The organism is Pseudomonas sp. NPDC087614, from assembly GCF_044743485.1.
Classification (GTDB): Bacteria; Pseudomonadota; Gammaproteobacteria; order Pseudomonadales; family Pseudomonadaceae; genus Aquipseudomonas; species Aquipseudomonas baetica_A.
Genome location: NZ_JBIUWN010000001.1, coordinates 57,672 through 173,014, shown reverse-complemented (window position 1 = coordinate 173,014; position 115,343 = coordinate 57,672). Strand labels below are relative to the sequence as shown.

At 58.7% G+C, this 115,343-nt stretch carries 93 protein-coding genes and 3 pseudogenes (2 of these 96 cut by a window edge); 58 read left to right on the top strand and 38 right to left on the bottom strand.

Going from position 1 to position 115,343, the window contains the following annotated elements; genetic code table 11:
- The 6 genes and pseudogenes from ACIOWA_RS00740 to ACIOWA_RS00715 all read left to right on the top strand — a co-directional run.
- Positions 1-19, top strand: a pseudogene (locus ACIOWA_RS00740) (LysR family transcriptional regulator) (it extends 888 nt beyond the left edge of the window).
- 428 nt (positions 20-447) lie between these two features.
- Positions 448-834 (top strand): ectoine synthase, encoded by a 387-nt coding sequence (locus ACIOWA_RS00735; protein WP_339508171.1) that lies wholly within the window; start codon positions 448-450, stop codon positions 832-834.
- Between the two features lie 107 nt (positions 835-941).
- Positions 942-2,240 carry an MFS transporter gene (locus ACIOWA_RS00730; protein ID WP_339508169.1) on the top strand — a complete coding sequence of 433 codons (1,299 nt, stop codon included), beginning with the start codon at positions 942-944 and terminating at the stop codon, positions 2,238-2,240.
- Positions 2,237-3,766 (top strand): class I adenylate-forming enzyme family protein, encoded by a 1,530-nt coding sequence (locus ACIOWA_RS00725; RefSeq protein WP_401157688.1) that lies wholly within the window; start codon positions 2,237-2,239, stop codon positions 3,764-3,766. Before ACIOWA_RS00730 ends, ACIOWA_RS00725 begins: the two co-directional genes overlap by 4 nt.
- A gap of 32 nt (positions 3,767-3,798) precedes the next feature.
- Entirely contained in the window at positions 3,799-4,779 is a 981-nt protein-coding gene (locus ACIOWA_RS00720) for a class I SAM-dependent methyltransferase (RefSeq protein WP_401157686.1), read from the top strand.
- 26 nt (positions 4,780-4,805) lie between these two features.
- The gene (locus tag ACIOWA_RS00715; RefSeq protein WP_339508163.1) at positions 4,806-6,005 is read left to right on the top strand and encodes an acyl-CoA dehydrogenase family protein; all 1,200 of its coding nucleotides are present in this window, start codon (positions 4,806-4,808) and stop codon (positions 6,003-6,005) included.
- A 1,039-nt stretch (positions 6,006-7,044) separates the two neighbouring features.
- Here the strand turns inward: ACIOWA_RS00715 and ACIOWA_RS00710 are convergent.
- The 3 genes and pseudogenes from ACIOWA_RS00710 to ACIOWA_RS00700 all read right to left on the bottom strand — a co-directional run.
- Positions 7,045-7,197: pseudogene (locus ACIOWA_RS00710) on the bottom strand (integrase core domain-containing protein); the annotation flags it as partial.
- A 277-nt stretch (positions 7,198-7,474) separates the two neighbouring features.
- A complete protein-coding gene (locus ACIOWA_RS00705; RefSeq protein WP_401157684.1) occupies positions 7,475-7,981 on the bottom strand; it encodes a hypothetical protein in 507 nt (168 codons plus the stop codon).
- Between the two features lie 147 nt (positions 7,982-8,128).
- Complete coding sequence (locus ACIOWA_RS00700) at positions 8,129-8,326, bottom strand: hypothetical protein (protein WP_401157682.1); 198 nt, start codon at positions 8,324-8,326, stop codon at positions 8,129-8,131.
- On the opposite strand from ACIOWA_RS00700, the gene tpiA reads away from it, so the two are divergent.
- The 3 genes from tpiA to ACIOWA_RS00685 are packed head-to-tail and all read left to right on the top strand — an operon-like array spanning position 8,325 to position 12,642.
- Positions 8,325-9,173 (top strand): triose-phosphate isomerase, encoded by an 849-nt coding sequence (gene tpiA, locus ACIOWA_RS00695; protein ID WP_401157680.1) that lies wholly within the window; start codon positions 8,325-8,327, stop codon positions 9,171-9,173. The two genes, ACIOWA_RS00700 and tpiA, sit on opposite strands and share 2 nt — an antisense overlap.
- Positions 9,174-9,175: 2 nt before the next feature.
- Positions 9,176-11,602 carry a phosphoketolase family protein gene (locus tag ACIOWA_RS00690; protein ID WP_339465026.1) on the top strand — a complete coding sequence of 809 codons (2,427 nt, stop codon included), beginning with the start codon at positions 9,176-9,178 and terminating at the stop codon, positions 11,600-11,602.
- The gene (locus tag ACIOWA_RS00685; protein ID WP_401157678.1) at positions 11,599-12,642 is read left to right on the top strand and encodes a class I fructose-bisphosphate aldolase; all 1,044 of its coding nucleotides are present in this window, start codon (positions 11,599-11,601) and stop codon (positions 12,640-12,642) included. Before ACIOWA_RS00690 ends, ACIOWA_RS00685 begins: the two co-directional genes overlap by 4 nt.
- Here the strand turns inward: ACIOWA_RS00685 and ACIOWA_RS00680 are convergent.
- Complete coding sequence (locus ACIOWA_RS00680; protein WP_339494321.1) at positions 12,629-13,321, bottom strand: HAD family hydrolase; 693 nt, start codon at positions 13,319-13,321, stop codon at positions 12,629-12,631. The genes ACIOWA_RS00685 and ACIOWA_RS00680 overlap by 14 nt on opposite strands.
- 205 nt (positions 13,322-13,526) lie before the next feature.
- Between ACIOWA_RS00680 and ACIOWA_RS00675 the strand changes: the two genes are divergently transcribed.
- From ACIOWA_RS00675 to ACIOWA_RS00655, 5 genes are all read left to right on the top strand, one after another.
- Entirely contained in the window at positions 13,527-14,174 is a 648-nt protein-coding gene (locus ACIOWA_RS00675; RefSeq protein ID WP_401157676.1) for a BON domain-containing protein, read from the top strand.
- A gap of 58 nt (positions 14,175-14,232) precedes the next feature.
- On the top strand, positions 14,233-22,878 hold the full coding sequence (locus tag ACIOWA_RS00670) for a GH36-type glycosyl hydrolase domain-containing protein (RefSeq protein WP_401157674.1): 8,646 nt from the start codon (positions 14,233-14,235) through the stop codon (positions 22,876-22,878).
- A 195-nt stretch (positions 22,879-23,073) separates the two neighbouring features.
- Positions 23,074-24,744, top strand: coding sequence for a BCCT family transporter (locus tag ACIOWA_RS00665; protein ID WP_339465033.1), 1,671 nt, complete (start codon positions 23,074-23,076; stop codon positions 24,742-24,744).
- A 101-nt stretch (positions 24,745-24,845) separates the two neighbouring features.
- Positions 24,846-25,967, top strand: coding sequence for a mechanosensitive ion channel family protein (locus ACIOWA_RS00660; RefSeq protein ID WP_401157672.1), 1,122 nt, complete (start codon positions 24,846-24,848; stop codon positions 25,965-25,967).
- A gap of 161 nt (positions 25,968-26,128) precedes the next feature.
- On the top strand, positions 26,129-27,616 hold the full coding sequence (locus tag ACIOWA_RS00655; RefSeq protein WP_339465035.1) for a SulP family inorganic anion transporter: 1,488 nt from the start codon (positions 26,129-26,131) through the stop codon (positions 27,614-27,616).
- Positions 27,617-27,644: 28 nt separating this feature from the next.
- On the opposite strand, the gene ACIOWA_RS00650 is transcribed toward ACIOWA_RS00655, so the two are convergent.
- The 3 genes from ACIOWA_RS00650 to ACIOWA_RS00640 all read right to left on the bottom strand — a co-directional run bounded on the left by ACIOWA_RS00650 (position 27,645) and on the right by ACIOWA_RS00640 (position 31,858).
- The gene (locus tag ACIOWA_RS00650) at positions 27,645-28,367 is read right to left on the bottom strand and encodes a 3'-5' exonuclease (protein ID WP_339465036.1); all 723 of its coding nucleotides are present in this window, start codon (positions 28,365-28,367) and stop codon (positions 27,645-27,647) included.
- Positions 28,367-30,241 carry a DUF294 nucleotidyltransferase-like domain-containing protein gene (locus ACIOWA_RS00645; RefSeq protein ID WP_401133722.1) on the bottom strand — a complete coding sequence of 625 codons (1,875 nt, stop codon included), beginning with the start codon at positions 30,239-30,241 and terminating at the stop codon, positions 28,367-28,369. The genes ACIOWA_RS00650 and ACIOWA_RS00645 overlap by 1 nt, the downstream gene beginning before the upstream one ends.
- Before the next feature lie 162 nt (positions 30,242-30,403).
- Entirely contained in the window at positions 30,404-31,858 is a 1,455-nt protein-coding gene (locus ACIOWA_RS00640; protein WP_339465038.1) for a TrkH family potassium uptake protein, read from the bottom strand.
- Positions 31,859-32,151: 293 nt separating this feature from the next.
- Here ACIOWA_RS00640 and ACIOWA_RS00635 point away from each other — a divergent pair, with 293 nt between their 5' ends.
- Complete coding sequence (locus tag ACIOWA_RS00635) at positions 32,152-33,447, top strand: DUF2254 domain-containing protein (protein WP_401157669.1); 1,296 nt, start codon at positions 32,152-32,154, stop codon at positions 33,445-33,447.
- Here ACIOWA_RS00635 and ACIOWA_RS00630 read toward each other — a convergent pair.
- A complete protein-coding gene (locus ACIOWA_RS00630) occupies positions 33,441-34,763 on the bottom strand; it encodes a chloride channel protein (protein ID WP_339507639.1) in 1,323 nt (440 codons plus the stop codon). The genes ACIOWA_RS00635 and ACIOWA_RS00630 overlap by 7 nt on opposite strands.
- Positions 34,764-34,995: 232 nt before the next feature.
- Between ACIOWA_RS00630 and ACIOWA_RS00625 the strand changes: the two genes are divergently transcribed.
- The 3 genes from ACIOWA_RS00625 (at position 34,996) to ACIOWA_RS00615 (ending at position 38,442) form a co-directional block, all read left to right on the top strand.
- Positions 34,996-35,949, top strand: coding sequence for a TAXI family TRAP transporter solute-binding subunit (locus ACIOWA_RS00625; protein WP_339507640.1), 954 nt, complete (start codon positions 34,996-34,998; stop codon positions 35,947-35,949).
- An 82-nt stretch (positions 35,950-36,031) separates the two neighbouring features.
- Positions 36,032-38,059: a TRAP transporter permease gene (locus tag ACIOWA_RS00620; RefSeq protein WP_401157667.1), complete on the top strand. Its 2,028-nt coding sequence runs from the start codon at positions 36,032-36,034 to the stop codon at positions 38,057-38,059.
- Positions 38,056-38,442 (top strand): DUF1850 domain-containing protein, encoded by a 387-nt coding sequence (locus tag ACIOWA_RS00615; protein WP_401157665.1) that lies wholly within the window; start codon positions 38,056-38,058, stop codon positions 38,440-38,442. The genes ACIOWA_RS00620 and ACIOWA_RS00615 overlap by 4 nt, the downstream gene beginning before the upstream one ends.
- 67 nt (positions 38,443-38,509) lie before the next feature.
- Here the strand turns inward: ACIOWA_RS00615 and arcC are convergent, their stop codons facing one another.
- The 11 genes from arcC to ACIOWA_RS00560 all read right to left on the bottom strand — a co-directional run bounded on the left by arcC (position 38,510) and on the right by ACIOWA_RS00560 (position 47,151).
- The gene (arcC, locus tag ACIOWA_RS00610) at positions 38,510-39,460 is read right to left on the bottom strand and encodes a carbamate kinase (RefSeq protein WP_401157663.1); all 951 of its coding nucleotides are present in this window, start codon (positions 39,458-39,460) and stop codon (positions 38,510-38,512) included.
- Between the two features lie 29 nt (positions 39,461-39,489).
- Entirely contained in the window at positions 39,490-40,398 is a 909-nt protein-coding gene (locus tag ACIOWA_RS00605) for a F0F1 ATP synthase subunit gamma (protein WP_401157661.1), read from the bottom strand.
- Positions 40,398-41,996 (bottom strand): alternate F1F0 ATPase, F1 subunit alpha, encoded by a 1,599-nt coding sequence (locus ACIOWA_RS00600; RefSeq protein WP_339538689.1) that lies wholly within the window; start codon positions 41,994-41,996, stop codon positions 40,398-40,400. Before ACIOWA_RS00600 ends, ACIOWA_RS00605 begins: the two co-directional genes overlap by 1 nt.
- Positions 41,993-42,766, bottom strand: coding sequence for a F0F1 ATP synthase subunit delta (locus tag ACIOWA_RS00595; RefSeq protein WP_401157658.1), 774 nt, complete (start codon positions 42,764-42,766; stop codon positions 41,993-41,995). Before ACIOWA_RS00595 ends, ACIOWA_RS00600 begins: the two co-directional genes overlap by 4 nt.
- Before the next feature lie 3 nt (positions 42,767-42,769).
- Entirely contained in the window at positions 42,770-43,060 is a 291-nt protein-coding gene (locus ACIOWA_RS00590) for a F0F1 ATP synthase subunit C (protein WP_221731738.1), read from the bottom strand.
- 42 nt (positions 43,061-43,102) lie between these two features.
- On the bottom strand, positions 43,103-43,804 hold the full coding sequence (locus ACIOWA_RS00585) for a F0F1 ATP synthase subunit A (RefSeq protein ID WP_339494339.1): 702 nt from the start codon (positions 43,802-43,804) through the stop codon (positions 43,103-43,105).
- Positions 43,795-44,121, bottom strand: a complete 327-nt coding sequence (locus ACIOWA_RS00580) for an ATP synthase subunit I (protein WP_401157656.1) — start codon at positions 44,119-44,121, stop codon at positions 43,795-43,797. The genes ACIOWA_RS00585 and ACIOWA_RS00580 overlap by 10 nt, the downstream gene beginning before the upstream one ends.
- Positions 44,114-44,455, bottom strand: coding sequence for an AtpZ/AtpI family protein (locus tag ACIOWA_RS00575; RefSeq protein ID WP_401157654.1), 342 nt, complete (start codon positions 44,453-44,455; stop codon positions 44,114-44,116). The genes ACIOWA_RS00580 and ACIOWA_RS00575 overlap by 8 nt, the downstream gene beginning before the upstream one ends.
- The gene (locus tag ACIOWA_RS00570) at positions 44,452-44,856 is read right to left on the bottom strand and encodes a F0F1 ATP synthase subunit epsilon (protein ID WP_339494341.1); all 405 of its coding nucleotides are present in this window, start codon (positions 44,854-44,856) and stop codon (positions 44,452-44,454) included. Before ACIOWA_RS00570 ends, ACIOWA_RS00575 begins: the two co-directional genes overlap by 4 nt.
- A complete protein-coding gene (gene atpD / locus ACIOWA_RS00565; protein WP_339494342.1) occupies positions 44,837-46,297 on the bottom strand; it encodes a F0F1 ATP synthase subunit beta in 1,461 nt (486 codons plus the stop codon). Before atpD ends, ACIOWA_RS00570 begins: the two co-directional genes overlap by 20 nt.
- An 89-nt stretch (positions 46,298-46,386) precedes the next feature.
- A complete protein-coding gene (locus ACIOWA_RS00560) occupies positions 46,387-47,151 on the bottom strand; it encodes a Crp/Fnr family transcriptional regulator (protein ID WP_401157651.1) in 765 nt (254 codons plus the stop codon).
- A gap of 443 nt (positions 47,152-47,594) precedes the next feature.
- Here ACIOWA_RS00560 and ACIOWA_RS00555 point away from each other — a divergent pair, with 443 nt between their 5' ends.
- The 6 genes from ACIOWA_RS00555 (at position 47,595) to ACIOWA_RS00530 (ending at position 52,587) form a co-directional block, all read left to right on the top strand.
- Positions 47,595-48,590 carry a TRAP transporter substrate-binding protein gene (locus ACIOWA_RS00555; RefSeq protein ID WP_401157649.1) on the top strand — a complete coding sequence of 332 codons (996 nt, stop codon included), beginning with the start codon at positions 47,595-47,597 and terminating at the stop codon, positions 48,588-48,590.
- Between the two features lie 62 nt (positions 48,591-48,652).
- Positions 48,653-49,285, top strand: a complete 633-nt coding sequence (locus ACIOWA_RS00550) for a TRAP transporter small permease (protein WP_221731730.1) — start codon at positions 48,653-48,655, stop codon at positions 49,283-49,285.
- Entirely contained in the window at positions 49,282-50,565 is a 1,284-nt protein-coding gene (dctM, locus tag ACIOWA_RS00545) for a C4-dicarboxylate TRAP transporter large permease protein DctM (RefSeq protein ID WP_339465050.1), read from the top strand. Before ACIOWA_RS00550 ends, dctM begins: the two co-directional genes overlap by 4 nt.
- Before the next feature lie 181 nt (positions 50,566-50,746).
- Complete coding sequence (locus tag ACIOWA_RS00540; protein WP_339494343.1) at positions 50,747-51,181, top strand: YeeE/YedE family protein; 435 nt, start codon at positions 50,747-50,749, stop codon at positions 51,179-51,181.
- Positions 51,182-51,183: 2 nt separating this feature from the next.
- The gene (locus ACIOWA_RS00535; RefSeq protein ID WP_339465052.1) at positions 51,184-51,639 is read left to right on the top strand and encodes a YeeE/YedE family protein; all 456 of its coding nucleotides are present in this window, start codon (positions 51,184-51,186) and stop codon (positions 51,637-51,639) included.
- 141 nt (positions 51,640-51,780) lie between these two features.
- The gene (locus ACIOWA_RS00530; protein ID WP_339465054.1) at positions 51,781-52,587 is read left to right on the top strand and encodes a PRC-barrel domain-containing protein; all 807 of its coding nucleotides are present in this window, start codon (positions 51,781-51,783) and stop codon (positions 52,585-52,587) included.
- Positions 52,588-52,857: 270 nt separating this feature from the next.
- On the opposite strand, the gene ACIOWA_RS00525 is transcribed toward ACIOWA_RS00530, so the two are convergent.
- From ACIOWA_RS00525 to ACIOWA_RS00510, 4 genes are all read right to left on the bottom strand, one after another.
- Entirely contained in the window at positions 52,858-53,685 is an 828-nt protein-coding gene (locus ACIOWA_RS00525; protein ID WP_401157646.1) for a hypothetical protein, read from the bottom strand.
- 25 nt (positions 53,686-53,710) lie between these two features.
- Positions 53,711-55,201 carry an NAD(P)H-hydrate dehydratase gene (locus ACIOWA_RS00520; protein WP_401157644.1) on the bottom strand — a complete coding sequence of 497 codons (1,491 nt, stop codon included), beginning with the start codon at positions 55,199-55,201 and terminating at the stop codon, positions 53,711-53,713.
- Positions 55,202-55,214: 13 nt separating this feature from the next.
- Entirely contained in the window at positions 55,215-56,249 is a 1,035-nt protein-coding gene (gene adhP / locus ACIOWA_RS00515; RefSeq protein ID WP_401157642.1) for an alcohol dehydrogenase AdhP, read from the bottom strand.
- A 193-nt stretch (positions 56,250-56,442) separates the two neighbouring features.
- On the bottom strand, positions 56,443-56,925 hold the full coding sequence (locus tag ACIOWA_RS00510; RefSeq protein ID WP_221731719.1) for a hypothetical protein: 483 nt from the start codon (positions 56,923-56,925) through the stop codon (positions 56,443-56,445).
- A 216-nt stretch (positions 56,926-57,141) separates the two neighbouring features.
- Between ACIOWA_RS00510 and ACIOWA_RS00505 the strand changes: the two genes are divergently transcribed.
- On the top strand, positions 57,142-57,843 hold the full coding sequence (locus ACIOWA_RS00505) for a VIT family protein (RefSeq protein WP_339494394.1): 702 nt from the start codon (positions 57,142-57,144) through the stop codon (positions 57,841-57,843).
- A 278-nt stretch (positions 57,844-58,121) separates the two neighbouring features.
- Entirely contained in the window at positions 58,122-60,470 is a 2,349-nt protein-coding gene (locus tag ACIOWA_RS00500) for a response regulator (RefSeq protein WP_401157640.1), read from the top strand.
- Between the two features lie 79 nt (positions 60,471-60,549).
- On the opposite strand, the gene ACIOWA_RS00495 is transcribed toward ACIOWA_RS00500, so the two are convergent.
- Positions 60,550-61,458: a helix-turn-helix domain-containing protein gene (locus tag ACIOWA_RS00495; RefSeq protein WP_339494353.1), complete on the bottom strand. Its 909-nt coding sequence runs from the start codon at positions 61,456-61,458 to the stop codon at positions 60,550-60,552.
- Positions 61,459-61,620: 162 nt separating this feature from the next.
- Between ACIOWA_RS00495 and ACIOWA_RS00490 the strand changes: the two genes are divergently transcribed.
- The 5 genes from ACIOWA_RS00490 (at position 61,621) to ACIOWA_RS00470 (ending at position 67,793) form a co-directional block, all read left to right on the top strand.
- Entirely contained in the window at positions 61,621-62,979 is a 1,359-nt protein-coding gene (locus ACIOWA_RS00490; protein ID WP_339494354.1) for a glutamine synthetase family protein, read from the top strand.
- Between the two features lie 98 nt (positions 62,980-63,077).
- On the top strand, positions 63,078-64,166 hold the full coding sequence (locus tag ACIOWA_RS00485; RefSeq protein ID WP_339507651.1) for a polyamine ABC transporter substrate-binding protein: 1,089 nt from the start codon (positions 63,078-63,080) through the stop codon (positions 64,164-64,166).
- Positions 64,163-65,464, top strand: a complete 1,302-nt coding sequence (locus ACIOWA_RS00480) for an FAD-binding oxidoreductase (RefSeq protein ID WP_339465063.1) — start codon at positions 64,163-64,165, stop codon at positions 65,462-65,464. The genes ACIOWA_RS00485 and ACIOWA_RS00480 overlap by 4 nt, the downstream gene beginning before the upstream one ends.
- Positions 65,465-65,569: 105 nt before the next feature.
- On the top strand, positions 65,570-67,225 hold the full coding sequence (locus ACIOWA_RS00475; protein WP_401157637.1) for an intermembrane transport protein PqiB: 1,656 nt from the start codon (positions 65,570-65,572) through the stop codon (positions 67,223-67,225).
- A gap of 16 nt (positions 67,226-67,241) precedes the next feature.
- The gene (locus tag ACIOWA_RS00470; protein WP_339507653.1) at positions 67,242-67,793 is read left to right on the top strand and encodes a PqiC family protein; all 552 of its coding nucleotides are present in this window, start codon (positions 67,242-67,244) and stop codon (positions 67,791-67,793) included.
- Here the strand turns inward: ACIOWA_RS00470 and ACIOWA_RS00465 are convergent.
- On the bottom strand, positions 67,751-69,055 hold the full coding sequence (locus ACIOWA_RS00465) for a sensor histidine kinase (RefSeq protein WP_401157635.1): 1,305 nt from the start codon (positions 69,053-69,055) through the stop codon (positions 67,751-67,753). The genes ACIOWA_RS00470 and ACIOWA_RS00465 overlap by 43 nt on opposite strands.
- A gap of 327 nt (positions 69,056-69,382) precedes the next feature.
- On the opposite strand from ACIOWA_RS00465, the gene ACIOWA_RS00460 reads away from it, so the two are divergent.
- The 6 genes from ACIOWA_RS00460 (at position 69,383) to ACIOWA_RS00435 (ending at position 77,436) form a co-directional block, all read left to right on the top strand.
- On the top strand, positions 69,383-70,048 hold the full coding sequence (locus ACIOWA_RS00460; protein WP_401157633.1) for a histidine phosphatase family protein: 666 nt from the start codon (positions 69,383-69,385) through the stop codon (positions 70,046-70,048).
- Between the two features lie 275 nt (positions 70,049-70,323).
- Positions 70,324-72,045: a lipid IV(A) 4-amino-4-deoxy-L-arabinosyltransferase gene (gene arnT / locus ACIOWA_RS00455; protein ID WP_401157631.1), complete on the top strand. Its 1,722-nt coding sequence runs from the start codon at positions 70,324-70,326 to the stop codon at positions 72,043-72,045.
- Positions 72,042-73,559 (top strand): ArnT family glycosyltransferase, encoded by a 1,518-nt coding sequence (locus ACIOWA_RS00450; protein WP_401157629.1) that lies wholly within the window; start codon positions 72,042-72,044, stop codon positions 73,557-73,559. Before arnT (ACIOWA_RS00455) ends, ACIOWA_RS00450 begins: the two co-directional genes overlap by 4 nt.
- Positions 73,560-73,768: 209 nt before the next feature.
- Positions 73,769-74,782: an iron ABC transporter substrate-binding protein gene (locus ACIOWA_RS00445; protein WP_221731708.1), complete on the top strand. Its 1,014-nt coding sequence runs from the start codon at positions 73,769-73,771 to the stop codon at positions 74,780-74,782.
- A gap of 3 nt (positions 74,783-74,785) precedes the next feature.
- Positions 74,786-76,381, top strand: coding sequence for an ABC transporter permease (locus ACIOWA_RS00440; protein WP_401157712.1), 1,596 nt, complete (start codon positions 74,786-74,788; stop codon positions 76,379-76,381).
- Positions 76,378-77,436 (top strand): ABC transporter ATP-binding protein, encoded by a 1,059-nt coding sequence (locus tag ACIOWA_RS00435; RefSeq protein ID WP_339538677.1) that lies wholly within the window; start codon positions 76,378-76,380, stop codon positions 77,434-77,436. The genes ACIOWA_RS00440 and ACIOWA_RS00435 overlap by 4 nt, the downstream gene beginning before the upstream one ends.
- On the opposite strand, the gene xerC is transcribed toward ACIOWA_RS00435, so the two are convergent.
- Positions 77,437-78,327 (bottom strand): tyrosine recombinase XerC, encoded by an 891-nt coding sequence (xerC, locus tag ACIOWA_RS00430; protein WP_221731813.1) that lies wholly within the window; start codon positions 78,325-78,327, stop codon positions 77,437-77,439. It lies immediately after the preceding gene.
- A gap of 429 nt (positions 78,328-78,756) precedes the next feature.
- Here xerC and arnB point away from each other — a divergent pair, with 429 nt between their 5' ends.
- The 13 genes and pseudogenes from arnB (at position 78,757) to ACIOWA_RS00365 (ending at position 93,131) form a co-directional block, all read left to right on the top strand.
- A complete protein-coding gene (arnB, locus tag ACIOWA_RS00425) occupies positions 78,757-79,905 on the top strand; it encodes a UDP-4-amino-4-deoxy-L-arabinose aminotransferase (RefSeq protein WP_401133793.1) in 1,149 nt (382 codons plus the stop codon).
- Positions 79,902-80,924: an undecaprenyl-phosphate 4-deoxy-4-formamido-L-arabinose transferase gene (arnC, locus tag ACIOWA_RS00420; protein ID WP_221731704.1), complete on the top strand. Its 1,023-nt coding sequence runs from the start codon at positions 79,902-79,904 to the stop codon at positions 80,922-80,924. The genes arnB and arnC overlap by 4 nt, the downstream gene beginning before the upstream one ends.
- Positions 80,921-82,939 carry a bifunctional UDP-4-amino-4-deoxy-L-arabinose formyltransferase/UDP-glucuronic acid oxidase ArnA gene (arnA, locus tag ACIOWA_RS00415; protein WP_401157626.1) on the top strand — a complete coding sequence of 673 codons (2,019 nt, stop codon included), beginning with the start codon at positions 80,921-80,923 and terminating at the stop codon, positions 82,937-82,939. The genes arnC and arnA overlap by 4 nt, the downstream gene beginning before the upstream one ends.
- Positions 82,939-83,823, top strand: coding sequence for a 4-deoxy-4-formamido-L-arabinose-phosphoundecaprenol deformylase (arnD, locus tag ACIOWA_RS00410; RefSeq protein ID WP_221731702.1), 885 nt, complete (start codon positions 82,939-82,941; stop codon positions 83,821-83,823). Before arnA ends, arnD begins: the two co-directional genes overlap by 1 nt.
- Positions 83,820-85,472: a lipid IV(A) 4-amino-4-deoxy-L-arabinosyltransferase gene (gene arnT, locus ACIOWA_RS00405; RefSeq protein ID WP_401157624.1), complete on the top strand. Its 1,653-nt coding sequence runs from the start codon at positions 83,820-83,822 to the stop codon at positions 85,470-85,472. The genes arnD and arnT (ACIOWA_RS00405) overlap by 4 nt, the downstream gene beginning before the upstream one ends.
- On the top strand, positions 85,469-85,813 hold the full coding sequence (arnE, locus tag ACIOWA_RS00400; protein WP_401157622.1) for a 4-amino-4-deoxy-L-arabinose-phosphoundecaprenol flippase subunit ArnE: 345 nt from the start codon (positions 85,469-85,471) through the stop codon (positions 85,811-85,813). Before arnT (ACIOWA_RS00405) ends, arnE begins: the two co-directional genes overlap by 4 nt.
- Entirely contained in the window at positions 85,810-86,214 is a 405-nt protein-coding gene (arnF, locus tag ACIOWA_RS00395; protein ID WP_339465080.1) for a 4-amino-4-deoxy-L-arabinose-phosphoundecaprenol flippase subunit ArnF, read from the top strand. Before arnE ends, arnF begins: the two co-directional genes overlap by 4 nt.
- The gene (locus ACIOWA_RS00390) at positions 86,211-87,590 is read left to right on the top strand and encodes a UDP-glucose/GDP-mannose dehydrogenase family protein (protein WP_339465081.1); all 1,380 of its coding nucleotides are present in this window, start codon (positions 86,211-86,213) and stop codon (positions 87,588-87,590) included. The genes arnF and ACIOWA_RS00390 overlap by 4 nt, the downstream gene beginning before the upstream one ends.
- Entirely contained in the window at positions 87,587-89,185 is a 1,599-nt protein-coding gene (locus tag ACIOWA_RS00385; protein ID WP_401157619.1) for an ArnT family glycosyltransferase, read from the top strand. Before ACIOWA_RS00390 ends, ACIOWA_RS00385 begins: the two co-directional genes overlap by 4 nt.
- Positions 89,186-89,290: 105 nt before the next feature.
- Positions 89,291-89,839 (top strand): annotated as a pseudogene (locus ACIOWA_RS00380) (MFS transporter); the annotation flags it as partial.
- 155 nt (positions 89,840-89,994) lie between these two features.
- Entirely contained in the window at positions 89,995-90,681 is a 687-nt protein-coding gene (locus tag ACIOWA_RS00375; protein WP_401157617.1) for an HPP family protein, read from the top strand.
- A gap of 188 nt (positions 90,682-90,869) precedes the next feature.
- Positions 90,870-91,976, top strand: a complete 1,107-nt coding sequence (locus ACIOWA_RS00370; RefSeq protein ID WP_401157615.1) for an enoyl-CoA hydratase/isomerase family protein — start codon at positions 90,870-90,872, stop codon at positions 91,974-91,976.
- Positions 91,977-91,979: 3 nt separating this feature from the next.
- Complete coding sequence (locus tag ACIOWA_RS00365; RefSeq protein ID WP_339465086.1) at positions 91,980-93,131, top strand: acyl-CoA dehydrogenase family protein; 1,152 nt, start codon at positions 91,980-91,982, stop codon at positions 93,129-93,131.
- Between the two features lie 130 nt (positions 93,132-93,261).
- On the opposite strand, the gene ACIOWA_RS00360 is transcribed toward ACIOWA_RS00365, so the two are convergent.
- The 5 genes from ACIOWA_RS00360 to ACIOWA_RS00340 form a co-directional block, all read right to left on the bottom strand.
- Entirely contained in the window at positions 93,262-94,035 is a 774-nt protein-coding gene (locus tag ACIOWA_RS00360) for an enoyl-CoA hydratase (RefSeq protein ID WP_339494371.1), read from the bottom strand.
- A 16-nt stretch (positions 94,036-94,051) separates the two neighbouring features.
- Complete coding sequence (locus ACIOWA_RS00355; protein ID WP_339494372.1) at positions 94,052-95,179, bottom strand: acyl-CoA dehydrogenase; 1,128 nt, start codon at positions 95,177-95,179, stop codon at positions 94,052-94,054.
- Between the two features lie 142 nt (positions 95,180-95,321).
- Positions 95,322-96,515 carry an acetyl-CoA C-acyltransferase gene (locus ACIOWA_RS00350; protein WP_401157612.1) on the bottom strand — a complete coding sequence of 398 codons (1,194 nt, stop codon included), beginning with the start codon at positions 96,513-96,515 and terminating at the stop codon, positions 95,322-95,324.
- Positions 96,516-96,527: 12 nt separating this feature from the next.
- A complete protein-coding gene (locus ACIOWA_RS00345; protein WP_401157610.1) occupies positions 96,528-97,289 on the bottom strand; it encodes an SDR family NAD(P)-dependent oxidoreductase in 762 nt (253 codons plus the stop codon).
- A gap of 16 nt (positions 97,290-97,305) precedes the next feature.
- On the bottom strand, positions 97,306-98,970 hold the full coding sequence (locus ACIOWA_RS00340) for an AMP-binding protein (protein ID WP_401157608.1): 1,665 nt from the start codon (positions 98,968-98,970) through the stop codon (positions 97,306-97,308).
- 243 nt (positions 98,971-99,213) lie between these two features.
- Here ACIOWA_RS00340 and ACIOWA_RS00335 point away from each other — a divergent pair, with 243 nt between their 5' ends.
- Positions 99,214-102,402 (top strand): dermonecrotic toxin domain-containing protein, encoded by a 3,189-nt coding sequence (locus ACIOWA_RS00335; RefSeq protein ID WP_401157606.1) that lies wholly within the window; start codon positions 99,214-99,216, stop codon positions 102,400-102,402.
- A 14-nt stretch (positions 102,403-102,416) separates the two neighbouring features.
- Here ACIOWA_RS00335 and ACIOWA_RS00330 read toward each other — a convergent pair whose 3' ends face one another.
- On the bottom strand, positions 102,417-103,442 hold the full coding sequence (locus tag ACIOWA_RS00330) for an AraC family transcriptional regulator (protein WP_401157604.1): 1,026 nt from the start codon (positions 103,440-103,442) through the stop codon (positions 102,417-102,419).
- A gap of 287 nt (positions 103,443-103,729) precedes the next feature.
- Between ACIOWA_RS00330 and efeU the strand changes: the two genes are divergently transcribed.
- Genes efeU through efeO (ACIOWA_RS00310) form a run of 4 tightly spaced genes read left to right on the top strand, consistent with a single transcriptional unit; the run spans position 103,730 to position 107,944 of the window.
- Positions 103,730-104,569 (top strand): iron uptake transporter permease EfeU, encoded by an 840-nt coding sequence (gene efeU, locus ACIOWA_RS00325; protein ID WP_401157602.1) that lies wholly within the window; start codon positions 103,730-103,732, stop codon positions 104,567-104,569.
- Positions 104,570-104,577: 8 nt separating this feature from the next.
- Entirely contained in the window at positions 104,578-105,777 is a 1,200-nt protein-coding gene (gene efeO / locus ACIOWA_RS00320) for an iron uptake system protein EfeO (protein WP_401157600.1), read from the top strand.
- A gap of 17 nt (positions 105,778-105,794) precedes the next feature.
- Complete coding sequence (gene efeB, locus ACIOWA_RS00315; protein ID WP_401157598.1) at positions 105,795-107,093, top strand: iron uptake transporter deferrochelatase/peroxidase subunit; 1,299 nt, start codon at positions 105,795-105,797, stop codon at positions 107,091-107,093.
- A 26-nt stretch (positions 107,094-107,119) separates the two neighbouring features.
- A complete protein-coding gene (gene efeO / locus ACIOWA_RS00310; protein WP_339465097.1) occupies positions 107,120-107,944 on the top strand; it encodes an iron uptake system protein EfeO in 825 nt (274 codons plus the stop codon).
- A gap of 151 nt (positions 107,945-108,095) precedes the next feature.
- On the opposite strand, the gene pssA is transcribed toward efeO (ACIOWA_RS00310), so the two are convergent.
- On the bottom strand, positions 108,096-109,439 hold the full coding sequence (gene pssA, locus ACIOWA_RS00305; protein ID WP_401157595.1) for a CDP-diacylglycerol--serine O-phosphatidyltransferase: 1,344 nt from the start codon (positions 109,437-109,439) through the stop codon (positions 108,096-108,098).
- 206 nt (positions 109,440-109,645) lie between these two features.
- Between pssA and ACIOWA_RS00300 the strand changes: the two genes are divergently transcribed.
- The 3 genes from ACIOWA_RS00300 to ACIOWA_RS00290 all read left to right on the top strand — a co-directional run bounded on the left by ACIOWA_RS00300 (position 109,646) and on the right by ACIOWA_RS00290 (position 111,706).
- Complete coding sequence (locus ACIOWA_RS00300) at positions 109,646-110,209, top strand: TetR/AcrR family transcriptional regulator (RefSeq protein WP_401157593.1); 564 nt, start codon at positions 109,646-109,648, stop codon at positions 110,207-110,209.
- A 55-nt stretch (positions 110,210-110,264) separates the two neighbouring features.
- Positions 110,265-110,744 (top strand): DUF1348 family protein, encoded by a 480-nt coding sequence (locus ACIOWA_RS00295; RefSeq protein WP_401157591.1) that lies wholly within the window; start codon positions 110,265-110,267, stop codon positions 110,742-110,744.
- A 182-nt stretch (positions 110,745-110,926) separates the two neighbouring features.
- On the top strand, positions 110,927-111,706 hold the full coding sequence (locus tag ACIOWA_RS00290; protein ID WP_339465102.1) for a TSUP family transporter: 780 nt from the start codon (positions 110,927-110,929) through the stop codon (positions 111,704-111,706).
- Here ACIOWA_RS00290 and nudC read toward each other — a convergent pair.
- The 5 genes from nudC to lpxO all read right to left on the bottom strand — a co-directional run.
- Positions 111,674-112,504 carry an NAD(+) diphosphatase gene (gene nudC, locus ACIOWA_RS00285; protein ID WP_401157588.1) on the bottom strand — a complete coding sequence of 277 codons (831 nt, stop codon included), beginning with the start codon at positions 112,502-112,504 and terminating at the stop codon, positions 111,674-111,676. The two genes, ACIOWA_RS00290 and nudC, sit on opposite strands and share 33 nt — an antisense overlap.
- 6 nt (positions 112,505-112,510) lie before the next feature.
- Complete coding sequence (locus ACIOWA_RS00280; protein WP_221731677.1) at positions 112,511-113,323, bottom strand: crotonase/enoyl-CoA hydratase family protein; 813 nt, start codon at positions 113,321-113,323, stop codon at positions 112,511-112,513.
- Positions 113,324-113,469: 146 nt separating this feature from the next.
- Positions 113,470-114,612 carry a PQQ-dependent sugar dehydrogenase gene (locus tag ACIOWA_RS00275; RefSeq protein ID WP_401157586.1) on the bottom strand — a complete coding sequence of 381 codons (1,143 nt, stop codon included), beginning with the start codon at positions 114,610-114,612 and terminating at the stop codon, positions 113,470-113,472.
- A 52-nt stretch (positions 114,613-114,664) separates the two neighbouring features.
- The gene (locus ACIOWA_RS00270) at positions 114,665-114,985 is read right to left on the bottom strand and encodes a hypothetical protein (protein ID WP_401157584.1); all 321 of its coding nucleotides are present in this window, start codon (positions 114,983-114,985) and stop codon (positions 114,665-114,667) included.
- 252 nt (positions 114,986-115,237) lie between these two features.
- A protein-coding gene (lpxO, locus tag ACIOWA_RS00265; protein ID WP_339465106.1) for a lipid A hydroxylase LpxO crosses the window boundary here: on the bottom strand, positions 115,238-115,343 show its final stretch. The gene runs 794 nt beyond the window's last position; 106 of the gene's 900 nt are visible here — the last part of the coding sequence; its start codon lies beyond the right edge, outside the window; its stop codon occupies positions 115,238-115,240.

Here is a 115,343-nt window from a genome sequence, read left to right as displayed (position 1 = left end):
GCCCGGGTTTGTGCCCTAGCCAACAACCGCTATCGACGCGAAACTGTGCCGTCGCCTGCGTTTAAAAAAGTCGGAAAAAGCCCGTTGACCTCATAAATTTTTAAACGTAGGATCCAGGCTCTTCAGGGAGCAACAACCGGGTCAGGGAATGACTGGTCTGCCGTAATGGCATGCGTGCCACAGGCACGTCCTTCGACAAAACGTCCTGCATGTGCTGCAGGAAAGCATCCTGTTACCTGGTTGTGATTGGCCCCTGATCCGGCGGGCAGATGTTCATTTGATTTGCGAAAGACAGCGCTACCCCGAAAAGGGCGACTCAAGCGATCTGCTGAACATTTTGCCGTGTGCACGCCTGCCTCTACGTGACCTGTGCAACTTACCGACGTAGTCGCTGTGCTTGCGTCGAACGTTTGAAGTGGCAAATCAACTATTCACAAGGAATTGAATATGTTTGTTCGTAGTATCCGCGATGTTGAAAAAACCGATTTTTTCGTCGAGTGGGGCTCAGGCACCAGCCACCGCCTGCTGACAGAGCAAGATGGAGTCGGCTTCACCATTTGCCACACGGTAGTTCGAGCCGGTACGGAATCGCTGCTTCATTATCGTAATCATCTGGAGGCTTGCTATTGCATCGGGGGTGAAGGCGAAATCGAAGACATGGACGGCACTATCCATGCCATCCGTCCGGGCGATATGTACGTACTGGACAAACATGATCGTCACTACCTTCGTGGCGGCAAGTTCACGGACCTTATTCTGGTCAGCGTTTTCAATCCTCCCCTCGCAGGCACCGAGCGCCACTCCATAAACCATCAGAGTGCCTCTTCGTACTGAGTTGCGCCGCGGACTGGCTGTTCGGTGGGCCAGTCGTTTCCAACCAACGACTACTGAGACGACAGGGGCTTTTCAGGCCTGTCGAGTGACTGTGCGGAGTTGATGATATGAAATTGTTCAGGCCGTTGCTTCAGCGGCCCGTAGCCTTGCTGTGGGGAGGGTTGGCGCTCTCTTCGATCGGTGACGAACTCTTCGCGATTGCCATCGCCTGGATGGCGGTGCAGATCGCCGGAACCGATGCGAGCTGGCTCAGTGCTTTACGCGGTGCTGCTGCATTGGCGGGTGCATTGCTGGGGGGGATATGGGCAGAGCGCTGGGATCACCGCCGCACGATGATCGGCGCCGACCTGGCGCGGGCCGGGCTGGCCTTGATTCCGGTGCTGGCGTGGGGACTGGGCATCATGAATCTGTGGATGCTGGCGGTGCCGCTCATGCTCATGATGATCGTCAACTCGCTGTTCGAGCCAGCGCTGCGCGCCAGTCTGCCGCGCATTGTCGCGGCGCCGCAGGAGCTGCAATCGGTCAACGCGCTGTTCGATGCCATCATCCGGGTCGCCAGGGTGATCGGTCCGATGCTGGCAGCGGCGATTACCCTGCTGATACCGATCGAACAGCTTTTTACCCTGAACAGCATCACCTTCCTGATCTCCGCGTGGGCGGTCATGAAGCTGGGTAAAGCATTGCCGCGCCAGCCCGTCAAGGCCACAAGCCGGCGTGCCGGTTTTACCGCCGGCTGGCGAAGCCTGGTGGGACGCAGGCAGATGCAGGCCGTGTATGTGTGTGCGGGACTGGGCAATATTGCCTGGAGCGTGGGTATCTCGATCGGCATGGCGTTGGCGGTGGTCAAATACGATATCCAAGGATTCGGTGTACAGGGCTTTGCGGCCTACGGCCTGATCATGGGGGCTTACGGGGCAGGGAACCTGATCTCCATTTTTGTCGTGGGCAATCTGCAGATCCGCCGCCTGTATCATGGCTTTACCTTCGGCTCCGTGGTCAACGGCCTCGGCATCGCGATCATCGGTGCGGCCGTGTTGTACCTGCCATCGGCGCAAGTCCTGACGGGGATGATGGTTGGCGCCAGCCTGGCGGCACTCGGTGGGCCACTGATCGATATCTCATTCATTCTGCTCATTCAAACCCGGTTCAGGCAAAGCGAAATCGCCGGGCTGGCCAGGCTGCGCTTTGCCGCGCTGGGCGCGTCGATTCTGATTGCCGGTGCTTGCGGTGCTGCGCTGTATGCTCATTTTGAAACCGGTCTGGTGATTGTCGGCGCCGGGATTTTCGAAGTGGTGGTGGGGGCCATTGTGTTGCTCGTCCCTAAGGACAGCGAAGCCGTACAGGCGAATAGGGAAGAAGGCGCTTCGTCGTCAACCTTGGCAGATGGCAGTGGGGTGGCCGGATGAAACAGTTCCATGACTCTGTAAAAGACCACGCAGAGCGAACGCCGGACAAAATCGCACTCACCATCGGTGGTCGAGAGATCACCTACGCAGCCCTGGACGAACTCGCCAGCGTGGTTGCCCGACAGTTAGCGGGCACGGGAATGACGAGGAGTGATCGGGTCGCACTTCATGCACCCACTTCCATCGAAACCATTGCCTGTGCGCTGGGTGTCATGAAAGCCGGATTCGTCCTGGTGCTGATGCATTACGGCATTGCCGCCGAAAAACTGATCCATCAACTCAACGATATCAAGGCAAAGACCTTGATCGTATCGGCCGATGCAAGCCTCGATGAGTTGACCGGGAAGGTGCATTTACAGTTCGTCTTGCACATGGACGAGTGGCGCACCCGCCAATTTCCCGGGTTGAATGAAGCGTTCCCTGTTTGTGATGGGGGGCTTGAGGGCAGTGAAGTCCGCGTCATCTTTCACACCAGCGGTTCGACGAGAGACTCCAAAGGCGTGGCGGTCAGCAACAGCAATATGATGGCGGCCTACTCGGCGGTTTCCAGTTATCTGGGGGACTTCGGGGATGCGGTCATTCTGAACTTCTCGCCCCTGCATTTTGATTATGGCTTCTACAACATCATGATGCCTTTGCTCGGCGGTGGTCATTCGGTTTGCGAGCACGCATGGCCTGAGCGGCCGGAGCACATGCTCGATTTGATTCAGCGCCATGGCATAACCGGAATGCATATACTGCCGCCCGCCATTCACTACCTCTTGCAGGCCGATCCCGATACGTTTCAACCGGAAAAAATCCAATCCCTGAAGTACATTGCCAGCAGCGGGCAAGCGCTGCCGCCCAAGCATATACAGCAACTTCGAACGCTCCTTCCGGGGGTTGCCGTTTACTCCATGTATGGCCTGACGGAGTGCAAGCGAGTCGCGTATCTGCCTCCCGAGCAACTTGATCAACGCCCCGGCTCGGTGGGTAAGGCGATTCCTGGGATCAGGGTGTTCCTGGTGGACGAGGCCGGCCATCTGATTACTCGGCCTGATTGTGTGGGAGAGCTTGTGGTTGCGGGTGATCTGGTGATGCTCGGTTACTGGAACAAGCCAGAGCTGACCCGCCAGGTCATCAAGAACGATCTGTTCGGCGAAGCGCGGGTTTACTTCACCGGTGACCTGTTCAAGCGCGACAGTGAACAGTATCTCTATTTCGTCGGTAGAAAAGACAACGTGTTTACGCGGCGGACGTTTCAGGTGAACCCCCGGGAAATCGAGCACGTTATCGTCACCCATGAAGCCGTGAGCGAAGCGGTGGTGATTGCCTTTCCTGATGAAGTGGCCGGTCAGGTACCGAAGGCCTGCGTGGTAGTCAAAGAAGGCCATGAGTTGTCGGCTGATGCGCTCATCCAGTACTGCGCCACACAGTTGGACTGGTACATGGTGCCCGCCATTGTCAGTTTTCATGAGGCGTTGCCTCGCAACCTCAACGGTAAAACCACGGCGCATCTCCTGGCCGCCGGCGCTGTGGCAATTTGATAAACACTCAACGCGTAAATGGAATTACGGAAATGACCACTGATTCAAACCCTGCGTTCGTCGATTCTGCCATGAACAAACTTGCCGACTATTTTGACGATCTGGCAAACGGGAAAGTCCAGGTGCCCAGACAACCTGTGACCACGCGAATACGCGAGTGTATCCAGGACGATGATGTCGGGGCCTACCATGATGTGCTGGTGACACAGGCGGGTCCGCTTTTCTCGCACTTCCTGGCCAGCGTGCCTGGGGTCGTGGAAGAGCTTTCGCGCATCGGCGTGGCGCTTGACCGATATACACGTGAGCGAAGAAAAAAAGACGAGCGCAACTTTACCTTGTGGGAAATCGATGCGTTCGACGGGAGCAGTGCAAGGACCTTGGCGAAGTATTCCAAAGGGGCCATCAGAACCCTGACAAATTCTCCGAACAAGGCCAACCAGCAACATTTCGACGCCCACGCCGACCAGGAAAGCTCTGCGTTTTATTCGGGGTCATTTCTTCAGATCACAGAGGATATTGTGGCGGACGCCTTAGGCGTCGACTTGCCGTTTTGCGGAGTCGACTACCTCTATGAGATGGCGGCCTTTCAATTCTATGGCAGAAACAGGGATGAGCATCTGAAGTTCGTTTCCCGCTTTTTGCGAGAGGATGGCCTCGCTTTCTTTCTGGAAAAATGCAATCAGAGCGACATCCAAGAGTATGAGCGACGGGAGCGGGTAAAGGACGAACAGCACAAGTCTCATTATTTTTCCGAGGCGCAGATAGCCTGGAAAAGGGAGGCCATGTTAGTGCAGATGGAAAACGGTCAGATCCTTTTCTCTGATTTCGTCGAAGCCGCGTCCCGCTATTTTTCTCATATTTATGTCATCTGGAACGGCACCAATTTCTATGAGTTTGTGGCGTCCAATGACGAAAAAAGCATTAGCAGGTTTATCGAGCTGCTAGGCGAACCCTTTATCCCCGACGGGTTCTGTTTCGAGTTTCCAGTGGTCAAAAAACTCTCCCGTCCCTGACACCAATTATTGAGGTAAAGAAGTCCATGGACTGGATGGCGCATCTGTCATTGGAACATCATGAAGCCTGCGCTCGCGCACGAACGCTTTTGGATAATTGGAAGAGCCGTGCCGCTGAAACCGAACAGGCACGCTGTATTTCGCAGCAGACCATGAGCGAATTGCTGGCCGAGGGGCTGATGCAGTTGATCGTGCCTGAACGTTATGGCGGGTGGCAGTGCGACTGGCCGACCCTTGTCGAAACTTCCAGAATTGCCGCACGGGTTTGCCCGTCGACCGCCTGGATGATCGGCTTGGTGGGTAGCCATGCGGCGATTGTCGGCCGGCTTTCTTCCGATTGCCAGGCACAGGTGTTTGCTGACGGGCTTGGTCAAGTTATTGCGACGGCTTCCGTGTCCAAAGATGTCTCGATCCTGAAGGTCGAAGGTGGGTTTCGCATCAGCGGCACTTGGCGTTTCAGCTCGGGGGTCGATCACGCCGACTGGGTGATCGTGTCTGCCAAGTCCCTCCGAGATACATCGCTCAACCCAGTGCTGTTGTTCACACTCAGGATTGGCGAGGTTCAGATCGAGGATGTCTGGCACGTCACCGGAATGTGCGGCACTGGATCAAAAGACCTGCGGTTGGACGATGTCTTTGTGGCAGACGCTTGGGTGACTCCGCAATCCGAGTGCTTCGGGGCAGCACCGGCAGGTGCCAGGCGCAACCCTGATGGCTACCTGTTTGATGTGGAGTTCATTCCGTACCTAGGCAGCCTGCACATCGGCCCAGTGCTTGGTTGTGCGGAGGGCGCCTTTGATGAGTGCGTTGCAGCGCTGCGAAATCGTGAGGGCTCGAAGGATGGCGCCGCCGCAAAGGCCCGTCCGACGCTGCTGGAGCGGGTCGCGGAAAGTGCGGCGCAGTTGAGTTGTGCCAGGCACCTCTACCACGCGATATGTTTTTTACTGCACAGCGCTGGCATGGCAGGCCGATCACTGTCGGTGCAAGAACTGCTCACCCTCAAGCGAGATCGCGCCTACCTGGTTCGGTTGTGTGTGCAGGCCATTCAACGGTTGGTGCAGCAAATGGGGACGGCGGTGATTTTTCAAGCGAGCCCGGTGCAACGGCACTGGCGTGACCTTCAGGTGATGGCGTCCCATTTGGATGTGAATTGGGAGAGCGCAATGCTCGCCTATGGAGATTTTGCGATGGATCATCACCCCTGTGATCCGGCTATGAAGGGTTAGGTTGCGGGGGATTGTCATCGAGTGTTCATCATGACCTCGGGCAGCTCTGGGGCATCATCGACCAACCGCTAAGCAGCCTCCACTTGCCGTTGGGTCAACTGCTCGGCTGTCATGGGATGGCCCAGAAGAACCCCCTCAAACTAGTGCGTAAGGATCCGACTTGGTGCAAAGCATGGCCATAAGTTGGTGCGTCTCGTCTTTCAAGGTCTGACTCAAGCAAAACGGCATGCTAAAAACATCGATTCGTTAAATTTCCCCGTATTGGTTCAAGAACAATCAAAAAATCAATCTGTGCACTTTTTTGAATCGCTCCAGTGTTGTGCAGTGAACGCTGTTATTGCGTATAGGTGAAACGATTCAGCATGTTTTAAATATTTGTGTCGCCATTAATAAAAAAGGTTACTTAAAATTGATTGCTTTTATATAAATTGCGTTTTTCTGCGCGCCCTCAGCGTTCCCGGCACCTCCATTGCAAGGTCCTCTCTGGCAGCTCTCAACTTTCATCAGAAAGGGAAAGCAGCCCAATCCTGAGCCCTTTTTCATGCGCTTTGACGCTGAGTCGGGCATCCCTGAAGCGCACCGTAATGACTTTATAAGTAATGGAGATCCATCCATGTCAATAAATCCAAAAGGACGGCAGTCGGTCGATCACTCGGAACACAGTGATAAGACAGCGTGGTTAGCCTCACACGAAGCGGGATATCACCAAAACTTGAGCAAGCGTCATGTGCAAATGATTGCATTGGGAGGTGCGATCGGGTTTTGGCGCGATTCTTTAGGTTGAAATCCACCGTGAAGCAGGGCTAGTCGGATTCTCTAAATGGATGGTCCGGCAATGATGGAAGTGGGCCTACTCCTACTTAACTCTCAAACTCGTCCTACATTTTTTTGGTCATGTCTTTGCTAGCGTTGCTGCCGCGTTCACTGGGTGCACGACAGCAAAGCATTTCGACTGAGACAGAAAGGGCAGGAGATAGGAGTGAAGGATCACTTGAATACTTCTGGACTTGCCCCTACCAAACCGGACACCAACTCCCCGTTAAATTGATGCTGCCGCTAAGCGCCTGAACTCCCTCGGAGAGCGATAGTTCAAGGCGCTGTGTGGATGCTGCTCGTTGTAGTGCTCGAAGGCAATTGCCAAGTTACGCAACGCCGTTTCTCGATCCGGCTTGGGCATGTGCGCCACGTAATCTCCGGTCTGCACGAGCAACGGTACACGCTGACCAGATGAGTAACGGCACTGAATCAGCTTCATTGGCGGCCACCTCATTCAACGACGCGCCATGAACACGAAGGACATGGCCCGTTGAGAGATTGGACGCCAGAAGCGTATTTGTCGAATCAGTGCTTTAAGCTGCTCATGAACATATCTGACATAGCACCTGATTTAACATAATATACATTATGCGAAGCGTCCTATAGAGGTCTGGGGGACTCTGGTGGTCAGATTTGAAGGCAGGCACTGCCTCTTACGCATCACCTGGTCCAGCTTGCTGCTTGGCGATGTAACTCACAATGAATGCATCCTGCGATCCGCGCTCTTTGTGATATCCAACCACGTTGGCCAACGTCCACCGCAGCATCCTCATCAGAATCGGGTCAGAAAATTTTGCGCTGGTGGACTCGTATGGATACCGGCTGTTGGTGAACACGCGTCGATATTTCTCAAAGCAATCTTCTTGGCTGTCCAGTGCCAGGCTGCACCGGATCTGTTCAGGAACGGCATGAAACAACGTCAGCAAATCATGCCCATCAAGACGTTGGTTACGATCGGTTTTCCCCGAGTCCTGAAGGCGTTTGTGAGCCGCCTTGATGGCATCCTTATCAAGGTCGTAGGTTTCACCAGTGGTTCCCTGGTGCTGGTCAGGAATCGAAATAAAGCTCTTTAGCAGGATCTCCATACCGATCGCTGCATTGACTTGCGCTACGTGCGGTAGATGTTGCGCATCCAGCATCCAGCCTGGGAAATGATTCATTGATGTTTTTTCCCTTATTGGCAGATGCTGATTTTCTCACCTTGAGCGATATCGTCCATTTTTGGAAGGCTACCCCTGGCTCATCTGATGAGCTACCCTACTCTTTTTATGCTATATAGTTATAACTATACTAAATGACTGTTTAGTTTAGTTATAGGCAAGAAGCTTGCCTAAGTCCTTGCTGACGCGACCTACCGCTTCATCGCCCTTGCCTTTCAGTTCGCTCCTGTCGTTGAGCTTGGGCAATAACAGGAGTCGAGCGCAGCGTGCGCTGGCGCACAGAACAAAGCGCTGTTCAAGCGCATCGTCGAGCCTTATTGATGAGCCTTGCGGGATGGTTTTCATGACGATGCTTGACCCAGCACAAGCGGTTCATCCGCCCAATGTCGATCCTGTGTCGCTCCAGAAGTACCGGAAGCCGCTGATCGCCGGCAACTGGAAGATGAATGGCATGGTGGCCCAGCTCAGTGAAGTTGAAGCGGTGGCGATTTCGGTGCAAGCGAAGCAGCCACCGGTCGAGGTTTTGATGTGCCTGCCCGCGACGCTGATTGCGCAAGCGGTGTTGACGGCCGCTGGCCGCATCGCCATTGGCGGTGAGGATTGCAGTGGCGATATTTCGGGGGCTTTTACCGGCGACCTCAGCGCAGAGATGCTTAAGGGGGCCGGCGCCAGCGCGGTCATCGTTGGGCATTCGGAACGCCGCCAACATCACGCGGAGACCGATGCAATCGTGGCGAGGAAGGCAAAAGCGGCGCGGCGCGCAGGTCTTCTGGCAATCATCTGCATCGGTGAAACGAGTGAACAGCGGCTGGCAGGGAACGCCATGTCCGTCTGTGGTCATCAGATCGCCGGGAGCGTGCCTGAAGGCATGACGGCGTCCAACGCGGTGATCGCCTACGAGCCTCTCTGGGCGATCGGATCGGGCCACATACCAACGTGCGAACAAATCATTGAAATGCATGCGCACATCCGGGCCTGCCTGACCCAGCGTCTGGGGGCTGAGGGTAAAAACCTGCGCATTCTGTATGGCGGGTCGGTCAAACCCGCCAGTGCCCACTCCATCCTCACGCTGCCGGAAGTCGGTGGTGTCCTCGTCGGCGGCGCCAGCCAGAAGTCTGCGGATTTTCTTGCGATCTGCCAGGCAAGCACGGCCACGTCTGCTCATTCCGCCAATTTCCCAAAGGAACAGTGACCATGAATGATGCGATCACGTTGACGCAAGAGAGTGAAAACGTAGAACTCCCCGGCCTTTCAGCCGCTGATGTCCCAACATTGGGTGCAGAAGAACTGCAGCGGATGAACGCCTACTGGCGCGCCGCCAATTACCTCTCGGTCGGCCAGATGTACCTCTACGACAACCCGCTGCTTCGCGAGCCGCTGACAATGGCGCACGTCAAGCCGCTTGTTGTCAGTCACTGGGGCACGACACCAGGACAAAACTTCATCTACGTCCATTTGAACCGAGTCATCAAGAACCACGATCTGGACATGATCTACGTTGCCGGTCCCGGCCACGGCGGCCCGGCAATCGTGGGCAACGTTTACCTCGAAGGCACCTGGAGCGAGGTCTATCCGGATGTGGGTGAGGATGAAGCCGGGCTGAAGAAATTGTTCAAGCAGTTCTCCTTTCCGGGCGGTATTTCCAGTCATGTCGCACCGACGACGCCAGGCTCGATTCATGAGGGGGGTGAACTCGGGTATTCGCTCAGCCACGCCTTCGGTGCCGCATTTGATAACCCTAATCTGATCGTCGCCTGTGTCATCGGCGATGGCGAAGCCGAAACCGGCCCCTTGGCTACGGCGTGGCAGTCCAACAAGTTTCTCGATCCGGTCACCGACGGTGCGGTGCTTCCGATCCTGCATTTGAACGGTTACAAGATCAGTAATCCGACGGTACTTGCGCGCATCGGTCATGACGATCTGGAGCAGTTCCTTCGAGGCTCCGGCTGGGAACCATACTTTGTCGAAGGCGACGACCCAATGACGATGCACGAGTTGATGGCCCGTGCCACTGACAAAGCCATCGCGCAAATCCAGCAATTGCAAACGCACGCCCGAACGACCGATACGCCCACACTCCCCCTCTGGCCGATGATTGTTCTCAGATCGCCCAAGGGCTGGACCGGGCCGAAAGTTGTCGACGGGCTGCCTGTCGAAGGGACCTTCCGCTCGCACCAGGTGCCGTTGCTGGTCGATGCCAATCACCCTGAGCACGTGGCCGAGCTTGAGCGCTGGATGAAGCGTTACAAGGCCGAAGAACTGTTCGATACCAACGGCCGATTGATCGAAGAACTGGCTGAAATGGCGCCCAAAGGCCTGCGGCGCATGGGTGCCAATCCAAATGCCAACGGCGGTCTGTTGCTACGCGATCTGCACATGCCCGACTTCCGTGTGCACGCGGTGCGTGTCCCCTCCCCCGGCGCCGTCTTCGCCCAGGACACTCTGGTACTCGGTGAGTTCTTCAAGGACATCATCCAGCTGAACCCCGACAACTTTCGTATCTTTGGCCCGGACGAGACCATGTCGAACCTGCTTGGCGCCGTCTTCAAGGTCACCAACCGCCAATGGGATGCGGCGACCGTTTCAAACGACGAGTTTCTTGCGCCGGCCGGCCGCGTGCTCGATTCGATGCTCAGCGAGCATCAGTGCGAAGGTTGGCTGGAGGGCTACCTGCTGACCGGTCGGCATGGGCTTTTCAATAGCTACGAAGCCTTTATCCGTATCATCGATTCGATGTTCAGCCAGCATGCCAAATGGCTCAAGGTCACCAAAGAGCTGGCGTGGCGGCGGCCGATCGCCTCGCTGAACTATCTGCTCGCCTCGCACGTCTGGCAGCAGGACCATAATGGTTTCACGCACCAGGATCCCGGCTTCCTCGATCATGTGATCAACAAGAAAGCCGACATCGTTCGCGTCTATCTGCCGCCCGATGCGAACTGCCTGTTATCGACATTCGATCACTGCCTGCGCACCCGCAATTACGTCAATGTCGTCGTCGCCGGCAAGCATGCGTTGCCGCAATGGCTGACCATGGATGAGGCAATCGTGCACTGCGCTCAGGGCGTTGGCATCTGGCAGTGGGCGAGCAACGATCAGGACAGCGAACCGGATGTCGTCATGGCTTGCTGCGGCGATACGCCGACACTGGAGATTCTGGCGGCGGTGTCCATCCTGCGCGAGTTTTTGCCCGAACTGAAAATCCGCGTGGTCAACGTCGTTGATCTGATGAAGTTGCAGTCCGCCAGCGAACATCCGCACGGGTTGAGCGATGCGGACTACGACTCACTGTTCACCAAGGACAAGCACATCATCTTTGGCTTCCACGGCTACCCCAGCCTGGTGCACCGGCTTACCTATCGCCGAAACAACCGCAACCTGCACGTACGTGGCTACAAGGAAGAAGGCACGATTACCACGGCGTTCGATATGCGCGTTCAGAACGACCTGGACCGGTTCCATTTGGTACAGGACGTTGTCGACCGCCTCCCTCATCTCGGCAGCCGGGGGGCTTATCTGAAGCAGATGGCACGGGACAAGCTGGTCGAACACAAACTCTACATTAATGAGCACGGCGAGGATCTGCCGCAGATTCGTAACTGGAAATGGGGGGCGCCCGCATGAACGCTGTGCAACTTGTCGACACGGCGCGCCAAATGCTGGCTAACGGCAAGGGCCTGCTGGCGATGGACGAAAGTTCACCGACTTGCAACGACCGCTTCGCTGCACTCGGCATTACGCCGTCTGAAGCGTCGCGCCGGGCCTGGCGTGAACTGCTCATCACGGCGCCGGGGCTGTGCGAGAGTATCGGCGGCGCCATTCTCTACGACGAAACAATCCACCAGAAGTGTACCGACGGCACGCCGTTCGTGAAGGCGCTGACTGACGCCGGCATCCTGGTCGGGATTAAGGTTGATGCCGGTGCGAAAGCACTGGCGGGGCATCCCGGCGAAAGGATTACCGAAGGGTTGGACGGTTTGCGTGAGCGTTTGCAAGGCTATGCGGCCATCGGTGCGCGCTTTGCTAAATGGCGCGCAGTGATCTCAATGGGCGCCGATCTTCCTAGTGCGGCGTGCATCGTGGCCAACGCCCATGCACTGGCGCGCTACGCGGCCCTTTGCCAAGAGGCCGGGCTTGTCCCCGTGGTCGAACCTGAAGTGTTGATGACGGGTGATCACTCGCTACAACATTGTGCCGACGTCAGCGCAAAACTGCTGCACGAGGTCTTCGAGCAGCTACAGGTACAGGGCGTGCTGCTTGAAGGCATGGTGTTGAAGCCGAACATGCTCCTGCCGGGCCTGAGCTGCCGCCATCAGGACAGTGTCGACGAGGTCGCCGACGCCACCGTGACGACCCTGCTACGTGCCGTGCCAGCCGCCGTGGCGGGCATTGCGTTCCTGTCTGGCGGGCAGAGTCCCGAGTTGGCTTCTGCGCGGCTGAACGCGATGAACCGACGCTTCAAGTCGCGATTGCCTTGGGCGTTGACGTTTTCTTTCGCGCGCGCAATCCAGCAGCCAGCCCTCGAGATCTGGGGCGGCGACCCCGGTAAAGTTGCGCAAGCTCAACGTGCGTTACTGCACCGCGCCGCCTGCAACCGGGCGGCGCGGCAAGGTGATTACTCGGTCGACATGGAAAACCCGGTAAACCTGATCATCGGCGCATAGCCGGCGGACACAGGTGCGAGAGATCAAGCGTGGCGAGATCGCCGATGCACTCAATCGTTAAATCGGCTTGCGGGTGGGCGGCGATGATTCGCGGATCCATCGCGTAATGGCCCTGTCGCACAAAAACGCTGGTCAACCGTTCACCCCATATGGCCTTCATGGCCGCCAGAATCGCCAGCTTGTCGTCGACCATCACGTAATGCCGGGCGGGATAGTGGCGTTCTACGGCCTGTAGCATCTTTTCCTTGTGAACATAGACCAATGCACGGCCCTCCATGGCCTGCCACAGACCTGAGCGCTGTAACTTGCGCGGCTGTAAAACCACATCGCCGTCGGACAGGATTACGGTCAGACCGTACAGGCCCAAATGCGTGATGACGTCCATTGCGTGGGGATAGAGTCGATCGGCAAACGGGTAGTCGATGAGGAAGGATGACATCAACAACAGTCTTTGTTCATCCGCACTGCCCTGCCCAATCTCCAGCCGAAAGCGCTGCAAGGCACCCAGGTAATCGACATAGCCGAGCTCTTTGCGCAACGCGTTGAAGACCGCCCAGTATCGCTGTGCAAGGACGTCACCCAATTGCGCCTTCAAGTGCCGGTGAAAATCGGCGACAACGCTGTCGCCGTCCAGCAACGTGTTGTCGACGTCCAGCAGGAACACCACGTCAGTCATCATCGGCAGGCTCGTTGGGCTTGACCGCCCTGTAGCAGTGCATCTGGGGCAATGCCGTGAGGATTCAAGGCGCGACGCTCCTTTGTGGTGTTGGCAGACGATCAGGCAGCGTGCGCGAGGTCGTTGCAGCACGTCTGTGTGCTGACGCACAGACGGCTGTTTTTCTTGAGGTCACTGTGGCTTCGGGCAAGCGCCAAAAGGATTGATGATGAATGACCTGACGTTACGCAGAACCATTATGGACGAGCTGGAATTTTTGCCGCACATCGATGCTGCGGCTATCGGTGTCACCCTCGAAAACGGCGTTGTCGTGCTCCGCGGGCATGTGCGGACTTACGCTGAAAAAATCGCCGCTGAGCGCGCCGTCCAGAGCGTTAAAGGCGTCGTCGCTGTGGCCGAGGAACTCGAAGTGCGGGTGTCCGGCGCTCACACTATCGATGATGGCGTGATCGCCTCGCGTTGCCTGGATCTGATCCGCTGGGACACGGCGATTTCCAAGGAACCCATTCACATCAAAGTGCAGCACGGGTGGGTAACGATTGAGGGAAACGTGGAGTGGCAATACCAGAAAGACGCCGTGAAAGCGCTCATACAACAATTGCAAGGGATTGTGGGCATCGACAATTTCCTAGCGATAAAGCCTAAAGACAGCATTCAAGACATCAAAACACTTATCGAAGAAGCCTTGGCACGAAGTGCCGAACTGGATGCCGGCAAGATTCACGTCACGGTTCATGGCAATCAAGTAACGCTCGAAGGCACTGTTAACAGATGGCTCGAACGTAAAGCGGTGGAACACACAGCCTGGGCAGTACCCGGTGTCTATCGTGTAGAAAATCACCTGCTCATCAGTTGACCCAGCACCGCGCGCGGTTATCCGGGTGTGCGCGCGCATGTCTCAGATCAGGAGAAATATGACCAGCATAGGGACACGCATCAGGCTGTTGTTACCTCGTTTGGCTGCCTTTTGTCGAACCGGCAAGTTCCCCAGTCTCAAGTTCGCCTATGAGCCGATTCTGCGCGCCGAACTGTTCAATGCAGACCAAATGGCCAGTCACGGCATCGCTCTGGCCAACCAGCATCAGGTCAGTGCCGTGTCTTCCCGCGACGCTCTACTGGGCAGGCTGGACGACAATGAGGTGGTGCTCAACCGCAGTTGCACCGCGCTGACACAGGCGCAGTCTTCCAGTCGGCCTGTCACCCCGGCCGCCGAGTGGTTACTGGACAACTACTTCCTCGTTGAAGATCACATTCGTACCGCCAGAAAGCATCTGCCCAAAGGCTATAGCCGAGAGTTGCCACGCCTGACCAACGGCCCTTCCGCGGGCCTTCCAAGGGTCTACGACATTGCGCTGGAAACGATCTCCCATGGCGACGGCCGATTCGATGAGTTGAGCCTCAGGCGCTTCATCGTTGCTTATCAGACCGTCATGCCGCTGGCACTGGGGGAACTGTGGGCGATCCCGATCATGGTGCGCCTTGCATTGATCGAAAACCTGCGCCGAGTGGCGTCACGGGTAATGGCAAATTCGGACGACCGAAACAGGGCGGACGACTGGGCCGAACGTCTGATCGAGGTCTCCGGTCGCGATGTAAAAAATGTCGTACTGACCGTCGCCGACATGGCCCATTCGGGACCCCGATTGAGCGCTGCGTTCGTCGCCGAGTTCGCCCGCCGCTTGCAGGGCCAGAGTGTGGCCCTCGCCCTGCCCCTCAACTGGATCGAACAAATACTGGGTGAAACGGGCTCCAGCACAGAGCGTCAGGTGCACCTCGACGCGCAGCAACAGTCTGCCGACCAAGTGTCTATCAGCAATAGCATCGCAAGCCTGCGTCTGCTGACGGCCACCAATTGGCGCGAGTTCGTCGAATCGATGAGTCATGTCGAACAGACCCTGAAGAACGACCCCGCCGCCGTTTACCCATTCATGGATTTCGCCACCCGCGACAGTTATCGACACATGATCGAACGGCTCGCCAGGCGTAGCCATCGCTCAGAGATCCAGGTGGCTCAGATCGTCGTGGATCTATCGGGACAGCAGCACGCCGCGGCACTCGACAGTGCGCTGCACAACCACATCGGGTATTACCTGATCGGCGCCGGAATCGGTGCTCTTGAGCAAAGGCTTGTCGCCAAAGTGCCTCTGCATGAGCGTTGGAAACGCCTTCTGCAGTTTTCTCCTTTGGTGTTTTACCTGACACCGGTTGGCGTTCTCACGCTGATTTTTGCCTTGCCATTGCTCGCATCTGCAAGTCGCGACGGACTGCCCGACGTTGCCTTGCTGGCGCTGGCAGTGCCCTGCCTGATCATGACCAGTCGCCTGGCCATCAGCCTGATCAACTGGCTGGTGACCTTCAGCCTGTTGCCCACGATATTGCCGAAGATGGACTACGCCGGCGGTATTCCTGAGGAAGCTCGCACGCTGGTAGCCATTCCTTCACTCATCGCCACGCGTGCCGATGTCGAGGAGTTGGTAGAAGGCCTTGAGGTCAGGTACCTGGCCAATCGTGACGGCAATCTGTTTTTCGCCTTGCTCACTGATTTTCTCGATGCGCCAGAAGAGGTCGAGGTTCACGACGCACAATTGCTGGCACTCGCCGCTCAGGCGATCAACCAGCTCAATCGTAAATATGCTGAAGGCACGGTCGACCGGTTCTTCCTGTTTCATCGATCGCGTTGCTGGAATCCCGGCCAACAGGTGTGGATGGGGCATGAACGCAAGCGCGGCAAACTCAATGACCTCAATGCGTTGCTGCGTGGCACGGGCGAGACGCGTTTCACGACGATTGTCGGCGACATACGCCCCCTTCTGTCCGTGCGTTACGTGCTGACCCTGGATACCGACACATTGCTGCCGCAGGATGTTGCTCGCCAATGTGTGGCCGCCATGATGCACCCACTCAGCCGGCCCTTGTTCGACACTGGCAAGGAAAAAATCGTATCCGGTTACGCGTTGTTGCAGCCGCGTGTCGGCATCAGCCTGGCGAGCACACCACGCACCCTGTATTCCCGGCTGTTTGGTTGTGACGGGGGTGTCGACCCCTACACCCGTGCGGTGTCGGACATCTATCAGGATCTGTTCCAGCAAGGGTCTTTCATTGGCAAGGGCATCTATGATGTGGATGCCTTTACCTGTGCGCTGGAAGGCTGCCTGCCCGATAACCAGATACTCAGCCACGACTTGATCGAAGGCTGCTACGCACGCTCGGGTTTGCTCAGCGATGTGCAGTTGTATGAGCAATACCCCTCGCGTTACAGCGCCGACATTAAACGCAGGCATCGCTGGATCCGTGGTGACTGGCAGTTAGTCCCATGGCTGCTCCCTTGGGCGCGCAATACACGAGGTGAATGGACGCGCAATCGCTTGGGTGTCATGGCGCGCTGGAAGATTCTCGACAATCTGCGGCGCAGCCTGGAGCCACTGGCGTTGCTGTCAATGCTGGTCTGGGGCTGGTTTGCCAGCAGTGAGCCCTTGGCCTGGACATTGGCGGTGGTCGGTTTGCTCGTCATCCAGCCGTTGCTCAGAACCCTTACCGATGTCCTGCAACCGCCGCTGAACGTGCCTTATCGGGCGTACCTCAGAGCCCTTCTTGATGGGCTGGCACAAGACCTCGCACAAGTCTGCGCCACCATCGCCTGGCTGCCTTTCGAGATGTACTACAGCGCTGGCGCTATTGCGCGCTCGCTGTGGCGGATGTTTTTCAGCCGGCGTTTGCTGTTGCAATGGCAACCGTCCCGCGAGGTGGAGCGTAGTTCGGCGAATCGGCTGTCCGGACTCTACCGCGAGATGTGGTTTGGGCCAGTGCTTGCGCTGATCGCGCTGGCCGGGTTATTGACTGAACCGCTCAGGCTGGCCATTGCCGCCCCACTGCTACTGGCCTGGTTGGTCGGCCCATGGATCGCCTGGCGCCTGAGCGCCAAACCTGAGCACGCGGCATTCACCCCTTCGCCCGAGTCGTTGAACTTTTTGCGGGTGCTGGCCCGTCGAACCTGGGCGTTTTTCGATGAGTACGTAGGCCCGCAGGACAACTGGTTACCGCCGGACAATATTCAAGAAGAACCTAAAGCGGCGATTGCACACCGCACCTCCCCCACCAATATGGGCATGGCGCTGCTCGCCCACCTGGCGGCCCACGACTTCGGTTATTTAAGTACCGATCGCCTGTTGCAACGCTTGGCCGCCTCATTGGACAGCATGAATGCGCTGGAGCGTCACCGGCAGCATTTCTACAACTGGTACGACACGCAGACCTGCCAGCCACTGAGGCCGCAATACATCTCGACGGTGGACAGCGGCAACCTGGCGGGCTTGTTACTCACTTTGCGGGCGGGCCTGGTGCAACTGCCGGATCAACCACTCTTCGGCCTTTGCGTCATTAAGGGCCTGCAAGACACGTTGAACACACTGGCTGAAACCCAAGGTACGAAAGCGCTGTGTGATCAGCTAAGCCCGGTCCTTGAGCGCGCCGCGCAAACCACCGAACCCCACGCCTTGCTGGATCACTTGCAAACGGCTAGGGCCATCGCCGCCGCCACGCAGGCAAACGCCGATGACGAAAGCGCCTACTGGCAGCGTGTGTTCACCGCTCAATGCGACGACTGGATTGCGACACTTGTTCGCTATCAACTGCCTGCGCCACTCAGCAACCACGAACCGTTCAGCCAAACGCTAAGGCAACTGGCCCGGCTCAACCGTGACGACTGGTCCGCCGAACACCATGATTGTATTGAGGCGGTACGTAAACACGCCGGCGAGGCCATCAGCGTCCTGGACCGGTTGATCGAGCTGAGCGGCGACCTCGCGCAGATGGATTTCTCGTTGCTCTTTGACAGCAACCGCGATTTGTTCTTCATCGGCTACAACGCTGAAGAACGTCGCCTGGACACCGGCTACTACGACCTGCTGGCCTCCGAGGTGCGCCTGACCAATTTCGTGGTGATTGCTCAGAGCCAAATACCCCAACGGGCCTGGTTTACCCTGGGCCGATTGTTAGGCGTCTATGCCGGCGTACCGACCCTGATGTCCTGGTCCGGATCGATGTTCGAATACCTGATGCCGTTGCTGGTCATGCCCAACTATGACGGCAGTCTGCTCGACCAGACTTGTCGTGCCGCCGTCACTCTACAGATCGAACAAGGCAAAGGCCTGGGCATCCCTTGGGGCGTATCGGAGTCGGGCTACTACATGCTCGATACCCACTTCAATTACCAATACCGAGCGTTTGGCGTGCAGGCGCTGGGCCTAAAGCGCGGCTTGAGCGAAGACGTGGTGATAGCGCCCTACGCCAGTGCCCTGGCGCTGATGGTAAATCCCGAGGCGGCCTGCAAAAACCTGCAACGCCTGGCGAGTCAGGGGGCGGCGGGACGTTTCGGACTTTACGAAGCCGTTGACTACACCGAAGCCCGATTGCCGCGAGGCCAGCGGTTCGCCTTGGTGCAATCGTTCATGGCTCACCATCAAGGCATGAGCCTGCTCGCCTTGACGAGCGTACTGCTCAACCAGCCGATGCAACGTCGTTTCGAGTCCGACCCGGCATTGCGATCGGCCCTGCTGTTGTTGCAAGAGCGCGTCCCCAAGACCGCAGAGCCTTATCTGCAAACCGAACAACCGACAGCCGTGGGTGACAAAGGTCTCAACCAGGACAACACACTGCGTTTTTTTGCCCATCCAGGGCATAAGCGCACCGCCGTTCAATTGCTCTCGAACGGCAACTACCATGTGATGCTCAGCAGTGTCGGCGGCGGCTACAGTCGCCGTAGCGACATGGCCGTGACGCGTTGGCGCGAGGACATCACGCAAGATAATGGGGGCACGTTCTGTTATTTGCGGGACATCGCCAGCGGCGAGTTCTGGTCGACGGCGTTTCAACCCACTTTGCGCCGAACAGAGAGTCAGGAGGCCATTTTCAGCGACGCTCGTGCGGAATATCGCGCGCTGGAAATGGATTACGACTCTCACATGGAAATCGTCGTTTCGCCAGAGGACGACATCGAGCTACGACGGCTGCGCATCACCAACCGTGGCACTTCTGCCAGGAAATTCGAGATCACCACCTACGCTGAAGTGGTGCTGGCCGCGCCTGATACCGATGCCATGCATCCGGCGTTCAGCAAGTTGTTCGTACAAACCGAGTTGCTGTTGCCGCTGCAAGCCATCCTTTGCAGTCGCCGGCCTCGGTCCAGCGTTGAGCCCACGCCGTGGATGTGTCATCTGTTGGCGGCGCACGGGGTTCATATCGATTCGATTTCCTACGAAACCGACCGCGCCCGCTTCATCGGTCGAGGGCTGGACCTGAGTGCACCCGCCGCTTTGGCGCCTGGATGTGAACAGCTATCGGGCAGTCAAGGCGCGGTGCTTGATCCGATCGTGGCAATCCGCTGCCGTATCACACTGCAACCAGGCCAACAGGCCACCATCGACCTTGTAACGGGCGTGGCTGACAACCGAGACGACTGCATCGCGCTGATCAACAAATATCGCGATCGGCACCTGGCCGACAGGGTCTTCGATTTGTCATGGACCCACAGTCAGGTTCTGTTGCGCCAGCTCAACGCTTCACCCGCAGACGCCCGGTTGTTTGAGCAGATGGCCGCTTCGCTGCTCTACGCCAACGCCGCATTGCGCGCAGACAGCGCCATATTGATGAGCAATCGACGCAACCAGCAGGGACTGTGGGGGCAGTCGATTTCCGGAGATCTGCCCATCGTGCTCTTGCGCGTCAAAAGCCTGGATAATTTCGAGTGGGTCCAGAAGATGATTCAGGCCCATGCGTACTGGCGTCAGAAAGGCCTGGTGGTGGATCTGTTGATCTGGAACGAAGATCAGAGCGGCTACCGCCAGCAACTGCAGGACGCGATCATGGGACTTGTCAGCTCCGGCAGCGAAGCCACGCTGATGGACCGTCCGGGCGGGATTTTCGTGCGTAGCGCCCAACAGATGTCGAACGAAGATCGCGTGCTGTTCCTGTCTGCCGCTCGGTTGCTGATCAGCGAAGGGTTGGGGTCTATTGGCGAACAAATCAACCGCCGACGCGTAGCACCGGTCTACGCTCCATTCGTGGCGACACGTCAGTACCGACCCTCTGCAGCGGCAAAGCGGCTTGCGCCAATCCCTCCTGCGCTAATACTGGACAACGCCTATGGCGGTTTCAGTGAGGATGGCTGCGAATACGTGATCAACTCGACAGCCTCCACGCCCACTCCGGCCCCTTGGGCCAATGTCATCGCGAACGCACAACTGGGCACTGTGATATCCGAGTCCGGCAGTGCCTACACCTGGGCGCAAAACGCGCATGAATACCGGCTCACACCCTGGCACAACGACCCGGTTTCCGATCCCAGCGGCGAAGTCATCTATTTGCGCGATGAGGAAACCGGGCATTTCTGGTCAGCCACTCCCCAGCCCTGCCCTGGCGCGGGTCACTATCAAACGCGCCACGGCTTCGGATACAGCGTTTTCGAGCGTGAGGGCGACGGAGTCAAAACAGAGTTGTGGGTGTATGTCGCACTTGATGCACCGATCAAATTCTCACGGCTGGTGGTGCGCAACATGTCCACACGCACCCGAACACTCACGGTGACGGGTTACGTCGAGTGGGTACTGGGGGATTTGCGCAGCAAGTCAGCGATGCATGTGGTGACACAATCCGATCCGGTCAGCGGTGCGTTATTCGCCCGGAACGCTTACTCGGTCGAATTCGGTGAGCGTGTGGCGTTCTTTGACACCGACACCATTGACCACACCATCACCGGCGATCGCAGCGAGTTCATTGGCCGCAGCGGCACTCTGCAATCCCCCGCCGCCATGCGGCATGCAGGACTGTCCGGGCGCACCGGCGGAGGCCTGGATCCTTGTGCGGCGATTCAAATAGCCGTGACACTCGCGCCCGGGGAAAGCTCAGAAGTGATTCTGCGCATGGGCGCAGAGAAGAACGCACAAGCGGCGACTCAATTGGTGCAGAGCTACCGGGGCGCCCAGGCTGCCGCCACACAGTTAAAGAACGTTCGAGAGCACTGGCGCTCGCTGCTTTCGGTAATCCAGGTGAAGACACCGTTAGCCGGGCTGAACGTGATGCTCAATGGCTGGCTGATGTACCAGGTCATTGCCTGCCGCTTCCTGGCCCGCAGTGGCTATTACCAATCGGGTGGTGCCATCGGATTTCGCGATCAGTTGCAAGACAGCATGGCCATGATTCACGCAGACCCTGCAACGGTGCGCGCGCATTTATTGCTGTGCGCCAATCATCAGTACCAGAGCGGTGATGTTCAGCACTGGTGGCATCCACCGCTCAATCGCGGTGTGCGCACGGCCTGCTCGGACGATTTCCTGTGGCTGGTGGCGGCCACCAACCGCTATGTGGAAATAACCGGTGACCTGTCTGTGCTGGACGAGTCTGCCGGATTTCTGGAAGGCCGCCAATTGAACAGTGGCGAGGAGTCCTATTACGACTTGCCGGGCGTGTCGGACTTGCGCGAGCCACTTTATCGCCATTGTGTTCGCGCTATCGAGCACAGTTTGCCCCGTGGCAGGCACGGATTGCCGTTGATGGGGAGCGGCGACTGGAACGACGGAATGAACCGAGTCGGTTATCTCGGCGAAGGCGAAAGTGTGTGGCTGGGCTTCTTTTCTTGCGATGTGCTCAAGCGTTTCGCCGCCGTCGCGCAGCGCTACGGTGATGATGACTTTGCGCAGCGCTGTAACGAAAATGCCAGGCTGCTCAGTGACCATCTGGAGAAAGCGGCGTGGGACGGCGCCTGGTATCGCCGTGCATGGTTTGATGATGGCCAGCCATTGGGCTCATCGATCAACGATGATTGCCGCATCGACTCCATCGCCCAGAGCTGGTCAGTCCTGTCGGGTGTGGGTTCGGCAAACCGTCAGCGCCTGGCCATGCGAGCACTGGATCAGCACTTGGTAAAACCGGAAATTCGCGCCGTGTTACTGCTTGATCCGCCGTTTGACAAAGGCGAACAAGACCCCGGTTATATCAAGGGCTATGTGCCAGGTGTGCGAGAGAACGGCGGACAATACACCCACGCCGCAATCTGGGCGGCAATGGCATTTGCTCAATTGGGCGATACCGAAAAAGCCTGGGAATTGCTGAACCTGATCAACCCCGCCGACCCGCTCAACAACGCCAGGATCGAGACCTACAAAGTCGAGCCCTACGTGATGGCCGCCGATGTTTACGCCAAAGCCCCCCACGCCGGACGGGGCGGCTGGACGTGGTATACCGGCTCGGCGGGCTGGATGTACCGCTTGGGGGTGGAGTCACTGCTCGGCCTGCAACGCAGTGGCAACACGCTCAGGATCGAGCCGTTGATCCCGCAGGATTGGCCCGGGTTTACGCTGACCTACCGCTTCGGTGCAACCCAGTACCATTTCCAAATCAATCAAGGCACGACAGACACCACCTCAATGACGCTTGACGACCAGCGCGTTGAAGAAGATGCACTGTTGCTGATCGATGATGGCATCGAACACCGGGTTCACATCGAGTGCCGCGTTCGCTCGCCTGGCCGGCAGCAGCGCGAGTATGCGAAAGCGAACGATGAGTAGATATATCTGTCGACGTATAGGTGTCTGGATAAATCTATTCGTTTCTACGTCGATATTGATTGGAGATTTCGATGGATTTTCGGGATTTGTGTCAAAACTTGTTAGGATAGAGCGGCAAATTTCTCGTTTAAACATAGGAACAGCGGGGCTACAGACCATCGCACGCACAAGCGTGCCACTACCAAGGAGGCTCTCATGGGGAAAAACCCTATGGATGATCTACCAGCTAATTCTCAATCTGCCAGTGAGGATGGCATCCCGGCTCCAAGCGGAGCAGCCAATCTGATCGATACCGACTACGTCATCGGTCAAGACAATATCAAAGGTGAGTTTTCGTTCTCGCTCGATATCCACGGCAAAGTTTTCATCATCTCGGCAGCCACGATCGTGCTCTTCGTCATCTTGACGCTGGCACTGCAAAACGAAGTAGAGCCACTCTTCAGTTCGATCCGTAACTGGTTGACCAGCCATTTGGCCTGGTTCTTCATGAGCGTCGCCAACATCTTTGTAGTGCTGTGTCTGGCGTTGATCGTTTCGCCACTGGGAAAGGTTCGGTTGGGCGGCCGCGACGCCAAGCCTGATCACACGTATCTGGGCTGGTTTTCAATGCTCTTCGCTGCCGGCATGGGCATCGGTCTGATGTTCTACGGCGTTGCCGAACCCATGTCGCACTACGCGGCCTCGATGGGGGGCGTCACGCTCGACGCCAACGGGGTTCGTACTGACTGGGCACCTCTGAGTGGTGCCGCAGGCGATATGAAAGGCTCAGCCGAACTGGCCATGGCCACGACGATCTTCCACTGGGGCCTGCACCCTTGGGCGATTTACGCGATTGTTGCTCTGTCGCTCGCGCTGTTCTCCTATAACAAAGGCTTGCCACTGTCGATCCGTTCGATCTTTTACCCATTGCTGGGTGAACGGGTCTGGGGCTGGCCGGGGCATATCATCGATATCCTCGCGGTATTCGCGACACTGTTCGGGTTGGCGACGTCCCTGGGCATCGGCGCGGAACAGGCCGCAGCGGGGATCGAATATCTCTTTGGCATCAAGTCGACGAATCTCAGCAAAGTACTGCTGATCATCGGCATTACCATGGTCGCGTTGTGGTCGGTGCTTGCCGGCCTGGACAAGGGCGTCAAGGTGCTGTCCCAGATCAACATGGGCCTGGCCTTGCTTCTGCTCGGGTTCATCATTGTCGTGGGCCCTACCCTGGCCATCTTCACGGGTTTTTTCAAAAACCTGGTGAGTTATGCCGAGTATCTGCCCGCCCTTTCCAATCCTTTTGGACGAACCGACACTGAGTTCACCGAAGGCTGGACGGCGTTCTACTGGGCGTGGTGGATCAGTTGGTCGCCTTTTGTCGGGATGTTCATTGCCCGGGTGAGCCGTGGTCGTACCGTACGAGAGTTCCTGATCTCCGTTCTGCTGGTGCCTACTGTGGTTTCGGTACTGTGGATGACGACGTTCGGCGGAACGGCGATTGATCAAGCGACCGTTCAAGGTTTTGTGGGCGTTAAAGATGCCGTCCTCGAACTGAAGCTGTTCGCCATGCTGGGGCATTTGCCGCTCAAGGAAATCACTTCATTCCTGGGCATTGTTCTTGTCATCGTGTTTTTCATTACCTCCTCGGACTCCGGCTCGCTGGTGATCGACACCATTACCGCGGGTGGCAAGGTCGACGCACCTGTTCCGCAGCGTGTTTTCTGGGCTGTGATCGAAGGTGTGATTGCTATCGCGTTGCTGCTCGGCGGTGGTTTGGTGGCGCTACAGGCCATGGCGGTCTCCACCGGTCTGCCTTTCGCTATTGTGCTGATGGTGGGATGTATCTCTCTGGTCAAAGGACTGCTGTCTGAACCCCGATCCTGATGCGTCATTGCTTTCAAATGGATAGGTAAGTTCGATTTACCTGCGAGACTGTGATTTGGTTGTTCGATTACATGTCTCGCAGGGCTTTACTGGAGACCTGCATGCTACAAAACACAATTGACCTCTTTGTAAATTACAGTTTTCTGGGGATCGCTTTAGGGCATTGGCTACTGGCGCTCCTGGCAACAGTCCTCAGCTTCATTCTGGCCAGAACGGCCATTCGATTTGCCCTCAAGAAAATCCGAAAGAGATCCTCGCTACCCAACGCTGACCTCAGTCACATCGCGCTCGAAGTGCTTTCGGTTACCAGCAACACCCTTTTGTTTTTAGCCTCGGTCCTTATCGGCATCGGCTTTCTTGATTTGCCTGAGCGCTGGCTGGGGCGTGTCAGCAGCCTGTGGTTCGTGGTGGCCGCCTTGCAAGCGGGCCTTTGGGCGAACCGTGCGATTGCACTGGCGCTAGCACGTTATTTTCGACGCCATGGCTCTGCCGAGACTTTCCAGGCCAGTGCCTTGGCAACGCTCAGCCTATGGGGTGCGAAAGTATTTCTGTGGGTCGTCGTGGTCATGGCAATGCTGTCAAACGTCGGGGTGAACATCACCGCCTTCGTTGCCAGCCTTGGCGTGGGCGGTATTGCGATTGCGTTAGCGGTGCAGAACATCCTTGGAGACGTATTCGCCTCTCTCTCCATCGCGGTCGACAAGCCTTTTGAAGTGGGCGACTTTATTGTCGTCGGCTCGCTGTCCGGTACGGTCGAACATGTCGGTCTGAAAACCACACGGATCCGCAGCCTCGGTGGCGAGCAGATCGTGATGGCGAATGCGCAAATGATCGGCAGCACCATACAAAACTATAAACGCCTGCAAGAGCGCCGCATTGTGTTTGAGGTTGGCCTGACCTACGACTGCTCTGCCCAACAGGTCAAGGAAGTACCGCAGCGGATCGAGAAAATCATCAAAGCGCAAAAGCTGGCGCGGTTCGACCGCTCGCACTTCCGCAGTTTCGGCGATAGCGCCCTGGAGTTCGAAACGGTGTATATCGTGCTTGATCCCAGCTACAACGTTTACATGGATGTTCAGCAAGACATAAACCTGGGGATGATGGACGCTTTTGCCGAACTGGGTGTGAGTTTTGCGTTCCCTTCGCGCACTGTTTATGTCGCTTCATTACCGGATGCCAAGGCGCCCGAGACGGCCAACATGGCCGCTGAACAGCACCGTTGATGCAGTGATCGAGCAAAAACCGGCCCGCCTCCCTGCTGCGGTCCAACTCTGCTGCACGCAATTTTTGCCGTAGCAAACCCACAACCAACTGGATACAGCCACGCCTGCATGGCTCAGCGCTCTGAGCTACGGGTCATGACGTGCCTGATATGGGTAAATGAATGCTTGAGAATATCAAAGCCGCTTGGCTATCAAACATCCGGGCGGATGTACTGGCGGGTCTCGTCGTTGCGCTAGCGCTCATTCCCGAGGCTATCGCCTTCTCCATCATTGCCGGAGTCGACCCCAAGGTTGGCCTCTATGCTTCTTTCTGTATCTGTACCGTCATCGCCTTTGTCGGCGGTCGCCCGGCGATGATCTCTGCGGCCACCGGCGCCATGGCATTGCTGATGGTCAATCTGGTCAAGGATCACGGTCTGCAATATTTGCTGGTTGCCACGCTCCTCTGCGGCGTCTTGCAGGTCATTGCCGGTTACCTGCGACTAGGCGAGCTGATGCGCTTCGTTTCGCGCTCGGTCGTGACCGGATTCGTCAATGCACTGGCGATCCTCATTTTCATGGCGCAACTACCGGAACTCACCGGCGTCACCTGGCCTGTCTATGCAATGACGGCTGCAGGTTTGGCGATCATTTACCTGTTCCCACTATTACCGGTCGTGGGTAAGGTGCTGCCCTCGCCTTTGGTGTGCATCCTGGTGCTTACCGCGATTTCCGTGTCGATGGGGCTCAATATCCATACTGTCGGCGACATGGGGTCGCTGCCGGACAGCCTGCCGATCTTCATGTGGCCTGAGGTGCCGCTGAATCTGAACACCCTACTCATCGTGCTGCCTTATTCCGCCGCGCTGGCGGTGGTGGGTCTGCTGGAATCGATGATGACCGCCACGATCGTCGATGATCTGACCGATACGTCCAGCGACAAGAGCCGCGAATGCAAAGGTCAGGGCGTTGCCAATATCGTGAGTGGGCTGATTGGCGGTATGGCCGGTTGCGCCATGATTGGCCAGTCGATGATCAACGTGAAGTCCGGCGGCCGCACTCGCCTGTCGACGCTCAGCGCGGGCGTGTTGTTGCTGATCATGATGCTCTTCCTGGGTGACTGGCTGGCGCGCATTCCGATGGCCGCACTGGTGGCGGTGATGATCATGGTGTCGATCAGCACGTTCAGTTGGGGCTCCATTCGCAACCTCAAGCAATACCCGCTGTCCACGAACGTGGTAATGGTCGTGACCGTGATCGTCGTCGTTGCCACCCACAACCTGGCCTTTGGTGTGATCGCCGGGACATTGCTGGCCGCGATGTTCTTCGCCAACAAGATTGCCCACTACCTGGACATCTCCTCAAAACGTGATCCTGAGCATCGTCACCGTACGTACTATGTGACGGGGCAAGTTTTCTTCGGCTCGGCAGATCGCTTTGCCAACGCGTTCGACCTCAATGAACAGCTCGAAACGCTCACCATCGATCTGCGCGAAGCGCATTTGTGGGACATCACCGCCGTCGCGGCCTTGGACAAAGTGGTACTCAAGCTTCGTCGTGAAGGCATTGAAGTCGATGTGATTGGCATGAACCGGGCGACAGCCACGCTCGTGGATCGATTCGGCGTGCACGACAAGCCGGATGGCATTGACACGCTGATAGGCCATTAATCGACAGCTCAAAGATTGAGAGGCGACCTCAGTTCCACAGCGCCTCAATCGGCGTCGACGGTGAATAGTGGTTGGCGATTTGTGCCTGCAACAGTTCGGCGGCCGCCAGGGCATCGGTCAAGGCATGGTGCGCGTGGTAAGCCGGCAGGTGGTAGCGCGCGCGACTGTCGGCCAGCCTTATTGAACGCCTGGGCCGGCGCAGCAGCCGGTCGAGCCAGGTTCGCTTTTGTCGATGCATGCGTGCTTCCAGCTGCATCGTGTCGATCACCGGAAATTGCACGCCCTCCCCCAACAGAAGGCGAAGCGCCTGATCGAGGAAACCCCGCTCGATGTTTCGGTAATGCACGACCATGACTTTACCGGCCATGGCTTCCAGCAACGCCCCGACGATCTCGGAAAGTCGCGGGGCGTCCACAATATCGGTGTGGGTGATGTGGTGGAAAGTCACCGACTGGTCGTTAAGCTCTGACGGCGGTTGTATGACCCAATACAACGCCTGACCGCAATGTATCCGCTGCAGCGTGAACGGGATCAGGCCAATGCTGACGATGCTGTGGGCCTGGGCATCAAGACCGGTCGTTTCAATGTCCATCGCCAGCAGTTGCACCTGCTCTATTGAGGTCTGTGCCGGCACAGCCCCGGCCTGATAGAACGTCTTCAGATGGGGATGGCAAGCGCCCTCTGCCAATACCTGAAACCTTGCAGCCCAGTCTATTTTCTCGAACTGTCGATCGACTTTTACGGTGTTCATTACGATTGACGCCCCTTGAGTGGGTAGCGGAATCGCAAGAAATTCTGCGCGTTGCTCAAGACCTGAAATGCATCTTTGAGGTTATGCCGTTCGCTGGTGGAAAACCGCTCCGGCTCGATGTAGTTGTCGGGCAGGGTTCCTTGCTCCAGCGCATCGGCCTGGTGCCGGATCCGGACCATGGACAGGAACTCCAGAGCGTAACGCAGGTGCATCAATGCGTCCGGTGGCATGAGCTGGGTATTGCTGATGGCATCGAGGCGATCAAAGGAGTTTTGCGCCGTGCTTGCGCAAGCAAGGGCGTGGATGCGAATAAGGTCAGTCAGCGGCGCAGTGCCTCGGCCCTTGAGGTTGATGATGCCCTTCTGCCGGCCGTCTGTTTCCACCACGAACGTGCGGAAAAAGCCCAGCGGCGGCGTCCGATTAAGTGCGATCCGGGCCAGGGCATGGAGAAACCCTGGGTTGGTACTGGATTTACTGGCGCACAAATTCTTGAGCTCCTGCACTAACTCCAGTTGACCGTAGACCCCGTCCAGATCGAAAAAAATACAGCTGTTAAGCAAGGTGGCCGGATTGGGCTTTTCGATCCATTGCTCAAAGTACGCGCGCCAGACGCGTAACGGTTGCCGCCATTGATCGTTGGTGGCCATGATTCCACCCTTGCAGTAGCTATAACCGCAGGCGGCCAGGCCATCGCTGACAAATGTGGCCAGGCGCTTGAAGTATTCATCATGCTGAACGGGGTCGAATCGATCATCGAGTACTAGGGCATTGTCCTGGTCGGTCACCAGCAGCTGCTCGTCTCGGGCCATCGAACCCAACGCCATGAAGCAATACGGCACGGGGGGTGGCCCTAGCTGTTTTTCCGCCAACTCGATCAAACGCTGAGTGAAGGCACGGCCAACACCTGCAATCGCGCTGCCAATCATGTGCGCTGTAGCGCCGTCACGCACCATGCGGATGTAGGTCGCGCGCAGATCACGCAACAGTGATCGCAGGCCCTCGACTGAGGTTTGATTGGAGATCCGGTTGACCAGGTACAAGCTGCTTTGGGATTCGTACCGGATGATGTCCGACAGATTGATCAGACCCAAGGTCTTGCCTTTAGAGGCGACCGGAAGGTGATGGATATTGCGTCGCAACATGACCAGCATGGCCTCGAATACCGAGTCATCGGCCTGAATTGCCGCCGGATCGGTCGACATGATTTCGCTGATGCAGGTAGCGCTGTCACTTCGTCCCTCTGCCACCACCCGAGTGCGCAGATCGCGGTCGGTGACAATGCCGACCATTTGCGCTTGCGGCCCCTCAGGCCCCATGACCACGACGCAAGAAACGCTTTGCTCGGTCATCACTTTCGCGGCTTCATGAACTGAAGTGTCGCTGCTCACCCACACCAGTTCACGCGATATCAAAGCGCGGCATTTCAACTGGATCAGCTCACTCGCGCGGCCCTGTGCCTCGACGGCGGTCTGTAGCCTTGAGTGACCTTCAGCCTCGACGAAGTCAGCGAACGCGTCATGCTGCGCGCACAAGTCTGCAAACATATCGGCGGGAATAAAGTAGATCAGGCTGTCTTCCAGAGCTCTTGCGGGAAAACGAACTTTGTTGCTGCGTAATAAACCCGCCTGCCCGAAGATATCGCCCTCGACGAGGCGGTTATAGAGATCGCCGTTGCGCCGATAAATCTCCACGGCGCCGCTGCGCACGTAGTGCAAATCCTGAATGACGGCGCCGGCCACAAGAATTTCGCTGCCGGCCTTGAAATAGCTGACGTCGATACGCCGGGCGATTGCGTCCAGCGACTCCTGAGGCAACTGATCAAAGGGAGGGAAACGATGAAGGTGGTCGCGAATCTCCTGTAACTCGATTTGCATGGAACCTCGGAGATGATCAAGAAAAAGATGACTGAGCCTGGCACCTGCCTATGGGGTCTGGCGCGCTGAAGACAGCGCTTACCAGACCATATCCAGTCACGTTGTTCAACCTTTGGCAGTGATCACGTCGCGTCCCACCTTCGTGAGCCATGACATCGACGGTCAATATCTCCAGAACACTGGCGTTATGAGCACCAGCACCGTCAGGATTTCCAGCCGTCCGAGGAGCATTCCTATGGTCAATAGCCATTTGGCAGCGTCAGGCAATGATTCGAAATTACCCGCCGGACCAATGATCGTGCCAAGCCCAGGCCCGACGTTACACACTGCCGTCGCTGCGCCGCTCAAAGCTGTTGTCCAGTCAAGCCCGATAAGGGCCAGGCCCAAAGCGATGGCGGCAATGGTAATGGTGAAAAAAAACGAGAAGGTCAAAAGCGAACGCAAGATTTCCTCATCGATGGGGTGACCGTTGTACTTCTTTTGAATCACGGCACGAGGGTGAATCAGTTGTTTCAAGCTGCTGACCAGCAACGTGGCAGCCACTTGAAAACGGAAAATCTTCAGCCCGCCCGCCGTGGAGCCTGAACATCCGCCGACGAAGGTCAGGTAGAAAAAGAGCAGAACGGCGAAGCTGCCCCATAGGGTGTAATCACCCAATGCAACACCCGTGGTGGTGACGACCGAGGTCACATTGACAGCCACGATACGCAGGGCATTCCACCATCCGTAGTCGCTGTTAAAGCACAGCCAGGTCCCCACCGCCAGCCAGGTGACGATCAAGAATCCGATAAAACCGCGTACCTGATGATCCTTGAGCAGCGCACGTCGATGACCACGCAAGGTCGCGACATACAAGGTAAAGGGCAGACTGCCCAGAATCATGATCACCACCGCCACCCAGTGAATCGCGGGCTGCGTCCAATGCCCAAGTGAGGCGTCCGAGGTTGAGAATCCCCCGGTGGAGATCATCGACATGGCGTGGTTGATCGCTTCAAACGGCGTCATCCCGGCGATCCAGAGCGCAAGTGCGCCGGCCCCGGTAAGCCCCAGGTAAAGGAAGAGGATGTACTTGGCAGCCACATGAGAGCGCGGAGTGACCTTCTCCGACCAGTCCGAGGATTCAGTCTGGAAAAGACGCATGCCCCCCACTCGCAGCAGCGGAAGGATCGCCACGGCCATACCGATAAAGCCGATGCCGCCCAGCCACTGCAGCATCGAACGCCAGATCAACAAACCCGGCGAGGCCGTATCCAAGCCACTCAGAACGGTTGAGCCGGTGGTTGTGATACCGGACATGGTTTCAAAAAAAGCGTCGGTGTAACTGATGTGGCTGATAAAGACCATTGGCAACGCGGCGAAGGTACACACCACCACCCAACTGCCGGTCGTGAGCAAGTACATATCCCGGGGACGAAGTTGTGCCGTCTCCGGGCGCCCGCGCACGATCAGCAAAAGACCGCAGATGAAGGTAATCAGACTGGACCAGAGAAAGGCTGACAGATCGTCGCTGCGGTCATAGAGCACTAACGTCAGCATGGGGATGGCCATACTGACAGCCAGCGTGATAAGAAAAATACCCAAAATGAAGCCAATAAGCCGTATTGCCGCTATGGACATAGAACTAACCTGAAATATGAGTGCCGCGCGGTATCGGAGGCTCAGCCTCCGGGACCCGCCATTCTAAGTGCGATCAGCAGGATCACAATGCGTTGGCGTGATTCTCGCCGATTAAGGGGGGCGGCCACCTCAAAACTTTATTATCTCCCCGGTTTTATCCCAATTATTGTGCTCAGGGCGACTGTTGGATGAACCATCCGTACCCATGGGAACTCAATCATGGGTCGTGATCTTGCGGTCTTTACTGACCGGAACCTGAAGATTGATCACACCACTATTCAAAGGTATGAAAAATGATCGCTCGCTGGCGCTGGCTGTTACAACAACTGACCAAACGGCTGTGGTTCAGAGCTAGCCTGTTTTCCTTACTGGGCGTGGCAACGGCGTTGCTCGCCGTTGTCTTCAAGGACTACATTCCCGCCTCACTGCCTGCACGTATTGGCGCCGACGCCGTCGACAAGATACTGGGCATCATCGCCTCAAGCATGCTGGCAGTGACCACCTTTTCTCTAAGCACGATGGTCACCGCCTACGGTGCGGCCAGCAGCGGCGTCACGCCCCGCGCCACCACGCTGGTGATGGAAGACACCACAACACAAAATGCCCTCGCAACCTTCATCGGCTCATTTCTGTTCAGCCTCGTGGGGATCATCGCCTTGAGTACAGGGGCTTACGGCAGGCAAGGAAGGGTCTTGCTGTTTGCAGTGACGATTGCCGTCGTGATTCTGATTGTCTACACCCTGCTGCGCTGGATCGATCATCTTTCCAAGCTTGGGCGGGTGGGCGAAACCATCGATCGTGTCGAACAGGCGACTATCGACGCAATAGACAATCGCGTGCAATGGCCTCACTTGGGCGGTGCGCCCTACCCTGACGTCACGAGCATTCCCTCCAGCGCCTATGCGCTGCAATGTCAGCAAACCGGGTATGTGCAGCACATCGATGTAAACGCGTTGGGCGCCGTCGCCAAGGCTTGCGAGATACAGCTTTTTCTGGAGGTGCTTCCGGGGAGTTTTGTTCACCTGGGCATGCCGCTCGCCCGGATCGTGAGTTTGAACACTGAGCGCGTCGATGAGCAGCATGCCTGCAACGAGAAGATCCTCGCGGCCCTGACCATAGGCGTGCGGCGCACCTTTGAACACGACCCCCGGTTTGGGCTGTCGGTGCTGTCAGAGATCGCCTCACGGGCCCTGTCGCCAGCGGTCAACGATCCCGGCACGGCGATTGACGTGATTGGCCGCGGACTCAGAAGCTTTACTTGCTGGGGCACACCACAAGACCCCGTGGCCAAGGTCCATTCAGATTGCGAGCAGGTTTACCTGCGCGGTCTGGTGGTCGACGATCTGTTCGATGACTTTTTCGCGCCGATTGCCCGGGATGGGGCGGCCCTGCTCGAGGTCGATCTTCGGATGATGAAGACCCTTGTCAGCCTCGCGCAGATCAACCCGGTGTTGTTCAAAAGCGCCTGTACCCGGCACGCGATCCTATTACTCCAGCGGGCAGACCATGCACTCACGCTCAAGGAGGACAAAGAACGGCTGCGAGCATCGGCCGGGGAGCTATTGCACGAGAACGTTCCTGACTACTGATTGGCTTTGTCGACCGGCGGTTTCACCGTTGATGATTGCAGAAAGCCCCGTGCCAACTGCTGATACAACTCGGGGCCCATCCTTGTACTGACCGCTTTGGCAATCAGCGCGACCGCCATGAGACTGATCACCATCCCATGGCTGTCAATCATCTCCATAACGATGATGGCGGACGTGATGGGTGATTGCGTGACCGCCGCCAGGAAACCGACCATGCACAGCGCAATGATCGGCTGCGCAGCCAAGTGGAAGAATTCGGCAGCATTGGCCCCCACCGCTGCCCCTACCGCCAGGGATGGGGCAAAAATACCGCCCGGGATACCGGAAAAATAAGTCACCACGGTCGCAAGAAAACGCGTGATCGGCGCGTGCCAGGGCAGGCCGACATCCGACGCAATGATCTGCGACGTCACCCCGTAACCACTGCCAAATGACATCCCGCCGCTGAGCCAGCCCAGTATTGCCACGATCAATCCACACGCACCGGCGAACCAGACCGGATGCATGCGGCGCCACTCCCAGACCACAAATCGATGATGCCGTTGCGGCCACAGGAGCATCCGGCTGAACAGCCCACCCAGTAGACCGCAGCCGATTCCGCTTGCCAGCACCGGCACCACAATATCCAGATTGATGCCCTGAACGTCGAAATGGCCGAAGTAGTTGTAATTGCCCTGCAAGGCGATAGCGACCATCCCTGACAGGATGATCGTGCTGAGCAATACCCCGCTGGTACGGGTTTCCAGCTTGCGCCCCAACTCCTCCACCGCAAAGGCGACACCGGCCAGAGGCGTATTGAACGCCGCCGCGATGCCTGCAGCGCCACCGGCCAGGATGAGATCCTCGGGACGGATGATTCGTGCATTGGGCAGGTAACGGTGAAAGAAGTGCATGATCGAGGCGGCAACCTGAACCGAAGGCCCCTCGCGCCCGGCAGAAAAACCACCGGTCAGTGCCAGGGTGCCGAGGCCTATCTTGGCGAACGCAATACGCAGCGATATCAGCTTGCCAAGGGGTTTGCCTTGATGAGCAAGACGTGTGGCCGCGATGACCTGGGGAATGCCGCTGCCTTGGGCGCCTTCAAAGAACCGCGTGGTCATCCATACCACGAGCATGCCGACCAGAGGCGTGTAAATGAACGGCAGCCAAGGGCGTTCGGCGGTCTGTTGGGCAAATTGCGTCAATGCCAGGTCGGCCAGTCGAGCAAACATCACCACCAGCAGGCCCGCGAGGGTGGCGGCGGCCCAGAGCGTCACTCGAGTGCGCCAACGGATCGAGGTAAAACGACGTCGTATCAGCAATAGCGGTTTGATCACCCGAGCGGATTCCCGTGGAAGTTCAAGAATGTGAAGCACCAAGATTAACCGGTTAGGGGGTGACCTCCAACCGCGGCGGCCCTGATCCATCAAAAAACCGCCAAACACGGCTAAGTCAAGCCTCTCGCTCGCCAGGCGATTGCGATATTGACGATCAGTTGCCACTTCTGCGGCGCGATCAACTACAGTTGAGACACTCTGCATAAAGCCATAAAAAGACGGAGAGTTTCCCATGCCAGTAAAAAACCGCCTCACCCTCCTGGTCGCCGCTGCAACCTTGGCAATAACGACCGCGACGCATGCTGCGCCGGTGTTCATCAACATACTGACGGGGGGAACCAGCGGGGTGTATTACCCGATTGGTGTCGGTCTGTCGCAGATCTACAGTGACGGCATTCCAGATGTAAAGACGTCGGTGCAGGCCACCAAGGCGTCAGTGGAGAACCTGAACTTGCTGCAGGCCGGTCGAGGCGAGTTGGCCTTGGCACTGGGTGACTCCGTGGCCGATGCAAAAAACGGCGTTGAAGATGCAGGCTTCAAAGCGCCGCTGGGCAAATTGCGCGCAATTGCCGGGGCATACCCCAACTACATTCAAATCGTGGCCAGCAAAGAGTCCGGAATCAAGACGCTTGCAGACCTCAAAGGCAAGTCCATCTCGGTCGGGGCGCCGAAGTCGGGCACCGAACTCAACGCCCGGGCGATCTTCAAGGCGGCGGGTCTGACCTACGAAGACATGGGCAAGGTGCAATACCTGCCCTTTGCCGAATCAGTCGAACTGATCAAGAACCGGCAACTGGATGCCACGTTGCAGTCCTCCGGTTTGGGCATGGCGGCCATTCGCGACCTGTCCTCGGTAATGCCATTGAACTATGTTGCGATCCCTACTGACGTTGTCGCCAAAATCGGCAATCCGGCGTATCAAAGTGCAATGATCCCGGCCAATACCTATGACGGGCAGCCTGAGGCGGTGCCCACTGTTGCGATCACCAATATCCTCGTCACCCGCGCGGATGTACCCGACGAACTGGCCTATCAGATGACAAAGCTGCTGTTCGAAAACCTCACCCGTCTGGGGAACTCTCATTCGGCGGCCAAAGACATCACGCTTGAAAGCGCCGCCAAGAACCTGCCCATTGCCCTGCATCCAGGCGCCGAGCGCTACTACAAGGAAAAAGGCGCGTTGTAACGGCTTAGAGGCGCAGCGTCCGCCCATTGTCGCTGCGCCCATTGTTCGCCCTTGTTCAATGCAGTCATGAGGCAGGCAACTAATGAGTGATGATCATCACGGCATCTCCACGAATCCGCGAGAGTGGCCGAAAACCCTGTTCTACGTAGCCTTGTTGTTCTCGATCTTTCAGATCGTCACCGCCGCATTTGCACCGATCTCAAGCCAGGTCTTGCGCGCCGTACACGTAGGTTTCCTGCTGTGGGTGGTTTTTCTGAGCTACCCCGCTTATGGCAAGGACCGTCCATGGCAGCCGCTGGCCTGGATACTCAGCCTGGCCGCCATTGCTACGGCCATCTATCAGTGGGTGTTTGAGGCTGACCTGATTCAGCGCTCCGGGGATCTGACGCTCACTGACACGGTGACGGGCATTGTGTTGATCGTGCTGGTGTTCGAAGCCGCACGGCGAGTGATGGGGATTGCCCTGCCGATCATTTGCGGCCTGTTCCTGGCCTACGGTCTGTTCGGCGAATATCTACCGGGAGAGTTGGCGCATCGCGGCTACGGTTTCGATCAGATCATCAACCAGCTCTCTTTTGGCACCGAAGGGCTGTACGGCACTCCGACCTATGTTTCGGCAACCTACATCTTTCTGTTCATCCTGTTCGGCGCGTTCCTTGAACAGGCGGGCATGATCAAACTGTTCACCGACTTCGCCATGGGCCTGTTCGGCCACAAGGTGGGCGGCCCGGCCAAAGTTGCGGTCGCGTCGTCGGCGCTGATGGGCACCATCACGGGCTCAGGGATTGCCAACGTCGTGACCACGGGGCAATTCACCATTCCGTTGATGAAACGCTTTGGATACCGGCCCGCGTTTGCTGCCGGCGTTGAAGCGACCTCCAGCATGGGTAGCCAACTGATGCCGCCGGTGATGGGCGCTGTCGCCTTCATCATGGCCGAAACCATCAACGTGCCGTTCGTGGAAATAGCCAAGGCGGCGTTGATTCCTGCCACCCTCTACTTCGGCTCGGTGTTCTGGATGGTTCATCTGGAGGCCAAACGCTCCAATCTCATGGGCCTGCCCAAGGATCAATGTCCCAGCGCACTGGGCGCCGTCAAGGAGAAATGGTACCTGCTGATCCCGCTGCTGGTTCTGGTCTATCTGCTGTTTTCCGGGCGCACGCCGTTGTTCTCCGGCATGGTCGGACTGGCCCTGACCGCCATCGTGATTCTCGGCTCGGCCATCATTCTCAGGGTGCAGAGTTTCGGCCTGCGCTGCGCCTTCTGGATCGCGCTCGGGATTCTGTGTACCGGTTTCTTCCAGTTGGGGATTGGTGTGATCTTTGCGGTCGTTGCGGTGCTGGTGTTGATTTGTGCGTTCATCAAAGGGGGGCACGACACACTGATCATCTGCCTGCACGCGCTGGTCGAAGGCGCGCGCCATGCCGTTCCGGTGGGCATTGCCTGTGCACTGGTGGGCATCATTATCGGTGTGGTGTCACTGACCGGTGTGGCCTCTACGTTTGCAGGCTACATATTGGCCATTGGCCGAGACAACCTGCTGCTGTCGCTGATACTGACAATGATCACCTGCCTGGTGTTGGGCATGGGCATTCCGACCATTCCCAACTACATCATCACCAGCTCGATCGCGGCCCCTGCCCTGCTGGAATTGGGTGTGCCGCTGATCGTGTCGCATATGTTCGTGTTCTATTTCGGCATCCTCGCCGACCTGACACCCCCTGTCGCCCTTGCCTGCTTTGCTGCGGCACCGATTGCCAAAGAGTCCGGTTTCAAGATCAGCCTCTGGGCGGTGCGAATCGCGTTGGCCGGATTTGTCATTCCATTCATGGCGGTCTACAACCCGGCGCTCATGCTGCAAGGCGATAATTTGTGGATGACCGCCTACATGGTGATCAAATCGGTATTGGCGGTCGGACTCTGGGGAATGGCCTCCACCGGTTATCTACAACGAAAAATGCCCGCATGGGAGCGCTTATTGTGCGTGTCGGCTGGAGGCTTGCTGGTGGTGGCATTGCCGTTGACCGATGAACTGGGCTTCGCCCTTGGGGCCGCCGTGATCCTTCAGCACATCTGGCGTTCCCGCCAGGCCAGGATAGCCCGCGCATGATCGGTTTGTGTCTGGGCCTCACAGGGGCGGTGTGGGCTCAGCTACCGATTTCGCACTTTACGCTGGCGTGGAATCACACCATCGAAAAGATTCGCTGGGAGGAAGATTACCGCGTCACTGCCCAAGGCCTTGTGCTGGAAGAGGCTCGGGTGCGCGGTAACGGCGCGGGCATGGAAATTCCCGAGGGTGCCCGACTGGACAATGGCAGTTGGCACTACCGCCGCACACTGGCGCCTATGCAGCCACTGAGTCTGGGGCGCACCCCCGAGGCGGGCGACTACCAGTTGTGCTTCAACGGCCAGTGCCAGCCAATGAGCCAATGGGTTGGTGCGCCGACGTCCAGCCTGCCGTCCATTGAGATGTGGGCCTGCGAGGCGGGCTGAATGAATTCCCGTTCCGGTTGACAGTCCGGCAGAGGCTCCGGACCTGTCAGCGTGTCAGCGCCCCCATTCAGGACCTCAACGGGCCACCGCCATCAGCGCTTTTCGCAAGGGCCACTTGAGTGCCCGCATGGCCGGCGATCATTTCTTCGATCTGCTCGAGCGAACCGATGACAGCGCGATGCCCCGTGGCGAGTACAAAGCTTCGCGCCGCCTCGACCTTCGGCCCCATCGAACCCTCAGGGAACGGGTACTGGGCAAGTTCCTGCGGTGTGACGTTGCCGAGCGCGCGCTGCGTGGGCAAACCCCAGTCGAGATAGACCGCCGACACGTCAGTGGCGATGACCAGCAAGTCGGCTTCAAGGTCGCGGGCGAGCAGGCTGGTGCACTGATCCTTGTCGATCACCGCTGACACGCCGTGCAGTTTCTTGTCGCCCTTCTCCCCCGTGGCCGCCACCGGAATGCCGCCACCTCCGGCGGCAATGACCAGCGCGCCATGTTCCAGCAGCCAGCGGATCGACTGCAGCCCGAGCACTCGCAAGGGCGCTGGTGATGCAACGACGCGCCGAAACGCATCACCGTCCCTGACCATCACCCAGCCCTTTTGCGAGGCGATACGCGCAGACTCGGCCTGGTTGTACATCGGTCCTATCGGCTTGCTGGGATGGCTGAACGCAGGATCGTGCGGATCGACCTCTACGCGTGTGATCAGTGTGGTTACCGTGCGCGTTTGCGGCAGCAGGTTGGCCAATTCCTGCTCCAGCAGATAGCCCAGCATGCCGTCGGTCTGCGCGCCCAACACATCCAGCGGATAGGCTTGCACTTTTTCATAGGCCGCCGCCTGAAGCGCCAGCAACCCCACCTGAGGACCATTGCCATGCGTCAGCACCAGATCGTGATGCGCGGCCACGCGCGCCAGTTGTGCGGCTGCACCGCGAATGTTCTCCAACTGATTTTCTGCCGTCGGCGGTTGGTCGCGCCGCAACAGTGCATTTCCGCCCAAGGCGACCACGACTTTCATGATTCGGTTTCCTGTTCACAGTTGTCTGTTCAGTGCTGAGGGCCAGAATCTGCACTCGGCAGCAAGGCGTCGAAGCCAGAAATCACGTCGAACAGCTCTTCGTCGATGCCGGCCTGGCGTAAACGGTGGTCGTTGGCGTTCAGCGCTTGCAGAAGTTCGCCGATGTTGCGATCGGCGCGCTGCATGGCGGCGAGACGACTGGCGTTCTCGCTGGCCAACGACTCGGCGCTGGCTCGAAACAAAGACACGAACAGGTGCTCGCGAATGAACGCGCGCAGCGTCTGCGCATTGGCGCTCAGCACTTCGGGCCGTTGCGCCGTGGGCCAGGGCTGGTGTGCCAAGTCCCGCTGCCAATGTCCGTCCAGAGGCAGCAATCGCTGGCTCACGGGCGTGTAGCCAGCGCCATTGGGTCGGTTATAGAAAAGAATCAGCGTGGTGTTGTGCGGTTCAACTTCGCTGCCGGCCATGGGGATTCTTTGCAGAATCTGGCCGACCAGTCGCGTGATTTGCTCGACCGATCCCGGAACGACAAAGGTGCCTTCGAGTTCTCGGCCCGCATCAAGCAATCGCTCATGCACGCGTTCGCCCACGGCCCAGAGCTTTGTCGCCGGGGATGCCGACTGGCCCAAGGCATAGTCGACCACCGCCTCGTTGAACCGCCCCACCAATCCCTGATCCGACCCGAATACCAACGCGTGCACCACGATGTCTTCGGCGCGCGCTGCCGATAACCGTGGAGGCGGCCCACTGGAATCGACCGAGCGCAAACACACCCCCAATCCCAGTTCGACCGTGCGCGCGTAATCGGCCAAGGCCGCCACTGAGCGCTCGTACTGCCCGATCGCCGAGGCTGCCGACGCTTTCATGACACGGACCACGGACTTCAGGTCCCCTGCGCTGCTGATCTGGCGGCGCAGTGCGGTGATGGTGGCAGCCATCAGGCTTGGCCGGTGTCGGTCACGGCACCGGCCTTGGGTGCAACCGTGTTTGGCTGCGCTGGCGCCAGGAACGCGGCAATGGCTTGGCGCGCCACCTCGGTGACCTGCTCGCGATCGGCGTCGGTCAGTTTACCGGCGGCTGTCAGTCGTTGGCTCACGTCTTCGGGCAGCCCATCAGCGGCTTTCTCCACGGCTTGCTGCGCGGCAAGCATGCTGTCGAGGGGCACCGGGTCGAACAGCGCGGCATTTAACGCCAGCAAAATGGCAATCTGTGCAGGCACCGTCACCGGCGAGAATTCGGCCTGAGCCAGACAGGCGCGGATACGCTTGCCGTGGACGATGGACTGTCGCGTGTCTTCGTCCAGTCGGGCGCCGAAGCGCGCAAAGGTTTCCAGTTCTTCGAACTGCGCGTAGGCAAGCTTGAGGTCGCCCGCCACCGCACGATACGCCGCGCGCTGCGCCTTGCCGCCCACCCGCGAGACAGACTGCCCGACATCGATGGCCGGCAGCACGCCCAGTTCGAACAGCGATGGCGACAGCACAATCTGCCCGTCGGTGATGGAAATCAGATTGGTCGGGATATAAGCCGAAATATTCTGTGCTTCGGTTTCAATGATGGGCAGTGCGGTCATCGAACCGCCTCCGCGCTCCTCATTGAGGTGCGTGGCGCGTTCCAGCATGCGCGAATGGATGTAGAAAATATCCCCCGGAAACGCCTCGCGGCCCGGAGGACGACGCAGCAGCAGCGACAGTTCGCGATAGGCGCGGGCGTGGTGGGTGAGGTCATCGTAGACAATCAGCACGTCACGACCAGACTCCATGAAGTACTCGGCGATGCTGGTGGCCGCGTAAGGCGCAATGTAGGCCAGCCCCGGCGCCTCGTTACCTTCGGCCACCACGACAACGGTGTAGGCCAGCGCCCCTTTCTCACGCAGGTTGGCCACCGCTTTGGCCACTGCCGACGCGCGCTGGCCGATGGCGCAGTAAACGCACAAAACGTTTTTGTCACGCTGGTTGAAAATGGTGTCGATGGCGATCGCGGTCTTGCCGGTCTGGCGGTCGCCCAAAATCAGTTCGCGCTGGCCACGCCCGATGGGGATCAGCGCATCAATGACCTTCAATCCGCTTTGCAGCGGCTCGGTCACGGGCGCGCGGTCCATGATCGGCGCCGCCGGCCGCTCGATAGGCAGGCGTTCTTCAGTTGCCAACGGCGCACCACCATCCAGCGGCCGGCCCAAGGGATCAATCACTCGGCCCAACAACGCCTCGCCCACCGCCACGTCCATCACGCGGCCGGTGCGGTGGACTTCCTGGCCCGCCCGCAGATGAGCGTAGTCACCCAGCAGCACCACATCGACACCCTCCTCGTCCAGGTTGAAGGCGATGCCCGACAAGCCACCTGGAAACCACACCAGCTCCTCAAAGCCCAGGTGCAGCAAGCCTTGGACGCGGGCAATGCCGGTTGAAACGCTGACCACCGTGCCCACTTCGTGCAATACCAATTGCGCAGTGAACGCCTGGAGCCCTTGGCTGATGCTGGCGAACGCGTCTTCAAGGACGCTTTGCAGCGTCACGTCCAGCGACGCGGGCAAGGTCACGCGTGCTCCGTTGTCGGCTGTGGTTTTTTCAGGGTTACTGCCAAGGCGTCAAGGTACTCGGCAATGCTCCAGGCCAGTTTCACGCCCTTCACACTCAGTTCAATACCGGTGACCAGGTCAGGGTCCGACTCGAACGTCAGCGTGATCGGCTGGCCGAGCAACGCGTCGAGCGCGGCCTGAATCGAGGCACGTTGTGCGTCCGGCAATTCAAAGGCGCTGCGCACCCGCGCCGATTCGCCTTGGCTCGTCGCCTTGAGTGCAGCGATCAATGCGTCCAGCGTGGTGCCCTCCAGAGCCTGCAAGCGTTGAATGAACACCTCGCAAGCACGCTGTTCCAGGCTGACGGATGCGAGGTCGCCCAGCACCCGGCGTGAGATGTCGTAAACCTGCCGTTGTGTGCGGCGCACGATCTCGGCGTGCAGGTGCTGTCTCTCAGTCGCCAGAGCCTTTGCTCGCGCCACACTGGCAGCCTCGGCGGCTTGGCGTGCCTCGGCCAACAAGCGCAGACGCTGCGCGTTGGCCTCCTCGGTGGCTTTGCTCAGCAAAGCGTCTCGCTGTTCGTCGAAAGCCTGATTCTTGTGCTCAAACTCATCTTGCTGCTGATGGGCCTTTGCTTTGGTGTCGGCGGCGTCCTTGAGTTCGGTGGCAATCTTCGCCTCCCGCGACGCGATGGCGTCCAGCACCGGTTGGTACAGAAAACGCTTCATCAGCCACACCAGAATGAGGAAGTTCAGCACCTGCGCGCCGACGGTGAACCAGTCGATAAGCACGGTCTATTTTCCTGCCGCTTGGGCCGCCGCCGTGACGGCGGCATTCCAGAACGGATTAGCGAAGATCAGGATCATCGACACAACAAAGCAGTAGATGGCCGTCGACTCGATCATCGCCAGCCCCACGAACAGCGTCCGGGTGATGGTGGCCGACGCGTCGGGCTGTTGGGCCAACGAGCTGAGCGCCGTAGCAACCGCCCTGCCCTCCGCCAGTGCGGGCGCCATTGTGCCGAAGCCGGTCGTCAGGCCTGCCATGACGATGGAGGCGACGGCGATCAAGGTGAGAGAGTCCATAAGCGTGCCTCTGTGTGAGTTGACAGGAAATCGAGCCGCGGCTCAGGTGTCCGGCGTCGATGAAGGGGGGTTGACCGCTGGGCTGCGGCGGGTGGCGGCGGCGATGTAAACCGCCGCCAAAATGGTGAAGATGTAGGCTTGCACCATGCCGGTGAGCAGGCCCAGAACCGTCATCACGATCGGGAAGACAAACGGCGTGATGGATAACAGGATGGCGATGATCATCGCGCCGCTCATCATGTTGCCAAACAGACGCACAGCCAGCGCCAGCGTGCGCGAGGCTTCACTGATGAGGTTGAAGGGCAGCATGATTGGCGTCGGCTGCATGTACGATTTCAGGTAGCCGGCCAGCCCCTGACCCCAGATACCGAACAGCGGAACCGCCACCAGTACGCACAGGGCCAGCGCTACGGTAGTCGACAGCGATGCGGTGGGCGGTTCGTAGCCGGGGATCACGGTGGCTAACGCCGCCGCCGCGATGAACAGGAACAACGTACCGAGAAAACTCAGGTAGCGCTGAGGTTGCTGCAGGCCGACATCCTTGATCTGCCCGCTGATGGCGGTGACCACAATCTCCAGCAGGTTTTGCCAGCGTGAGCGTTGGTGACCGGTGGCAAGACGTCGCGTGATCAGCGCGGCACCCAGCACCAGCACGATCATCAGTGCCCAAGTGAAGACAATGGTCGCGTTGAGCTTGAACAAACCGTATTGCCAAAAGATCCAGGCATCGGGGGTCAGGCGCATGGTGGCGGTCCGCAGGTTGGCGGCGCCATGGCGACCGCACTCGGTTGAGTGACACGCAAGACAATCACGCGAGCCATGACGAAACCCAACATGCACAGGCCCAGTCGCAGCGGTTGACCGGCACCGACCAGGTAAAAGCCAAATAGCACGGTAGCGGTTCGCAGTAGCAGGCTGGCGAGAAACCAGCGTGCCGGTGTCGGCGATGACGCGCCCCGACGCACCGTCCACCACAGACCGCCGAAAAACACGCCGCCCAGCGCGGCACCCGCCAACAACGCCGCCAGCCAAACCAGCGCCCAAGTACCTTGATCAATCATCACCCTGCTCCTTCTCATCGGGTTCGTCATACATGGCCTGATCTTCCTTGGATACCCAGTGCCAGGCGTTCAGGCAACCGAGGGTGAGCCCCGCCACCAGCAGGGCCAACGTCCAGGAGTGGCCGCCGGGATGGTGCCGATCGATCCACAGTCCAAGGGATGCGCCCAGTAACGTAGGGACCACCACCGACCAGCCAATCAAGCCCATCATGCCCAGGCCGAACCACACCACGGGTGTGCCCCTGCGCCGCGCTTTGATTTTTCGGGCGGCTTTGGCGCCGACTTGTTCAGCCAGTGTCGGGCCGGCAGGCGTGCGCTTGGGATCCGTTTTCATGACGTGTGATCACGCAACGAAACGAACCGGCGCATGAACCCGGTTTCCAGCCGTGTCATGGTCTGGCGCATGGCTTGCTCTTGCGCATCCAGGGCCAGGAATTGCTGCTCGATGGCGCCGCGCAGGTGGTCCAGATCATCACCACGAAGCGCCCGACGCACCGAAATCACCACATCCGCCCCGGTCTTGACCAGCACACCCTCGTCCAGCGCCAGAAACACTTCGCCGTGCGCCTCGCTCTCGAAACTGAGGATGCCCGGCACAAGCGCCGCGACGCAGTCCAGACGCCTGGGCAGCAAGCCGAATGCCCCTTGTGCCGTCTCGGCAACGATGCTCGACACGTTCGCTTCGACGGCAAACACTTCGAAGGGCAACAACACTTTAAGTGTCATCAACAGCATGAGTGGGCTCCTTGGCAGCCTTGCTGGCAGGCGGTTTAACCTTGGCTTTGGCTTCGTCGACCGCCCCGATCATGTACAGCGCGCTCTCGGGGAAATCCTTGAATTCGTCCGCCAGAATGCGCTCACAGCCATCCAGCGCATCCTCCAGGCTGACGAGCTTGCCGCTCATGTTGGTGAACTGCTCGGTGGTGAAGAATGGCTGTGTGAGAAAGCGCTCCAGACGCCGCGCACGGGCCACTACGTTGCGGTCGTCGGGCGACAATTGCTCCAGCCCGAGCATGGCGATGATGTCCTTGAGTTCGGCGTATTGAGCCAGCGTGCGGCGGATGGCCTGCGCCAGTTGGTAGTGGCGCTCGCCGACGATACCCGGCGTCAGCACTTTGGAGCTGGACTGCAGCGGATCGATGGCTGGAAACAGGCCTTCGCTGGCACGTTTGCGCGACAGCACGATCGACGCCGAAAGGTGCGAGAAGGTATGCACCGCCGCCGGATCGGTGAAGTCGTCGGCGGGCACATACACCGCCTGAATCGAGGTGATCGCACCGCTGTCGGTGTTGGCGATACGTTCTTCCAGTGCCGCCAGTTCGGTGCCCATCGTCGGCTGGTAACCCAGACGGGATGGCATCTGCCCCATCAGACCAGAGACTTCCGAGCCGGCCTGGATGAAGCGAAAAATGTTATCGATGAGCAGCAACACATCGCGTTGTTCGTCGTCGCGAAAGTATTCGGCCATCGTCAGCGCCGCATGCCCCACGCGAAAACGCGCGCCGGGCGGCTCATTCATCTGGGCGAAGATCATCACCATGTTGGGCAGCACGCCGGCGGCCTTCATTTCCCGGTACAACTCTTCGCCCTCACGGGAGCGCTCACCGATACCGCAGAAAATGCTCACGCCCTCCTGATGACCGATCATGTTATGGATCATTTCGGTCAGCAGCACCGTCTTGCCGACGCCGGCCCCACCGAAGAGGCCCGCCTTGCCGCCGCGTTCCAGCGGCGTCAGCACATCAATGGCTTTGATACCTGTCTCGAAGACTTCGGAGCGGGTTGAACGACGCACCAGAGGCGGTGGCGGCTGATGCACCGAACGCCATTGCACAGCATCCAGCGCGGGCTGGCGATCGATGGTATTGCCAAAGACGTCGAACATGCGCGACAGAATCTGCTTGCCGACCGGGGCCTGCAACGGCCCGCCGGTGTCATGTACCGGCATCCCTCGCGCCAGGCCCTGCGTGGGCGTCAGCGCGATACCCCGCACATGATGTTCGTCGCGCTGGGCCAAGACCTCGATGGCTATCTTGCCCGCATCGCCTGCGCGCAACAGGGTGTGGATGGGCGGCAGCGCGGCAGCGAAACGAATGTCCACGACGCTGCCACGTATGGCCGCGACCACACCGATGTCAGCCGCATCCTTCCCGGTTCCAGCCTGGCGTTCCTTCATCGTGTCGTCTCCCGTCAAACCTTGCTCCATCATCACTCGCGCGCTCACTGGCCGCTGTGCGGTAGCGAACACAGGAGGCCGTCACAGCATCAGTGGACATGCGCCGTGAGTGCATGACAGACAGGCCTGCGCAAGTGCTCTGGCTGGGCGCAAGGCAGAAGTCGGTCGGTTTCATGCTTAACGACGGCGTAACACTCGCAACTCAATTCCTCGAGTTGGGGGCGGTCGAGCACGGTGATCAGCCCTCGGCAATACTCGATCACACCAAGCTTCTGCAACTTGCGGGCGGCCTCGGTAATGCCTTCACGCCGCACACCGAGCATGTTGCCAATGAGCTCTTGAGTCATGACGAGTTGGTTACCCGGCAGGCGATCCAGCGACAACAACAGCCAACGGCACAGGCGCTGGTCGATTGAGTGATGACGATTGCAAACCGCCGTCTGCGCCATTTGCGTGATCAACGCCTGGGTGTAACGCAGCATCAGACGCAACATTTCGCCGTGACGATTGAACTCGTCCTTGAGCAGTTGCCCTCTGAGCCGGAACGCGTAGCCGGCGCTCTGCACGACCGCCCGGCTTGAGGTGCTCTCGCCGCCCATGAACAAGGCGACACCGATCAGCCCTTCATTACCCACCACCGAAATATCGGCCGCCGCGCCGTTTTCCATGACGTAGAGCAATGAAATGATGGAGTCGGTCGGGAAATAGACGTAGCGCAAAACGTCTCCGGACTCGTAAAGGACTTTGCCCTGCGGGAATGACACCAGCTCCAGTTGAGGCAGCAGGCGATGCCGAATCTCGACCGGCAGCGCGGCAAGCAAATGATTTTGCTGAGGGTTTGGTAACTCGGACATGTCAGTCGCCTTTTGTTCAGAGCCAGATAAGCCTGCCTGTCTGTCTCTATCAAAATGGATGGGACCATGGCTGCGCCTGTGAGGGCCGGCAACCACTGCCAGGCATTCGGCAAAAACGCCAAAGCGCCCGCCCTGGCTTTGCATTGCGATGACTTCAATCTAGGCGTCTGAAGGGTTGATGAGTAGCCTCGGAAACTACCTATACGCACCGTATCTCGAGTGCCTGGGCAGCCAAGGTGATTGGCAAAAGGTTCGGAAACTACTCAGGGGCAATTGCAGGTCTTGGCGCGCGGGGGCCTGACGTTATTCGCATTACGCTCCAGCGAAATCAGCAAATCAGCCTTCAAACATGATTTTTTGCCTAGACTTGTGGTTGGCCGTATAACGAATGCGCGTCAGAACATTGAACTGTACAAAAACTAAAAGAAGAGGAATTCCCCCAAATGTTCAAATCCCTATGCAAGGCACTCGCCTGCACGCTTGCTTTAGGCAGCATGGGCACGGCCATGGCCGCTGATCCGATCATCATCAAGTTCTCACACGTTGTCGCCGAGCAGACCCCGAAGGGGCAAGGCGCGGTGCTGTTCAAGAAGCTGGTCGAGGAACGTTTGCCCGGCAAGGTCAAAGTTGAGGTCTATCCGAACTCGTCCTTGTTTGGTGACGGTAAGGAAATGGAAGCCCTGCTGTTGGGCGACGTACAGTTGATTGCGCCATCTCTGGCCAAATTCGAGCAGTACACCAAGACCCTCCAGTTGTTCGACCTGCCCTTTCTGTTTGACGACATCACCGCGGTAGACCGTTTTCAAATGAGCCCGCAGGGCCAGGGTCTGCTCAAATCCATGGAGAGCAAGAACATCACGGGCCTGGCCTACTGGCACAACGGGATGAAGCAACTGTCTGCCAACAAGCCGCTGCGTGTTCCTGGCGATGCCCGAGGCCTGAAATTCCGGGTACAGGCCTCGGCCGTACTTGAAGAGCAGTTCAAGGCCTTGCGCGCCAATCCGCGCAAAATGAGCTTTGCCGAGGTGTATCAGGGCTTGCAAACCGGTGTGGTCAACGGTGCGGAAAACCCTTACTCGAACATCTACAGCCAGAAAATGAACGAGGTACAGAAATACATCACCGAGTCCAACCATGGCGTGCTGGATTACATGCTGATCACCAACACCAAGTTCTGGAATGGCTTGCCGCCGGATATTCGCAGTGAACTGGACAAAATCATTGTGGAAGTCACCGCCCAGGTGAACAAAGAGGCCGAGCAACTCAATCAGGACGCCAAGCAAAGCATCGTTGCCGCCAAAACCACCGAAATCATCACCCTGACACCTGAGCAACGCGAGCAATGGCGCGTCGCGATGAAGCCGGTCTGGAAAAAATTCGAAGCCGATATCGGCCCTGAGCTGATCACTGCTGCCGAAGCCGCCAACAAGGCCAAATGACCGGTGGGCAGGTGCTGGCACGCCAGCACCTGCCTGTCATCACGCTACAGGAGATGCCATCCATGAATGCCTTTCGGCGCATATGGGAACACTTCGAGGAGGGTTTCATTGTCTTCCTTTTGGCCGCCATGACCTTGGTGACGTTCGTCTACGTCATCCTCAACAACCTCTATACCCTCTTCTACCGACTAGCCGACAACTGGGAAGGCGCCAGCGAAACACTATTCGCCATGGGCGATCGGGTCATGACAATGGCGCAGGCCATGACCTGGAGTACCTCGCTCACCAAGGCGCTATTTGGCTGGCTGATCTTTTTCGGGTTGTCCTACGGCGTGCGTACCGCCGGGCATATTGGCGTGGACGCCCTGGTAAAACTGGCCAGCAAACCCGTGCAGCGATTGATCGGCATTTTGGCCTGTCTGTGCTGCCTGACCTACGCCGGGCTGCTCAGTGTGGCCAGCTTCGAGTGGATTCATACCTTGATGACAGCAGGAATAGGCGCCGAAGATCTGGGCCATTTCGGCATCATGCAATGGCACATAGGGCTGATTGTTCCCGTGGGTTTTGCGTTGGTATTCATCCGTTTCGCCGAAATTTTCGTGCGCATCCTGTTGCACCGCCAGACCGGGCTGGGCCTGGCCGATGAAGCCGCTGACGTGATGAAACTGACCGAGCACGAGGACGACAAACAATGACCATTGCCTTCCTGTTCGCGACACTCTTTGCACTGATGTTCATCGGTGTACCGATTGCCATATCCCTGGGCCTGGCCGGTTCACTGACCATTGTGTTTTTCAGTCCGGACTCCGTCCGCTCTCTCGCGATCAAGCTGTTTGAAACTTCCGAGCACTACACACTGCTGGCCATTCCGTTTTTCTTGCTGGCAGGCGCCTTCATGACCACCGGTGGCGTTGCACGTCGCCTGATCGACTTTGCCAACGCTTGTGTCGGTCATATCCGTGGCGGCCTGGCGATTGCCGCCGTATTGGCCTGCATGCTGTTCGCAGCCCTTTCCGGCTCCAGCCCGGCAACGGTGGCAGCCGTCGGGTCGATTGCCATTGCCGGCATGGTTCGCTCTGGATATCCGCAGGAATTCGGCGCGGGAATCGTCTGTAACGCCGGGACCTTGGGCATTCTGATACCGCCCTCGATCGTGATGGTGGTCTATGCGGCTGCCACCGAGACCTCCGTCGGCAAGTTGTTCATGGCCGGCGTCATACCCGGTTTGTTGCTGGGTGTATCGCTGATGGTGGCCATCTACATCGTCGCGGTGAAGAAAAACCTGCCCGCCATGCCGCGCGCCACACTGCGTGAGTTTCTCAGCACCGCACGCAAGGCGATCTGGGGCCTGCTGTTGATGCTGATCATCCTGGGAGGCATTTACAGCGGGATGTTCACCCCCACCGAGGCTGCTGCCGTTGCTGCGGTGTATTCGGCATTCATCGCCTTGTTCGTCTACAAGGACCTGACGTTTCGCGAAACACCCAAAGTCCTGCTGGACTCGGCCAAGCTGAGCATCATGCTGATGTTCATCATTGCCAACGCCATGTTGTTTGCTCACGTATTGACCACCGAGCAACTGCCCCAGCAAATCACGGCCTGGGTCATTGAAGCAGGGCTGACGCCAGTGACCTTCCTGCTGGTGGTGAACGTGGTTTTGTTGATCGCCGGTGCCTTCATGGAACCCTCGGCCATTATCCTGATTCTGGCCCCGATCCTTTTCCCCATTGCCATGAAGCTGGGTATCGACCCGATTCACCTTGGCATCATCATGGTGGTCAACCTGGAGATCGGCTTGATCACACCGCCCGTCGGTCTGAACCTGTTCGTGACTTCCGCCGTGACGGGGATGTCAGTGCCCGCGACCATCAAGGCCGCGATGCCTTGGCTGATGCTTTTGCTGCTGTTCCTGATACTGATCACCTATGTCCCATGGATAACCCTGGCGCTCCCCAACTGGCTGGGCATGAATTAATCCCAGGTTCTCCCAATCCTTGACGAGGGCTCCCGACAGATCTTGCGATATTTGCCACTCGGGAGCTTCAATCAGCCTATCCTCGCGCTGACCGCTTTGGCGGCCAGCGCGACGGCCATCAGATGATCAGGATTGCATCGCGATCAACCTTCACTCCACACGCCCCTGTAAGGAGAGCGTCATGATCGACATGAACCACTTCACGCCGTTGAGCGCCTTGATCGGAGGCTTGCTGATCGGCTCGGGTGCAGTGCTGTTGATACTGTTCAACGGGCGCATCGCAGGCATCAGCGGCATTGTCGGCGGTCTGCTGCGCCCGATAACCGGGGATATCGCCTGGCGTGCGGCGTTTGTTTTGGGCCTGCTAATGGCACCACTGGCTTTTGGTCTGGTCGCCACTTTGCCCGCGATAGAGATCGATGCCGGGTATCCGCTGTTGATTGTCGCGGGCCTGATCGTCGGCATCGGCACGCGTTATGGCGCTGGCTGCACCAGCGGCCACGGTGTGTGTGGGTTATCGCGATTATCGACGCGCTCTGCGGTCGCGACACTGGTATTCATGGGGGCGGGTTTCGTTACCGTTTTCGTCGTTAAGCACCTTCTGGGAGGCCTTTGACCATGCCACTCTTCTACGCGTGGCTTGCCGGGCTGATTTTCGGTTTCGGTTTGCTGATTTCCGGCATGACAAACCCGGCCAAAGTCATTGGTTTCCTCGATCTGGGCGGGCGCTGGGACCCCTCGCTGGCCTTCGTCATGGCCGGCGCCATCGCGGTGGCGGCGGTAGGCTTCAAGTTCGCCAGAGCACGCACCCGATCACTGCTCGGCCTGCCCATGAATCTGCCCACCGCTCGACACATCGACCGGCGTCTGGTCATCGGCAGCCTCCTGTTCGGGGTGGGCTGGGGCCTGGCAGGCATTTGCCCGGGGCCTTCCCTGGTTCTGCTCGGTGCGGGCATCGGCAAAGGCGCCGTTTTCGTCATCGCCATGCTGGTCGGCATGGGGCTGTTTGAATGGCTTGAGCGACAAAAACGTCGCGGGTCGCCGATCCCGTCCTCCGTGAATAAACCCACCTGATTCCTGCGTCTTCAGCGTGCGCCAGCGAACAGACGTTGACGCCGCTAAAAGCACACCCTGTCCTTGGGCAGGTCGAATAATCGGCCTGCAGCCTTTCCATGTGCCGAGGACATCGATCGGTGCGCTACGAAGGACAGTCCTATGTTACGAAGCATGCGAGATCTCAAGGATTACACCATTGCGGCAACCGATGGTGACATCGGGGAAGTCAAAGACTTCTATTTCGACAATGAGGCGTGGGTGATCCGTTATTTTGTCGTTGAGACCGGCGCCTGGCTTGCCAGCCGCAAGGTCCTGATCACGCCCCTTTCCATCCAGGACGCCGACTGGACGCAACGTCGGCTGCACGTAGCGCTCACCAAGGATCAAGTCAAAAACAGCCCAAGTATCGACGTCGACAAACCGGTCTCTCGACAACATGAAATGCAATACCTGGGTTACTACGGGTATCCGTATTACTGGGGAAACGCAGGCATGTGGAATGCCGGGATGTACCCCGGTGGCTACGGGCTGCCGGGTGGTCCCGCTCAAGATGAACATGCCCGCGAACAGAGTGCAAAAGCCGAGCGCGCGCGCCATGAAGATGACGACCCGCACTTACGCAGTTGCAAAGCCATCATCGGGTATCACATCAAAGCCACCGATGGCGAGGTCGGGCATGTCGATAGCGTGCTGATCAACGAACAGACCTGGGCGATTCAATACCTTGTGGTCAACACCAGCAACTGGTGGCTCGGGCACAAAGTGTTGATTGCTCCTGAATGGATTGACGATATCCGTTGGCTGGATAAATCCGTGTCGGTCGACCTCGAATGCGCCTCGATCAAGGCATCGCCGCCTTATGAGTCGTCTGAGCAGTTGAATCGGGAACAGGAATCGAATCTGCATCACCACTATGGACGGACCGGCTATTGGCTGGTTGAAACCGTTATCGAGCACAAGCAGTAAGTGCGCGACAAATCAAAGAGAAAACATCGTTTGCCCGTCAGATATCTGAACGGGCAAGTGACTCTGCGCAGTAGAACCCTAGCCACGCAAGCGCAGTGCATTGGTCACGACCGACAATGAACTCAGACTCATGGCAAACGCGGCAACCATCGGTGACAACAACCAACCCGTGAACGGAAACAACAAACCGGCAGCCAACGGCACGCCGAGCGCATTGTAGACAAGCGCAAAGCCAAGGTTCTGGATGACGGGTCCAGCGTCATGCCACACTCAGGGCGGCATGACCCTGCTCAGAGGTTCACCTTCATCATCGATGCCTTGGAGCACTGCACGCTCAAATAACTCAGGCTTCCAGGCACTGGCATCGCCTACCAGTTTGGGCGCTTGAAGCCCCGTCATTCCCGAGCCGCCCTGACCGCCCATTGTGCCCATCCCATTCATCATGCCCTGCCCGCCGTTTGAACCTCCCATACCGGGTGTCATCGCGCCCATGCCAACCGCCCCACCCATTCCACGTTCGCCATGGCATTGGGCGCAGTTGCTTTGGTACAGGGCCGCGCCATCGAGTGGCGCGGCCAGGCAAAAGGTCGAACTCAAGAGCAACACAAACGCAAGATATGAACTATTCATCGAAAGCTCCCGGTTGTGAGTGGGCCAAGCCCTGCGGTCTGGCCTATTACGGCCCATACCTTTTACGAAGGCACGAGCCATTTTCGTCTTGCGTGAGTGGGCTGCGCGCGCACAGATGAACACCAGGTTGCCGATTTTGCGGTGGCTGGATAGCGCCCGTTTGCCATGACCTTCCACAAAAAACCGGTAGCGCCGATATAGGCCGGAAATATCATCACGCCCGTGATGGAGATCATCATGTTCCAGGCGTTGTTGGAGAAATACATGAGGATCATCACGGCCTGCATCACTACAGTGGAAACCCATAGCGATACCAACGAAGTACTCGCCCCATTTGCCGACAATCGGCCCCAGGGTCGCTGCCATGGACGGCGGCGCGATGACCGACAATTGCGCCTGCGTCATCAGCACGTCGGTAGGAATGTCTTCCCAAAATAGTCTGTCGCCGCCGGTATGAACCGCGTGCACGGGGCTATCGGGCCTCGACGGGTAGCTAGACGTCGAGCAGTCGACACAACACCTTTGGCAACAGGTCGGGCAGGTCCTCGGCCAGTAAGCCGGGACCGAATTCGGCGGCCGCCGCACCGTGTAGCCAGACCCCCGCCGCCGCGCTGGCGAAGGCCGGCATTCCTTGCGCAAGCAAACCAAGAATGATCCCGCTCAAGACGTCGCCCGAGCCAGCGGTGGCCAATGTCGGAGGCGCGTTGGCATTGATGATTGCCCTGCCGTCGGGCGCGGCTATCACCGTGTCGCTGCCCTTGAGCACCACGACGGCGCCGCAACGCAGGGCCGCAGCACGGGTGCGTGTGAGCTTGTCGCCGGCGAAGTCGAACACCCGTCGAAACTCCCCCTCATGAGGTGTCAGCACGCAGGGGCCGTGAATCGCGCGATCGAGTACACCGGGTTCGTCCTCAAAAGCGCTGATCGCGTCCGCGTCGATGACGGTCGGGCGTCCACTGGCAAGCATCGCCAGTACGTGCCCAAAGGTTTCCTTGTCCACGCCTGCACCGGGTCCTATCAACCAGGCAGAAAAGCGACTGCCGTTGAGCAGGTGCCCAAAATCTTCCGGAGTCACCCATGGACGCACCATGATGCTGTCCAGCGCTGTCGCATAAATGGCCAACGCCAGTTCAGGCACCGCAATGGTGGTAAGCCCCGCGCCCGCTCTGGCTGCAGCTCTTGCAGCCATTCGAGCCGCACCGGTCATTGGATACCCGCCAAAGATCAGGGCATGCCCACGACTGTGTTTGTCGGTACTCGCCTTGGGGCGGGGCAAACTGGCCAGCCATAACGCCGGGCTGTTCTCAAAGGTGCGGGGGGCTATGGTGTCGATCACCGCGTTGGGAGTGCCAATATCCACAACAATGACTTCGCCGCACAGGTCCCGGCCTGGCAATAGCAAGTGCCCCGCTTTCTTGCACAGAAACGTGACCGTCAGTACCGCCGCGGCTGCCCCCAACGTTTCACCGGTATCCCCCATGACCCCGCTGGGCATATCGATTGCGATGAGGGGCACACCGCCCTTGCTGGCGGCAGCAAGCGTCGCCAATGCCTGGCCTTCAAGGGGGCGGCTGAGGCCGGCACCGAAAAGCGCATCGACAATCAGTTCAGCCCCCTCAAGCACCGCGGGGCTCATGTCTTCAACGTCCCCTTCCCAGCGCTGGGCGTGTTGCCGGGCTTCGTCCTTCAGGCTGAATCGACTGCCCAGCATCGCCACCCGCACCGGCCAGCCGGCTTGCGCCAACACATGCGCCGTGACGAAACCGTCACCACCGTTGTTGCCCGGCCCGCACAGCACCAGCACCGCCCGTGGTGCCCAGCGCCGCTCGATTTGGTGCGCTACGGCTGCACCAGCGTTGGCCATCAGCTCGAAAGACGACACGCCGGCAACGACCGACAAGCGATCGGCCTCTGCCATCTGCCGAATCGTCAAGACCGAAGTCTGACGACTTTTCAGCGCCACCTCGCCAATCAAGATGTTCATGCTTTGGCACTCTTCAACCGGCACTGAAATCGATGACCACGCGCGATGGAACATCACCGTGTTCCAGCCGCTCGAAAATCTGGTTGATCGCCGATAACGGCTGCAACTCGATGTCGGCCTTGACTTTGCCCTGAGCGGCGAAGGCCAGTGCTTCGGCCATGTCCTGGCGGTTGCCGACAAAAGAACCGCGAACGGTGATGCAATTGGCAACCACATCAAACAGTGGCACCGGAAACTCGCCCGGCGGCAATCCCACGAGTACGCAAACCCCATGTTTACGGGTCATTGCCACCCCCTGTTTGAACGCACTGAGCGAGGGGGCCGTGATGAGTACGCCATGGGCGCCACCGTCGGTAGCCTCTTTGACCGCCGCCGCCGGATCCCCATTTTTGGCGTTGACCACGGCATCGGCACCAAGCCGGGTGGCATGGGCCAGTTTGCGCTCATCAATATCCACGGCGCAGACTTGTAGCCCCATCGCTTTGGCGTACTGAACCGCCAGGTGACCGAGGCCACCGACACCGGAAATCGCAATCCACTGTCCTGGTCGGGCTCCGGTCTCCTTGATGCCTTTGTAAGTCGTGACGCCGGCACAGATGATCGGCGCAGCCTCCCGCGGGTCAAGACCATGGGGGATGTGCGCCACGTAGTTCGGGTCGGCGAGGATGTATTGGGCAAAGCCGCCGTTCTTCGTATAGCCACCGAACTGTGCTTGGGCGCAGACCGTTTCCCAGGCCGAGAGGCAGTACTCGCAATGCCCACAGGCCGAGTAAAGCCAAGGCACACCCACCCGTTCCCCGACTTTTACGTTGCTGACCCCTGCCCCGATCTGCGTTACCACGCCAATCCCCTCATGCCCGGGAATAAAGGGCAGCGTCGGCTTCAATGGCCAGTCACCACGCGCGGCGTGAAGATCGGTATGGCAGACACCACAGGCTTCGGTCTTGACCAGGATCTGCCCAGGGCCCACTGAAGGGACGTCAAACTCTCTGATGACCAGCGGTTGGCCGAACTGCTCGACCACCGCGGCCTGCATTTTCATCGTCATGAAATGTTCCTCTTGAGGTGCCCCGTAAGCCCCCAGAGAACTCTGAGAGTGATGAAGGCAACAATGACCTTTGGGTTACAGCACTGGAACGCTCCAGACGTGGTCTCTTGACTGAGTGGATCAACGGTTTCAAAACCGGCCATCACCGCAGTCAATGTGCCCACACGCCAGAGCAGTCGATGCGAGGCCAGGCTCAGCGACCGAGCACCGAGCTTGCGGTCGCGACGTCATCGTCACTGCCATGCACGATGAGTAAGTACTCATCGGCTTTGAGCGCAGTTTCGTATTCGATGACCTGATCCTTGCCAGCACCGAGACCGACCAGTGCTGCGCCCAGTGCCGACAGCCCTCCCACGATCACCGCCCCTTCAAGCGCACCGACCAGCATCGCCACAAAGGGGCCAGCCAAAGCGACGAGTCCCAAACCTGGCAAAAAGAAAAACGCCGGTGTCACCAGCAGCCCCCAGAACGATCCGCACAAGGCACCCATGCCACCCCAGGCCATCACCTTGTCACCGAGTTGGTAGAAGCCAATCGGATGCTCTTCAGTCTGGTAGCCCTTGCCCACGAGGGAGAGTTTCTTAACGTCAAAATCTGCCTGATTCAGAGTACGGATTGCTTCTTCAGCGTCGGCGTGGGTCTTGAAAATGTAGAAATTATTACGGCTGATGCTCATGGTCGCAGGCCTGATCGTTGAAACATGTCTGAAAACGCTGCAAGACACGTGTGGTCAACCGTCGCGCACCGCCTGAACGTCAGAAGGAGACGAGGATGCTGACGTGTCGAGCCAACGTCACAAACCTCAACTTAGGCGCCTGACCCGCTAATGAGTAGCCTCGGAAACTACCTACACTCTGTGCTGAAACCATCGCGCAAAAGGCCAAACACAATGATCAGGTTCACACGCCGTCATGCCGAAACCCATAACAGCGACCGTATCGGCTGGCTCAGAGCGGCCGTGCTGGGGGCAAATGACGGGATCGTCTCAACCGCCAGCCTGTTGATAGGCGTCGCCGCCGCCGGCGCCACGCACAACACGCTGATGGTGACCGGCATGGCCGGCCTTGTAGCGGGCGCCATGTCGATGGCCGCAGGCGAGTACGTTTCGGTGCATTCTCAGGCCGACACCGAGCACGCGGATCTGGCAAAAGAGCAAAAAGAGATTGATACCAAACCTGCGGCAGAACACCGGGAGCTGGCGCAGATCTACATCCATCGAGGGGTTGAACCCGAGTTGGCCAGCCAGGTCGCCAGTCAGCTAATGGCTCACGACGCATTGGGCGCACATGCCCGTGACGAGTTGGGTATTTCAGAGACGCTCAGTGCCAAACCCCTTTCTGCCGCTTTCGCGTCGGCGACGAGCTTTGTCGTCGGCGCCGTTTTGCCAGTGGCGGTCACGCTGATCGTGCCGCTTCAGAACGTGATTCTCTGGATATCGATCATGTCGCTGCTTTTCCTGGCCTCCCTGGGCGCAGTCGCCGCGCAGGCCGGAGGCGCCTCTTTGCTCAAAGGCGCCTGGCGTGTGACCTTCTGGGGGGCGTTGGCGATGGTCAGCACCGCTGTGGTTGGGCATTTGTTCGGTGCGGTTGTCTAGGGCCGGTCAGTCTTTATCAACGCCCCATCGGCGGCGCTTGGCCGGGTTGCGTCAGTGGGCTCGGAAACTACTCAGCGTTAAGCGAAAGTCCTTGCGCAGAGCTTCAAGCGACGACCGCCGGTCGGAGAGAAATGTCTGACGCCGACCTGCGCCCAATCATTGCGCCCGTTCACGTCGTTGAACCGCCCCTCGCGCGCCAGCGAGCATTGCCTGGTGATTAAAGGGGTGTAGGATCCAAGGACGTGTTCACCCGGAATGCACTCACGCGGAAAGTCACAATGGCAGTTCGTCCGCCACTCGACACTGGAACCGCCACGCCCAGGATGATGACTCCATCTCCTTTGGCTGATGCTGCAACGTTGGGCTCCAAAGCGCGAATGGCCCCCAATGAAACAACAGACGCCCTCGATCAGTTACGTTTGCTCAATGGCCAGTTGGCCGAGATGAATCATGAGCTTCGTAGCAAGCTCGACCAGCAACGGGACGCTGCGCTGGACTGCCAGAATGTGCTGAACGGCATCAACATCGCGGCTGTCTTGCTGGACGAGCAGTTGAACATTCGTCTGTTCACACCGGCCACCCAAACCTTGTTCAGCATGCGTGCCGCCGACATTGGACGTCCGCTGGCCGAGCTATGCTCGTTGGCAACAGACGCCAATCTTCTGGAAGACGCCAGAGCGGTGATGCGTGACACGACGCCGCTGGAGCGAGAAGTCCGATCACAGAGCGGTATGAGTTTTACTCGGCGGATTTCCCCTTACATCAAGCACGACCATTGTGTGGAAGGGGTCATCATCACCTTTACCGACATCTGCGACAAAAAGCAGGTCACCCAGGCACTTGAAGAAGCGACGCATAACGCGCAGTTGGCAACGGCTGACCGTACACGGTTTCTGGCCTGTGCCAGTCATGATCTGCGCCAGCCTTTACAAACGCTCAAGTTGTTGCAAGGCCTGTTACTGAGCCTGTTGAAAGAGGAACAGCCTCGAAAACTGACCATCAGAATTGGCGAAACAGTGGGCGCCATGTCCGGCATGTTGAATGCACTACTGGATATCAACCACATTGAAACCGGTGCCGTTCAGGCAAACCCCGTAACTTTCCGAGTGAGTGATCTGCTGGACCGACTCGCCGACGAATTCAATTACAAAGCCTCTGCCCAAGGGTTGAGGCTGAAGGTCGTGCCCTGCCATCTCTCGGTCGAAAGTGATCCGCGCCTATTGGAGCAGATCCTGCGCAATCTGCTGTCCAACGCGCTGCAATACACCCATGAAGGTCGGATACTCCTGGGCTGCCGGCGACATGGCGGGTGGCTGAGTATCGAAGTTTGGGACACAGGCCTGGGTATCGAGCCGTCCCATCTGGAATCCATCCTTGCGGCCGAGCCGCCAGGCAAAGAGCCTGTCGCTGGATTTGAAACGGGTTTGCCTGCCGTCAAACGCTTATGTGCCCTGCTCGGGCATCGACTGCGTGCGCAATCGCGCATCCAAAAGGGGTCTGCCTTCGCCATTGATGTCGTCTTGACGCCTGAAAGTGCAGCGTTGCCAGGTGCCATGCATCCAACGGATCAGTCGGCGCAAGGCCGCACGGCAAACGGTGAAATGATCCTGGTTGTCGAGGATGACGTCGAACTGCTCGAGTTGTTGGGGACATTGCTCAAATCCGCAGGCTATCAAGTGGCAATGGCCAAAGACGGGATGACGGCACTGGAAAGTGTCACGCGTGGCGGCGTACAACCCGATCTGATTCTGGCCGACTTCAATCTGCCCGGGGCGATCAACGGCTTACAGATGATCACTCAGTTACGCATGGCACTTCATCGCAGCATGCCTGCCATCATTCTGACGGGAGATATCTCGCGCCTGACCTCCCGCGACGTAGCGTTCGAACACTGCGTTCAACTGAACAAACCGGCGAAGCTAAAAGAGGTCACGTTCGTCATTGCGTCGTTGCTTGCACAGCAACGCGCCGCAAAAAACGAAAGTGAGCGACCCGAACAATTCGCCCCTGGCATTGCGCGCTCATCGATCATCTTCGTAGTCGATCGCGACGATCTCTTTCGCCACACGATTCGCGGCGTGCTTGAATCCCACGGCTACGCGGTTCACGACTACGCGACCAGTGAAGCGTTTCTTGCAGACTATGCCCCCGGCCCGCCCGCCTGCCTGCTGATCGATGCCCACCTGCCAGGAATGGAAGGCGTTGAACTGCTGCACCAACTGAGAAAGAACGGCGATGACTTGCCCGCTGTCGTGATCAGCGGCAGCAATGAAGTGTCGATTGCCGTCGATGCCATGAAGGCCGGCGCTTCAGATTTCATTGAAAAGCCATTCGGTCGTAGTGAGATGCTTCAGAGCATTGCGCGAGCCTTGGAACACTCGCAGGACGCCAATAAAAAATTGGCGTGGATGCAGGAAGCGACTCATTGCATCGATAGCCTGACCTTACGGCAGCGACAAGTCATGGACATGGTACTGGCAGGATTTGCGAGCAAACACATTGCAGCGCAACTCGGAATCAGCCAGCGCACGGTGGAAAACCACCGCGCCGCGGTCATGACTCGAACCCACTCCAAGTCCATTCCCGCCCTGGCGCGTGTGGCACTGGCCGCCGATTTGAGAATTTGAATGAGCGACGGGCTCCCGGGTTGCGCACAGTGGTCGTGCACGTTGTTCGCATTCTGGGGTCACAAAGGACTTTGCTTCGCTACGCCATGGGTGAACGCTTGAGCGTCTCGCTTGGCAGTTCCTTGAACAGCGACCGGTAACTGTTGGAAAACCGCCCCAAGTGCCAGAACGACCAATTCATCGCCACTTCGGCGACCGTCGTTTGCGTCGGTGTGCACTTGAGTAATTCGCGGTGAGCACTGTTCAACCGGCGCAGACGCAACCATTGACTCGGGGTCATCCCGGTGTAGGCCTTGAACGCCTGTTGCAACTGCCGCAATGACACCCCTGCCACTTGGGAAAGCTCCAGCAAATTCAACGTCTCTTCCGGTGAATCGGCAGCCCACTCCCCGATCCGTTTCATGAGCGTTCGCTCTTCGGTACGACGCTGCAATTCACCGTGATCCAGGCCTATACGTGCGTTGTCGAGGATAAACAGACAATCCTCTAAAAGCTGCCGAGTAAGCGCGTCTTTTTCTTTTGAATCAATGGGTTGTGAAAGTTTTGTGAGAATCGAGCTTAACCAGCGACTGAACAGTGCGTTCTGCCCGCCCTTGAGTTGCGTCATGAACAAGCCTTCGAGTTTCGCCAGATCCAGACCTTGCTGACGGACAAACTCCGGGCCGAACACCACGGCGATTTCCTGGTAGTTCTCCGGGGTGATCCAGATGTTGCGACTGTCTTCATTGAGCAGATACAGCGCGTTGTCACTGCGATCAAAACAGAACGCCAAAGCCCCTTGCGGCGCGCTGAAATTCTGCTCGACCCGGGTGTTCATCTGCTCTTCGTAGACCTCGACACCCTGCAGATCCAGATAACGAATCTGCCCGGCGAAATGCCCCGGCGACATCTGTTGGTAATGCTGAACCCAGCCCGGTGTGGCGCGGACTTGCTCGGCCACATCGGCGGTGTTGAATGCTTGAACCTGTAGCGGATTGCACGTTGTCATGGGGTGACCTTGCGCACTCTTTTGGTGCGCTTTGGTGCTGCTTAAAGTGGATAGATGGAACCGCAAAGCTCGCCCAAGATAGTCGTCAATGCGCCACAGGGGAAGGGGCGGAAGATGAAACCCGCCCTCCCCGGCGTCTCTAAAACCAATAACGAGGTCTTTATGAATGCCCCTTTCGATCAGCTGTTCACTTGGCTGAAAGATCACAAGATTACCGAAGTTGAATGTGTGGTCAGCGACCTGACCGGCATCGCCCGCGGCAAGATCGCACCGACCAACAAGTTCCTCCAGGAGCGCGGCATGCGCCTGCCGGAGAGTGTGCTGCTGCAAACGGTAACCGGGGATTTTGTCGACGACGACATTTACTACGACCTGCTCGACCCGGCCGACATCGACATGATCTGCAAACCGGTGAGCGATGCGGTCTACGTGATTCCATGGGCCATCGAGCCGACGGCCATCGTCATCCACGACACCTTCGACAAGTTCGGCAACCCGATCGAACTGTCGCCGCGCAACGTGCTGAAGAAAGTCTTGCAGCTGTATACCGACAAAGGCTGGAAGCCGATTGTGGCGCCGGAAATGGAGTTCTACCTGACCCAGCGCTGCGAAGACCCGGACTTGCCGCTCAAGGCACCGCTGGGTCGTTCGGGCCGCGCTGAAAGTGGCCGGCAGTCGTTCTCCATCGATGCGGCTAATGAATTCGATCCGCTGTTCGAAGACGTCTATGACTGGTGCGAACTGCAAGGTCTGGACCTCGACACGCTGATCCACGAAGACGGCCCGGCGCAGATGGAAATCAACTTCCGTCACGGCGACGCCCTGGATCTGGCCGACCAGATCACCGTGTTCAAACGAACCATGCGTGAGGCGGCGCTCAAGCACAACGTCGCGGCGACGTTCATGGCCAAGCCCATTGGTGACGAACCGGGCAGCGCCATGCATATCCACCAAAGTGTGGTGGATATCGCCACCGGCCAGCCGATCTTCGCCACCGCCGATGGGCAAATGAGCGAGTTGTTCCTGCATTACATCGGCGGTTTGCAGAAGTACATCCCTAAAGTGCTGCCGATGTTCGCGCCCAATGTGAACTCGTTCCGCCGTTTCCTGCCGGACACCTCGGCACCGGTCAACGTCGAATGGGGCGAAGAGAACCGCACCGTTGGTTTGCGTGTGCCGACCTCCAGCCCGCAAGCCATGCGCGTTGAAAACCGCCTGCCGGGTGCCGATGCCAACCCGTACCTGGCGATTGCCGCGAGTCTGCTCTGCGGTTACATCGGCATGGTCGAGGGCATCGAGCCTAGCGCTGCGGTACAAGGCCGCGCCTACGAACGCCGCAACCTGCGTTTGCCGATCACCATCGAAGAAGCCCTGACGCAAATGGAAGAGTGCGACACCGTTGCGCACTACCTGGGCGACAAATTCGTACGCGGCTACGTCGCGGTGAAACGTGCCGAGCATGAAAACTTCAAGCGCGTGATCAGCTCGTGGGAACGCGAGTTCCTGATGCTGAGCGTTTAAGCCAATTCCACAAATCCTCTGTAGGAGGGGGCAAGCCCCCTCCCACAAGGGAAATAGCGAACCACCTGAAAAATCCAATAATTCGAAGAGGTGTCGATATGCGTCTATTGAAATCCGTACTCCCGGTTGCTCTGAGCGTGCTGTTCAGCGCCGTGGCCCACGCCGAACCCCAGGTCAGCGTCTACAACTGGACCGACTACATCGGTGAAACCACCCTCGCCGACTTCCAGGCCAAGACCGGAATCAAGGTGATCTACGACGTTTTCGACTCCAACGAAACCCTCGAAGGCAAGCTGCTCGCCGGTCGCACCGGTTATGACGTCGTGGTGCCGTCCAACCATTTCCTCGCCCGTCAGGTGAAGGCCGGCGCCTTTCTCAAACTGGATCGTTCGCAGTTGCCGAACTGGAAGAACATCGACCCGAAATTGCTCAAGCTGCTGGAAAAGAACGATCCCGGTAACTTGCACTCAGTGCCTTACCTGTGGGGCACCAACGGCATCGGTTACAACGTCGACAAGGTCAAGCAAGTGTTGGGCATCGATCACATCGACTCCTGGGCCGTGCTGTTCGAGCCTGAGAACATGAAAAAACTCAGCCAGTGCGGCGTCTCGATGATGGACTCGGCCGACGAAGTTTTCCCCGCCGTACTCAACTACATGGGCATGGACCCTCGTAGTGAAAACCCGAAAGACTTTAAAAAGGCTGAAGCGAAGCTGCTGAGCGTTCGCCCTTACATCACCTATTTCCACTCATCGAAATACGTCTCGGACCTGGCCAACGGCGACATCTGTGTAGCCTTCGGTTACTCCGGCGACGTGTTCCAGGCTGCCAACCGCGCCAAAGAAGCCAAGAACGGCGTGAACATCGCCTACGCCATTCCCAAAGAAGGCGCCAACCTGTGGTTCGACCTGCTAGCCATCCCGGCAGACGCCAGCAACCCGAAAGAAGCCCACGCCTTCATCAATTACCTGCTCGATCCGCAAGTGATCGCCAAAGTCAGCACTTCGGTCGGTTACGCCAACCCGAATCCGGCCGCCAAGCAATACATGGATCAGGACCTGGTCAACAACCCTGAGGTTTATCCCTCGCAGGCCGTGCTCGACAAACTCTACATCTCCTCTACCCCGCCCCAGGCGATCATGCGTCTGATGACCCGCTCCTGGAGCAAAGTGAAGTCCAACAAATGAATCAGTACAGCCAAGAACACGCCCGCTCCTATTACGCTGCTTCAGCGCGGGCGACCACGCCCTACCCGATACTGGACAGCGATCTGAGTGCCGATGTCTGCGTGATCGGCGGCGGGTTCACCGGGGTCAATACCGCCATCGAACTGGCGCAGCGCGGACTCTCGGTGATCCTGATCGAAGCCCGGCGCATTGGCTGGGGCGCCAGCGGGCGCAATGGCGGTCAGTTGATTCGCGGGATCGGCCATGAGGTCGAAGGTTTCGCCCGTTATGTCGGTCAGGAAGGCGTGCGCTACTTGCAGCGCTCCGGCATTGATTCGGTGGAGCTGGTGCGCCAGCGCATCGGCGACAACAGCATCGATTGCGATCTGCACTGGGGGTTCTGTGAGCTGGCCAACACGGCCGCGCAATTTGCTGCCTTCAGGGACGAACACGTTGGCCTCGCCGAACTCGGTTACGCCCATGAAACCCGGTTGGTCGGCCCCGAGCAGATCCGCCAGCAAGTGGTCAACGCCGAAGGCTATGCGGGCGGTCTGATCGACATGGGCTCAGGTCACCTGCATCCGCTCGATCTTGTACAGGGCGAAGCGCGGCTGGCCGCGTCCCTGGGTGTGCGCATCTTCGAGCAGAGTCCGGTGCTGGAAATCATCCACGGCACAACCGTGCAAGTGCGTTGCGCCACCGGCACCGTACGTGCCGGCAGCCTGGTACTCGGTTGCAACGCGCACCTGGATGAGCTCGAAAAACAGCTCAGCGGCAAAGTGCTGCCGGCGGGCAGTTACATCATCGCCACCGAACCATTGTCCGACGAACGTGCCGCGCAACTGATCCCGAACAATTTTGCGCTGTGCGATCAGAAGGTCGGGCTTGATTATTACCGGCTCTCGGCGGACCGGCGCCTGCTGTTCGGCGGTGCTTGCCATTATTCCGGACGCGATCCGGCGGACATCGCCGCCTACATGCGGCCGAAGATGCTCAAGGTCTTCCCGCAACTGGCGGACGTGCGCGTCGAATATCAGTGGGGCGGCAAAATCGGCATCACCGCCAACCGCTTCCCGCAGGTCGGCCGACTCAAGCAGCACCCGAACGTGTTCTACGCCCAGGGGTATTCCGGCCATGGCCTGAACGTCACCCACTGGTGCGCGAAACTGCTCGGCGAGGCGATTGATGCCGGTCACAGCCAGGGCATGGACGTGTTCAGCGGCGTGCCGCACATGACCTTCCCCGGCGGCCCGGCCTTGCGTTCGCCGCTGCTGGCACTGGGAATGTTCTGGTATCGCTTACGCGAGATGCTCGGCTGAGGTCTTTCCCTTCCGCACATTTGCTCTATCGCCCAGCACTTCTATATTGATGAAGTGCTTTTGCGTTCCTGACGCTCAGTGCCCAATTATTGAAGGAGGACACGGATGAAGTCGTCAGCCACCGACGAGCCGCGAGCACCAGACCAGGCGCCGATAAAGACCCGACGCTTCAGTGTGTCATTGGTCTGGATCGTGCCAATCGTTGCGGTGCTGGTGGGGATTTCGCTGGTGGTGCACAACCTTCTGCAGGAAGGGCCGACCATCGCCGTCAACTTCAAGACCGGCAGCGGCCTGGTGGCCAACAAGACCGAGGTCAAATACCGCAACGTGGTGATCGGTCAGGTGACCGATGTCGAACTGAGCGATGACCAGAAAAGCGTCAACGCCACCATCAAACTGGCCAAGCGTGCCGAATCCTTCACCCGCGAAGACTCCCAGTTCTGGGTGGTGCGCCCGCGTATTGGGGCCGGCGGTGTGTCGGGTATCGATACCCTGCTTTCCGGCGACTACATTGGTGCCGATATCGGCCAGTCCAACACCCGAGCCAAACACTTCAAAGGTCTGGAAAACCCACCACCGATCACCTATGGCGAACCCGGCAAGCGCTTCATGTTGCACGCCCCGGATCTCGGTTCGCTGGACATCGGCTCGCCGATCTACTACCGCAAGATCCCGGTCGGTCAGGTCGTCAGCTACGCACTGGCATCTGACGGCAAGGGCGTGGACATTGAAGTGTTCATTCATGCGCCCAACGATGCTTTTGTCACCGAAAACACCCGTTTCTGGAACGCGAGCGGTATTGACGTCAGCGTCGGCGCCAACGGCTTTCAGTTAAAGACCGAATCGTTGTCGTCGATGCTGGTCGGTGGTATTGCCTTTCGGGCGCCGGACTACAGCCCCAATGACGTTGCTGCGGCCGATGACAAACACTTCGAACTGTTCGAAGACCAGCAAACCGCCCTCGCCCCACCCAGCGGCAAAGCGCAATACCTGAGCTTGCGTTTCGACCAATCCTTGCGCGGGCTCAAGGTCGGCGCTCCGGTGGAGTTCCTCGGCATAGAGATCGGCCGGGTGGTGGCGATCAATCTGGATTTCGACGCGAACAAAAGCAGCTTCCCGCTGAATGTCGGCATTGTCATATACCCGCAGCGCCTCGGTCTGGCCTACGGAAAAATGCTCAAGACCTTCAAGCACAACCCCGACGACGAAGCTGCCGGCATACGCCTGATCGGCACCTTCATCGACAAGGGCCTGCGTGCGCAAGCCCGCAGCGGCAACCTGCTGACCGGACAGTTGTACATCGCCCTGGACTTCTTCCCGAAAGCCGAAAAAGTCGCGTTTGACCCGACGCAGCGCCCAGTGGTGATTCCGACGGTTCCCGGCAGCCTCGAACAGCTACAGGTCAAACTCGAAGCCATGATCGACAAGCTCAACAAACTCCCGGTCGGCAGCATCGCCAGCAACCTGGACAGCAATCTGGTCGAACTGCGCAAAGGTCTGACCCAGTTCAACGCCAAGACCCTGCCGGGCGTGCAGACCACCCTCGCCGACGTCAGCAAAACCTTGCAGTCCGCCAACTCGACCCTGGCCGAAGATTCGCCGCAGCGCGAAAAACTCAACCAGACCCTCGATGAACTCGCACGCATGTCGCGCTCCTTGCGTGAGCTGTCGGATTATCTGGGCCGTCACCCGGAATCGCTGATTCGCGGGCGCCCCGACAACGCCGCGCCACTGGACCTGAAAGGACCGCCACGCAATTGAGCACAGGAGCTAACCCATGGCTTTACCGCTGAAGATCACCGTGCTCGCTGCGTTCATGTTGCTGGGTGCTTGCCGCAGCGACCCGATCAGCTTTCACACCCTGACGCCGGTGCAACCCGGTAGTCACCGGGCGGGCACACAAATCCCGATTGAAGGGATCACCGTGCCGCCCCAGGTGGATCGTCCGCAAATTGTCGTCCGCGAGGGCAGCAGCGGCCTGGCGATTCTGGAAACCCACTGGTGGGGCGCGAGTCTGGCGGATGAGTTGCGCAGTGCCTTGACCGACCAACTGAGCAACATCAGCGGGCGGGGCACTGTCTCGGTGCGTATCGATGTACAACGCTTCGACTCGATTCCCGGCCAGTACGCGTTGATCGATGCAACATGGCGACTGCGGCCGCTCGGCGATACCGACAACGGCCTGTTGACCTGCCGTTCCACGCTGCAAACGCCGTCAGGCCCCAGTATCGATGAACTGGTCTCGGCCCAGCAGAACAACGTCAAACGTCTGGCTGCCCTGATCAGTCAGACCGCTGGCGATCCGCACAGGTGCCCAGCTTCTTCTTGAGTCAGCGTCACGGTAAAACGACAACTGTTGGGCTCACGGCTGGTGAGTTGCACCTGCCAATGCTGCTGGTTACAGATTCTCTGCACCAATGAAAGCCCCAAGCCGAGGCCCTCTCCACGCTGCTCATCGCCGCGCACGAATGGCTGGAACATCGCATGGTGTTGCTCCTCGGGGATACCGATGCCGCTGTCCTCGACCACAAAGCTGTTTTCGTGGAGGGTCAGGCGGACAAACCCTTGATCGGTGTAGTGCCAGGCGTTGCGCAACAGATTGCCCATGACCGACTGCACAAAGGTCAGGTTGTAGAGCGCCGTTCCTGCGTGTTGCGCGTCGTAGATAAATTCCAGGCCCTTTTCACGAATCAGCCGCCCCCAGACTTCAACCAAAGCATCGGCGACCTCCCTGAGCGAGCAGGCAGATTCAGTGCCGGCTTCCTGTTGCTTGCGGGCCAGCAGCAAGAATGTCTCGACCAACTGGCGCATTTCGTCGCTGGCCCGGGCGATGCGGTTGACTTGCGCCGAGGAGCGCGCGTCCAGTGAAGGGTTGGCCAGCAACAGTTCGCAGGAACTGGCGAGCACCATCAGCGGTGTGCGCAATTCGTGGCTGACGTCGCTGGTGAAGAGTTTCTCCCGGCTCAGCGTTTGCCTTAACCGGCCCAGCGTCTGATCGAACGACAACGCCAGTTCGCCGACTTCGTCGGCGGCATAGTCCGGATGCAGAGGCGGAGCCAGTTCAATGAGTTGGTCGCGATGCCTGACCTGGTTCGCCAGACGGATCACCGGGGCCATGACCCGCCGCGCCAGTAGACGGCCCAGCCCAATGGCCAGCAACACGCTGAGCATGAAACCGACAATCACCACAATGAACAGCAATCGCTCGCGCTGCTCAAGGTTTTCCTGGTCCCGCAACAGTACGTATTTTCGCCCGCCAACAGCTTCCACCATCGCGTAGAAGTCATCGCCGTCAAACTGGATCTCCTGAAAGCCCAAAGGCAATGCTGCCAGTTGCGCGGTGAGCGCCATGGTCCCTCGTCCGCCCTCGAAAAAAAACAGCTCACTTTTTTCAGGTTTATGGTTCCAGTGGCTGATGTCATCCATCGCCAGTAACCGGTGCAACCCTCCGCCGAGCGTGGTACGGGTCAAATTGCGCTCGACCACGTGCACGGTGGCGACAATCCCTAGCGCAAACACACCGGCGACCAGGGCGCTCATCGAGGCGAAGACGACCACAATCCGTTTGGTGAGGCTTTGCTTAAAGTCCATTGGCTAGAAATGACTCCACGACTGCTCAGTTCAATCGCAAAAAAAGGGCGCTGCACGGTTGTGTTCATGCTTGCAGCTTTACCGGCACTGGCAACTTTTGTTAAGGGGGCTTCACGAATAAAACAGCAATTGAGTTTGGTTATCAAATAGCCGTTTTAGTTTGTTTGCTGATGCGCTCGCAAATTTTTCACATGTTCTTCACCACACCGCCATGATCATCAGCGCAATGTTCAGCCTCCATTCAAGTAAACAATCGTGAAGCTGGTTTAATCGTCATCCCTCCATTGCACCAGCGAGACTTCAAGTATCTACACAAGGGGCAGTAACTTGATTGAATCATTACAATTAAAAAGACCTGCCAAACAATGGCGTTATTCCCGTCTGCGTCTCTTGCTAACGGCTTTTGGCCTGGTGCTGGTCACCGCATTGGTCAGCGGTTTTGTCTGGTCGCAGCGTTCCCCAAAGGATTTGGGCAACGCCGCAAGCACCGTCACCGCCCAATGGATGAAAGCCTGGCAGGCTGGAGAAGTTGTCGCACTGGTGCGACATACCGAACGGTGTGACCAGTCAACCAACCTTTGCCTGGGGCCGGCAGATGGCATTACTCAGGTAGGACGTGACGCGGCTGTTGCCGTCGGACAAGGGTTCGTGCGGCTGGGCATGAAGCGGGCCGAAGTGTTCAGTAGTCCGCTCACCCGTACCGCACAAACCGCCCACTCCATGTTCGGCCAGGACGCCATCACACAGGACTGGCTGGAGGTGTGTGGGCCGACGATGCGCAATGACGTCGTGGCGCACAAGACGGCAGGTCATAACCTGGTGCTGATCACCCACAGCGGCTGCATCAGCGATTTTGAAAAGCAGACCGGTTACCCCCACGCGGTGACAGCTCAATACGGCAGTGCATTGTTGGTACGCATAGCCCCCCAAGGCGAACTTAAAGTCCTGGGCATTTTGAATGAAAACGCGTGGTCGAAAATCGCCCAGCAATAAACCGGTCAATGAATGCAGCGAACATAAAAGTCTCTCCGACTTGCCCGTCACTTTGTAATAATTGATTTCGAACATATGTGAACGCTGGACATTCGCATTTTTTAAACTTGTCTTAGCAAGGCGAACTTTGTACTGGAAGCAGAAAAGTTCGCTGAATACAGGAAATGTCTGTCGGACTTAACTTACTTGCATTCATCCACCAATAACACGCTCGCCTCGGATTGTGCCAAGTGCGTTATTGAAACAAACACCCTGCTCTGCCCCAAGGTCCAGTCATGACGTCTGAGAATAATCCACTGCGCCACACTGCCCGCAGCTCACCGCTACACAATGCACCCTCCCTCGCCGAACGCCTGGCGATCCCGGGTCTGATACTCGCCTTCGTGGTGTTTTACCTGCTGCCGCTGATGAGTCACGGCTTGTGGATCCCCGATGAAACCCGTTACGGCCAGATCAGCCAGGAAATGCTGCTGAGCGGCAACTGGGTTGCACCACATTTCATGGGCATTCGTTATTTTGAAAAACCGATTGCCGGTTACTGGATGATCGCCATAGGTCAGGCGATTTTCGGCGACAACCTGTTCGGCGTGCGGATCGCCTCGGCACTGAGTACCGGCGCAAGCGTCTGGTTGGCCTATCTCATAGCGCGCCGTTTGTGGAATAACCCGCGAATCAGCGCAGCCGTCGCTCTGCTGTACATGAGCTTCGGCCTGATCGCCGGGCAAGCCGGTTATGCCAATCTCGATCCGCAATTCACGCTATGGGTCAACCTGAGTCTGGTCGCGGTGTGGTTTGCCATCGACAGTTCCACTCCCCGCGCCCGCCTCGGCAGTTGGGCCCTGTTGGGGATCGCGTGTGGCATGGGCCTGATGACCAAGGGCTTTCTCGCGTTGCTATTACCGGTGCTGGTCGCCCTGCCCTACATGATCTGGCAACGCCGGTTTGGCGAACTGTTGCGTTACGGCCCGGTGGCGGTGCTGGTCGCAGCCATCGTCAGCGTACCTTGGGCATTAGCCGTTTATTACCGTGAACCGGACTTCTGGCGGTTCTTCTTCTGGCATGAGCACATCCGCCGTTTTGCCGCCGGCGCCGCCGCGCAGCATGCACGTCCGTGGTGGTTCTACCTGCCGCTGCTTTTCGCTTGCAGCCTGCCGTGGGCCGTGCTCCTGCCCTCGACCATCATCCGCACCTGGCGCGAGAGGCACGACCCGAAAATCGCCTTCGTTGCCCTGTGGTTTCTACTGCCCCTGGCATTTTTCAGCCTGAGCAGCGGCAAACTGCCGACGTACATCATGCCGTGTCTGTTGCCTTTGGCTCTGGTGATGGGGCGCACGGTGATCAACTGGCTGGACGAGCGAAAGGCGCGGGTACTGCGCCTGAACGGCGTGATCAATACCGTGCTGGCGAGTGTTGCGCTGATTGCGCTGCTCTACCTGCAGGCCACCAAAGAGATTTACCAGAATACCGAGATGTTCAGCCTGTCGTTGGCCTACATCGTGCTGATCGGCTGGATCATCGCCAACGCGCTGCAGGTGCTGCGGCCATTGACGTTGTGGGCAATGCCGGCGTTGGGGATAGGCTTGTTGATCGCGCTGCTGCCGGCGGCGATGCCCGCGCAGATCGTCGACAGCAAGATGCCGGATCAGTTTATTGCCGAGCATCAGCAGGCGCTGAGCGAAACCACCTCGCTGCTGAGTAACGACCTCGGTGCGGCGTCAGCCCTGGCGTGGCGCTTGAAACGACCGCAGGTGGATCTGTTCAACACGGTCAGCGAACTCAAGTACGGCCTCGACGACCCGGCCATGGCCTCACGCAAGGTCAGTCTCGACGGCGTCGGCCAGTGGATGACCGAAGCGCGCAAGAAAGGCTCGGTGGGGGTGGTGATGCGGGTCAATAGCGCCCAGGAGTTCCAGGAAATTGAGTTGTTGCCGGTGGACGGCAAGCACTTTCAGCGGGGCAATCTGCAAATTTTCATCTTTGCGCAGAGCCAGCCATGACATCGAGTGCCAATGATCGGCGTGCCTTGCTGATCCTTCTCGCCGCCACCGCACTGATGTTGCTGCTGGGGCTGGGCAGCCGTGAACTCTGGGGCGCGGAGACCCGTTGGGCCAACATCGCCTTGCAGATGCTGCAAAGCGGTGACTATTTCGACCCGTATCTCAAAGGCGATCCGTACTACGACAAGCCGCTGCTGTCGTACTGGCTGATCACCGCTTCAGCCTGGCTGATGGGCGGTTTGGGGCACTGGTCGTTACGGTTGTCTTCGGTCATCGCGGCATGGCTGAGTGTTTGGCTGGTGTATCTGATCGGCGAGCAGCTATTTCGCAAAGGCACGGGATTGATCGCGGGGTGGATGCTCGCCACGACCTTCTATTTTGTTTTCTGGGCGCGGGTCGCCACCGCCGACATCCTGACGGTGTGCGGCGTACTGGCTGCGTTCTGGTGGTATTGGCGCGGGCCGGAGGACACAAGGCTCTGGCGTTACGTCGTCTTCTTCGGACTGCTGTCGCTGACGTCGCTGTTCAAGGGGCTGATCGGATTCATCCTTCCGGGCCTGCTGCTGTTGCCGCACCTGCTCAGCGAAGGCCGCTGGAAACGTCATTTGAATGGCCGTCTGGCGGTAGCGCTGGTGATCGCCGGGGCGTTTTACATGCTGCCGTTCCTGCTGTCCCACCTCTATGGCGCGCCGAATTACAGCCAAAGCGGTCTGGGCCTGGTACTGCGTGAAAACGTCGTGCGGTTCTTCGAGCCGTTCGACAACATGGGCCCGATTTACACTTATCTGCTCTATCTGCCGGTTTATACCTTGCCATGGGCGCCATGCTGGATCATTGCGCTGTGGGTCGCGGCGCGGCGCTGGCGCCACATCGAACCCGACGCCCGCTGGCTGATCCAGGGCCTGGCCCTGCTGATGCTGTTTTTCACCGCCAGTGGCAGTCGGCGCAGTTACTACGTACTGCCGCTGGTACCATTCGCGCAACTGCTCGGTGCGTGGTGGATCACCCGGCGCATGGCGGCGCGCAATACCCAGGGGCGCGGATGGATGAGAGGATTCGCTGCGGCCACCGTCGTGCTGGTCGCCGTGCTCGGCGTCATCTATCCATGGACCAATAGCGGTGGCGGTGCGATTCGCTTTGGCGAAACCGTGCGCGAGCAGGCCAGCCTGCAGGCGCCACTCAATCAGTGGCGCATGGTGATGGTCGAGGTCGACAACAAAGTGCCGATGTACCTGCAAACCGGTGGCGCGCCCTTCTACTATGTGCCGCAAAGCCGTGATTTTCCGCGCACCGGCAGTTCGGCGCAGATGATGGCGTGGCTGGAACGCACCAGCGGCGAGCACTGGAATCCGCAACGAACGATCATCGTTGCCCAGTACCGCAAAGGCGACCCACTGCCGCTCCAATACCTGAGCGCCGATCACCAGATCGTCACCACCACCCCCACGCGTGGCGAGCAGTTTTTCCACGGGCGCACAGACCAAAGCATCGCGTTCATCCCCAATCCCTCCTGAATAACCTGACGTTGAATGACGCACGGCAATCGTGCGTCTGCGACGCCGCTGGCAATCTGAATAGAAATGACATGTATTAACGGTGCGTTTGACGTTTTTTTCTCATTTGTTTCTCTACATTGCCGACGGCCCAACATATGCAAATCATTCGCATTGAAGTCTGCGCGAGTGCTTGCCCATAACGTCTGAAAATCAGGAGCGTTCTCGTCATGAATCCACAGTTTCCGTCCTTTCTGAAGCGCGCGTTGCTCGCCACCGCCCTGCTCGGTGCGGGCCAGACGTTCGCCGCTGATAGCGTTGGCCTGCTGGTCTACAACGCACAGCACGAAAGCCTGACCAAGGCCTGGGTCGCCGGGTTCACTCAAGAGACCGGTATTCCCGTGACGATTCGTAATGGCGATGACACCGAGATGGGCAATCAGCTCGTACAGGAAGGCTCGGCCTCACCGGCAGACGTGTTCCTCACCGAGAACTCACCGGCGATGGTGCTGGTCGACAACGCCAAGCTGTTCGCCCCCGTAGCGCCGAAAACGCTGGAACAAGTGGATTCGGCGTACCGCCCGGCCCACGGGCGTTGGGTCGGTATCGCAGCGCGTTCGACGGTGTTCGTCTACAACCCGGCCAAACTGGCGGAAAAAGACTTGCCCAAATCCCTGCTCGATCTGGCAGAACCCGGCTGGAAAGATCGCTGGGCCGCCTCCCCTGCCGGTGCCGACTTCCAGGCGATCGTCGCCGCCGTGCTTGAGCAGAAAGGCGAAGCCGCCACGCTCGATTGGCTCAAAGGCATGAAAGCCAATGCCTCCGTGTATCGTGGCAACAGCGCCGTGCTCAAAGCGGTGAACGCCGGGCAGATCGACAGCGGCGTGATCTATCACTATTACAGCTTCGTCGATCAGTCCAAAACCGGCGAAAACAGCAAGAACACCCGACTGCATTACTTCAAACATCAGGACCCGGGTGCATTCGTGAGCATTTCCGGCGCAGGCGTGCTGGCCTCCAGCAAACACCAGGAGGAGGCCCAGCAGTTCCTCAACTACATCACGGGCAAACAAGGTCAGGAGATTCTGCATAGCGGCAATTCGTTTGAATACGCCGTAGGCAAAGGCGCACCGTCCAATGCGAAGCTGACGCCGCTGAAAGATCTGGATGCGCCCAAAGTTGATGCGTCGAAACTCGACAGCCAAAAAGCCGTCGAGCTGATGACCCAAGCAGGACTGCTGTAAGTGCTGCCGCAAACCTTACCTGCACAAGTTGCCGCGACCACGGGTGCCCACCGCCCGCGCAGAGCCCGCGCCCTGACGGGGCGTCGGGGCTCGTGGGTGGTCGCCCTGGCGATTGGGGTTTCATTGTTGTCGCTGCTACCGATTGCGTTTGTGGTCGGTGTGTCGTGGGCCACGGGTTGGGCGACCATCGAAGCGTTGGTGTTTCGCCCTCGGGTAGCCGAGTTGTTGATCAACACGGTGCTGCTGGTGTTGATCACTCTGCCGCTGTGCATCGTGATCGGCACCGCGCTCGCGTGGCTGACTGAGCGCACTGACCTGCCCGGTCGGCGCTTTTGGTCCTTATTGGCCGTCGCGCCGCTGGCGGTGCCGGCGTTCGTTCACAGTTATGCGTGGGTCAGTCTGATTCCATCGATTCACGGACTGCCGGCCGGTGTGCTGGTCTCGGTGATCGCCTATTTCCCGTTTCTTTATCTGCCGATTGCGGCAACGTTGCGTCGACTGGATCCGGCCATTGAAGACGTCGCCGAATCCCTGGGTCTCAAACCGTGGGCGGTGTTTTTCAGGGTGGTATTGCCGCAGTTGCGCCTGGCGATTGGCGGCGGTGCCTTGCTGGTCGGCCTGCATTTGCTCGCCGAATACGGCCTCTACGCGATGATCCGTTTCGACACCTTCACCACGGCTATTTTCGATCAGTTCAAATCGACCTTTAACGGCCCGGCGGCAAACATGCTGGCCGGGGTTCTGGCGTTGTGTTGTCTGGCGATGCTGACGGTCGAATCTGCCGCCCGTGGTCAGGCGCGTTATGCCCGCGTGGGTTCAGGCAGTGCGCGTGAACAACGCACGGTGCTTTTGGGCCGCGGCACCGTTGCACTCGGGCTGACCCTGCAAACCGTGATCGCTCTGCTCGCCCTCGGGGTGCCTTTACTGACGTTGGGGCGTTGGCTCGTCACTGGCGGCGTTGAGGTCTGGCAAGGCGGTGAGTTGTTGCCCGCTTTACTGCAAACCCTGTCATTGGGCGTGGCCGGTGCACTGTTGACCAGCCTGGCGGCAATTCCGATTGCCTGGCTGTCGATCCGCGCACCGGGCAGGTTGCAGCGCCTGCTTGAAGGCTGTAACTACATCACCAGTTCGCTGCCAGGAATCGTTGTGGCGCTGGCGTTGGTGACGATCACTATCCATTTCGCCCGGCCGATCTACCAGACCACCATCACTGTGCTGCTGGCCTATCTGCTGATGTTCCTGCCACGGGCGCTGGTCAGCCTGCGTGCCGGTTTCGCCCAAGCGCCGGTGGAGTTGGAAAACATCGCGCAAAGCCTCGGCCGCTCGCCATTACGCGCCGTGTGGCTGATCACCTTGCGCCTGGCCGCACCGGGCGCAGCGGCAGGTGCCGCGTTGGTGTTTCTGGCGATCACCAATGAACTGACGGCGACCCTGCTGCTCGCACCCAACGGCACGCGGACATTGGCCACGGGCTTCTGGGCCATGACCAGCGAAATCGACTACGCCGCTGCGGCGCCTTATGCACTGTTGATGGTGCTGCTATCGCTGCCGCTGACGGCCATTCTCTATCACCAATCCAGGCGCACCGCTGGCCGATGAACGCACTCGAACTGATTACCCTGAGCAAATCCTTTGGCGCACAGAAAGCGCTGGATAACATCTGTCTGTCCGTCCCCACCGGCAGCCGCACGGTCATCGTCGGCCCTTCCGGCTCCGGCAAAACCACGTTGCTGCGAATGATCGCCGGATTCGAATTTCCTGATGCCGGCAGCCTGTTGCTTAACGGTCAGGTGCTGGTAGACAGCACTCATGCGGTGCCGGCGTATCAACGCCAGATCGGCTATGTGCCGCAGGACGGGGCACTGTTTCCGCACATGACCGTCGCCGCCAACATCGGCTTTGGGCTGACGCTGACGGGTGAGGCTCGAAATGAACGCATCGCACAGCTGATGGACAGCGTATCGCTGGAGGCCAACATGGCGGGTCGATGGCCCCACGAATTGTCCGGCGGCCAGCAACAAAGGGTTTCACTCGCCCGGGCACTGGCCCAGCAGCCCCGACTGATGCTTCTCGATGAGCCGTTTTCTGCCCTCGACACCGGCCTGCGCAGCGCCATGCGCAAAATGGTCGCGCGGCTGCTCGAAGACGCTGGCGTCACCACGATCCTGGTCACCCATGACCAGGGTGAGGCGTTGTCGTTTGCCGATCAATTGGCGGTCATGCGTGCCGGGCGTCTGGTGCAATCCGGGCATCCCATGGATCTCTACCGATACCCGGACGATGAGCAGACCGCGCATTTTCTCGGTGAAGCCGTCGTGATGCCGGCGCGCATCGAATTCGGTTGGGCCCATTGCGAGCTGGGCGCGGTGCCGGTCAACAGCGACGGTTTCATCGGCCATGCACAGATCATGTTGCGCCCTGAGCAATTGCAGTTGTCCGACGCCATGACCAGCACCAAAGGCTGTCATGCGGTGGTCACTGAACGGGAGTTCGCGGGTAACACCTGCACATTGACGGTCGAACTACGCGCAGAAACCAGCCAGGGCCCTGGCCGTTCACTGTTGGTGCGCAGCTCCGGCATGCACGCGCCGCCGGCCGGTAGCGAGGTTCATCTGTCGGTACTCGGCGCGGCCCATGTGTTGGCGATGGCCTGATCACAGATCGAAGCGATCCACCGCACGCCGCCGCTCGTTGTCATCACGCACGTCGTAGTTGGCGGTCGTCTGGATATTGCTGTGGTGCGCCAGTTTCTGTGCAATCGACAGATCATGTTCTTCGATGACGCGGGTGATGAATGAGCGCCGGAAGTCGTGGGGCATGATTTTTACCCCGACCTGCGTGCCACGCTGACGGGCGATGTAATAGATCGCGTGTTTGGTGATGCGCTCGCGGGTGATATGGCTGCCACGGCGGATGCGGTTGAACAGAAACGCATCGTCGCTCTCGCCTTCCTTGAGTTGCGAACGGCGCAATTCCAGCCATGCATTGAGCTTGGCAAACGCCCAAGCGGGGGCGTACTTGATCAGTTGCTTGTTGCCCTTGCCCACCACGGTCAGGCTGCGCTCGCTGAAGTCGACCTGGTTCAGATCCAGGTCCACCGACTCTGACTTGCGCATGCCGGTGCCGTACAGCAACGCAATCACCGCCGCGTCGCGCAGCCCTTGCGGACGAGGGTCGGCGGCGCAGACTTCCATCAACTCATGGATCAGCGTGCGCTTTAGATTTCGGCCCTGAGACAGTCGCGTGCCGGCAATACCTTTTACCGAACGCATCTTTAACAGGTGATCCTGACTAATCAGGCTCATGCGCCAGGCTTCGTTCATGACGCCGCGCACGGCATTTACATAAAGCGAAGACGTATTCGGCGCATAGTTGTCTTCGCGCAATGCCGCGACTAACGCAACAACATCTTCCGGTTGTAAAGCGTGCCAGGGAATGTCCTCGACATTCATGTCTTCGAAGCCGAGACGGTCAGCGGCGTCCTGCAGAACATAGCGCATGGTCAGTTGGCTGGAGGGGGCCAAGCGCGCCAGATACAGAGACATCGGGTTGGTTTTTGGCGGTTCTGTCGGTGTAAGGGGTAAGTCAATCAAACGAAATGCCTTGAGTAAAAACTGTTCAATACAACAACTTTAAAATGTAATGTTTTTAATATAAGCCGATTAATTCCGTAAGACTTTTCCTGCAAAAAAATCAATAAAAGGCAGAAGTCTGAACAGTGGCTTAATGAACTTTAGATAAACGAATCGCCGACTACTTTTTCATATTCCTTTCACAAAATCGGGCATAACCTTAAGCCCGATAGAGTCAGCGGCGGCAGTGAACAAACTGCCGGGCGAGGCTCGAAAAGTCAACCAAAGCCCGACGTCAGGTTGTTCTAGCAACCTGTTGATGCAGAAAAGAATTCTGCGTCTACGCTCGTACTGGATCCGATGAAAATCGTGAGGCTTTCTTTTTTTCGCATTGAGGTGCCCATGAGTCAGGCGTTTCTCCCCTTCTCCCGCCCGAGTATCGGCGATGAAGAAATTGCAGCCGTCGAGCAAGTATTGCGCTCGGGCTGGATCACCACCGGACCGAAAAACCAGGCACTTGAAGAACAGTTCGCTCAATACGTGGGGTGCCATCATGCCGTGGCACTGTCTTCGGCTACCGGCGGGATGCATATTACGTTGCTGGCGTTGGGCATCGGTCCGGGCGATGAAGTCATTACGCCGTCGCAAACCTGGGTGTCGACCGCCAACATGATCTCGCTGATCGGCGCCAAACCGGTGTTTGTCGACGTCGACCGCGACACCTTGATGACCGACGTTGCGCGCATCGAAGCGGCCATCACCCCACGCACCAAAGCGATTATTCCGGTGCATTACGCCGGTGCCGCGTTCGATCTCGATCCGCTTTACGCCCTGGCCGACAAGCACGGTATCGCAGTGATCGAAGACGCGGCCCATGCCGCCGGCACCCGCTACAAGGGCCGCCACGTTGGCGCGCAAGGCACAGCCATCTTTTCCTTCCATGCGATCAAGAACATGACCTGCGCCGAAGGCGCGATGTTCGTCACCGACGATGAAGCCCTGGCCAGTCGCGTGCGTATGCTCAAATTCCATGGTCTGGGCGTCGATGCCTACGACCGCCTGACCGGTGGGCGCAAGCCACAGGCGCAAGTGATGGAGCCGGGGTTCAAATACAATCTGGCCGACATCAACGCTGCGATTGCGTTGGTGCAATTGCAGCGCCTCGACGCGATCAACGCCCGCCGTACCGAGTTGGCCACTGCCTACCGACAAAAACTCGAAGGCCTGCCGGTGCAGCCACTGGCCGTGCCCGACTACGCGCAACAGCACGCCTGGCACCTGTTCATCCTGCGCATCGACAGCGAGCGTTGCGGCATGGACCGCGAAGCCTTCATGAAAGGTTTGCAGGATCAGGGCATCGGCACCGGTATCCATTTCATCGCCACCCACCTGCACACCTGGTATCGCCAGCGTGACCCCGACCTGTACCTGCCCAACACCGAATGGAACTCGGCGCGGCTGTGCTCGATTCCGCTGTTCCCCGACATGACCGATCAAGACCTTGATCGCGTGGTCGGCGCCATCGCCACCCTAATGGACAAACGCCTGTGAAACCTTACCCAATCCGTTGCGTGTCGATCGTTATCCCGGTCTACAACGAACAGGAGAGCCTGCCTGAACTGCTGCGCCGCACCGAAGCGGCCTGCCGGCTGCTGCGTCACGACTTTGAAATTGTCCTCGTGGACGATGGCAGTCGCGACGACTCCGCCATGCTTCTTGAAGAAGCCGCCACCCGCGAAGACAGCCCGTTTGTGGCGGTCATCCTCAACCGCAACTACGGCCAGCACGCGGCGATCATGGCCGGTTTCGAACAGTGCAAGGGCGACGTGGTCATCACCCTCGATGCCGACCTGCAGAACCCGCCAGAAGAAATCCCGCGACTGGTGGCCGAAGCCGAAAAGGGTTACGACGTGGTCGGCACCGTGCGCGGCAACCGTCAGGACTCGGCCCTGCGCCGCTATCCGTCGAAGCTGATCAACCTTGCCGTGCAACGCTCAACCGGCGTCGCCATGAGCGACTACGGCTGCATGCTGCGCGCCTACCGCCGCACGATCATTGACGCGATGCTCGCCTGCCGCGAACGCAGCACGTTCATTCCGATTCTGGCCAACAGCTTCGCCCGCCACACCACGGAAATCGTCGTCGCCCACGCTGAGCGTGAGCATGGCGATTCGAAGTACAGCCCGATGCGCCTGATCAACCTGATGTTCGACTTGATCACCTGCATGACCACCACACCGCTGCGTTTGCTGAGCATTGTCGGCTTCGCGATGGCCGGGTTGGGCGTGCTGTTTGCGGTGGCGTTGATCGTACTGCGACTGGCCTTCGGCGCCGGTTGGGCCGGTGACGGCACGTTCGTGCTGTTCGCCGTGCTGTTCGTGTTCACCGGCGGCCAGTTCATCGGCATGGGCCTGCTCGGCGAATACCTGGGCCGCATGTACAGCGATGTGCGCGCCCGCCCGCGTTTCTTCATTGAAAAAGTGTTGCGCAGCCACGCCGATAGCCCGGCGCCTGCCGTCACTGTTGATGGTCTCTCTTCTTCCTCTACTACCGGTCAGGTTCACTCATGAGTGCAAAAACTGTTGTCTTCGCTTACCACGATATTGGCTGCGCCGGCATTCAAGCCCTGCTCGACAGCGGCTTTGACATCGCAGCGGTGTTCACTCACGCCGACGACCCGAAAGAAAACGCCTTCTACAGTTCTGTGGCGCAACTGTGCGCCAACAAAGGTATCCCGGTTCACGCGCCGGAAGACGTTAACCACCCACTGTGGATCGAGCGCATTGCCAAACTCGACCCTGAGTACATTTTCTCGTTCTACTACCGCAACCTGCTGAGCGAGCCGCTGCTGGCCCTCGCCAAAAAAGGCGCGTTCAACCTGCATGGTTCATTGTTGCCGCGCTACCGTGGCCGCGCTCCGGCGAACTGGGTGCTGGTCAACGGCGAAACCGAAACCGGGGTGACCCTGCACCGCATGGTCAAACGTGCCGATGCCGGCGCCATCGTGGCTCAGCAACGCGTCGCCATCGAACGCAGCGACACCGCACTGAGCCTGCACGGCAAACTGCGTACTGCCGCCGCTGATCTGTTGCGCGACACCTTGCCAGCGATGCTTCAAGGCAAGATCAGCGAAACGCCGCAAGACGAATCCAAAGCCACGGTGTTTGGGCGTCGTACGCCGGCGGACGGCAAATTGGTCTGGGCCAATCCGGCCGAGCAACTGTTCAATCTGACTCGCGCCGTGACTCAGCCGTATCCGGGCGCTTTCTGCGCCGTGGGCGAACACAAGCTGATCGTCTGGAGCGCCGAAGTCGTCGCCGAAGTCGTCAAAGGCAACGAAGGCCAGGCCCCGGGCCGGGTGATCAGTGTCGATCCGCTGCGCATTGCCTGCGGTGAAGATTCGCTGGTGATCCTCTCGGGTCAGCGCAACGACAACGGTCTGTTCCTCAGTGGCCCGCAACTGGCCAGCGAACTGGGTCTGGTCGACGGCTCGTTGCTGCGCGGCGCTGAATCCGGTCGTGGGCCACGCCGTACTCGCGTGCTGATCCTGGGCGTCAACGGGTTCATCGGTAATCACCTGTCCGAGCGCCTGCTGCGTGATGATCGCTATGAAGTCTACGGTCTGGACATCGGCTCTGATGCCATCGACCGTCTGCGCAGTCATCCGCACTTCCACTACGTTGAAGGCGACATCAGCATTCACTCCGAATGGATCGAGTACCACATCAAGAAGTGCGACGTGGTGCTGCCACTGGTGGCCATCGCCACGCCGATCGAATACACCCGCAATCCGCTGCGCGTGTTCGAGCTCGACTTCGAAGAAAACCTGAAACTGGTGCGCTACTGCGTCAAGTACAACAAGCGCGTGATCTTCCCGTCGACGTCGGAAGTCTATGGCATGTGCCAGGACAAGAACTTCGACGAAGACACTTCAAACCTGATTGTTGGCCCGATCAACAAGCAGCGCTGGATCTATTCGGTGTCCAAGCAACTGCTGGACCGGGTGATCTGGGCTTATGGCGCCAAGGGGCTGAATTTCACCCTGTTCCGCCCATTCAACTGGATGGGGCCGCGCCTCGATCGTCTGGATTCGGCGCGTATCGGCAGCTCCCGTGCAATCACCCAACTGATCCTCAACCTGGTGGAAGGCACGCCGATTCGTTTGTTCGACGGTGGCGAGCAGAAACGCTGCTTCACCGACATCGCCGACGGCGTCGAAGCGCTGGCGCGGATCATCGATAACGACAACGACGCCTGCAACGGCCAGATCATCAACATCGGCAACCCGGACAACGAAGCGAGCATCCGTCAGTTGGGCGAAGAGCTGCTGCGTCAGTTCGAAGCCCACCCGCTGCGCGACAACTTCCCGCCGTTCGCCGGTTTCCGCGACGTCGAGAGCAAGGCGTTCTACGGTGCCGGTTATCAGGACGTCGAACACCGCAAACCGAGCATTGCCAACGCCAAGCGCCTGTTGAACTGGGAGCCGACCGTTGAGATGCGCGAGACCATTGGCAACACGCTCGACTTCTTCTTGCGCGAGGCCATGCTCGAAATCTCGGAGAGCTGCGATAAAGAGGCACGCTGATGCAGGCAGGTCTTCGTATCGATGTCGACACCTACCGCGGCACCCGTGAAGGTGTGCCGCGACTGTTGGAGATGCTCGACGAGGCGCAGGTCAAGGCAACGTTTTTCTTCAGTGTCGGCCCGGACAACATGGGCCGGCATCTGTGGCGCCTGATCCGCCCGCAGTTCCTCTGGAAAATGCTGCGTTCCAACGCGGCCGGCCTGTACGGCTGGGACATTCTGCTGGCCGGCACGGCCTGGCCCGGCAAACCGATTGGCCGCGATCTCGGGCACCTGATGCGTCAGGCCCGGGACGCCGGTCATGAAGTCGGCCTGCACGCCTGGGATCACCATGGCTGGCAGGCCAATGCCGGGCGCTGGAGCGACAAGCAACTGATCGAGCAGATTCGTCAGGGTGTCGACACCTTGAGCGACATTCTTGGCCAGAAGATTGAATGTTCGGCCGCCGCCGGTTGGCGTGCGGACGAGCGGGTGATCGAGGCCAAGCAAGCTTTCGGTTTTCGCTACAACAGCGATTGCCGTGGGCAGCGGATGTTCCGTGCGCTGTTGGCTGACGGCACACCGGGCACGCCACAGATACCGGTGGACTTGCCGACCTTCGACGAAGTCGTCGGCCCGAGCGTGGCTGCGCAGGACTTCAATGCGTACATCCTCGATCGCTTGCGCCCGGAAAACCTCAACGTCTATACCATTCATGCCGAAGTAGAAGGGATTCTGATGGCTCAGGATTTTCGTCAATTGCTGGCCGAGGCACGCCAGCGAAACATCGAGTTCAACCCTTTGGGCAACTTGTTGCCCGAGTTCCTCAACACCTTGCCCGTGGGCCGCGTAGAGCGCGGCGCCCTCGACGGCCGTGAAGGCTGGCTGGGAGTGCAAGGCGCATGACTCAACGCTGGACATTGCCGCTGCTGTTGCTGGTTTTTTTCCTGCTCGCTTATTTGCTGCCGCTGGGCACTCACGGTTTGTGGATTCCAGACGAAACCCGCTACGCACAGATCAGCCAGAACATGCTCCTGAGCGGTAACTGGGTGTCGCCGCACTTCATGAGCCTGCGCTATTTCGAGAAGCCGATTGCCGGGTACTGGATGATCGCGCTGGGTCAGGAGTTGTTCGGGCAAAACCTGTTCGGCGTGCGCTTTGCCTCGGCATTGAGCACCGGTTTGAGCGTGTTGTTGTGCTTCTTGATCGCTCGACGTTTATGGAATGACCCGCGCAAAAGTTTTGTCTGCGCCCTGCTCTACATGAGTTTCACCATCGTTGCCGGGCAGGCCGGATACGCCAACCTCGATCCGCAATTCACTTTCTGGGTCAACCTGAGCCTGGTGGCGCTGTGGTTTGCTGTCGACAGTCACACCGGCGGCAAGCGCCTGGCCGCCTGGGCGTTGTTGGGACTGGCCTGCGGCATGGGGTTCATGACCAAGGGTTTTCTCGCCTGGCTGCTGCCGGTGCTGATCGCCTTGCCGTGGATGCTCTGGCAAAAACGCTGGCGTGAATTGCTGATGTACGGCCCGATGGCGATTGCCGTCGCGATCATCGTCAGCCTGCCATGGGTGCTCTCGGTGCATGCGCAAGAGCCGGATTACTGGCGGTTCTTCTTCTGGCACGAACACATCCGCCGCTTTGCCGGTGACGATGCCCAGCACGATGCGCCGTGGTGGTTTTACCTGCCGCTGCTGGTTGCGTTCAGTCTGCCGTGGGTCGGTCTGTTACCGACGGCATTCAAGCAGGCGTGGCAAACCCGCGCTCAGCCCCAAGTCGTGTTCCTGCTGCTGTGGCTGCTGATGCCGCTGCTGTTTTTCAGCTTGAGCAACGGCAAGTTGCCGACTTACATCCTGCCCTGCCTGCTGCCAATGGCGTTGCTGCTCGGTCATGCGCTGGCCGACCGTTTACGTCTGGAGCAAGGCTGGGCGCTGAGCATCAATGGTCTGCTGAACCTATTGTTGGGGCTGGTGACGCTGATCGCAGTGGTCTACCTGCAACTGAAAAAACCGCTGTACGACCACGAATTGCACAGCATGGTGCTGGTGTTCATTGCCCTGACCGGCTGGATCATCGCCAACCTGCTGCAAGCCTTCCTGCCTCTGCAATGCTGGGCGGCGCCGGCATTCGGCAGCCTGTTGCTGATTGGCGTGTTGCCCGCGGCGCTGCCCAAATCGGTGGTCGCCAACAAGATGCCCGATCAGTTCATCCGTCATCACGTCACTGAACTGGCACAAACCACGCACTTGTTGAGCAACGATCTGGGCGCAGCCTCGGCCCTCGCCTGGCGCCTGAAACGCCCGCAGGTCGCGCTGTACAACACGATAGGCGAACTGAAATATGGCCTTGCCTATCCTGACGGCATTCAACAACGGGTCGATTCCGATCAAGTGCAACAGTGGATGCACGAGGCTCGCCGCAGCGGTTCGGTCGGCGTGGTGATGCGCGTCAAGGGGCAGGAAGAACTGGACGAAATCGACAAACTGCCCAAGGACGGCATCCGTTACGAGCAGGGCAATCTGGTGATCATGATCCTTCCCAAGGAGGCGTCATGAGCCTGTTGCTGCTGTTGGTCGCGTGCCTGCTGACCTGCCTGGGTCAGGTGGCGCAAAAATACGCGGTGGAGAGTTGGCGCGGCGTCGATTTCTCCTGGGCTGAAAAACTGCGTTCGCCGTGGTTGTGGCTTGCACTTTTGGCGCTGGGCAGTGGCTTGCTGGTCTGGCTGTTGGTATTGCAGCGTCTGGAAGTCGGCATCGCCTACCCGATGCTCAGCCTCAACTTCGTGCTGATCACGTTGATCGCCCGCTTCGTTTTCCGCGAACACATTGATCGCCGGCATTGGCTGGGGGTAGCGCTGGTGATCGGCGGTGTCGTACTGCTGGGGCAACAATCATGAGCCAGCGTCGTGGAATCGCCTTCGCCATGGGCAGCGTGTTGCTGGTCAGCGCCGCGCAACTGGGCATGCGCTGGAGCATGACGCGCCTGCCAGCGCCTGAGCAATGGCTGGCGCTGGACGGCATCGACCTGCACGCATTGGCGGTTGTGTTCACGGCCATTTTCGCCTACGCCCTGTCGATGCTGTGCTGGCTCGCCGCGCTGCGCGATCTGCCATTGGGCCGCGCGTATTCACTGCTGAGCATCAGCTATGCGCTGGTGTACCTGCTGGCGGCCAGTCTGCCGCTGTTCAACGAATCCTTCAGTTTCACTAAATCACTGGGCGTGGCGCTGGTCATGCTCGGGGTCATCACCATTAACACTCGTCCGGCTCGTGCGCCCGAATTCAGGAGTGCTCCATGAAAATCACAGTGTTTGGAAGCGGTTACGTCGGTCTGGTACAAGCGGCTGTGTTGGCCGAGGTCGGGCATGACGTCGTGTGCATGGACGTCGACCAGAAGAAGGTCGATCTGCTCAAGCAAGGCCATGTCAGCATCTTCGAACCGGGGCTGGCCAGCCTGGTGCGCGAAGGTCTGGATTCGAAACGCCTGCAATTCACCACCGATGAACAACTCGCCGTGCAACACGGTCGCGTTGCGTTCATCGCGGTCGGCACGCCGTCCCGTGAGGACGGCTCGGCCGACCTGCGCTACGTGCTGTCAGTCGGTGACGCGATTGCCCGTCATCGTGAGCAACCCCTGATCCTGGTGGAGAAATCCACGGTACCGGTGGGCACTGGCGACAGGCTGCGTGCGCACCTCGAAAAGGCGCTGGTCAAGGCAGGCCGGTTGCTGCAGTTCGATATCGTCTCCAATCCGGAGTTTCTCAAGGAAGGCTCGGCCGTTGCCGACTGCCGCCGTCCGGACCGGATCGTCATCGGCTGTGAAGGTGACGAAGTGCGCGACGTGATGCGCGATCTGTACTCGCCATTCAACCGCAACCATGACCGCATCATGTTCATGGACCTGCGCAGCGCCGAGCTGACCAAGTACGCCGCCAACTGCATGCTGGCGACGAAGATCAGCTTCATCAACCAGATCGCCGAACTCGCCGAGCACCTGGGCGCCGACATCGAGTCGGTGCGTCAGGGCATCGGCGCCGATACGCGTATTGGCTACCACTTCATCTACCCTGGCTGCGGTTATGGCGGTTCGTGCTTCCCCAAGGACATGCGTGCGCTGATCCACAGTGCCGAAGAGGCGCATTGCTCCAGCGACTTGTTGCAAGCGGTCGAGGCGATCAACCAGCGGCAGAAGCACAAGTTGTTCGAGCGCATCAACGCGTTCTACAAAGGTGATCTGCGCGGCAAGACCTTCGCGCTCTGGGGCTTGGCGTTCAAGCCCAATACCGATGACATGCGCGATGCGCCGAGCCGGGTTTTGCTTGAAGAGTTGTGGGCCGCAGGTGCCAGCGTGCGTGCGTTCGACCCCGAAGCCATGCAGGAAACCCAGAACCTGTACCCCAACGAACTGAAACTGATGCTCATGGGTACACCGGAATCGGTATTGCCGGGCGCTGATGCGCTGATCATCTGCACCGAATGGCAGCAATTCAAGGCGCCTGATTTCGACTTGATCAAACAGCGCCTCAATAATCCGGTGATCTTCGACGGGCGCAACCTGTACGACGCGGAACGTCTGGCACGTAACGGGTTCCACTACTTCCCGATGGGCCGTGGTGAATCGCGCACATTGCCGATCCCGCTGCAACAGTGGCCTCACACCTCAGACGTCGCTTGAACACGCTGTCGCCTGCCATCCGCCAGCAGTCCCTGATCGCGGGACTGTTGGCATTCTTGTTGTTCGTCGCCGGGGTCTACGGGCAGGCCCCTATCGGTTTTGACTCGCGTTTTGTGCTGTTCGCTCAGGAGATGCTGCGCCACGGGCCGACGGTGTTTCCCACGACGTATGGTCAGCCGTATGCCGATTACTCGGCGCTGTCGACGCTCTTTATCTGGTTTTTGTCGTTGCCATTCGGTGCGGTCAATGCGTTCACGGCGTGGGCACCGAGTGCTGTCGCCGGCGCGGTGATCGTGACGTTGATGTACCGGCTACTGGCGCCCTATTCGCACCGCTGGGCGCTGATCAGCATTTTGTTGCTGATGCTGACCGGCACTTTTGTCACCGAAGTGCGTGCTGTGTCTCAGGACTTGATGCTAGCCGCCGTGGCGTTCGCGGTGTTCTACCTCGGTTATGCCCATGAACATTTCGGCGGCGGACGACGTTGGCCGCTGATTTTCGTGCTGCTGTTGCTCGGTTTCGGCATCCGCGGGCCGATCGGGTTGGTGGTGCCGACCGGCATGTTATGCAGTTATTACCTGCTCAACCGACAGTGGTCGCGGTTGTTCGTGTTTGGTCTGTTGGCCTCAGTGCTGCTGGTGGCGTGTGTGGGCCTGCTGCTGTGGTTTGCCAGACTCAGCGGCGGGCCAGCGTTTATGCAGGATGTGATTCGCATGCAGTTCATGGGGCGCATGGACGGCAGTGAAGGCGTCAGCGGTTCGCTGTATTACTTCACCAGTTCGCTGGGCAACTATGCGCTGGCATATCCCTTGGCCTTACTGGCGTTGGCGGCTGCCTGGCTGAGCAAACCACAGCAGCGCGGGCCGGCCTTGCGGCTGGTGCAGTATTGCGCGGCGGCCGGGCTGATCGTGATCGTCGGGTTGTCGATTCCTCAGGCGAAAAAGGCACGGTATCTGCTGCCGATGTTGCCGATGGCGGCGATCATCGCGGCGTATCCATTTCAGGTTGCTCAAGGTCGGGGGTTCGCGTGGCTGCGCGGTTTGATACTTGGCCTCTGGCTGGTAACGCCCGGATTGTTGATATTGGCCTTGCTGGTCGCAAAGAAGCGTTTCCCCGAGCAACTGGGCGAAATCACCCTCGTTATGATCGTGCTGGGCGCCCTCCAATTGGCGGCGTTGTGGCGGTTGTTGCGGCCCCGCTGGCGCGCTGAAACATTGGCACTGTGTTCAGTGCTGGCGTTGTGGACGGTGTATGCGTCAGTGTTTGAGCCGGTTGAGCGGCGGCTGTATGACACACAGACCTTCAGTCGTGCCGCGTTTGCCCAGGTTCAGCAAAACCCTGCACCGTTGGTGCTGCACGGGATGGGCAAGGACGCCAAGGCGATCAAGTTCATGGTCAACATCGAACAGGATCTGCAACCGCAGTTCACCGAAACCGCACAGGCGCTGGAAGCGCTTAAAGGCCCGGCGTGGCTGATCATGGATCGCAGTGATTTTCTGACATTGAAGGGGTCGTCACTCGATTCGTTACAACCGGTACTCAGCGGCGCGTTTGATAAAAACAACTACGTCCTGCTGTACCTCAAGCCCTTGTAGCCGCTAACCACCCTCCCCGCCATCGGGAGGGTTCAGCTTGACCGGTGGCCTGTGCGCGGCGAGGATGGCCGCGCGCCAGCCGAGCGCTGAAATAAGGACATAGAGATGATGGGTGTGGTGATTGCCGGTATCCAGCCACAGGCCCCCTTCATCGTTGCCGGCATGATCGCCATTGGCAGCATTTTTTTGCTGCTCGGTGTCTCACTGGAGGCAAAGCCAATATCAACGGTCGGTCAGCCACAAAGCTTTGTGAAGACCCTGATCATCCTCGGTTGCCTGCTCACCCGCGAGCACCTGCGCTTCTGGATTGCGGCGGGCACTGCATTGTTCATCGTTGGCCTGATCGGCTTCAGTCTGGCTGACAGCCTCGTCGGCTGGTGCGTGGCGATGTTCATCTTCGCCCTCGGCGAGATGATCATTTACCCGGCGGATTTCCTCTTCGTCGACACCCTGGCCCCTGAAGAACTGCGCGGCAGTTACTACGGTGCACAGAACCTGGCGGCACTGGGCGGCGGTGCGAGCCCCGTAATGTGCGGTTTTCTGCTAATGCACACACCCGCGCCGAGCATGTTTTATGCCTTGAGCGCTCTGGCCGCATTAGGCGGTTACCTCTGTTACATCAGTGGTCGTCGTGTCGCTTCAGTGCAAAAATAATGCACTAAAACTGCATTAATATGAATTTGTCAGCATAGAGATTGATCGGCACACTGTGCGCGTTCCTCCCCCAATGTTGGAACAACTTCGAGGGCTTTCCGGATTGCCGGACAAGTCCTTTTTTTTGCCCGGATTTTTGACAGGATCGGTTTCACATGCTCGCTCGCTGGTTGCCCGCCGCCATCAACACCCGCCCCACCGAATGGAGCCGCGCCGCTATCGGCATGGCGTTGGGCACGTTGTTCAGTGTGTGGCTGTGTGCGCAGGTGTTTGGCCATGAGGTGGCTTATCACCTGATCGGGCCGTTGGGTGCGTCGGCGGTGTTGCTGTTTGCCGTATCGTCCGGGGCGCTCGCCCAGCCGTGGTCGATCATCGGCGGTTATCTGTGCGCAGGTGGGGTGTCGATATTGGTTGCCCACGTACTCGGGCGAACTCTGGGTAGCGCATGCCTGGCGGCGGGCATGGCGTTGATCCTGATGTGTTGGCTGCGGTGCCTGCACCCACCGGCCGGTGCGTTGGCACTCACCTTGGTGCTGGCCGATCCCGCCACCATTGCCATGGACTGGAAAGCCATGGCGCCCGCGATGCTCGGCGCGGCGTGCATGCTGCTCAGTGCGCTGGCCTACAACAACCTCACGCGTATTCGTTATCCAAAACGCCCCGCTGAACTGGCGCCAGCGGTCGCCCCGGTCGACAGCCAGGCGATCACCGCCCAAGACCTGAAACGGGCGCTGGCCGACATGGACGCGTTCATCGACGTCACACCTGAGGATCTTGAACGGCTGATCCACGCCACTGAACTGCATGCCAAACGTCGCAGTATTAGTGAAGTTTTCAGCTGACAGCCACCTGCATCAATGGCGCGAGGGGGCCACTTCCCTCGCCACAACGGCAAACTTGTACCCAAGGCAAAAACGCAAACTCCCCCTGCACATATCCCCGTTGTACACGGCAAATTTGCACTGTTACGATCCGGTAACGCTCGCGCGCGAGCTTCTCGAATAAAGACAATAAAAGCAGGGAGTTAGTGATGACTGCTCAGGCTTCATCCCCGAGGACTTTGTCCATGGATGCCACGCAAAACGAAGTGCTGGCCGAGGTTCGCAACCACATCGGTCACCTGACCCTCAACCGCCCCGCCGGCCTCAATGCCATCACCCTCGACATGGTTCGCCTGCTGCAACAGCAGCTCGATGCCTGGGCCGCGGACGCCAATGTCCTTGCCGTGGTACTGCGCGGTGCCGGTGAAAAAGCTTTCTGCGCCGGTGGCGACATTCGCTCGCTGTACGACAGCTTCAAAAGCGGCGACACGCTGCACGAAGATTTCTTCGTCGAGGAATACGCTCTCGACCTGACGATCCACCATTACCGCAAACCGGTGCTCGCGCTGATGGATGGTTTTGTCCTTGGCGGCGGCATGGGGCTGGTGCAAGGCGCCGATCTGCGGGTCGTCACGGAGAAGAGCCGTCTGGCGATGCCGGAAGTGGCCATCGGTTATTTCCCGGACGTCGGCGGTAGCTATTTCCTGTCGCGCATTCCCGGTGAACTGGGGATTTATCTGGGCGTCAGCGGTGTGCAGATTCGCGCCGCCGATGCACTGTATTGCGGGCTGGCCGACTGGTACGTCGACAGTGACAAACTGGCGACCCTCGATCAGCAACTCGATCATCTGCAATGGAGTGACACGCCGCTCAAGGATCTGCAGAACCAGCTCGCCAAAATGGGCGTACAAACCCTATCCGATGCGCCATTGCAAAAACTGCGTCCGGTCATCGACCATTTCTTCGCCCTGCCGGACGTGCCGAGCATGGTCGAGCAATTGCGCGCTGTGACCGTGGCCAACAGCCACGAATGGGCGACCACTACGGCTGATCTGCTGGAAACCCGTTCGCCATTAGCCATGGCCGTGACCCTGGAAATGCTTCGTCGTGGCCGGCATCTGAGCCTGGAACATTGCTTCGCGCTGGAACTGCATCTGGATCGCCAGTGGTTCGCACGCGGTGATTTGATCGAAGGCGTGCGCGCCCTGCTGATCGACAAAGACAAGACACCTCGCTGGAACCCACCGACCCTAGCTGCGCTGGACGCTGCGCATGTCGCGAGTTTCTTCCACGGTTTTGATGAGAGCGGGAGCTGAGCCATGCACGATCTCGAACTGACTGAAGAACAAGTCATGATCCGCGACATGGCCCGGGACTTTGCCCGCGGCGAAATCGCACCCCACGCGCAAGCCTGGGAAAAGGCTGGCTGGATCGACGACGCTTTGGTGGCGCAAATGGGCGAACTGGGTTTGCTCGGCATGGTCGTGCCAGAAGAATGGGGCGGCACTTACGTCGACTATGTGGCGTATGCGTTGGCGGTCGAAGAAATCTCCGCTGGCGACGGCGCGACGGGTGCATTCATGAGCATTCACAACTCCGTCGGTTGCGGCCCGGTGCTCAATTACGGCAGTGACGCCCAGAAGCAGACCTGGTTGGCGGATCTGGCCAGCGGTCAGGTCATCGGCTGCTTCTGCCTGACCGAACCCCAGGCCGGCTCCGAAGCGCACAACCTGCGCACTCGCGCCGAACTGCATGATGGCCAGTGGGTGATCAACGGCGCCAAGCAATTCGTCAGCAACGGCAAACGGGCGAAACTGGCTATCGTGTTTGCGGTGACCGATCCGGATCTTGGCAAGAAAGGGATTTCCGCGTTTCTGGTACCGACCGATACGCCCGGTTTCATCGTCGATCGCACCGAACACAAAATGGGCATCCGCGCCTCGGACACCTGCGCGGTGACGCTGAACAACTGCAGCATTCCCGAGGCCAACCTGCTCGGTGAGCGCGGCAAGGGTCTGGCGATTGCCCTGTCCAACCTTGAAGGCGGACGCATCGGCATCGCTGCGCAGGCGCTCGGCATCGCCCGTGCGGCGTTTGAAGCGGCGCTGGCTTACTCGCGTGATCGGGTGCAGTTCGGCAAACCGATCAACGAGCATCAGAGCATCGCCAATCTGCTGGCCGACATGCACATGCAATTGAACGCAGCGCGGCTGATGATCCTGCATGCGGCGCGGCTGCGCACGGCGGGCAAGCCGTGCCTGTCAGAGGCTTCACAGGCCAAGTTGTTTGCTTCGGAAATGGCCGAGAAGGTCTGTTCGTCAGCGATTCAGATTCATGGCGGGTATGGGTATCTGGAGGATTATCCGGTCGAGAAGTATTACCGCGATGCGCGGATTACCCAGATTTATGAAGGGTCGAGCGAGATTCAGCGAATGGTGATTGCCCGGGAATTGAAGAACTACCCGCTATAACCGTGCGGGCCGCCTCCCGGTGGAGAGGCGGCCCAATGGTCAAACCCCCAAAAGCTTCGCGGGCAAGCCCGCTCCCACAAGGTTCTGTGCAGCCCTGTGAGGGCGGGTTTGCCCGCGATAGCGTCAGTAATTACTTGCCCTGGAACTCCGGCGCCCGCTTGGCGACGAACGCCGCCATTCCTTCCTTCTGATCCTGTGTGGCAAACGCGGCATGGAACACCCGGCGCTCAAAACGCACGCCTTCCGTCAGGTTGACCTCGAACGCTCGGTTGACGCTTTCTTTGGTCATCATGGCAATCGGCAGCGACTTGCTGGCAATGACGGCGGCCACCTTCAGCGCTTCATCCAGCAGTTCATCACTGGGCACGATCCGCGCGACGATGCCGCAGCGCTCGGCTTCCACGGCATCGATCATGCGCCCGCTCAGGCACATTTCCATGGCCTTGGCTTTGCCCACGGCACGGGTCAGGCGCTGGGTGCCGCCCATGCCCGGCAGGACGCCGAGGTTGATTTCCGGCTGGCCGAACTTGGCGTTGTCGCCGGCCAGAATAAAGTCGCACATCAACGCCAGTTCACAGCCCCCGCCGAGGGCGAAGCCGTTGACCGCTGCGATGATCGGCTTGCGTCGATTGGCGACACGGTCGCTGTCGCTGAACAGATCGTCCATGTAGATCTGCGGATAGGTCAGCTCGGCCATTTCCTTGATGTCGGCACCGGCCGCGAAGGCTTTCTTCGAACCGGTGAGGACGATGCAACCAATGTTCGCGTCAGCTTCCAGCCCATCGAGCGCATGGTTCACTTCGCTGACCAGTTGCGCGTTCAGCGCGTTCAGCGCCTGCGGGCGGTTCAGGGTGATCAGGCCAACGCGGCCGTGGATTTCCAGCAGAATCGTTTCGTAAGTCATGAATAAAAATTCCTTCTCAAAGATTGCGCGAAATGACCATGCGCTGAATATCACTGGTGCCTTCGTAGATCTGGCAGACACGCACGTCGCGGTAGATGCGCTCCAGCGGGAAGTCGTTGAGGTAACCGTAACCGCCCAGGGTTTGCAATGCCATCGAGCAGACCTTCTCGGCCATTTCCGAGGCAAACAACTTGGCCATCGACGCCTCGACCAAGGCCGGTTGACCACTGTCACGCAGGGCGGCAGCATAATGCACCATTTGCCGCGCAACGGCGATCTGCGTGGCCATGTCAGCGAGGCGGAACGCCACGGCCTGATGCTCGATGATCGGCTTGCCGAAGGTGTCCCGCTCGCGGGCGTAATCGCGCGCGGCTTCGAACGCGGCGCGGGCCATGCCCACCGCTTGCGAAGCAATGCCGACGCGCCCGCCCTCGAGGTTGGCCAAGGCGATCTTGTAGCCCTCGCCCTCCTCGCCCAAACGGTTCGCGACCGGGACTTTGACGTCTTCGAAGAGAATCTGGCAGGTGTCCGAAGCATGCTGGCCGAGCTTGTCTTCAACGCGGGCCACTTTGTAGCCCGGCGAATCGGTCGGCACGATAAGTGCGGTGATTCCGCGTTTGCCGGCACTCGGATCGGTCACTGCAAACACAATGACAATCCCGGCGTTTTGCCCCGACGTGATGAACTGTTTGCAGCCATTGAGCACGTAGTGATCACCTTCCAGGCGTGCACGGGTTTTCAGGCTGCTCGCATCGGAACCGGCTTGCGGCTCGGTCAGCGCGAACGCGCCGAGCATTGCGCCGCTGGCCAGCGGTTTGAGGAAGCGCTCGCGCTGATCGTCGTTGCCAAACTTGAGAATGGGCACGCAACCCACCGAGTTGTGCACGCTCATGATGGTCGAGCAGGCGCCGTCGCCGGCCGCGATTTCTTCCAGGGCCATGGCATAGGCCAGGTACCCGGTGTCGCAACCGCCCCACTGCTCCGGCACGAGCATGCCGAAGAAGCCCAGTTCGGCCATTTCGCCGATGGCTTCCTTGGGAAACCGGTGTTCGCGATCCCACTCGGCGGCGAACGGTTTCAGCCGCTCCTCGGCAAACTGCCGGGCCATGTCGCGGATCTGGTTTTGGTCTTCGTTGGCAATCATGGTGAATCCTTAAATCCGGGGGTGACTACACAGAACCCTGTGGGGGGGCTTGCTCCCGAAAGCGGTGTGTCATTCAAAAGTGATGTGCCTGACACAGCCACTTCGGGAGCAAATCTCCTCCCAGCGTTGGGAATGGTTGGCCTTAGTAGACGCATTCCACGGCCATGGCCGTCGCTTCGCCGCCGCCGATACAAATTGCCGCGATACCGCGTTTGAGGTTTCTCTGGCGCAAGGCCGAGAGCAAGGTCACCAGAATCCGCGCGCCGGATGCACCGATCGGATGGCCCAAGGCACAGGCGCCGCCGTGCACGTTGAGTTTGTCGTGAGGAATTTCCAATTGAGTCATCGCCGCCATGCCGACCACAGCAAACGCTTCGTTGACCTCGAACAGATCAACGTCGCCCAGCGACCAACCGGTTTTCTTGATCAATTTCTTGATCGCACCAATCGGCGCCACCGAGAACAGGCCCGGGGTGTCGGCGAACGCTGCGTGCCCATGAATGACGGCAAGCGGTTTCAAACCGAGTTTCTGCGCCTGCGACTGACGCATCAGCACCAGTGCAGCGGCGCCATCAGAGATCGAACTGGCGTTCGCCGCCGTCACCGTGCCGCCTTCGCGGAACGCAGGCTTCAGTGAGGCGATCTTGTCGAGTTTGGCTTTCGGCGGCTGCTCATCATGGCTGATCAGCACCTGCTCTTTGCCGACGGTCACGGTCAGCGGGACGATTTCGGCCTTGAAGCTGCCGTCCTTGATCGCTTGCTGGGCGCGGGTGGTCGAAGCGACAGCGAACGCGTCCTGGGCTTCACGGCTAAAGTGATGGGTTTGGGCGCAATCTTCAGCGAAGGTGCCCATCAGCCGGCCTTTGTCGTAGGCATCTTCGAGCCCGTCGAGGAACATCGAATCAAGCACGCGGCCATGGCCCATGCGGTAACCGGCGCGGGCACGATCCAGCAGATAAGGCGAGTTGGACATGCTTTCCATGCCGCCGGCAATGACCACATCGGCGCTGCCAGCGACCAACATGTCGTGGGCGAGCATGGTGGTTTCCATGCCTGAGCCACACATTTTGTTGACCGTGGTGCAACGGGTCGATTTATCCAGCCCGGCGCCCAGTGCGGCCTGACGCGCAGGCGCCTGACCGAGGCCGGCCGGCAATACGCAACCGAACAGCACTTCGTCGACCGAGTCGCTGGCAACACCTGCACGCTCCACCGCCGCCTTGATCGCGGCAGCGCCGAGTTGCGGCGCGGTGAGGCTTTTCAGTTCGCCTTGAAAGCCGCCCATGGGGGTGCGGACAGCGCTGACGATGACAATCGGATCGTTGGAAAGGGTCATGACAAATCCTCCTTACTTGGCGGCCATGCGCAAGGCACCGTCGAGACGGATCACCTCGCCGTTGAGCATGCTGTTTTCGATGATATGCCGAACCAGCGCGGCGTACTCGGCTGGCTTGCCCAGACGCGGCGGGAACGGCACACCAGCGGCCAGCGAATCGCGGACTTCCGGGGTCATGCCGGCCATCATCGGCGTTTCGAAAATGCCCGGGGCGATGGTCATCACGCGGATGCCGAAGCGCGCCAGCTCACGGGCGGCCGGCAGGGTCAGGCTGGCGATCGCGCCTTTCGAAGCGGAATACGCCGCTTGGCCGATCTGGCCGTCGAACGCTGCGACCGAGGCGGTGTTGATGATCACGCCGCGTTCGCCGTCGGCATTGGCCTCGGCTTCGGCGATGGCCGCAGCGGCCAGGCGCAACATATTGAAGCTGCCGATCAGGTTGACGTTGATCACTTGGGCGAAACTGCTCAGTGCATGCGGGCCGTTCTTGCCGAGGATCTTCTCGCCACGAACGATGCCGGCGCAGTTGACCAGACCGTTGAGGCTGCCGAAGGCTCTGACGGTCGCCTGCACGGCAGCTTCGGCGGCGGCTTCGTTGCTGATATCGGCCACCACGCTTTGCGCGCCCAAACGCTGCGCCTGTGCGGCGACTGCTTCGGCATTCATGTCCACCAGCATCACTTTGGCGCCGGCACTGACCAGCAATTCAGCCGTGGCGGCACCCAGGCCGGACGCGCCGCCGGTGACGATAAAAACCTTGTTTTCGATCTGCATGACTGTACTTCCTGATTCAAGCTGAAACGTTATGCGCCGCGGCCTCTTGAGCCTTGGCGATTTCCTGGTTGCGCAAGATAAAGCGCTGCAATTTGCCACTCGGGGTTTTGGGCAACTCGCTGACAAATTCGATTTCACGCGGGTAGGAATGCGCGGCCAGACGCTTGCGTACGTGTTGGCGCAGCTCTTCGGCCAACTCCGGCGCGGCGCGGTATTGCGCGCTGAGCACGACGAACGCTTTGACCAGTTCGGTACGCTCCGGGTCGGGCTTGCCGACCACCGCCGCTTCGACCACGGCCGGGTGTTCGATCAACGCACTTTCGACGTCGAACGGGCCGACGCGATAGCCGGAGGTGGTGATCACGTCGTCGCTGCGGCCGACGAAACTGATGCTGCCGTCCGGGTTCCATTCCACGGTGTCGCCACTCAGGTAGTAATCGCCAATGAAGGCTTTGGTCGGCACGCCTTCGTAACCGGCAAACCAGCACATCGGCGACCTGGGCCGGTCGATGGCGAGGATGCCGGGCTGGCCGACACCGAGCTCGTTGCACTGTTCATCAAGCACGGCGATGCGATGACCCGGCGAGGTAAACCCGGCAGCGCCAACATGAACAGGGTGTTCGAGGCCGTGGTGATTGCACAGGACCATGCCCAGTTCGGTCTGGCCGTAATGGTCGTGTATGACCACGTCGAGGTGGTCGGCGAACCAGCGGATCACTTCCGGGTTCAGCGGCTCGCCGGCGCTGCTGACGATGCGCAGTTTGCCCTTGATCGACTTGGCGAATTCGTCGCCACCGGCGATGAGCAAGCGATAAGCGGTGGGCGAACCGGTGAGGTTGGTGATGCCGTACTTGTTGATCACCCTGCAAGTGCTTTCGAGGGTGAACGGCCCATCGTAGAAAGTGATCGGATGGCCCATCGACAACGGCCCGGTGACGCCGAAGTAGATGCCGTAGGCCCAGCCCGGATCGGCGACGTTCCAGAACGCATCTTCCGGGCGCAGATCGACCGCATCGCGGGTGTAACTCTGGAAGGCGACGATGGCTTTGAGTGGCACCGACAGCGCTTTCGAAGGGCCGGTGGTGCCGGAGGTGAACATCAGCAGGAACGGGTCTTCGCCAGTCAGCAGCACCGGTTCGCAGGCATTGGAATAATGGGCCAGTTCGGCCCAGAAACTGAAATCGCCCCGGACGATGCCCTGGCCTTTGGCGCCACCGACGGTAACGAGCGTCGGGCAGTCGGCGACTTCAGCGAGTTTCGGCCGGTTGACCGCATCGGTGACCACGACTTTGGCGCCGGAACTGTTCAGGCGATGTTCGAGGGCTTTGGGGCCGAACGCGGTGAACAGCGGCTGATACACCGCGCCGATACGCCAGGTGGCAAACACGGTGATGAGCAATTCGATGTTGCGTGGCAGCAGGCCGGCAACCTTGTCGCCCTTCTGCACGCCCTGGGCGAGGAGAAAATTGGCGAAACGCGCGGCTTTGTCCTGCAAGTCGCTGAAGGTGTAGGTCGCGCTGGCGCCGTCGCGGCCTTCCCAGAACAGCGCAATGCGCCCGGGCAAGGCATGACGGTCGCAACATTCGACGCAGGCGTTGAGCGCCGCCAGCGTACCGCTGAGCGCGGCATCCACGGTGTGCTGATAGTTGAACTGTTCAGTGGCAGACAAGTAATCGCGCATTGCCAGAATCCCTCTGTTTTTTATTAGGCTGGGAACCGTAAACAACAGAGGGATAGTCGCGCTGCGGGGCGGCGGCGGCAATGGTCAAAGCTATCAAAGTGGCTGACTGGTTTGGCCAACCCTGACTGGCATACAAGCGGATACTTACAAGTTGATAATTATATGCAGTGGTCACGAGTTGGCTGCCTTGTTAGTTTGCAATGACAAACACCCACTCTCTGTCTTTTCCAAAAGGAACGCACCGTGTCGCCCCAAGAAAAACCGGTTTATGACAAAAGTTTTATTTTCGAATATTCGTTACGCGCTCAATTCAAAGACCACCCTACATTGCGCAGTGTTGCCAGATCGCAATTGGAAAATTATCTACAATACTGTCTCGCACCGGGTTCACTAACTCTAGATACGATATTTTATCGTGATACCCGTTTTGTCCTGAACTCCGAACCAGTGCCTTTTCTGAATGCATTTATTGAGGCCTTCACTGAGGGCCGGAGTCTTACCGTAGCCGACGAAAACCTGATCATTCCAGTGAACGCCGAAGGCCGCGCTACAATCGATCTTGCCGATTTCCACTTGGCTCAGGAAGAACTGTGCCAGACACTGGTCGCCACGTTGCAGCAGCAGTTGCTGGATTATTGGCAGCAACCAGCCGATAACGGCATGAAACGTTGGCAGTGGCTGGCGGAGGTTGTAAAAGATGCCTGCGCATCGAACATCAATGAATCACTTCACCAGTCAGATCAAGACTTTTATTATGCGTTGACCGGTTTGGTCATCAAACCGGAAAAACAATATCGACAAATATTTAACGAGCATTTACGGTCGCCGGCTTATCTATTGCAATTTACCTTGAATAACGGGACGAACAATCTCTCGCTGATTTATCCTGCCTTGCTCGTCACGAACAAGTCAGGAACAGTATTGATTCAACCTTCGGGCGCCTGGGAACGATTCAAATCCGAGTCAGACTGCATACAGAATATTGCACGGGACTTGCAGCATCGCTGGGAGTTCGTCGAACTTAGCGTTGATCGTTATGAACCTGAAGCGGATATTTTTGATGAGTTGGTGCGGGTCCTGATCGATCAGCAACTGCTGGAACTTGAAAGCATCCAGATTCCGGTCAACGAAATGTTCGAGGGCGCTGAGCAACTGTTCGACCAGATCACCGATCCACTTCGCCTGTTCGCCGGCAAACAGCCGCATGTTTACCATGCAGAAAATGTCGACAAGCATTTGCCTCAATGGCTCAAGGATGCAGATGCTGATGATCGCCGTACTTATCGACGATATGTGTCGGCCATGGCGGCAACTCATCTGGAGTACGACGGTGCGACGTTTTTCACCCATCTCGATTCCATCCGCGATTTTGCCTATCGAGCACTCGTCGATCAGATGAGCCGTGATGGGCATGAACCGGTAAACCCAGATGACATGGAACTCAACATCAAGGTCGCGCGAGGAGTACCTGGAGGATGGGGGAGCGTTGAAACGATTCGCTTGGGCATCATCGATTTTGCCCTGGAAAATCTTGCCGGCCTGCCATGGGGCACGATGACCGTCAAAGGCCTGCACCAGCGCGATGTACCAGCGTGGATGACCCCCGATTACGTCAAGAGTCTTATCCAGTCAGTGGACATTGGCCGTACCTACCCGGCTTATCTGAAACAGCATCTGTTCGATAATCGTACCGAGGCGTCATCCCGACAAAATCTGTTCACGGTCCACCTGCGCAATCAATTGCCGCTCCAGGCACTAGAGGCCAAATTGACAAGTGCCCATGGTTTTGACGATGACGGGGTACGTCTGATCATCGCGTTGGCCGATGCTGGCGACGCCTCTCAAGAGATCGTCGTCAGCCCCTTGCATCTGCGGCTCGGGCCGGTTCTGAATATGTTCGTCATCACCGCCGGCGACCGCAGCGATGCTCCCGTCATCCTCTATCGCCCCTTCTATTCCCCTTCGTTGATCCAGTTCCCTTCGCGCAGCCATCTGGAACAGGCGATTCAGTCCGACGCCCCGCTGCAGAAAAGCATCCATGACTGGTACAAAGCCGTGGTCAGACATACCGGACTGCTGGGCGCTAACGAAATACGCCTGCGTTGGGAACTGAAAAACGCGTCCCCACTGCAGGGCGATGTATTTCAGCACCTGTATGAGGCGAACAGCCGGGCGCTTGTTGAGTTGGCAGACCGGCAATCGGTGTCCAACGCAGAGAGTCGCTGGGCCCACTTCAAGACGCTGAGCTGGTTGATATTCGAGTCATTGTTGCCGCTGGTGACCGGGCCGGTAGCCACCGCCGGATGGTTAGTGCAATTGGCGGTGAGTCTCAAGGCCGATCTTGAAGCACTGTCGCAATCGGATGGTCAGGACAAGTCGTTCGCCGTGGCCGACCTGTTGCTTAACCTGGCGGCCGTACTCATGCACGCCGGACGCATCACGACGAGGTCACAAAACGCGCCGCACCTGTCGATCGAACCGGAAGTATTTGAATACTCCGTCGAAAGTACCGCCCCTGCTACGCCCGATGTACCGGTCATTGAAAACCGTAGTTTGCCGGGTGAGCAGCACCCACAGGTGGACCTGTCGATTACCGAAAACGCCTGGGCTACCCCCCGTTCATCCTATTCCCGGGCGCACCAAGCGATACTCGACAGTTTCGCGATGGAAAAGCCGGTAGACCTCGGAGAACCCGTGGCGCAAGGACGCAACAAAGGCCTTTATCGGTACAACGACAAATGGCATGCATTGGTGGAAGGTCAATTTTTTCGGGTTTCGATTGAAGAAGGGTCGGTGCTGATCATTGATCCGGTGGATTACCTGCGACCCGGCCCCTTCCTGATTTCCGACGGTCAGGGGCGATGGACAGTCGATAACCGGATGTACCTGAAAGGAGGCGCGCCAAACAAGCGCAGCCATGACAACTCCAGCACTGAGGCACCGGGGCCGTCACGCCGGGCAATCGCTGACAGTAGCGGGTTTCCGTCGGTTATCGAAACCGAAATCAAGCCCTTGCCCAAGCAGCTTTATCACTACGTGAACAGGGATAAACTGGCGACAATCAAAGCCACAAGAAGCGCGTTTATCGACAATTCGTCCAACGATGCTTACGGCAGACCGCAACGCGATATCGTCGGATTGTATGTGACCGATCTCGCTCCGGATTCGATGCCGCTGCAACAACTTTCGGAGACCCTGTTTGGTAAAAATCGCTACAACATCTCATCCCGTGCCAACAAGATCCACGCAGTACTGGAACTTGATCCCACGCTTTATCCAGAAGGCAGTGTGAGGCTGTTCAAACTCGAAAGCCCTAAGCTGACGGATCATATCTATGTCCTGCGCGGCTCGAAGAATGATTTGCAGTTGCGCATCAAGGCCTCGATGTTCGGTACCGGCACTACCTCGTTGGTCAGCGTGAAGGAACTGTAAATGACGCCTGATCCTCAGCCAGCTTCAGTTGGCTGGCTGAGGATCAGGTTACGGTAATGCCCTGGATTGGAACCCGCCCATTTGCGGAACGCTTTATAAAATGAACTGACATCGGCAAACCCCAACCGGCCGGCAATCTCGACAAAACTGATCGAAGGCTCCGCCAGCCAAATGATGGCCAATTCCTTGCGCACGCTGTCCTTGAGGCCTTGGTAGGTCTGCCCTTCCTCGGCCAAACGGCGGCGCAGTGTCGAGGCGGACATGCACAGCTGTTGGGCCAAAGCCTCGGTTTCCGGCCACTGCTCGGCGGGTAATTGCCGCAAATCCTGTTTGATCCGACTGGCGAGGCTTTCCGGGTCGCGGTACTTGACCAGAATGTTGGCCGGGGCGTGGGCGAGAAAGCGCTTCAATTCCTCGGCGCTGCGCTTGATCGGCAGGTCGAGGCAATCGGCAGAAATAATCATTCGAGTACGCGGCCGCTCAAAACGCAGGTTTTCCGAGAACATCACCCGGTAATCATCGGTGAAGTCCGGCGCCGCGCAGCGCAGTTCGATCGCCAGAATCGGAATCCGCCGCCCCGCCAGCCAACAGGCCACGCCGTGGACGATCATCCAGTAGGTGAAATAAGTGAAGGCGCGGCGCGGTTCGGGCTCATCCTCCAGCAGGACGATCTCCGCGAGACTTTGCTGGTGCACCAGTTGCGCCGGCATGCGCTCAAGCATCAGTGACAGAAAGCTCAGGCCCGTGCTCAAACCCGCTGCCAGCGTCGGTTGCGCCATCGCGCTGCGGCAGAGGAACTCAAGGCTGCCGGACTTGAGCTTGCGCGGGTCCATGCCAAAGAACTCGTCATCGCCACGGCGCGCCAATAACCGCCAGAGTTTCGCGTACTGCGAGGCCGGCACCCGGCCGTGCTCGGTTTGCAGCAGCAGCGGATCAATCCCGACCTTGTTCAAGACTTCTTCCGTGGCCACGCCCGGGGCACAACTTTGCAGCAGCGCTTCACGCACCAGTTGAACGGCGATGGTGTCTTTTTCCGACATGGAGCGCGGTGAACCTTGTTGTTTTTGGGTGGTGGGCATCTTACCGCAGCTGACACAAATACCCATGTAGGAGCTGCCGAAGGCTGCGATCTTTTGATCTTGATTCTATAAATCAAAAAATCGCAGCCTTCGGCGGCTCCTACAGGGTTCCGGTGTCACCCGCATGAGAATGGTTGTTCTTTACTTTGTTCAGCTTGTGTTCAGGTTTATGCCAATCATTGTCATGTGAGAATGACTTTCATTATGTTACAACTTGTAACCTCTTCGAATGACTTATTGGACACCGAATGCTCGTTCCCTTTCTGATCATGCTGCGCGAAGGCATTGAAGCCGCGCTGATCGTTGGCATTATCGCCAGTTACCTCCAGCAAACCGGCCGTGGCCAATGGATGCCGGCCGTGTGGATCGGCGTGTTTCTCGCCGCCGCCCTCGCCCTGCTGGTCGGTGGTGGCCTGGAACTGGTCAGTGCCGAATTCCCGCAAAAGCAGCAGGAACTGTTCGAAGGCATCGTCGGGCTGGTCGCCGTCGGCATTCTCAGTTCGATGGTGTTCTGGATGCGTAAAGTCGCGCGTTCGATCAAGCATTCGCTGCAAGCCTCGCTGGATCACGCGCTGACTTCCTCTAAACATCAGGTGATTGCACTGATCGCCATGGTGTTTTTCGCCGTGGCCCGTGAAGGTCTGGAAACGGTGTTCTTCCTGCTCGCAGTGTTCCAACAAAGCGAAGGCCCGGGCGCGCCGATCGGTGCCCTGCTCGGTCTGATTCTGGCGATCATCGTCGGTTTCCTCATCTACAGAGGCAGCATGCGCCTCAATCTTTCGGCGTTCTTCAAGTGGACAGGTCTGTTCATTCTGGTGGTCGCCGCCGGGATTCTCGCCAACTCTGTGCAAGCCCTGCACGAAGCCGGGCTGTGGAATCACCTGCAAACCGTGCTCTTCGACTTCAGCGCAACGCTGCCGATGGATGGCCCGTTGGGCTCGGTGCTGGCCGGCATGTTCGGTTATCAGGATGCACCGACTGTCAGCACCCTCGGTGCCTATCTGATCTATCTGCTGGTGGCGCTGGTGATGTTCTTCCTCCCCGCGCCCAAGCCTCACGCACAAACGTCTTCCGTTTCCAGCCAATAAGGGCATCCATGTCAAAGCCTAATACTCCTCAGGCCTCCCCTCCTCGCGCCTTGCGTTGGGCGGTGGCCGGTTCGGTGGTGGTGATGATCGCCGCCGGTGGTTTGTTTTATTACGCCTCGAAAATGGCCGCGGCCAAGCGTCAGCACAACCACGATGAAGTGGTGGTGAATATCCATCCGGGCAGTTGCGAGCCGAACGCGCTGACGGTGCCGGCTGGCCGCGCCAGTTTCCGCATCGTCAACCGCTCCGACCGGGCGGTGGAATGGGAAATTCTCGACGGCGTGCTCGTTGTTGAGGAGCGCGAAAACATCGCGCCGGGCCTGAGCCAGGTGATCAACGCCAACCTGCAACCGGGCGATTACGCGATCACCTGCGGCCTGCTGAGCAATCCGCGCGGCACCCTGCACGTGACGCCAACGGCCGCGTCTGATGCTGCGGCCAAAGCCAAGCCGTCGATGGTCGCCTTCGTCGGGCCGCTGTCGGAATTTCGCGTGTACCTGGCCAGCCAGAGCAGCGCATTGATCAAAGCCGTGACCGCGCTCGATCAAGCCATTGAAAGCGGCGATTTGGCTCAGGCTCAGGCGCTGTATCTGCCCGCGCGTGCGGCTTATCAACATCTGGCCCCGGCCGCACAGCGTCTGGCCGAACTGGACAACAGCATCAACGCTCGCGCCGATTACTTCGAAAAACGCGAACAGGATCCAGCGTTCGTCGGTTTCCACCGTCTCGAATTCGGCCTGTTCCAACAGCGCAAACTCGACGATCTGACGCCGGTCGCCCAGCGCCTGCTCAGCGATGTCACCACACTCAAACAGCAATTGCTCGCGCAGTCGCTGCCGCCGGAGCAACTGGTCAACGTCATCGTGCGCAACCTCAACACCCTCGCCGACGTCCGCGCCGCCAGCGGTGAAGAGGAACGCTACAGCCACAGCGACCTCAACGGTTTTGCCGCCAACCTGCAAACCGCACACAAAGTCGTCGACCTGCTGCGACCGATGCTGAGCAAGCCTGCTGCCGATCTGTTACCGAAAGTCGACAAGGCGCTGACGGACTTCGATACCGAACTCAACACCTACAAGATCAAGGACGGCTACGCCCGCTACGACACGGTCAGCGGCGAACAACGCAAACAGATTGCCGACAAGGCTCAGGCTCTGGCCAGCGCGCTTGATGGCATCGATCCCGCCCTCGGCCTCTCCGGCCTGTAAGCAGAAGACGAGTACCGATGAAAGATTCAGAACAACTCAACCTGCAGCGTCGCCGTGTCCTGATGGGCATGGGTGCCGCCGGTGTCGCCCTCGCGGGTTCGGCCCTGAGCTGCCCGGCCATGGCCGCCGCAACGGCACAAGTCACCGAAGCCCCGAGTAGCGAAAAGACTGAAGACCGCCACGATTTCCACGGCGTACACCAGACCGGCATCGTCACCCCGCGCCCAGCCTCGGGCATGCTGGTTTCGTTCGACGTATTGGCCAGTGATCGCGAAGACCTCGAGCGGTTATTTCGCACGCTCAACGAGCGCATTGCGTTCCTGATGAAGGGTGGCCCGGTCGCACAGATCGATCCGAAACTGCCGCCCCCGGATTCCGGCATCCTCGGCCCGGTGGTCACGCCGGATAACCTGACCATCACCGTTTCGGTGGGTGAGTCGCTGTTCGATGAGCGCTTCGGCCTCGCCGACGCCAAACCCAAGCGTCTGATCCGCATGGTCGGTTTCCCCAACGATGCACTGGACGCCGACTGCTGCCACGGTGACCTCAGCCTGCAGTTTTGTGCCAACACCGCCGACACCAACATTCATGCCCTGCGCGACATTGTGAAGAACCTGCCTGATCTGCTGCTGGTGCGCTGGAAACAGGAAGGTAGCGTGCCGCCACAAGCCCCGGCCAAACCCGGTGTGCCGGTGCAGTCGGCGCGCAACTTCCTCGGTTTCCGGGATGGTTCAGCCAACCCCGATTCCATCGACGGCAAAGCCATGGATCGCGTGGTCTGGGTGCAACCGGACAGCGATGAACCTGCCTGGGCCGTGCATGGCAGCTATCAAGCGGTGCGGATCATCCGCAACTTCGTCGAGCGCTGGGATCGCACGCCGTTGCAGGAGCAGGAAAGCATCATCGGTCGGGTCAAAACCACTGGCGCGCCGATGGGGGCCCGACATGAAACCGAAGTCCCGGATTACAGCAAAGATCCGGCCGGCAAGCTGACCAAACTCGACGCGCACATTCGCCTGGCTAACCCGCGTACCGCTGCGAGCCAGGCCAACCTGATCCTGCGTCGGCCGTTCAACTATTCCAACGGGGTAAACAAGAACGGTCAGCTTGACATGGGGTTGCTGTTCATCTGCTACCAGGCCGACCTGGAAAAAGGCTTTATCACCGTGCAGACCCGCCTCAATGGCGAACCGCTTGAGGAATACCTCAAACCCGTCGGCGGCGGTTACTTCTTCACGCTTGCGGGCGTTACGGGCGACAAGGACTTCATCGGTCGCTCGCTGCTTAATGCCACACAACCGAAAACCGCTACCTAAAACAATCAAGACACTGGAGCCGCCCCATGAAAAAAACGCCACTCGCGCTATTACTGACCCTTGGCTTGCTCAACACCCCGCTGTCGGCTTTCGCAGCGACCTCTGCGCTGGATCTGGTCGGGCCGGTGTCGGACTACAAGATCTACGTCACCGAACAACTCGATGAGCTGGCCAGCCACACTCAGCAGTTCACCGATGCGGTGAAGAAAGGCGACCTGGCGACTGCGCAAAAGCTCTATGCACCGACCCGCGTTTACTACGAGTCGATCGAACCGATTGCCGAACTGTTCAGTGACCTTGATGCGTCTATCGATTCGCGTGTCGACGACCACGAAAAAGGCGTGAAAGCGGAAGATTTCACCGGGTTCCACCGCATCGAGTATTCGCTGTTCTCTGAAAAGAGCACCCAAGGCCTGGATACGTTGGCGCAGGATTTGAACAAAGACGTCAAAGACCTGCAGAGCCGCGTGGCCGGTCTGACCTTCCCGCCTGAGAAGGTGGTGGGGGGGGCTGCGGCGTTGCTTGAGGAAGTTGCCGCGACCAAGATCACCGGTGAAGAAGATCGTTACAGTCACACCGACCTGTACGATTTCCAGGGCAACATCGATGGCGCGAAGAAAATCGTTGATCTGTTCCGTCCGCAGATCGAAAAACAGGACAAGGCGTTCGTCGCCAAAGTGGACAAGAACTTCGCCTCCGTGAATAAAGTTCTGGCCAAGTACAGGACCAAGGACGGTGGTTTCGAGACGTATGACAAGGTGCAGGACAACGACCGCAAAGCGCTGGTCGGGCCGGTGAATACCTTGGCTGAAGACCTGTCGACCTTGCGTGGAAAGCTGGGTCTGAACTGAGTTTTTATAGCGTTTGATCCGGCCCGCTCGCAAGCAAGCCCGCCCCACACTGGATCTGTGTCGATCACCTTATTTGTGGTGAACACAGCCTTCCTGTGGGGGCGGGCTTGCTCGCGAAAGCGGTTGTAGCCGCACCGAATCACTTGAAGCCTTACAAAATCCGGTAGAGCAACCGCTCGATCCGCACCCGGCTCACGCGCTTGAGAAACTTCGCCACCCCGCTCGGGTACTCCGGCAAGGTTTCCAGACTCTGGAAACTCTCGATACGCGTGGTATGGCGAAATATTTCCTCCAGCTCCTTCGCCCGCGGTTCTAGCCACTCGCCTTGCTGATCATCCATCAACAGCGCGTTTTCCAGATCCAGACGGAACGCCCGTGGATTGAGGTTGTTGCCGGTCAGCAGCGTATAGCGCTGATCGATCCACATGCCCTTGAGGTGATAGGTGTTGTCACCGTCACGCCACAGGTGCAGGTTCAACTGGCCGCTGTCGATGTTGCGCTGATGCCGTTTGGCAAAGCGGCGCAAGCTGATCTCGTACAGGTACGGCAATGCCGCGATGACCTTGAACGGTTCGCTTGGCGGGATGTAAAAGTCGTTGGCGGTCTTGTCGCCCACCACGATGTCGATCTTCACGCCGCGAGCCAGCGCACGGTTGACCTCACGGATCACACCCAGCGGCAGGTTGAAGTACGGCGTGCAGATGGTCAGTTGCGTTTGCGCGCTGGCGATCAACTCGAGAATCACCCGGTTCAGCGGGTTGTTCTTGCCGACGCCAAGCAACGGACTGACCGATAGGCCAGTGTGCGCCGTACTGCCGGCGCTGGTGTCGTATGCCGCGTATTTGAGTCGACTGCGCAGATCGCCAATATAGTTGCGCAGGCTTCGGGTGGTCGGCAGGTTCGGCAAATCAAGACGGTGCACCGCTTTGGATTCGATCAGGCCGTGCTTGACCAGGTGATGCATCGAATCCGCCAGCTCAGGGCTGCTCAGGACGTGATAGCGGTCGAAACGGTACTTGTCGAACTTGTGCAGATAAACGTTGTTCAGGCTCGCACCGCTGTAGACCACACAATCGTCGATCACGAAGCCCTTCAAATGCAGCACGCCAAACAACTCGCGGGTCTGCACCGGCACACCGTAAACCGGCACTTCGCTCTGGTGGGTGCGGGTCATCTCCTGATACCACGCCGAGTTCCCCGGCTGCTTGCCGGCGCCGATCAACCCGCGCTGGGCGCGCAGCCAGTCGACCACCACAGCAATTTCAAGCTCTGGACGCTTGAGTTTGGCGGCGTGCAAGGCATCGAGGATTTCCTGACCGGCTTCGTCTTGCTGCAAATAAAGCGCGACGATGACGATACGCTGGGTCGCCTCGGCGATTTTCTCCAACAGGCAACGACGGAACTCGGCGGCACCGGACAGAATGGTCACGGCCTCGGCGGTCAGCGGAAAGCTGCGCAATTTAGGCAGCAGAGAACGTTTGAAAAGCAACGGCATAGGGCTCGCAATGGGTCGAATCCGAAGAACCCGAGAGCTTACACCATCGACTCGTTCGGGTCTTGTTACTGGCTGCAATATCCCCTTCGTGAGCAGGCTCACTCCCGCCTTTGAAAAACGATCCACGGCGAGGGCGGACTTGCTCGTGAGCGCCATTTTGAAATCAATGCTTGACCAAGGAGAACGATCATTCTACTGTTTGCCACATGAACCTGACTACTGACCCATCGACTCGCGACATCATTCTGGATGTCACCGGAAAGCTGATTTACAGAAGCGGCATCGCCGCCACTGGCATGGATCTTCTGGTGAAAACCGCCGGTGTCTCCAGAAAAAGTATCTACCGCTACTTCGCCAACAAAGAGGAGCTGACCGTCACCGCCCTGCAACGCCGTGACGTGCGCTGGATGCACTGGTACCGAAACGCCGTCGATCAGGCCGAAACCCCCGCCGATCGCTTGCTCAACCTGTTTACCGTGCTCAAGGGCTGGTTCGCTTCGGAAGGTTTCCGCGGCTGTGCGTTCATCAATACCAGCGGCGAAACCGGCGACCCTCAGGACCCGGTGCGCCAGGTCGCCAAAGAGCACAAACAGAAGCTGCTCGACTATGTGTGCGAGCTATGTACCGAACATGGCGCCAAGGATCCGCAACTGCTGGCCAAACAGATGCTGATCCTGATTGATGGCGCCATTACCGTAGCGCTTGTGATGGGTGATCACAGTGCCGCCGATAATGCGCAATGCATGGCGCGAAAGTTGTTGGACCTGTAACACCTTAATAAGCCTGACAAGTTGTTTAAACGTTGAATTTATCGGGAGACTTAACATGTCTACTGCAGCCCAGGTACGTCCACCATTGCCGCCCTTCAACCGAGAATCGGCGATCGAGAAAGTTCGTTTGGCCGAGGATGGCTGGAATTCTCGCGATCCGGAAAAGGTATCGCTGGCCTACACCCTCGATACAAAGTGGCGTAACCGCGCCGAGTTTGCCAGCAACCGCGAAGAAGCCAAGGCCTTCCTGACTCGTAAATGGGCCAAGGAACTGGATTACCGTTTGATCAAGGAACTCTGGGCCTGGTCTGACACGCGCATTGCCGTGCGTTACGCCTACGAGTGGCACGACGATTCGGGTAACTGGTTCCGTTCTTACGGCAACGAAAACTGGGAGTTCGATGAGAATGGCTTGATGTTCCAGCGCTATGCCTGCATCAACGACATGCCGATCAAGGAAAGCGATCGCAAGTTTCACTGGCCGCTGGGGCGTCGCCCGGATGATCATCCGGGGTTGTCTGATCTGGGTTTGTAATCTCACGAAGACCGCGGTGTAGAAGCGAGCCTGCTCACGAAGGCGTCTTGTCAGCCAGAATTTCTGTCGCTGGCACCCCGCTTTCGCGAGCAGGCTAACGGCTCGCGGCAACACTTGGAAATGAGTAACATGGCGATCCTCCCCGCAGCCTAGAGCTGCGCCCTGCCGAATAAGCCGATTCCATGCCTTTCGAACTCAGTGTTGACCTCACCACCCTGGCCATTCTGGCCCTTGTCGCTTTCATTGCCGGATTCATCGACGCCATCGCGGGCGGGGGCGGCCTGTTGACCACACCTGCGTTGCTGACCGCCGGCCTGCCGCCGCATCTGGTGCTGGGTACCAACAAACTCAGTTCGACCTTTGGTTCGGCCACCGCTAGTTTCACCTTTTACCGACGCAAGCTGTTTCATCCACGGCAATGGGTACACGCGATTATCGGTACCTTGGTTGGCGCGCTGGCGGGCGCCATCGTCGCCCATTACCTGCCCGCAGAATGGCTGAACAAAATGCTCCCGGTGATCGTCTTCGCGTGCGGCTTGTACCTGTTGTTCGGCGGCACACCAAAAGCGCCGCTGGACAGCGACGCACCGATCAAAAAGAAATGGCAATCAAGCCAAGGCTTCAGCCTTGGTTTCTACGACGGTGTGGCCGGCCCCGGCACGGGTGCGTTCTGGACCGTCAGCAGCCTGCTGCTATACCCCATCGATCTGGTCAAGGCCAGCGGCGTGGCGCGCAGCATGAACTTCGTCAGCAACATTGCGGCGCTGTCGGTGTTCGTGTTTTCCGGGCAGGTGGACTGGATCATCGGCCTGAGCATGGGCCTGTCGGTGATGGTCGGCGCGTTCTTTGGCGCGCGCACCGCGATCAGCGGCGGCGCCAAGTTCATTCGCCCGGTGTTCATCACCGTGGTACTGGGTTTGACCGTGCGTCTAGCCTGGCAGCACTGGTTCAGCGTGGCCTAAGCGCCGAGCCACGTAGACGTCGATCAGGTAACGGGCAATCGATTTTGACGCCGGTAACGGCGGCAGATCATGCACGTTGAACCATTGGGCGTCTTCGATCTCGTCTTCCTGACAGACAATCTCACCGCCGGCGTATTCAGCATGGAAACCCAGCATCATCGAATGCGGAAACGGCCAGCACTGGCTGCCCATGTATTGAATGTTCTTCACCTCGATCTGCACTTCTTCACGCACCTCTCGAATCAGGCAATCTTCGGCCGACTCGCCCGGTTCGGCAAACCCGGCAAGCGTGCTATAGACGCCGGTAACGAAGCGCGGTGAGCGTGCCAGCAAAATCTCGTCGCCACGGGTGATCAGTACGATCATGCTCGGCGAAATGCGCGGGTAACTGCGCAAATCGCACAGCTGGCAATACATCGCACGCTCACGTGGCACCTGTCTCATCGCTTGCCCGCAATTGCCGCAGAAGCGATGTTCTCGAGCCCAGGTGCCGATCTGCGCGGCGTAGCCCAAGACTTTATAGATCGTGTGATCGCCATCGAGCATGAACGCCCGCAGACCTTTCCAGTTGCAACCCGGCACCTCGCTGGCACTGCGTAATTCCAGCAGGTACACCGGCTCGCCATCGAGATGGCCAATGCCATGTTCGGCGAGGGTCGACAGGTCCTGACGCTTGAGCCATTCCCGGGGGAATAGTGCGCCGTTGTCATCGAACAGAAAGCCTTCGGGGCTGCGCGCCACCGCCCAACCGCCGGGTTGATCAGTGTCCAGTACTGCAGTGGTCCAGCGAGATGTCATGGTTTCTCAATCCAGAAATTCGGGTTTCTGTTTGCTCATATGGGCGGCCATGGCCACGCGCAAATCGGTGGATTGCAACATGGCGGCGTTCCAGGTGGCAACGTATTCGAGACCGTCGTCGATGCGATGGTCGCGCATGTAGCTGATCATTTCTTTAGTGCCAGTGACCGCGATAGGCGACTTGGAAGCGATGTCGCGCGCTATATCGAAAACGCCTTCGAGCAGCACATCCTTATCGCTGTAAACACGATTGACCAGACCGATGTTGCGCGCTTCTTCAGCGCCGAATGTGCGACCGGTGTAAGCCAGCTCACGCAGCATGCCGTCTCCGATGATCCGCGGCAACCGTTGCAATGTGCCAACATCAGCGGCCATGCCGATATCGATTTCCTTGATCGAGAATTGCGCGTCTTCGGCGGCGTAGCGCATGTCGCACGCGGCGATCAGATCAATCGCGCCGCCCAGGCAGTACCCCTGAATGGCTGCCAGCACTGGTTTGCGGCAGTTGTCGACGGCGTTGAACGAGGCTTGCAGGGTCAGGATTTTGCGGCGCAGCAGGCGCGCATTGCGACCGACGTCCTTGCCCAATTCATTGGCGACGCCGGCGAGCATCATCAGGTCAATGCCGGAGGAAAAGTGTTTGCCATTACCGCTGAGCACCACCACGCGCACTTCGTCTGTGTCGTCGATCCACTGGAAGATCTCGACGATCTCGCTCCAGAAAGCGGCGTTCATCGAGTTGATTTTTTCCGGACGGTTTATCTGCACATGAGCGATATTGTTGGCCAGTTCGACACTGAAGGCGGTGTATTGAGACATGGCAGTGATCCTTTACCGGGCTGAAAATGAAGCCCGAACTATAACAAGGCATCGCGGTGGCGGTTCGGCCAAATGCGGGACTGAGTTGAGTTCTGCGGCCTCTGCGCCGGTGTGTGGCGAGGGAACAGGCTCCTCGCCACAGCGGGTTACTTCAGACCGATTTTGTACAGCGAACCATTCTCCTCGTCCGTCAACACGTACAGGTAGCCATCCGGCCCTTGCCGTACGTCACGGATGCGCTGCTTGAGTTCGCCGAGCAAGCGCTCCTCATGCACCACATTGTCGCCATCAAACTGCAGGCGAATCAGCTCCTGTGTCGCCAGCGCGCCGATAAACGCGTTGTGCTGCCACGGTTTAAAACGGTCGCTGTCGTAAAACGCCAACCCCGATACGCCTGGCGACTTCTCCCACACATGATGCGGCGCGATCGTGCCTTCAGCGGTTTTACCCTGAGCTTCCGGGATCGGCTGCATGGAATAGTTAATGCCGTGAGTCGCCAGTGGCCAACCGTAGTTTTTCCCCCGCTCGATGATGTTGATCTCATCACCTCCGCGCGGCCCGTGTTCATTTTCCCAAAGCGTGCCGGTCCACGGATTGAGTGCTGCGCCCTGTGGATTGCGCTGGCCGTACGACCAGATCTCGGGCCGCACGCCAGACTGACCCACGAATGGATTGTCGTCCGGTACTTTGCCGTCGGGGTAGATACGTACGACTTTGCCTTGCAGCTTGTCGAGATCCTGCGCGGTGGGCCGGTCGTTGTTTTCGCCCAGGGTGATGAACAGATAACCGTCGCGATCAAACACCAGTCGTGAACCGAAATGGTTGCCGACAGAGAGTTTCGGCTCTTGGCGGAAGATCACTTTAAAGTCCTTCAACGTCTTCAGATCGTCCGACAGCCGGCCACGCCCGACGGCCGTCCCGGCCTTGTCCCCGACGCCGCCGCCTTCGGCGTACGACAGGTAAATCAGCCGGTCCTGTTTAAAATCTGGTGACAGCACGACATCCAGCAAACCGCCCTGCCCTTTGGCCCAGACCTTCGGTACGCCGCTGACAGGCGCAGACAATTGACCCTCTGTACCCACCACCCGCAGGTTGCCCGGTCGCTCGGTCACCAGCATGCCTCCGCGATCCGGCAGAAAGGCCAGCGCCCACGGATGCTCGAGTCCCTGGGTAATCGTGGTGACTTCGAGGGTGCCCTGCTCGCTTTGCAATTCTTGGGTAGCGGCCAAGACCGGAGCACTGATCAGTGCGCTGACGCACAGGCTGGCCAGGAGGGTTTTACGCAACATGCACGAGTCCTTTTGTTCGTTTCAAAGGCTGGCAGAACAGCAGTCCTGCCGTTCAGCGGTTACTGCCGGAATCCCGCGAGGGAGGGTTGGGAATGAACGCGGGCGGTTTACTTGGCGACGAGCGAATCGGCTGGCCGTTGCCAATGCCACGATTCTCAACGGTGGGCTGACGTGGCGTCGGTACGGTGTTTGGCCCTCGCATTGGCGGGGCACTGGGCTGGGTACCCTGCATGCTGTTTGGGTTGGCCCGGCGGATTGGGCTGTTGTAGGGGTTGTTGCTGTTGCCGGCAGGGCTTTGCGCCAGCAGGACATCCGCATGAACCAGACCGCCACTGAGTGTCAGGACGGCGATGCCAAGCAGAATTCGGTTCATGGGGCGGCCTCTCGATGGGCATGGAATAGAGCCTTCGAGTCCACGCTACGCCCAGGGTTCGGATTTGTTAACCCATGACCTTTAAACAACATGTAACACGGCTTGACCGAACCCTCGGAAGCCGCCAAATGACGGGAAGTTTCGCCCTGAGCCGCGGGCACCTGAAGATCACCCGGGTAAATCAGCCTGGCTCTTACACTCTGGAAAGGCGCAGGCTTGCTCGCGAAGGCGTCGGTGGCGGCTTTATATTCATCAGATCAAGATGAAGACAGCCAGTAAACCACCGAAAATCGCCCACTTTTCCATGTAGTACCGCTTGCGGTTGCGCTTTTTCAGCTCTTTGCCGCGCAAACGAATC

Excerpts from the sequence above, each read along its gene's own strand:
- arnD (WP_221731702.1), top strand. The coding sequence starts at position 82,939 with ATGCAGGCAGGTCTTCGTATCGATGTCGACACCTACCGCGGCACCCGT.
- ACIOWA_RS00690 (WP_339465026.1), top strand. The coding sequence starts at position 9,176 with ATGAATGATGCGATCACGTTGACGCAAGAGAGTGAAAACGTAGAACTC.
- arnB (WP_401133793.1), top strand. The coding sequence starts at position 78,757 with ATGAGTCAGGCGTTTCTCCCCTTCTCCCGCCCGAGTATCGGCGATGAA.
- nudC (WP_401157588.1), bottom strand. The coding sequence starts at position 112,504 with ATGACATCTCGCTGGACCACTGCAGTACTGGACACTGATCAACCCGGC.
- ACIOWA_RS00270 (WP_401157584.1), bottom strand. The coding sequence starts at position 114,985 with ATGAACCGAATTCTGCTTGGCATCGCCGTCCTGACACTCAGTGGCGGT.
- ACIOWA_RS00355 (WP_339494372.1), bottom strand. The coding sequence starts at position 95,179 with ATGATTGCCAACGAAGACCAAAACCAGATCCGCGACATGGCCCGGCAG.
- ACIOWA_RS00290 (WP_339465102.1), top strand. The coding sequence starts at position 110,927 with ATGCCTTTCGAACTCAGTGTTGACCTCACCACCCTGGCCATTCTGGCC.
- ACIOWA_RS00685 (WP_401157678.1), top strand. The coding sequence starts at position 11,599 with ATGAACGCTGTGCAACTTGTCGACACGGCGCGCCAAATGCTGGCTAAC.
- ACIOWA_RS00605 (WP_401157661.1), bottom strand. The coding sequence starts at position 40,398 with ATGGCTGCCACCATCACCGCACTGCGCCGCCAGATCAGCAGCGCAGGG.
- ACIOWA_RS00475 (WP_401157637.1), top strand. The coding sequence starts at position 65,570 with ATGAAGTCGTCAGCCACCGACGAGCCGCGAGCACCAGACCAGGCGCCG.
- ACIOWA_RS00530 (WP_339465054.1), top strand. The coding sequence starts at position 51,781 with ATGTTACGAAGCATGCGAGATCTCAAGGATTACACCATTGCGGCAACC.
- ACIOWA_RS00575 (WP_401157654.1), bottom strand. The coding sequence starts at position 44,455 with ATGAAAACGGATCCCAAGCGCACGCCTGCCGGCCCGACACTGGCTGAA.
- dctM (WP_339465050.1), top strand. The coding sequence starts at position 49,282 with ATGACCATTGCCTTCCTGTTCGCGACACTCTTTGCACTGATGTTCATC.
- ACIOWA_RS00345 (WP_401157610.1), bottom strand. The coding sequence starts at position 97,289 with ATGCAGATCGAAAACAAGGTTTTTATCGTCACCGGCGGCGCGTCCGGC.
- ACIOWA_RS00510 (WP_221731719.1), bottom strand. The coding sequence starts at position 56,925 with ATGAGCATCAGCCGTAATAATTTCTACATTTTCAAGACCCACGCCGAC.
- arnA (WP_401157626.1), top strand. The coding sequence starts at position 80,921 with ATGAGTGCAAAAACTGTTGTCTTCGCTTACCACGATATTGGCTGCGCC.
- ACIOWA_RS00375 (WP_401157617.1), top strand. The coding sequence starts at position 89,995 with ATGCTCGCTCGCTGGTTGCCCGCCGCCATCAACACCCGCCCCACCGAA.
- ACIOWA_RS00705 (WP_401157684.1), bottom strand. The coding sequence starts at position 7,981 with ATGAATCATTTCCCAGGCTGGATGCTGGATGCGCAACATCTACCGCAC.
- ACIOWA_RS00620 (WP_401157667.1), top strand. The coding sequence starts at position 36,032 with ATGAGTGATGATCATCACGGCATCTCCACGAATCCGCGAGAGTGGCCG.
- tpiA (WP_401157680.1), top strand. The coding sequence starts at position 8,325 with ATGACGATGCTTGACCCAGCACAAGCGGTTCATCCGCCCAATGTCGAT.
- ACIOWA_RS00275 (WP_401157586.1), bottom strand. The coding sequence starts at position 114,612 with ATGTTGCGTAAAACCCTCCTGGCCAGCCTGTGCGTCAGCGCACTGATC.
- ACIOWA_RS00535 (WP_339465052.1), top strand. The coding sequence starts at position 51,184 with ATGCCACTCTTCTACGCGTGGCTTGCCGGGCTGATTTTCGGTTTCGGT.
- ACIOWA_RS00550 (WP_221731730.1), top strand. The coding sequence starts at position 48,653 with ATGAATGCCTTTCGGCGCATATGGGAACACTTCGAGGAGGGTTTCATT.
- ACIOWA_RS00485 (WP_339507651.1), top strand. The coding sequence starts at position 63,078 with ATGCGTCTATTGAAATCCGTACTCCCGGTTGCTCTGAGCGTGCTGTTC.
- ACIOWA_RS00660 (WP_401157672.1), top strand. The coding sequence starts at position 24,846 with ATGCTACAAAACACAATTGACCTCTTTGTAAATTACAGTTTTCTGGGG.
- ACIOWA_RS00645 (WP_401133722.1), bottom strand. The coding sequence starts at position 30,241 with ATGCAAATCGAGTTACAGGAGATTCGCGACCACCTTCATCGTTTCCCT.
- adhP (WP_401157642.1), bottom strand. The coding sequence starts at position 56,249 with ATGACGATGAAAATGCAGGCCGCGGTGGTCGAGCAGTTCGGCCAACCG.
- ACIOWA_RS00680 (WP_339494321.1), bottom strand. The coding sequence starts at position 13,321 with ATGATGACTGACGTGGTGTTCCTGCTGGACGTCGACAACACGTTGCTG.
- ACIOWA_RS00500 (WP_401157640.1), top strand. The coding sequence starts at position 58,122 with ATGGCAGTTCGTCCGCCACTCGACACTGGAACCGCCACGCCCAGGATG.
- ACIOWA_RS00390 (WP_339465081.1), top strand. The coding sequence starts at position 86,211 with ATGAAAATCACAGTGTTTGGAAGCGGTTACGTCGGTCTGGTACAAGCG.
- ACIOWA_RS00340 (WP_401157608.1), bottom strand. The coding sequence starts at position 98,970 with ATGCGCGATTACTTGTCTGCCACTGAACAGTTCAACTATCAGCACACC.
- arnT (WP_401157624.1), top strand. The coding sequence starts at position 83,820 with ATGACTCAACGCTGGACATTGCCGCTGCTGTTGCTGGTTTTTTTCCTG.
- ACIOWA_RS00490 (WP_339494354.1), top strand. The coding sequence starts at position 61,621 with ATGAATGCCCCTTTCGATCAGCTGTTCACTTGGCTGAAAGATCACAAG.
- ACIOWA_RS00280 (WP_221731677.1), bottom strand. The coding sequence starts at position 113,323 with ATGTCTCAATACACCGCCTTCAGTGTCGAACTGGCCAACAATATCGCT.
- ACIOWA_RS00730 (WP_339508169.1), top strand. The coding sequence starts at position 942 with ATGAAATTGTTCAGGCCGTTGCTTCAGCGGCCCGTAGCCTTGCTGTGG.
- ACIOWA_RS00700 (WP_401157682.1), bottom strand. The coding sequence starts at position 8,326 with ATGAAAACCATCCCGCAAGGCTCATCAATAAGGCTCGACGATGCGCTT.
- ACIOWA_RS00435 (WP_339538677.1), top strand. The coding sequence starts at position 76,378 with ATGAACGCACTCGAACTGATTACCCTGAGCAAATCCTTTGGCGCACAG.
- ACIOWA_RS00590 (WP_221731738.1), bottom strand. The coding sequence starts at position 43,060 with ATGGACTCTCTCACCTTGATCGCCGTCGCCTCCATCGTCATGGCAGGC.
- ACIOWA_RS00470 (WP_339507653.1), top strand. The coding sequence starts at position 67,242 with ATGGCTTTACCGCTGAAGATCACCGTGCTCGCTGCGTTCATGTTGCTG.
- ACIOWA_RS00720 (WP_401157686.1), top strand. The coding sequence starts at position 3,799 with ATGACCACTGATTCAAACCCTGCGTTCGTCGATTCTGCCATGAACAAA.
- ACIOWA_RS00725 (WP_401157688.1), top strand. The coding sequence starts at position 2,237 with ATGAAACAGTTCCATGACTCTGTAAAAGACCACGCAGAGCGAACGCCG.
- atpD (WP_339494342.1), bottom strand. The coding sequence starts at position 46,297 with ATGAAGGAACGCCAGGCTGGAACCGGGAAGGATGCGGCTGACATCGGT.
- ACIOWA_RS00445 (WP_221731708.1), top strand. The coding sequence starts at position 73,769 with ATGAATCCACAGTTTCCGTCCTTTCTGAAGCGCGCGTTGCTCGCCACC.
- arnT (WP_401157631.1), top strand. The coding sequence starts at position 70,324 with ATGACGTCTGAGAATAATCCACTGCGCCACACTGCCCGCAGCTCACCG.
- ACIOWA_RS00580 (WP_401157656.1), bottom strand. The coding sequence starts at position 44,121 with ATGATTGATCAAGGTACTTGGGCGCTGGTTTGGCTGGCGGCGTTGTTG.
- ACIOWA_RS00300 (WP_401157593.1), top strand. The coding sequence starts at position 109,646 with ATGAACCTGACTACTGACCCATCGACTCGCGACATCATTCTGGATGTC.
- arcC (WP_401157663.1), bottom strand. The coding sequence starts at position 39,460 with ATGAAAGTCGTGGTCGCCTTGGGCGGAAATGCACTGTTGCGGCGCGAC.
- ACIOWA_RS00295 (WP_401157591.1), top strand. The coding sequence starts at position 110,265 with ATGTCTACTGCAGCCCAGGTACGTCCACCATTGCCGCCCTTCAACCGA.
- ACIOWA_RS00480 (WP_339465063.1), top strand. The coding sequence starts at position 64,163 with ATGAATCAGTACAGCCAAGAACACGCCCGCTCCTATTACGCTGCTTCA.
- ACIOWA_RS00615 (WP_401157665.1), top strand. The coding sequence starts at position 38,056 with ATGATCGGTTTGTGTCTGGGCCTCACAGGGGCGGTGTGGGCTCAGCTA.
- ACIOWA_RS00650 (WP_339465036.1), bottom strand. The coding sequence starts at position 28,367 with ATGAACACCGTAAAAGTCGATCGACAGTTCGAGAAAATAGACTGGGCT.
- ACIOWA_RS00675 (WP_401157676.1), top strand. The coding sequence starts at position 13,527 with ATGAATGACCTGACGTTACGCAGAACCATTATGGACGAGCTGGAATTT.
- ACIOWA_RS00330 (WP_401157604.1), bottom strand. The coding sequence starts at position 103,442 with ATGTCGGAAAAAGACACCATCGCCGTTCAACTGGTGCGTGAAGCGCTG.
- ACIOWA_RS00665 (WP_339465033.1), top strand. The coding sequence starts at position 23,074 with ATGGGGAAAAACCCTATGGATGATCTACCAGCTAATTCTCAATCTGCC.
- ACIOWA_RS00640 (WP_339465038.1), bottom strand. The coding sequence starts at position 31,858 with ATGTCCATAGCGGCAATACGGCTTATTGGCTTCATTTTGGGTATTTTT.
- ACIOWA_RS00670 (WP_401157674.1), top strand. The coding sequence starts at position 14,233 with ATGACCAGCATAGGGACACGCATCAGGCTGTTGTTACCTCGTTTGGCT.
- arnF (WP_339465080.1), top strand. The coding sequence starts at position 85,810 with ATGAGCCAGCGTCGTGGAATCGCCTTCGCCATGGGCAGCGTGTTGCTG.
- ACIOWA_RS00635 (WP_401157669.1), top strand. The coding sequence starts at position 32,152 with ATGATCGCTCGCTGGCGCTGGCTGTTACAACAACTGACCAAACGGCTG.
- xerC (WP_221731813.1), bottom strand. The coding sequence starts at position 78,327 with ATGTCTCTGTATCTGGCGCGCTTGGCCCCCTCCAGCCAACTGACCATG.
- pssA (WP_401157595.1), bottom strand. The coding sequence starts at position 109,439 with ATGCCGTTGCTTTTCAAACGTTCTCTGCTGCCTAAATTGCGCAGCTTT.
- efeB (WP_401157598.1), top strand. The coding sequence starts at position 105,795 with ATGAAAGATTCAGAACAACTCAACCTGCAGCGTCGCCGTGTCCTGATG.
- ACIOWA_RS00555 (WP_401157649.1), top strand. The coding sequence starts at position 47,595 with ATGTTCAAATCCCTATGCAAGGCACTCGCCTGCACGCTTGCTTTAGGC.
- ACIOWA_RS00495 (WP_339494353.1), bottom strand. The coding sequence starts at position 61,458 with ATGACAACGTGCAATCCGCTACAGGTTCAAGCATTCAACACCGCCGAT.
- ACIOWA_RS00625 (WP_339507640.1), top strand. The coding sequence starts at position 34,996 with ATGCCAGTAAAAAACCGCCTCACCCTCCTGGTCGCCGCTGCAACCTTG.
- efeO (WP_401157600.1), top strand. The coding sequence starts at position 104,578 with ATGTCAAAGCCTAATACTCCTCAGGCCTCCCCTCCTCGCGCCTTGCGT.
- ACIOWA_RS00370 (WP_401157615.1), top strand. The coding sequence starts at position 90,870 with ATGACTGCTCAGGCTTCATCCCCGAGGACTTTGTCCATGGATGCCACG.
- ACIOWA_RS00735 (WP_339508171.1), top strand. The coding sequence starts at position 448 with ATGTTTGTTCGTAGTATCCGCGATGTTGAAAAAACCGATTTTTTCGTC.
- ACIOWA_RS00350 (WP_401157612.1), bottom strand. The coding sequence starts at position 96,515 with ATGACCCTTTCCAACGATCCGATTGTCATCGTCAGCGCTGTCCGCACC.
- ACIOWA_RS00520 (WP_401157644.1), bottom strand. The coding sequence starts at position 55,201 with ATGAACATCTTGATTGGCGAGGTGGCGCTGAAAAGTCGTCAGACTTCG.
- ACIOWA_RS00450 (WP_401157629.1), top strand. The coding sequence starts at position 72,042 with ATGACATCGAGTGCCAATGATCGGCGTGCCTTGCTGATCCTTCTCGCC.
- arnE (WP_401157622.1), top strand. The coding sequence starts at position 85,469 with ATGAGCCTGTTGCTGCTGTTGGTCGCGTGCCTGCTGACCTGCCTGGGT.
- ACIOWA_RS00465 (WP_401157635.1), bottom strand. The coding sequence starts at position 69,055 with ATGGACTTTAAGCAAAGCCTCACCAAACGGATTGTGGTCGTCTTCGCC.
- ACIOWA_RS00365 (WP_339465086.1), top strand. The coding sequence starts at position 91,980 with ATGCACGATCTCGAACTGACTGAAGAACAAGTCATGATCCGCGACATG.
- ACIOWA_RS00570 (WP_339494341.1), bottom strand. The coding sequence starts at position 44,856 with ATGCTGTTGATGACACTTAAAGTGTTGTTGCCCTTCGAAGTGTTTGCC.
- ACIOWA_RS00540 (WP_339494343.1), top strand. The coding sequence starts at position 50,747 with ATGATCGACATGAACCACTTCACGCCGTTGAGCGCCTTGATCGGAGGC.
- ACIOWA_RS00560 (WP_401157651.1), bottom strand. The coding sequence starts at position 47,151 with ATGTCCGAGTTACCAAACCCTCAGCAAAATCATTTGCTTGCCGCGCTG.
- efeO (WP_339465097.1), top strand. The coding sequence starts at position 107,120 with ATGAAAAAAACGCCACTCGCGCTATTACTGACCCTTGGCTTGCTCAAC.
- ACIOWA_RS00715 (WP_339508163.1), top strand. The coding sequence starts at position 4,806 with ATGGACTGGATGGCGCATCTGTCATTGGAACATCATGAAGCCTGCGCT.
- ACIOWA_RS00360 (WP_339494371.1), bottom strand. The coding sequence starts at position 94,035 with ATGACTTACGAAACGATTCTGCTGGAAATCCACGGCCGCGTTGGCCTG.
- efeU (WP_401157602.1), top strand. The coding sequence starts at position 103,730 with ATGCTCGTTCCCTTTCTGATCATGCTGCGCGAAGGCATTGAAGCCGCG.
- ACIOWA_RS00655 (WP_339465035.1), top strand. The coding sequence starts at position 26,129 with ATGCTTGAGAATATCAAAGCCGCTTGGCTATCAAACATCCGGGCGGAT.
- ACIOWA_RS00585 (WP_339494339.1), bottom strand. The coding sequence starts at position 43,804 with ATGCGCCTGACCCCCGATGCCTGGATCTTTTGGCAATACGGTTTGTTC.